At 58.9% G+C, this 112662-nt stretch carries 105 protein-coding genes; 50 read left to right on the top strand and 55 right to left on the bottom strand.

What is annotated here, in order from left to right; genetic code table 11:
* Nucleotides 1-78: 78 nt before the first annotated feature.
* Genes maiA through hmgA form a run of 3 tightly spaced genes read right to left on the bottom strand, consistent with a single transcriptional unit; the run spans nucleotide 79 to nucleotide 3339 of the window.
* A complete protein-coding gene (gene maiA / locus VD17_RS05005; RefSeq protein WP_046052927.1) occupies nucleotides 79-714 on the bottom strand; it encodes a maleylacetoacetate isomerase in 636 nt (211 codons plus the stop codon).
* 12 nt (nucleotides 715-726) lie between these two features.
* Nucleotides 727-2031, bottom strand: coding sequence for a fumarylacetoacetase (fahA, locus tag VD17_RS05000; protein WP_046052926.1), 1305 nt, complete (start codon nucleotides 2029-2031; stop codon nucleotides 727-729).
* A 3-nt stretch (nucleotides 2032-2034) separates the two neighbouring features.
* Nucleotides 2035-3339, bottom strand: a complete 1305-nt coding sequence (hmgA, locus tag VD17_RS04995) for a homogentisate 1,2-dioxygenase (protein WP_046052925.1) — start codon at nucleotides 3337-3339, stop codon at nucleotides 2035-2037.
* 165 nt (nucleotides 3340-3504) lie between these two features.
* Between hmgA and VD17_RS04990 the strand changes: the two genes are divergently transcribed.
* A complete protein-coding gene (locus tag VD17_RS04990; RefSeq protein WP_046052924.1) occupies nucleotides 3505-4296 on the top strand; it encodes an IclR family transcriptional regulator in 792 nt (263 codons plus the stop codon).
* A 39-nt stretch (nucleotides 4297-4335) separates the two neighbouring features.
* Here the strand turns inward: VD17_RS04990 and VD17_RS04985 are convergent, their stop codons facing one another.
* From VD17_RS04985 to VD17_RS04970, 4 genes are all read right to left on the bottom strand, one after another.
* Complete coding sequence (locus VD17_RS04985) at nucleotides 4336-7764, bottom strand: dermonecrotic toxin domain-containing protein (RefSeq protein ID WP_311132805.1); 3429 nt, start codon at nucleotides 7762-7764, stop codon at nucleotides 4336-4338.
* 155 nt (nucleotides 7765-7919) lie between these two features.
* Complete coding sequence (locus tag VD17_RS04980; protein WP_046052922.1) at nucleotides 7920-10469, bottom strand: LuxR C-terminal-related transcriptional regulator; 2550 nt, start codon at nucleotides 10467-10469, stop codon at nucleotides 7920-7922.
* A 140-nt stretch (nucleotides 10470-10609) separates the two neighbouring features.
* On the bottom strand, nucleotides 10610-11977 hold the full coding sequence (locus VD17_RS04975) for a DUF1329 domain-containing protein (RefSeq protein ID WP_046052921.1): 1368 nt from the start codon (nucleotides 11975-11977) through the stop codon (nucleotides 10610-10612).
* 23 nt (nucleotides 11978-12000) lie between these two features.
* Entirely contained in the window at nucleotides 12001-13794 is a 1794-nt protein-coding gene (locus tag VD17_RS04970; RefSeq protein ID WP_046052920.1) for a DUF1302 domain-containing protein, read from the bottom strand.
* A 753-nt stretch (nucleotides 13795-14547) separates the two neighbouring features.
* On the opposite strand from VD17_RS04970, the gene VD17_RS04965 reads away from it, so the two are divergent.
* The 3 genes from VD17_RS04965 to VD17_RS04955 all read left to right on the top strand — a co-directional run bounded on the left by VD17_RS04965 (nucleotide 14548) and on the right by VD17_RS04955 (nucleotide 18067).
* Nucleotides 14548-16743, top strand: coding sequence for an S-type pyocin domain-containing protein (locus VD17_RS04965; RefSeq protein ID WP_046052919.1), 2196 nt, complete (start codon nucleotides 14548-14550; stop codon nucleotides 16741-16743).
* Nucleotides 16740-16997 carry a hypothetical protein gene (locus VD17_RS04960; protein WP_046052918.1) on the top strand — a complete coding sequence of 86 codons (258 nt, stop codon included), beginning with the start codon at nucleotides 16740-16742 and terminating at the stop codon, nucleotides 16995-16997. Before VD17_RS04965 ends, VD17_RS04960 begins: the two co-directional genes overlap by 4 nt.
* Nucleotides 16998-17299: 302 nt before the next feature.
* Nucleotides 17300-18067, top strand: coding sequence for an N-acetylmuramoyl-L-alanine amidase (locus VD17_RS04955; RefSeq protein WP_046052917.1), 768 nt, complete (start codon nucleotides 17300-17302; stop codon nucleotides 18065-18067).
* 77 nt (nucleotides 18068-18144) lie between these two features.
* Here VD17_RS04955 and VD17_RS04950 read toward each other — a convergent pair whose 3' ends face one another.
* From VD17_RS04950 to VD17_RS04930, 5 genes are all read right to left on the bottom strand, one after another.
* A complete protein-coding gene (locus VD17_RS04950; protein ID WP_046052916.1) occupies nucleotides 18145-19056 on the bottom strand; it encodes an SDR family oxidoreductase in 912 nt (303 codons plus the stop codon).
* A gap of 112 nt (nucleotides 19057-19168) precedes the next feature.
* Complete coding sequence (locus tag VD17_RS04945) at nucleotides 19169-20071, bottom strand: alpha/beta fold hydrolase (RefSeq protein ID WP_046052915.1); 903 nt, start codon at nucleotides 20069-20071, stop codon at nucleotides 19169-19171.
* Nucleotides 20071-20853, bottom strand: coding sequence for a class II aldolase/adducin family protein (locus VD17_RS04940; protein WP_033057887.1), 783 nt, complete (start codon nucleotides 20851-20853; stop codon nucleotides 20071-20073). The genes VD17_RS04945 and VD17_RS04940 overlap by 1 nt, the downstream gene beginning before the upstream one ends.
* Nucleotides 20854-21000: 147 nt before the next feature.
* Nucleotides 21001-21687 (bottom strand): LrgB family protein, encoded by a 687-nt coding sequence (locus VD17_RS04935; protein ID WP_033057889.1) that lies wholly within the window; start codon nucleotides 21685-21687, stop codon nucleotides 21001-21003.
* Nucleotides 21677-22063: a CidA/LrgA family protein gene (locus VD17_RS04930; RefSeq protein ID WP_046052914.1), complete on the bottom strand. Its 387-nt coding sequence runs from the start codon at nucleotides 22061-22063 to the stop codon at nucleotides 21677-21679. Before VD17_RS04930 ends, VD17_RS04935 begins: the two co-directional genes overlap by 11 nt.
* Nucleotides 22064-22159: 96 nt before the next feature.
* Between VD17_RS04930 and VD17_RS04925 the strand changes: the two genes are divergently transcribed.
* A complete protein-coding gene (locus VD17_RS04925) occupies nucleotides 22160-23056 on the top strand; it encodes a LysR family transcriptional regulator (protein WP_046052913.1) in 897 nt (298 codons plus the stop codon).
* On the opposite strand, the gene VD17_RS04920 is transcribed toward VD17_RS04925, so the two are convergent.
* Entirely contained in the window at nucleotides 23037-23492 is a 456-nt protein-coding gene (locus VD17_RS04920; RefSeq protein WP_046052912.1) for a flavodoxin, read from the bottom strand. The two genes, VD17_RS04925 and VD17_RS04920, sit on opposite strands and share 20 nt — an antisense overlap.
* Before the next feature lie 154 nt (nucleotides 23493-23646).
* Between VD17_RS04920 and VD17_RS04915 the strand changes: the two genes are divergently transcribed.
* Nucleotides 23647-24123: a PAS domain-containing protein gene (locus VD17_RS04915; protein ID WP_046052911.1), complete on the top strand. Its 477-nt coding sequence runs from the start codon at nucleotides 23647-23649 to the stop codon at nucleotides 24121-24123.
* 54 nt (nucleotides 24124-24177) lie between these two features.
* Nucleotides 24178-24783 (top strand): hypothetical protein, encoded by a 606-nt coding sequence (locus tag VD17_RS04910; protein ID WP_046052910.1) that lies wholly within the window; start codon nucleotides 24178-24180, stop codon nucleotides 24781-24783.
* A gap of 1 nt (nucleotide 24784) precedes the next feature.
* On the opposite strand, the gene VD17_RS04905 is transcribed toward VD17_RS04910, so the two are convergent.
* A complete protein-coding gene (locus VD17_RS04905) occupies nucleotides 24785-25744 on the bottom strand; it encodes a MerR family transcriptional regulator (protein ID WP_046052909.1) in 960 nt (319 codons plus the stop codon).
* Nucleotides 25745-25955: 211 nt separating this feature from the next.
* On the opposite strand from VD17_RS04905, the gene VD17_RS04900 reads away from it, so the two are divergent.
* The 7 genes from VD17_RS04900 (at nucleotide 25956) to VD17_RS04870 (ending at nucleotide 30454) form a co-directional block, all read left to right on the top strand.
* A complete protein-coding gene (locus VD17_RS04900; RefSeq protein ID WP_046052908.1) occupies nucleotides 25956-26525 on the top strand; it encodes an antibiotic biosynthesis monooxygenase in 570 nt (189 codons plus the stop codon).
* Nucleotides 26526-26606: 81 nt separating this feature from the next.
* The gene (folM, locus tag VD17_RS04895) at nucleotides 26607-27317 is read left to right on the top strand and encodes a dihydromonapterin reductase (RefSeq protein WP_046052907.1); all 711 of its coding nucleotides are present in this window, start codon (nucleotides 26607-26609) and stop codon (nucleotides 27315-27317) included.
* A 21-nt stretch (nucleotides 27318-27338) separates the two neighbouring features.
* Nucleotides 27339-27914, top strand: coding sequence for a GTP cyclohydrolase I FolE (folE, locus tag VD17_RS04890; protein ID WP_046052906.1), 576 nt, complete (start codon nucleotides 27339-27341; stop codon nucleotides 27912-27914).
* A 2-nt stretch (nucleotides 27915-27916) separates the two neighbouring features.
* On the top strand, nucleotides 27917-28288 hold the full coding sequence (gene folX / locus VD17_RS04885) for a dihydroneopterin triphosphate 2'-epimerase (RefSeq protein ID WP_046052905.1): 372 nt from the start codon (nucleotides 27917-27919) through the stop codon (nucleotides 28286-28288).
* A gap of 68 nt (nucleotides 28289-28356) precedes the next feature.
* A complete protein-coding gene (locus tag VD17_RS04880) occupies nucleotides 28357-28653 on the top strand; it encodes a DUF1244 domain-containing protein (protein WP_008150700.1) in 297 nt (98 codons plus the stop codon).
* Nucleotides 28646-28984 carry a HopJ type III effector protein gene (locus VD17_RS04875; protein WP_008037347.1) on the top strand — a complete coding sequence of 113 codons (339 nt, stop codon included), beginning with the start codon at nucleotides 28646-28648 and terminating at the stop codon, nucleotides 28982-28984. Before VD17_RS04880 ends, VD17_RS04875 begins: the two co-directional genes overlap by 8 nt.
* 219 nt (nucleotides 28985-29203) lie before the next feature.
* Nucleotides 29204-30454 carry a 2-aminoadipate transaminase gene (locus tag VD17_RS04870; RefSeq protein ID WP_046052904.1) on the top strand — a complete coding sequence of 417 codons (1251 nt, stop codon included), beginning with the start codon at nucleotides 29204-29206 and terminating at the stop codon, nucleotides 30452-30454.
* 66 nt (nucleotides 30455-30520) lie between these two features.
* Here VD17_RS04870 and trxB read toward each other — a convergent pair whose 3' ends face one another.
* Nucleotides 30521-31477, bottom strand: a complete 957-nt coding sequence (trxB, locus tag VD17_RS04865) for a thioredoxin-disulfide reductase (protein ID WP_008150707.1) — start codon at nucleotides 31475-31477, stop codon at nucleotides 30521-30523.
* 315 nt (nucleotides 31478-31792) lie between these two features.
* Here trxB and cysZ point away from each other — a divergent pair, with 315 nt between their 5' ends.
* Together cysZ and VD17_RS04855 are read left to right on the top strand one after the other, a co-directional pair.
* Complete coding sequence (gene cysZ, locus VD17_RS04860; protein ID WP_046052930.1) at nucleotides 31793-32545, top strand: sulfate transporter CysZ; 753 nt, start codon at nucleotides 31793-31795, stop codon at nucleotides 32543-32545.
* A gap of 40 nt (nucleotides 32546-32585) precedes the next feature.
* Nucleotides 32586-33785 carry a glycosyltransferase family 4 protein gene (locus VD17_RS04855; RefSeq protein ID WP_046052903.1) on the top strand — a complete coding sequence of 400 codons (1200 nt, stop codon included), beginning with the start codon at nucleotides 32586-32588 and terminating at the stop codon, nucleotides 33783-33785.
* Between the two features lie 119 nt (nucleotides 33786-33904).
* On the opposite strand, the gene VD17_RS04850 is transcribed toward VD17_RS04855, so the two are convergent.
* The 3 genes from VD17_RS04850 to VD17_RS04840 all read right to left on the bottom strand — a co-directional run bounded on the left by VD17_RS04850 (nucleotide 33905) and on the right by VD17_RS04840 (nucleotide 36309).
* Entirely contained in the window at nucleotides 33905-35008 is a 1104-nt protein-coding gene (locus VD17_RS04850; protein ID WP_046052902.1) for an NADH:flavin oxidoreductase, read from the bottom strand.
* A 208-nt stretch (nucleotides 35009-35216) separates the two neighbouring features.
* Nucleotides 35217-35699, bottom strand: coding sequence for a glutathione peroxidase (locus tag VD17_RS04845; RefSeq protein ID WP_033057948.1), 483 nt, complete (start codon nucleotides 35697-35699; stop codon nucleotides 35217-35219).
* Nucleotides 35700-35823: 124 nt separating this feature from the next.
* Nucleotides 35824-36309, bottom strand: a complete 486-nt coding sequence (locus tag VD17_RS04840) for an FKBP-type peptidyl-prolyl cis-trans isomerase (protein ID WP_007901600.1) — start codon at nucleotides 36307-36309, stop codon at nucleotides 35824-35826.
* Here VD17_RS04840 and VD17_RS04835 point away from each other — a divergent pair.
* Genes VD17_RS04835 through VD17_RS04825 form a run of 3 tightly spaced genes read left to right on the top strand, consistent with a single transcriptional unit; the run spans nucleotide 36278 to nucleotide 39685 of the window.
* Entirely contained in the window at nucleotides 36278-36616 is a 339-nt protein-coding gene (locus VD17_RS04835; protein ID WP_033058229.1) for a DUF3565 domain-containing protein, read from the top strand. The two genes, VD17_RS04840 and VD17_RS04835, sit on opposite strands and share 32 nt — an antisense overlap.
* 60 nt (nucleotides 36617-36676) lie before the next feature.
* The gene (gene pta, locus VD17_RS04830; protein ID WP_046052901.1) at nucleotides 36677-38776 is read left to right on the top strand and encodes a phosphate acetyltransferase; all 2100 of its coding nucleotides are present in this window, start codon (nucleotides 36677-36679) and stop codon (nucleotides 38774-38776) included.
* On the top strand, nucleotides 38777-39685 hold the full coding sequence (locus tag VD17_RS04825; RefSeq protein WP_046052900.1) for an acyltransferase: 909 nt from the start codon (nucleotides 38777-38779) through the stop codon (nucleotides 39683-39685).
* Between the two features lie 170 nt (nucleotides 39686-39855).
* Here VD17_RS04825 and cysN read toward each other — a convergent pair whose 3' ends face one another.
* From cysN to VD17_RS04810, 3 genes are all read right to left on the bottom strand, one after another.
* Nucleotides 39856-41754, bottom strand: coding sequence for a sulfate adenylyltransferase subunit CysN (gene cysN, locus VD17_RS04820; RefSeq protein WP_046052899.1), 1899 nt, complete (start codon nucleotides 41752-41754; stop codon nucleotides 39856-39858).
* Nucleotides 41755-41763: 9 nt separating this feature from the next.
* Nucleotides 41764-42681 (bottom strand): sulfate adenylyltransferase subunit CysD, encoded by a 918-nt coding sequence (cysD, locus tag VD17_RS04815; RefSeq protein ID WP_046052898.1) that lies wholly within the window; start codon nucleotides 42679-42681, stop codon nucleotides 41764-41766.
* 264 nt (nucleotides 42682-42945) lie between these two features.
* On the bottom strand, nucleotides 42946-43704 hold the full coding sequence (locus VD17_RS04810) for a Nif3-like dinuclear metal center hexameric protein (protein WP_046045869.1): 759 nt from the start codon (nucleotides 43702-43704) through the stop codon (nucleotides 42946-42948).
* Nucleotides 43705-43806: 102 nt separating this feature from the next.
* Between VD17_RS04810 and algW the strand changes: the two genes are divergently transcribed.
* The 3 genes from algW to VD17_RS04795 all read left to right on the top strand — a co-directional run bounded on the left by algW (nucleotide 43807) and on the right by VD17_RS04795 (nucleotide 47903).
* A complete protein-coding gene (gene algW / locus VD17_RS04805) occupies nucleotides 43807-44967 on the top strand; it encodes a Do family serine endopeptidase AlgW (protein WP_046052897.1) in 1161 nt (386 codons plus the stop codon).
* An 86-nt stretch (nucleotides 44968-45053) separates the two neighbouring features.
* On the top strand, nucleotides 45054-47159 hold the full coding sequence (locus tag VD17_RS04800) for a TonB-dependent siderophore receptor (RefSeq protein WP_046052896.1): 2106 nt from the start codon (nucleotides 45054-45056) through the stop codon (nucleotides 47157-47159).
* Nucleotides 47160-47171: 12 nt separating this feature from the next.
* The gene (locus VD17_RS04795) at nucleotides 47172-47903 is read left to right on the top strand and encodes a DUF4198 domain-containing protein (RefSeq protein WP_046052895.1); all 732 of its coding nucleotides are present in this window, start codon (nucleotides 47172-47174) and stop codon (nucleotides 47901-47903) included.
* Between the two features lie 115 nt (nucleotides 47904-48018).
* Here VD17_RS04795 and hisC read toward each other — a convergent pair whose 3' ends face one another.
* The 10 genes from hisC to VD17_RS04745 form a co-directional block, all read right to left on the bottom strand.
* Nucleotides 48019-49071 (bottom strand): histidinol-phosphate transaminase, encoded by a 1053-nt coding sequence (hisC, locus tag VD17_RS04790; RefSeq protein WP_046052894.1) that lies wholly within the window; start codon nucleotides 49069-49071, stop codon nucleotides 48019-48021.
* Between the two features lie 2 nt (nucleotides 49072-49073).
* The gene (gene hisD, locus VD17_RS04785; RefSeq protein ID WP_046052893.1) at nucleotides 49074-50411 is read right to left on the bottom strand and encodes a histidinol dehydrogenase; all 1338 of its coding nucleotides are present in this window, start codon (nucleotides 50409-50411) and stop codon (nucleotides 49074-49076) included.
* 125 nt (nucleotides 50412-50536) lie between these two features.
* Nucleotides 50537-51172, bottom strand: coding sequence for an ATP phosphoribosyltransferase (gene hisG / locus VD17_RS04780; protein WP_007901570.1), 636 nt, complete (start codon nucleotides 51170-51172; stop codon nucleotides 50537-50539).
* Nucleotides 51173-51440: 268 nt separating this feature from the next.
* Entirely contained in the window at nucleotides 51441-52706 is a 1266-nt protein-coding gene (gene murA, locus VD17_RS04775; RefSeq protein WP_046052892.1) for a UDP-N-acetylglucosamine 1-carboxyvinyltransferase, read from the bottom strand.
* Nucleotides 52707-52728: 22 nt separating this feature from the next.
* Complete coding sequence (locus VD17_RS04770; RefSeq protein WP_046052891.1) at nucleotides 52729-52968, bottom strand: BolA family protein; 240 nt, start codon at nucleotides 52966-52968, stop codon at nucleotides 52729-52731.
* Between the two features lie 113 nt (nucleotides 52969-53081).
* On the bottom strand, nucleotides 53082-53387 hold the full coding sequence (locus VD17_RS04765; RefSeq protein WP_046052890.1) for an STAS domain-containing protein: 306 nt from the start codon (nucleotides 53385-53387) through the stop codon (nucleotides 53082-53084).
* Nucleotides 53384-54040 (bottom strand): MlaC/ttg2D family ABC transporter substrate-binding protein, encoded by a 657-nt coding sequence (locus VD17_RS04760; RefSeq protein WP_046052889.1) that lies wholly within the window; start codon nucleotides 54038-54040, stop codon nucleotides 53384-53386. Before VD17_RS04760 ends, VD17_RS04765 begins: the two co-directional genes overlap by 4 nt.
* Before the next feature lie 11 nt (nucleotides 54041-54051).
* On the bottom strand, nucleotides 54052-54519 hold the full coding sequence (gene mlaD, locus VD17_RS04755) for an outer membrane lipid asymmetry maintenance protein MlaD (RefSeq protein ID WP_033057979.1): 468 nt from the start codon (nucleotides 54517-54519) through the stop codon (nucleotides 54052-54054).
* On the bottom strand, nucleotides 54519-55316 hold the full coding sequence (mlaE, locus tag VD17_RS04750) for a lipid asymmetry maintenance ABC transporter permease subunit MlaE (RefSeq protein WP_008150745.1): 798 nt from the start codon (nucleotides 55314-55316) through the stop codon (nucleotides 54519-54521). Before mlaE ends, mlaD begins: the two co-directional genes overlap by 1 nt.
* Nucleotides 55316-56125, bottom strand: coding sequence for an ATP-binding cassette domain-containing protein (locus VD17_RS04745; RefSeq protein ID WP_033057984.1), 810 nt, complete (start codon nucleotides 56123-56125; stop codon nucleotides 55316-55318). The genes mlaE and VD17_RS04745 overlap by 1 nt, the downstream gene beginning before the upstream one ends.
* A gap of 276 nt (nucleotides 56126-56401) precedes the next feature.
* Between VD17_RS04745 and VD17_RS04740 the strand changes: the two genes are divergently transcribed.
* The 10 genes from VD17_RS04740 to VD17_RS04695 all read left to right on the top strand — a co-directional run bounded on the left by VD17_RS04740 (nucleotide 56402) and on the right by VD17_RS04695 (nucleotide 63429).
* Complete coding sequence (locus tag VD17_RS04740; RefSeq protein ID WP_008150750.1) at nucleotides 56402-57376, top strand: KpsF/GutQ family sugar-phosphate isomerase; 975 nt, start codon at nucleotides 56402-56404, stop codon at nucleotides 57374-57376.
* Nucleotides 57376-57900: a KdsC family phosphatase gene (locus VD17_RS04735; RefSeq protein ID WP_046052888.1), complete on the top strand. Its 525-nt coding sequence runs from the start codon at nucleotides 57376-57378 to the stop codon at nucleotides 57898-57900. The genes VD17_RS04740 and VD17_RS04735 overlap by 1 nt, the downstream gene beginning before the upstream one ends.
* A 7-nt stretch (nucleotides 57901-57907) precedes the next feature.
* The gene (gene lptC / locus VD17_RS04730; protein ID WP_046052887.1) at nucleotides 57908-58480 is read left to right on the top strand and encodes an LPS export ABC transporter periplasmic protein LptC; all 573 of its coding nucleotides are present in this window, start codon (nucleotides 57908-57910) and stop codon (nucleotides 58478-58480) included.
* On the top strand, nucleotides 58467-59015 hold the full coding sequence (gene lptA / locus VD17_RS04725) for a lipopolysaccharide transport periplasmic protein LptA (RefSeq protein WP_046052886.1): 549 nt from the start codon (nucleotides 58467-58469) through the stop codon (nucleotides 59013-59015). The genes lptC and lptA overlap by 14 nt, the downstream gene beginning before the upstream one ends.
* The gene (lptB, locus tag VD17_RS04720; RefSeq protein ID WP_046052885.1) at nucleotides 59015-59740 is read left to right on the top strand and encodes an LPS export ABC transporter ATP-binding protein; all 726 of its coding nucleotides are present in this window, start codon (nucleotides 59015-59017) and stop codon (nucleotides 59738-59740) included. The genes lptA and lptB overlap by 1 nt, the downstream gene beginning before the upstream one ends.
* 184 nt (nucleotides 59741-59924) lie before the next feature.
* Nucleotides 59925-61418 carry an RNA polymerase factor sigma-54 gene (locus VD17_RS04715; protein WP_033053633.1) on the top strand — a complete coding sequence of 498 codons (1494 nt, stop codon included), beginning with the start codon at nucleotides 59925-59927 and terminating at the stop codon, nucleotides 61416-61418.
* Nucleotides 61419-61492: 74 nt separating this feature from the next.
* On the top strand, nucleotides 61493-61801 hold the full coding sequence (gene hpf / locus VD17_RS04710) for a ribosome hibernation-promoting factor, HPF/YfiA family (protein WP_007941242.1): 309 nt from the start codon (nucleotides 61493-61495) through the stop codon (nucleotides 61799-61801).
* 12 nt (nucleotides 61802-61813) lie between these two features.
* Complete coding sequence (gene ptsN / locus VD17_RS04705; RefSeq protein WP_008150761.1) at nucleotides 61814-62278, top strand: PTS IIA-like nitrogen regulatory protein PtsN; 465 nt, start codon at nucleotides 61814-61816, stop codon at nucleotides 62276-62278.
* A 2-nt stretch (nucleotides 62279-62280) separates the two neighbouring features.
* Entirely contained in the window at nucleotides 62281-63138 is an 858-nt protein-coding gene (gene rapZ, locus VD17_RS04700; RefSeq protein WP_046052884.1) for an RNase adapter RapZ, read from the top strand.
* Between the two features lie 15 nt (nucleotides 63139-63153).
* Nucleotides 63154-63429, top strand: coding sequence for an HPr family phosphocarrier protein (locus VD17_RS04695; RefSeq protein ID WP_033058002.1), 276 nt, complete (start codon nucleotides 63154-63156; stop codon nucleotides 63427-63429).
* Between the two features lie 105 nt (nucleotides 63430-63534).
* Here the strand turns inward: VD17_RS04695 and VD17_RS04690 are convergent, their stop codons facing one another.
* The 6 genes from VD17_RS04690 to pmbA all read right to left on the bottom strand — a co-directional run bounded on the left by VD17_RS04690 (nucleotide 63535) and on the right by pmbA (nucleotide 68885).
* Nucleotides 63535-64428 carry a ZIP family metal transporter gene (locus VD17_RS04690; RefSeq protein ID WP_046052883.1) on the bottom strand — a complete coding sequence of 298 codons (894 nt, stop codon included), beginning with the start codon at nucleotides 64426-64428 and terminating at the stop codon, nucleotides 63535-63537.
* A gap of 30 nt (nucleotides 64429-64458) precedes the next feature.
* Nucleotides 64459-65070 (bottom strand): superoxide dismutase, encoded by a 612-nt coding sequence (locus VD17_RS04685; protein ID WP_046052882.1) that lies wholly within the window; start codon nucleotides 65068-65070, stop codon nucleotides 64459-64461.
* A gap of 1 nt (nucleotide 65071) precedes the next feature.
* A complete protein-coding gene (locus tag VD17_RS04680) occupies nucleotides 65072-65500 on the bottom strand; it encodes a hypothetical protein (protein ID WP_046052881.1) in 429 nt (142 codons plus the stop codon).
* A gap of 27 nt (nucleotides 65501-65527) precedes the next feature.
* Nucleotides 65528-66904 (bottom strand): class II fumarate hydratase, encoded by a 1377-nt coding sequence (locus VD17_RS04675; RefSeq protein WP_046052880.1) that lies wholly within the window; start codon nucleotides 66902-66904, stop codon nucleotides 65528-65530.
* Entirely contained in the window at nucleotides 66885-67292 is a 408-nt protein-coding gene (locus VD17_RS04670; RefSeq protein WP_046052879.1) for a hypothetical protein, read from the bottom strand. Before VD17_RS04670 ends, VD17_RS04675 begins: the two co-directional genes overlap by 20 nt.
* Before the next feature lie 246 nt (nucleotides 67293-67538).
* On the bottom strand, nucleotides 67539-68885 hold the full coding sequence (gene pmbA, locus VD17_RS04665; protein ID WP_046052878.1) for a metalloprotease PmbA: 1347 nt from the start codon (nucleotides 68883-68885) through the stop codon (nucleotides 67539-67541).
* Nucleotides 68886-68993: 108 nt separating this feature from the next.
* Here pmbA and yjgA point away from each other — a divergent pair, with 108 nt between their 5' ends.
* Nucleotides 68994-69518 (top strand): ribosome biogenesis factor YjgA, encoded by a 525-nt coding sequence (gene yjgA / locus VD17_RS04660; RefSeq protein ID WP_007901505.1) that lies wholly within the window; start codon nucleotides 68994-68996, stop codon nucleotides 69516-69518.
* A gap of 49 nt (nucleotides 69519-69567) precedes the next feature.
* On the opposite strand, the gene tldD is transcribed toward yjgA, so the two are convergent.
* The 8 genes from tldD to mreB all read right to left on the bottom strand — a co-directional run bounded on the left by tldD (nucleotide 69568) and on the right by mreB (nucleotide 80822).
* Nucleotides 69568-71010: a metalloprotease TldD gene (gene tldD / locus VD17_RS04655; RefSeq protein WP_033058018.1), complete on the bottom strand. Its 1443-nt coding sequence runs from the start codon at nucleotides 71008-71010 to the stop codon at nucleotides 69568-69570.
* An 18-nt stretch (nucleotides 71011-71028) separates the two neighbouring features.
* Nucleotides 71029-71877, bottom strand: coding sequence for a carbon-nitrogen hydrolase family protein (locus VD17_RS04650; protein WP_046052877.1), 849 nt, complete (start codon nucleotides 71875-71877; stop codon nucleotides 71029-71031).
* An 81-nt stretch (nucleotides 71878-71958) separates the two neighbouring features.
* Nucleotides 71959-75762, bottom strand: a complete 3804-nt coding sequence (locus VD17_RS04645; protein WP_046052876.1) for a YhdP family protein — start codon at nucleotides 75760-75762, stop codon at nucleotides 71959-71961.
* Between the two features lie 75 nt (nucleotides 75763-75837).
* A complete protein-coding gene (rng, locus tag VD17_RS04640) occupies nucleotides 75838-77295 on the bottom strand; it encodes a ribonuclease G (protein WP_033058026.1) in 1458 nt (485 codons plus the stop codon).
* 57 nt (nucleotides 77296-77352) lie between these two features.
* Nucleotides 77353-77949, bottom strand: a complete 597-nt coding sequence (locus tag VD17_RS04635) for a Maf family protein (RefSeq protein WP_046052875.1) — start codon at nucleotides 77947-77949, stop codon at nucleotides 77353-77355.
* A gap of 44 nt (nucleotides 77950-77993) precedes the next feature.
* On the bottom strand, nucleotides 77994-78485 hold the full coding sequence (gene mreD, locus VD17_RS04630) for a rod shape-determining protein MreD (RefSeq protein ID WP_008148886.1): 492 nt from the start codon (nucleotides 78483-78485) through the stop codon (nucleotides 77994-77996).
* Complete coding sequence (gene mreC, locus VD17_RS04625; protein ID WP_080931961.1) at nucleotides 78485-79642, bottom strand: rod shape-determining protein MreC; 1158 nt, start codon at nucleotides 79640-79642, stop codon at nucleotides 78485-78487. The genes mreD and mreC overlap by 1 nt, the downstream gene beginning before the upstream one ends.
* Nucleotides 79643-79784: 142 nt before the next feature.
* The gene (gene mreB, locus VD17_RS04620) at nucleotides 79785-80822 is read right to left on the bottom strand and encodes a rod shape-determining protein MreB (RefSeq protein WP_002555108.1); all 1038 of its coding nucleotides are present in this window, start codon (nucleotides 80820-80822) and stop codon (nucleotides 79785-79787) included.
* 214 nt (nucleotides 80823-81036) lie between these two features.
* On the opposite strand from mreB, the gene gatC reads away from it, so the two are divergent.
* From gatC to VD17_RS04590, 6 genes are all read left to right on the top strand, one after another.
* Nucleotides 81037-81324 (top strand): Asp-tRNA(Asn)/Glu-tRNA(Gln) amidotransferase subunit GatC, encoded by a 288-nt coding sequence (gatC, locus tag VD17_RS04615; RefSeq protein ID WP_008026876.1) that lies wholly within the window; start codon nucleotides 81037-81039, stop codon nucleotides 81322-81324.
* Nucleotides 81325-81340: 16 nt separating this feature from the next.
* Nucleotides 81341-82792, top strand: a complete 1452-nt coding sequence (gatA, locus tag VD17_RS04610; RefSeq protein ID WP_046052873.1) for an Asp-tRNA(Asn)/Glu-tRNA(Gln) amidotransferase subunit GatA — start codon at nucleotides 81341-81343, stop codon at nucleotides 82790-82792.
* Nucleotides 82793-82802: 10 nt separating this feature from the next.
* The gene (gene gatB, locus VD17_RS04605; protein ID WP_046052872.1) at nucleotides 82803-84248 is read left to right on the top strand and encodes an Asp-tRNA(Asn)/Glu-tRNA(Gln) amidotransferase subunit GatB; all 1446 of its coding nucleotides are present in this window, start codon (nucleotides 82803-82805) and stop codon (nucleotides 84246-84248) included.
* 150 nt (nucleotides 84249-84398) lie between these two features.
* A complete protein-coding gene (locus VD17_RS04600) occupies nucleotides 84399-84773 on the top strand; it encodes a septal ring lytic transglycosylase RlpA family protein (RefSeq protein ID WP_046052871.1) in 375 nt (124 codons plus the stop codon).
* A gap of 50 nt (nucleotides 84774-84823) precedes the next feature.
* Nucleotides 84824-85885 (top strand): calcium/sodium antiporter, encoded by a 1062-nt coding sequence (locus tag VD17_RS04595; protein ID WP_046052929.1) that lies wholly within the window; start codon nucleotides 84824-84826, stop codon nucleotides 85883-85885.
* The gene (locus VD17_RS04590) at nucleotides 85882-86262 is read left to right on the top strand and encodes a carboxymuconolactone decarboxylase family protein (RefSeq protein ID WP_046052870.1); all 381 of its coding nucleotides are present in this window, start codon (nucleotides 85882-85884) and stop codon (nucleotides 86260-86262) included. Before VD17_RS04595 ends, VD17_RS04590 begins: the two co-directional genes overlap by 4 nt.
* Nucleotides 86263-86400: 138 nt before the next feature.
* Here the strand turns inward: VD17_RS04590 and VD17_RS04585 are convergent, their stop codons facing one another.
* The 5 genes from VD17_RS04585 to kdgD all read right to left on the bottom strand — a co-directional run bounded on the left by VD17_RS04585 (nucleotide 86401) and on the right by kdgD (nucleotide 93054).
* Entirely contained in the window at nucleotides 86401-87342 is a 942-nt protein-coding gene (locus VD17_RS04585; protein ID WP_046052869.1) for an AEC family transporter, read from the bottom strand.
* 168 nt (nucleotides 87343-87510) lie between these two features.
* A complete protein-coding gene (gene garD, locus VD17_RS04580; protein ID WP_046052868.1) occupies nucleotides 87511-89064 on the bottom strand; it encodes a galactarate dehydratase in 1554 nt (517 codons plus the stop codon).
* An 11-nt stretch (nucleotides 89065-89075) separates the two neighbouring features.
* The gene (locus VD17_RS04575) at nucleotides 89076-90443 is read right to left on the bottom strand and encodes an MFS transporter (protein ID WP_046052867.1); all 1368 of its coding nucleotides are present in this window, start codon (nucleotides 90441-90443) and stop codon (nucleotides 89076-89078) included.
* A 194-nt stretch (nucleotides 90444-90637) separates the two neighbouring features.
* Nucleotides 90638-92083 carry an aldehyde dehydrogenase family protein gene (locus tag VD17_RS04570; protein WP_046052866.1) on the bottom strand — a complete coding sequence of 482 codons (1446 nt, stop codon included), beginning with the start codon at nucleotides 92081-92083 and terminating at the stop codon, nucleotides 90638-90640.
* A gap of 59 nt (nucleotides 92084-92142) precedes the next feature.
* Complete coding sequence (kdgD, locus tag VD17_RS04565; RefSeq protein WP_046052865.1) at nucleotides 92143-93054, bottom strand: 5-dehydro-4-deoxyglucarate dehydratase; 912 nt, start codon at nucleotides 93052-93054, stop codon at nucleotides 92143-92145.
* Between the two features lie 237 nt (nucleotides 93055-93291).
* Between kdgD and VD17_RS04560 the strand changes: the two genes are divergently transcribed.
* The gene (locus tag VD17_RS04560; protein ID WP_046052864.1) at nucleotides 93292-94608 is read left to right on the top strand and encodes a phosphatidylcholine-hydrolyzing phospholipase; all 1317 of its coding nucleotides are present in this window, start codon (nucleotides 93292-93294) and stop codon (nucleotides 94606-94608) included.
* 14 nt (nucleotides 94609-94622) lie between these two features.
* Nucleotides 94623-94823 (top strand): hypothetical protein, encoded by a 201-nt coding sequence (locus VD17_RS04555; protein WP_046052863.1) that lies wholly within the window; start codon nucleotides 94623-94625, stop codon nucleotides 94821-94823.
* Nucleotides 94824-94958: 135 nt separating this feature from the next.
* Here VD17_RS04555 and VD17_RS04550 read toward each other — a convergent pair whose 3' ends face one another.
* The 4 genes from VD17_RS04550 to VD17_RS04535 form a co-directional block, all read right to left on the bottom strand.
* Nucleotides 94959-95708 (bottom strand): FadR/GntR family transcriptional regulator, encoded by a 750-nt coding sequence (locus tag VD17_RS04550; RefSeq protein ID WP_046052862.1) that lies wholly within the window; start codon nucleotides 95706-95708, stop codon nucleotides 94959-94961.
* A 210-nt stretch (nucleotides 95709-95918) separates the two neighbouring features.
* A complete protein-coding gene (locus VD17_RS04545) occupies nucleotides 95919-97646 on the bottom strand; it encodes an ABC transporter ATP-binding protein/permease (RefSeq protein ID WP_046052861.1) in 1728 nt (575 codons plus the stop codon).
* A gap of 97 nt (nucleotides 97647-97743) precedes the next feature.
* Nucleotides 97744-98310 (bottom strand): response regulator transcription factor, encoded by a 567-nt coding sequence (locus VD17_RS04540; RefSeq protein WP_008148925.1) that lies wholly within the window; start codon nucleotides 98308-98310, stop codon nucleotides 97744-97746.
* Nucleotides 98303-99565 carry an ATP-binding protein gene (locus VD17_RS04535; protein WP_046052860.1) on the bottom strand — a complete coding sequence of 421 codons (1263 nt, stop codon included), beginning with the start codon at nucleotides 99563-99565 and terminating at the stop codon, nucleotides 98303-98305. Before VD17_RS04535 ends, VD17_RS04540 begins: the two co-directional genes overlap by 8 nt.
* 381 nt (nucleotides 99566-99946) lie before the next feature.
* Between VD17_RS04535 and VD17_RS04530 the strand changes: the two genes are divergently transcribed.
* The 9 genes from VD17_RS04530 to VD17_RS04490 all read left to right on the top strand — a co-directional run bounded on the left by VD17_RS04530 (nucleotide 99947) and on the right by VD17_RS04490 (nucleotide 112007).
* A complete protein-coding gene (locus VD17_RS04530) occupies nucleotides 99947-100663 on the top strand; it encodes an SIMPL domain-containing protein (RefSeq protein WP_046052859.1) in 717 nt (238 codons plus the stop codon).
* A gap of 575 nt (nucleotides 100664-101238) precedes the next feature.
* Nucleotides 101239-102864: an ABC transporter substrate-binding protein gene (locus tag VD17_RS04525; protein WP_046052858.1), complete on the top strand. Its 1626-nt coding sequence runs from the start codon at nucleotides 101239-101241 to the stop codon at nucleotides 102862-102864.
* Between the two features lie 307 nt (nucleotides 102865-103171).
* Nucleotides 103172-104773: an ABC transporter substrate-binding protein gene (locus VD17_RS04520; protein ID WP_046052857.1), complete on the top strand. Its 1602-nt coding sequence runs from the start codon at nucleotides 103172-103174 to the stop codon at nucleotides 104771-104773.
* A 173-nt stretch (nucleotides 104774-104946) separates the two neighbouring features.
* Nucleotides 104947-106365 (top strand): OprD family porin, encoded by a 1419-nt coding sequence (locus tag VD17_RS04515; protein ID WP_046052856.1) that lies wholly within the window; start codon nucleotides 104947-104949, stop codon nucleotides 106363-106365.
* A gap of 79 nt (nucleotides 106366-106444) precedes the next feature.
* Nucleotides 106445-108040 (top strand): ABC transporter substrate-binding protein, encoded by a 1596-nt coding sequence (locus VD17_RS04510; RefSeq protein WP_046052855.1) that lies wholly within the window; start codon nucleotides 106445-106447, stop codon nucleotides 108038-108040.
* A 72-nt stretch (nucleotides 108041-108112) separates the two neighbouring features.
* Nucleotides 108113-109123: an ABC transporter permease subunit gene (locus VD17_RS04505; RefSeq protein WP_008148942.1), complete on the top strand. Its 1011-nt coding sequence runs from the start codon at nucleotides 108113-108115 to the stop codon at nucleotides 109121-109123.
* 13 nt (nucleotides 109124-109136) lie between these two features.
* Nucleotides 109137-110048, top strand: coding sequence for an ABC transporter permease subunit (locus tag VD17_RS04500; RefSeq protein ID WP_046052928.1), 912 nt, complete (start codon nucleotides 109137-109139; stop codon nucleotides 110046-110048).
* A gap of 10 nt (nucleotides 110049-110058) precedes the next feature.
* The gene (locus VD17_RS04495) at nucleotides 110059-111027 is read left to right on the top strand and encodes an ABC transporter ATP-binding protein (RefSeq protein ID WP_033058069.1); all 969 of its coding nucleotides are present in this window, start codon (nucleotides 110059-110061) and stop codon (nucleotides 111025-111027) included.
* Nucleotides 111027-112007, top strand: coding sequence for a peptide ABC transporter ATP-binding protein (locus VD17_RS04490; protein WP_033058071.1), 981 nt, complete (start codon nucleotides 111027-111029; stop codon nucleotides 112005-112007). Before VD17_RS04495 ends, VD17_RS04490 begins: the two co-directional genes overlap by 1 nt.
* A gap of 202 nt (nucleotides 112008-112209) precedes the next feature.
* Here the strand turns inward: VD17_RS04490 and VD17_RS04485 are convergent, their stop codons facing one another.
* On the bottom strand, nucleotides 112210-112455 hold the full coding sequence (locus VD17_RS04485) for a hypothetical protein (protein WP_046052854.1): 246 nt from the start codon (nucleotides 112453-112455) through the stop codon (nucleotides 112210-112212).
* Between the last annotated feature and the right edge of the window lie 207 nt (nucleotides 112456-112662).

Genomic DNA, 112662 nt, shown 5'->3' with positions numbered 1-112662 from the left:
GAGCTGTGTAGGAGCTGTGTAGGAGCTGCGTAGGAGCTGTCGAGTGAAACGAGGCTGCGATCTTTTGATCTGATGTTTTTAAGGGGTATCTGGCTGATTCGCCGGATGCGCCTTGATGAACGCCGGATGCGTCGCCGCCAGTACCGCCACTCGACGAATCCGTGGATACGCCTCAAGCGAAATGTTGAAACGCTCGGCGGCATAAAGTTGAGGGATCAGGTAGACGTCCGCCAGCCCCGGATGATCGCCGAAGCAAAACCCGTCATCGCCGATCAACTGCTCCACCGTCGCCAACCCTTGGCTGATCCAGTGCCCGATCCACTCCACCACTTGCGGTTCATCGTGCCCCAACTGCCGCAACTTGTTGAGCACGCTGACGTTGTGCAGCGGATGCACGTCGCAACCAATCACCGCCGCCACACCACGTTCATGGGCGCGAGCGGCGAGGTCTTTGGAGAGCAGCGGCACCTGTGGATAACGTTCCTCCAGGTATTCAATGATCGCCGGCGACTGGATCAACAGCTCACCTTTGTCGGTGCGCAAGGCCGGCACCCGGCCTTGCGGATTGATGGCGAGATACGGCGGCTGTCGATGTTCGCCACCTGGCGGCGCGATCAAGTTGATCGGCAGCGCCTGGTAATCCAGCCCCTTGAGCGCCAACGCGATACGCACCCGAAAGGACGAAGTCGAACGGTAGTAGGTATAGAGTTCCATGACCCGATCCTCTTAGCGCGCCGGCAGCACTTTGCCGCGGCATTCGCCGAAACCGATGGAGGCAAAACCCTCGCGATTGCAACGGGCGCGCAGGATGATTTCGTCGCCGTCCTCAAGGAATTTACGCACCTCGCCGGACGCGAGCTCGATAGGCTTTTTACCGCCCTCGGTGATTTCCAGCAGGCTGCCGAACTGACCGTTCTCAGGCCCCGACAACGTGCCCGAACCGAACAGGTCACCGGCCTGCAACTGGCAGCCGTTGACGCTGTGGTGCGCGACCATTTGCGCCACGGTCCAGTACATGTGTTGGGTGTTGCTGAGGGTCAGGCGATGCGCCGGCAGTTTTTGCTCGCGCAGGCCTTCGGTGAGCAGCAGCACTTCCAGTTCGATGTCGAAGGCGCCAGCGGCCTGATCGCGCTTGTCGAACAGGTACGGCAGCGGCTGCGGATCGCCTTCCGGACGTGCCGGTTGAGCACGACGGAACGGCTCCAGTGCTTCGGCCGTCACGACCCAAGGCGAGATGCTGGTGATGAAACTCTTCGACAGGAAGGGTCCCAGCGGCTGGTATTCCCAGGCCTGGATGTCGCGCGCCGACCAGTCGTTAAGCAGGCAGAAACCGGCGATGTGATCGGCGGCGTCACCGATGGCGATCGAGTCGCCCATCTCATTGCCCTGGCCGATCCAGATGCCCAGCTCCAGCTCATAGTCCAGACGTGCGCACGGACCAAACGTCGGCTCGGTCTGGCCGGCTGGCAAGGTCTGGCCTTTCGGACGGCGAACATCGGTGCCCGACGGGCGAATGGTCGAGGCGCGGCCGTGGTAGCCGATCGGCACGTACTTGTAGTTCGGCAGCAATGGGTTGTCCGGACGGAACAGTTTGCCGACGTTCTGCGCGTGCTCGATGCCGACGTAGAAGTCGGTGTAGTCGTTGATTTTCGCCGGCAGGTGCATCTCGCAATTTGCCGCCAGTGGCAGCAGTTTTGCGCCTTGGGCTTCAATCTTGCCATGCAGGGTGCTGCCTTCCTTGAACAGTTCCAGCAGGCGTTCGCGCAGGGCAACGCGAGCGTCACGACCCAGTTCGAAGAACGCATTCAACTGGCCGCCACGGGTGGCTTCGACTGCAGTTTTTGCGGCGCCATCGAACAGCCCGGCGTCCAGTGCAGCTTCCAGGTCAAAGATATGTTCGCCAATGGCCACGCCACTGCGCGGTGCCGAACCCTTCACGCTGAACACGCCCAGCGGCAGGTTCTGCAATGGGAAATCAGCATGGCCGTTGGCGGAGGCAACCCAGCTACGAGTGATGGAAGTCTGAGTCATGGGTTATCTCCGGGTCGGGTCGAAAGTGGCGGGCAGCGTGGCCCAGCAGGCATCGTAGTTGTTTTGCAGTTGCGGGCAATCCAGTGCGAAACGGCTCGGGCGCAGCACCTGGCTGGTCTCGAACATGAAGGCCATGGTGTTGTCGATTTTCGCTGGCGCGAGTTCGGCGTTGATCGCCTTGGTGCAGGTTTCACCGTCCGGGCCGTGGGCGCTCATGCAACTGTGCAAGGACGCACCGCCGGGCACGAAGCCTTCGGCCTTGGCGTCGTACTCGCCTTTGATCAGGCCCATGAATTCGTTCATCAGGTTGCGGTGGAACCACGGTGGACGGAAGGTGTTCTCGGCGACCATCCAGCGTGGCGGGAAGATCACGAAGTCGAGATTGGCCAGACCGTGGACGCTGGTTGGCGACGTCAGGACAGTGAAGATCGACGGATCCGGATGATCGAAGCTGACCGTGCCAATGGTGTTGAAGCGACGCAGGTCATATTTGTACGGCACGTTATTGCCGTGCCAGGCGACCACGTTCAGCGGCGAATGATCGAGCTCACAGCCCCACAACTGGCCGAGGAATTTCTGCACCAGCGTGGTCGGTTGCTTGAGGTTTTCGTAATGCGCGACCGGCGTCAGGAAGTCCCGCGCGTTGGCCAGACCGTTGCTGCCGATCGGCCCCAGATCCGGCAGACGCAGCGGAGCGCCGTGGTTCTCGGCAATGTAGCCGCGAGCTTGCGGGTCGAGCAGTTCGACGCGAAATTTCAGACCGCGTGGCAGCACGGCGATTTCCAGTGGTTCCAGTTCCAGCACGCCGAGTTCGGTGGCGATGCGCAGGCGTCCCAGCTCAGGCACCAGCAACAGTTCGCCGTCAGCGTTGAAAAACACGCGCTCCATGGAGCGGTTGGCGCGGTAGCTATAGATGCTGATCCCGGCCGGTTTTTCCGCGCCCGAGTTGGCGGCCATGCTCACCAGCCCGTCGATGAAATCGGTTGGCTCGGTCGGGATGTCCAACGGGTTCCAGCGCAAACGGTTGGGGGTCACTTCACCCAACGGGCCGCCGGCCAGTTGCCGATCCAGTTTGACGAACGCCGGGTGATTGGCCGACGGCTGAATGCGGTACATCCAGGTGCGCCGCGCTTCGCTGCGAGGCATGGTGAATGCCGTGCCGGAGAACAGTTCGGTGTAGAGACCGTAAGGCGCTTTTTGCGGGGAATTCTGGCCGACGGGCAGTGCGCCGGGTAACGCTTCGCTGCTGAATTCGTTGCCGAAGCCGGACTGATAAGCCAGCGCTGGCGCCGTTGAATCGAGGTTCATGGAGCCTCCTGAACAGGGAGTAGGCAATGGCCTGTCGCTCCGTTGAAGAGGTCTCGGCACGCCTTGGTTATTTTTATCGTAATTCGATTACGCTTAACGTAATTTGATTGGTATTGACCGTCAAGCTATAAAGACGCCCATTCGTCCCGGGATCAGACCGCCTCCATGGAAACGCCGCGCAGCAACGATAAACAGAAAGTCCGCTCGGCCGAGGTCGGCACCGACATCCTCAAGGCCCTGGCCGAGTTGTCGCCATCAACTTCGCTGTCGCGCCTGGCCGAACACGTGCAGATGCCGGCGAGCAAGGTTCACCGCTATTTGCAGGCGCTGATTGCCAGCGGTTTTGCCGAACAGAATGCTGCCACCAATCATTACGGCCTGGGCCGCGAAGCCTTGCGCGTCGGTCTCGCCGCACTCAACAGTATGGACGTGCTGAAAGTCGGCGCCCTGCCCTTGGCCGAGTTGCGCGATGAACTGAACGAAACCTGCTTTCTGGCGGTGTGGGGCAATCAGGGCGCGACCGTGGTGCATATCGAACCGGCGGTGCGCGCGGTGACGGTGGTGACGCAATTGGGCTCGGTGTTGCCGTTGCTCAGTTCGTCCACGGGGCTGGTGTTTGGCGCCTATCTGCCGAAGCGTGAGACCGTGGACTTGCGTGAGCAGGAACTGCAGAGCGGTTTGACCCATGCGCTGGCGGATGATCAGGCCTATAAGGCGTTGTGCGAACAGATCCGCGAACGCGGTCTGCATCATGTGCATGGTTTGCTGATGCCGGGGGTCGATGCGTTGTCGGCGCCGGTATTCAATGCTGTGGGGAATGTTGCGGCGGTGATGACCATTGTCGGCCCGGCGTCGTTGTTTCACGCCGACGAAAACGGCCCGGCGGCGCAGCGGTTGCTGGCGGCGACGCGGGCCGTGAGTTGGCGGATGGGGTTTGAATCGACCCGCTCGAGTTGACCCTCAGTTGATGGTGTCCAGCCGAACGTTATTCGACCATCAAATCACTGTGGTTTTGCTGGTGCTGGCGTCAGGTTCATCGAGCACTTGCTGAACGATCTCAAGCAGACGTTCATGACCGAGTTTCTGACCCAGTGCCGTGGACATCAGCCCCACCACGGTATTGGCATCACCCACCAGTTGAATGAGCGTCTTCTGCGCCTTGGTCACGCTTTCGACTCCCTGCCCCACCTTAGCCAGACCGACTAGCCCAATCAGGGCATCCTTGAAATGGGTAAACGCGGTCTCGGAGTCACCGTAGTATTGAGCCTTGATGCCGTCGTAGATGTTTTTAGCGACCTCGATCGCCGTTACCGCGAGGCCAACGGGAGGAATGACGATACTGATAACAGTGGCCGCCAGCTTCAGGTTTTCGTAAACCAGACCTCCGATAATTTCGGCAAGGCTGGTAGTTTGGGCGTCCACGTCCTCGATAACCCGCCGGATGTGAATTCCGTAGGACATTCCCAAATCCCTGACGCGAGTATTGATAAGAGGCTTCGGTGGTGCTACTTGATCAAGCTTCTCCTGAAGCTCATCGAAATAATCGTTGATGACCTTCTTATCGAGAAAGCTTATCCGCTTGATGTAGTACTCCCTGAACGGCCCCGCGCGATCTCGAATAGCCCCTACAAAGCTATTTACACTACGAAATGCGACATGATCCGGTGCATGCGGAGTGTAAATAAAGTCTTCAACACCTTTGCTTGTGACGGCTCGGAAAATATAAACACCCTCAACTTTACGGGTACTCTTCAACGTAAAATAGTAAACACTTTCAGTATTGACAACGGGTTCCGAATGGCGGTACCCCTCAGGCGTTCCCAATCCAACAATGATGCGTTCCAAGCTATTCAATTGCTCAACATTCAAACCAGCGTCAAAATATTGAGCACGTAACGCCTGATGCATCTCACCCTGCAACTTCTTAAAATTCACCTCTCGCTTAAACGCATACAGCGGATGACTTGACGACAAATAATCAGACTTTAACAGTTCAATATATTTCTCCCCCGCCCGGAGTGTTTTCGACCAACCGGAAATATCCCGGATCGACAAATTGTCCAGTGGCGGGTGAGCCGTTGACCAGTAGAATCGCGGATAGTCCCGAGGATCCGGTTTCGGACTGTTGTTGGCTTCAAAACTTCGCTCACTGATAATCAGTTGCGAAAGGGTCATATTTTCCTGAGGACTGATCTGTACATAAACAAGATCCGGATCTACATCGACAGCGCTCCCTCGTTCTCGAAGTACCTGTTCTACCCGCTGTTTAATAAGGTTGCGCGCGAAGAGCTCAACGGATGGGAATCCGGTGTCGCGGAACTCGACCGTATACAGCGCCTTGAGCTCTGTATTGAGCCGAGCGTATGTCTGACGCAGGGATTGCGTGACACGTCGATAATTCAGGGGCGCCACCCCATTTATTTCTGCGAACGTCCACCGGTAATCCACCTGCACCAGGCCGGCAAGCGGTTCATTCGGGCTGCGATTCATTACCACCGCAGCGACACGTATTCTATCCCGCTCCCAGCGCAGCCCACTCGCCTGCGCTAACTTTTTACCGATGGCTGGAAGGTCATTGGGGTTAATCAGCGATGCAGCATAAACAGGATCACCGCTCATCCAGAGTTTGAATTGATCTGCACATTCAGAAAAGCTGCCGAAGCGCAGAAACTCATAGTGACCCTGAGGGTTTCTCAGAAAAACCTGCTGCGGCCCCAGCGCCCCCTGGCGTCCATGGAACACCAGCACGTCCTTCAACGGTTGAGTTGAATCCTCAAAACTCACACCATTGATCAATACCGCCGAGTCGCCGGCCAATGCCCGATTGACGAGATTGAAATCCTCGCTGCTGAAGCGGCCGGAATGGTGAGCGACCCATAAGGCAAACTCCATCTGACTGAAGATTTTATTGTTCAATGCTTCGCGGTAAGGCTGAGGCGGGTTGGATGGCTGAGCAGTGACAAAGTTTGCTCGCACATCAATATTTTGCAACCAGCTCTCGAGCTTCGCGATGGTCAGCCCGAAGGCCTCGCCGCCCTCAAGCACCAACCGGGCGCGACGACCGGAATCATGCAAGCCAACCGTCACAAATTCGGTCAAGGTGTAGCTGTCCTCTTGACGGATAGTCCGTCCACCGACCTTGAACTCATAGACACTGCGCACCCGAATGCTCTCGGAGTCCAATTCAATACCTAGAGCACTCCGGGTCCAGTGGGCAACTTGCCGTCGGGCATACTCCCGTAAAGAAAAATACCCATTGAATGTGGCGTTAAAGTCAGACTCGTACTTGACCATCGAGTATTCAAGTTCCGAATGGCGTTCCTGTACCGATGGAGGTGCAACCTTCAACCAGTTGGGCCACTCAGTGCGTTTAATAGCGGCTTGCAACGCTTCAAAGCTCACCCGCCAATGGTGTCGAAGTGCGCCAAACTGCTGATTACTCTCCAGAGAAGCGAAGAGTCCCGCGACGTTGTAATCGTTTTTTTCCAACAGCTTCGACACTTCATCTTTCTGGTGTTTGACCCACGAACTGACGCAATACTGAAAGACACTCTCTTGCAAACCCGGGTAAGTAATACTGCTCCCGGATATCGACAGACGACGACTCAAAGCCGCATGCACATCATTGCTGCTCAGGAAAAACTCAAACCCTCGATCAGAGGTATATAGCACGTACGTGTAATGTTCATTGTCCAGTGTGAGTTCAGAATTACCCAAACCGGACATGTCCACGACAAATCCTGATGGGAGCCGAACAGGGAATTCACCCACATTGTTAATCACCACCTGATACAGCGAGCCGCCATGACCCGACAGCAGGAGATCTGCAAGTCGCTCGCCCTGATGAGACTCCAGCCGCCCGCCGATAACACTCAAGGAAAGCTCTGCCATCAGTGTTTCTGCTATCGATTGCTGCAGAACATCCTTATGGGTAGATGAAGGCTTCCCATCGATTTGCTCATTGGCCGCAGCCTTCCAATACTGGTCAAGACTATTGCGATGCTTCCAGCTCAGATTTTGGCGGGCATTCTCAAGAAGGCGCTCAACCTGATAGATATCCAGCCCAGGAACTTTGAATTGGCTGTCGGTCGTGTTCGCGCGGTTATACACACCATCAGAACCGATCACGTAGCTGGGAGACAGATTACGTGACAGGCATTCGAAGTGGACCTCCAGCAACGAACCTGCCGGTCGACTTTCAAGGTTTGCCGCGTAGCTGCCTCTATTCACAAAAACTTTATCGAGTTCAACACCCGGGTGGTACTCCCGAAGTTTTTCAACCAATCGATTTCGCGCCATGTCCTTGAACGAAGGAATCGCCTTCAGCACCGCCAACAGTTGTTGACCTGCCCAGTTTGCCTTCTTCAACTCAGTTGCACTATCGACGCGTTGGCGCAGGGTATCGAGCATCAGGCTCGTGAACATCTTGTTCAATTGATTCTTCCTTTATCTTGAGCTAAGCGGTAAATAATCTTTATTTACTCTGGCACTTAAACCCAACTCTAAAAGAATAATCCCCAATCGAATACACGATGTTTATTTCAATAAATTAACACCGCACTCACCCCCCCTTACCTTCCTTAACACAACTTCAACAACTTAGCCCTGGCCACCGCCTGTGTTCTACGCTCAACACCTAACTTCCCATGAATACGACGAGCATGGGTTTTTACCGTATGAACGGAAATATAAAGTTGCTCGGCAATCTGTTGATTGGAGTTACCCTGCGCAATCAGCGTGAGCACTTCAAGTTCCCGTCGACTCAGAGGACCATCCGCAACCACCGCCTCAGCCTTTTCCTTGGGATCTACCAGCCCCGCACAGCTGTACAAATCGGGCTGGCGCAAACTCAATTCACGCAGCGCCAATTGTAAATGACCGCGCTCCGCCAACTCCTGGCCCCGCTGCAGGGCACTTTGCGCCCGAGCACTATCGCCGGTGAGCCAGGCCACTTGAGCGATCATCAGTTGCAGTTCTGTTTCCAGGTTCAGCATGCCGCGTTCGTGCGCAACAACCAGCGCCCCGTGAAGCTGCGCCAAAGGTTCGATCGCCACGTGCAATTGGGTCTCCGCCAGGACCAGCAAGTATTCGATTCGCGCAATGAGCTCCAGGGTCGCTGGCGGTGCCTGCCGAGTATTCGGCCCGCGATAGTGGCGCAGCACGCGGGTCAGGGCCTCGTGTGCCAGTTCCGGGCGGCCTTGCTGCAACCAGAGCTGGCTGCTGACTTGCAGCAGAACGCCGCGGTAGACGGTGTCTGGAATATGCCGTTGTTGCATCAGCCGCTCCGCGTCGCGCAACCGGACGAATGCCTGGGCGTAATCGCCCTTGTTCGCAGCCAGTTGGGCCTGACCCAGAAACCCATACAACACGCGCTTGTCATGGTTGCGCAAACAATCGTCCAGGCCTGCCTGAAAGAACTCGGCGGCACGTTCGTCTGCGCCCACGCACAGCGCCAACCGCCCACGACGCAATGCAATTCGCCCCAACAAAGGTGCAGGTCGATCCGAACGCTGGCGGAGCAATTCATCGATATCGCAGAGCAGACTTTCGGCTCGCACTGCCGCGCCGCGCTGTTCCAGCCATTGCGCATGATCGAGCTCCATCAGGCCCTCGAACACCAGCGAACCTTGCGCCCGCGCCAGGCACAGCGCCTCGCGGTTGTGGGCTTGCGCCACGTCGAGTTCGCCCCTTAGCAATGCCTGTTGCGTCAAACCGGACAAACACATCAGGCGCGCCGTCCAACATTCGGGATCGAGCGCGCTCAACGCATCAAGAAAGTGCGCGCGCGAAGCCTCCACTCCTCCCTGTAAATGCAGCAACCAACCCTGCAGGGCCTGCCAACGTGCAATCAGTTGACGCTGAAGCACCGCCGAGGGTTGAGGCGTGAAATGCGCCAAATGAGCGATACAGGCAGCCGCCTGTTCGAAACGTCCGGCGAATAACAGCGCAGCTGTAATCAATCCGACCAATTGCGGGCTGCCCAGCGTCAGCTCCTCGCCTTGTTGCTCATGCAAACGCAACAACAGCACGACCGTCTGTTCCTCGAACAGGTGCTCGAAACTGAAATGCTGCAACAGGCTGACGGCAACCTCGAACTCTTCAGCCAGCAATGCTTGTTCGAAGGCGGCTTTCCAATCGAGTTCGGCCGCAAACCACTGGCAGGCACGACGATGCCAGGAGCGCCCCGCCGGCCATTGCTCATCGCGCATCAACTGGGTGAGTGGTGGGAAAATCTGCAGCCAGTCTGCCGAGTCCTGCCAAGGCTCGATAAAACAACCCAGTTCTTGCAACGTTCTCAAACATTGTGCACCTTCACCCGCGCCAAACAGGTGATCGCAAAGCCTTGCATTGAATCGCGGCAAATGGGCGAGTACCCGCCAGGCTTCCGTAAGCTCCGGGGTCAGCGTGGTAAACAACTCGTGCTCCAGGTAATCGAGCAAGGTGTTCGTTCGGCCTTGTGGCGTGTTGTTGTGTGACCAGTCGCATTTTTGCAGCAGCGCAATCCGCACGCCGGCGCACCAGCCACCACTGCGCTGGATGATCTTGCCGGCGACAGTATTGGCCTCGGCCGGTGCCAAATGCCGCAACAGCTTGGCGATCTCACTTTGATTAAACGCCAGCGTGGAGTGCTCGCACTCGTACAACTCATCATCAAGCAGCAAGCGCGGCCAGTTGCATTGCGGCCGGCGGCGAGCACCCAGCCACCAGGTCAGCATCGGGCTGCTGATCGCCAGCATGCGGTCCAGTAACAGGTCCAGCTCCGGGTTTGGCAGGCGGCAATAGTCATCGAGAAACAGCCAGGTTGGCGTCTGCAATCGTGACAGGTACCCCAGCAACTCGGATTCGCCCGACGAAGCCAATCCCAGCGTTTCTGCCAGACGATGACGAAAATCCACCGCGCTCAACACCGTGCCAGACAATGGCAACCAGAACACGCGGCACTGCGGCGGCGCCTGTAACAGGCATTCGGCGAGCAGCGCTGTCTTGCCACTGCCGGCCGGCGCGCAAAGTAACTTCACTCGGGCCGTGGAGGCCAGTAACGGCTCGGTCAAGCGAGCCCGTGACTGGTGATGAGTGGACAGGCGGGGCAGGAATCCAGAACGGTCCAGACACGGGATCATGGCGGTCATTACGGCGTGCCTTTTTATAATTGTCCGGCAACCCTAGCCCTCTCTGACCCGCTTGTTGAGAAGTATTCAGCGCGCTGATTGGCAGCCATAAAAAAGGCGACCACCCGGTCGCCTTTTGTACTGCCAATGTATCAAACCCCTTACCGAACGCCCTCGGCGCGCAAGGCGGATGGCGTGTAGTCGGCAGCCTTGGCTTCGAAGCCGAACTCGAAACTGTGCTTCTCTTCGTTCTTCATTCCCAGGGCAATGTATCGACCGGCAATGATGTCGTAGAGCGCTTCGAGGGTGTAGGCCGGGGTCTGGTGATCGTAGTAGTACTGAGCGTGACCCTCAGCCACCCGCCACAGCTGACCGCGACCGTCGTAGTGGTCCGCCAGCGCCACTTGCCAGCTGTCTTCGTCGAGGTACATGTGGCGTTTGGCGTAGATGTGCCGTTCGCTCGGCTTGACCGTGCCGATCACTTCCCAGACCCGGTGCAACTCATAACGGGTCAGGTCCTGATTGATGTGCCCGGCTTTCACAATGTCATCGTACTTGAGGCTCGGCGAGTCGAGTTTGTAGCTGTTGTAAGGGATGTACATTTCCTTCTTGCCGACCAGTTTCCAGTCGTAGCGATCCGGTGCACCGGAGAACATGTCGAAGTTGTCGGACGTGCGCAGGCCGTCAGCGGCAGTACCCGGCCCGTCATAAGCCACTTGCGGTGCGCGACGCACACGGCGCTGGCCGGCGTTGTAGATCCACGCCAGACGCGGCTCTTTCACCTGATCGAGGGTTTCGTGCACCAGCAGCACGTTACCCGCCAGTCGTGCAGGTGCCGTCACCGATTGCTTGAAGAAGGTCAGCACGTTGGCGGCTTTTTCCGGGTCCAGCTCCTTCATCAGTTGCGGTACGGCGATTTCTTCTTCGAAGCGGATCGGCGTGTAGCTGCCGTTCGTTTGCGGGGTCACCTGAGTGATGATGCGTCGCAGGTTGCCGCCGTGATAGCGCGTGATGTGGTTCCACAGCACCTCGACGCCGACCTTCGGAATCGGGAAGGCGTAGTAGCGGTTGCCGGTGAAGTTGGCCAGGCCGTTACCGTCGTTGATGCTGTTCACGTTCAGTGCGCTGCGCTTGGCCGACTCGTAAATCTCCGGGGGCAAGGCCACGGTGCGGTGGGTCGTATAGACCGGGATCTTGTAGGTTTCCGGGTAGCGCTTGAACATCGCCACCTGGCCTTCCGACAATTTGTCTTTGTACTTGTCGACTGTCGCGGCGGTGATGGTGAACAGGGGTTTTTCGCTGGCGAACGGGTCAGCCAGGAAACCCTTGCTGTCCACCGCGCCGGCGTTTTTCGGGAGGCCGCCGGTCCAGGCCGGGATCGAGCCATCAGCGTTGCCGGCCTTCTCGGCGCCAAGCGGCGTGAGGTTGGTGCCAAGCTTGTTGGCTTCTTCAGGCGAGACCGCCGCCATCACGTTGGCCGCCAACAGACTCAAGGCCAGGGCGCCGCATTGCAGAATCATCTTGCGCATTAAAATCATCCTTCTCAGCCAGATCAGAAGTTCACGCCGAAGCTCAGCGCCAGGAAGTCGCGGTCTTCCAGGGTGTTGAAGTCACCGCCGAAGAAATCGGTGTAACTGAGGCTCGCGGTATAGGTGTTGCGGTAGTCGGCATCGACGCCGACGCTGACGGCCTTGGCGCCTTCGTTGAACAGACCGTTGGGGCCATAGCCGGCGACGTCATGGGACCAGGACAGGTTGGGCTTGAGGTTGATCCCGCCGATCACGTTGGCGTAATCAAGGATCGCCCGGGCGCGGTAGCCCCAGGAGGTCGAGGTGACGAAGCCATCGGTATTGCCGCCAAAACCGTACTGGCCATAGACCGAGTCACGGCCGTAACGCAGTTTGGTGCGCGACTCCAGGCCACCGACGTGCACCACTGCTGCCTCGCCAACCAGGGTCAGCCGTTGGGCGCCCAGCACTTGGTCGAAGAAGTGCGTCAGGGTGCTCTGGACCTGCGTCACTTCCTTGCGGCGGTAGCCTTTGTTGTCGGTACCTGGCGTGGTCGCGATAGGCGATGCCGCGCCGCCTGCGATCGGGTTGAGCAAGGCCAGAGTCAGGTCGTTGGTGTTGACTTGCACCGGAGCGTTGGGGCGATAGCTGATCTCGCCGGTCCACGCCGTGCCGGTAGGTAGCGTGGTGGAGAAGCTAGCGCCGTAGAGACGGATATCTTCCGGGTATTCAAGGTAGTACTGACCGCGTCCGAGCATCACGCTTTGCGCCAGCCCCGAACCGCTGCCCGGCGCCAGACGGTTGGCCGCACGCACCATGCCCGGCAGGCTGGCCAGCGTCGACAAGCCGGCGGTGGTGGTGCCGACGGTCGGCGTACGGCTGTGGTAATTCATGAAATACAGGCCGTACTCGGTATCGTCACCGAGCCAGCGCAACGCCGTGCCCCACTGCCCCGAGTCCCGCGCATCACGGTCGCCGCCACGGGGCACGACCACGCCCTCGCGGGTCACCTGGATCGGTTGACCGAAGGCTGCCGCCACCGGCGCCAACGGTGCAATCGCGGGGCTGCCGACTGTGTAGTTGTTGTTGCAACCATCCGCCACCACATCGTTGCCGAAGAAGGTGCCGCAGTTGTCGACAACGGTCTGGTCCCACTCCAGTTGATAGAAACCTTCCACGGTCAGTTGATCGGTCAGGCCTTGGGAGGCGAACAGCATGTTCACCGGAATCAGGCCTTCCTTGATCTCAGCGCCGGGACGACGAAACGCTGAAACGTCGACCGGGTTGATGCTGTTGATCGAGTTGCCGATGAAGGTACTTTCACCCCAACTCACCACCTGCTTGCCGGCGCGCACAGTGCCCGGCAGATCGGCGATGGAGTAGTTGTGATAGACGAAGGCGTCGAGCAGCTGCGTCCCGGAGGACTTGGCGCCTTCCTTGCGACCACTGTCACTGATCTGCTTGAACTCGCGGTCTTCGTCCTTCAGCTCGAAGTCGTACCAGTACTTGCCGCGGACGAACACACCGGTATCGCCGTATTTCAGTTCGAGGTCGTGAATGCCCTTGAAGATCTTGGAGAAGGTTTCACCCTTCTTGAAGTTCAGCCGGCCGTCGTCACCGGTCGAAGACTGACCGGTCCCGCCGTTGACGATACCCACCAACGACTTATCGGCATCGCGCATGCCCCAACTCGCGCCGACGGACAACGAGGAGTCAAACGACCCCTCGATTTCGCCAATGTTGAATGAAACAGCCTGCGCCTGGGCGCAGCAACCCAAGGCAACCGCAGCGGCGAGCGCTTGCGGCGTGAAGATGGCGCGCATTGTTGTTTTTGTCATGCGTCTTCCCCGGTGAGTGACAGAAGGCCCCACCCTACTGCCGCACGTTGGGAGCGATAAGCGCACCAAGGAGGTATTCGCGATGTACCTCCAAAGGATGAATGCCCGCATGGGACGGGGATTTGCGCGGGTTATGGATGGGCTGGATGGGGGGTTATCAATGCAGCGCATGGCGTGTGGGCGGGGCTTGTTACCACTGTTACTCATGCTGCAACAGTTCATGTCATGAATCGCTATTTTTCCTTTTGGCTCAAGGCCTTATTCTTGCCGGGCTTTCACGGCAATCGGCCGCAAAGCACGAAGCAATGGCGGTGGCCAGTCCACGCCATTAGCGACAGATTTCAGATGAATTGAAGCTATTCGACTCATCGCCCTGTGTTCACTGACGTTGATTTATTGCTCCTTGATCAATCGTCTTACTTTGGCCGCTGCGTTTGCAGCGGCCTTTTTTATGGGCGGTGGTTTTGTGACGGTGGTGAAGAACAACTTTTGTTTAAGGCATTCCTACAGGATGTTTCCGATAACGCTATAAGAAACATCTTTTTACGCAAACGATAATCCTGCGGTTATTCCTGACCAATAGAAACTTCCCTCGACCTTATATGTAACGCCCCACACACCTCTCGGACTCATGATTTCCACTTCTGCGGTAGCTTTAAATGGCACGAAGCAATAGCTTGCATCCGTTTTCGTAATGTCTGACCAGCAAGTCTCTCTTTTTAAAGAACCAAGCACATTCAAAAGGATATGAATATGCAAAAACCACCCGATCAATCAAGGCCGGTTTATTATCTCGATGAGGCTGTCGATATAACAGCTGATGCACCCGAGCACATGATTACCGTACCTCGAACATCAAGCACAATGATGTCAGGTGCATTCGGCCGCAGCGTGCCGACCTATTATCAAAATCAAAACGCGGTAAAAGCCACAACTAAAAGGCTGGAACAGGAATATCAGGCGAAGGCCAGTTATTTACCACATTCCATCGAAGCCGAACTGGCAGCCACCCGACATGAAGGTCCAACGGATCCAGTTCCACCTTTGCAATCAGTCGTCCGGGAATTAGGGGTACTGAATAAACTTACACAACGCAAGACCGCAGAGTTCCACAGTAAAACAGCCACTGCCAATATGTTTTATGGAGGTGATCCATTTAACCGGCATATCAATGAATTCATGATCAAAGCCACGAAGATGGAGAAGTGGCCGGGACCGAATGGCATTGCCATGCAGGCCTTGAATCAATCCCTCAGAGCCGCGATCAATGCCAGATTGCTGTCTCAAACGATCCAGTCGCTCAACCAGCGAACCGTTAATGCGCAGAATCTCTTAAGGGTCGTGCAGGCCAATGAGGAAGCACAGAGGGCTGCCGCCGAATTGGCGCGCATAAACGAAGAGGCCGCGGTCCGAGCTCGAGAGCAAGCGCGACTTGCTGCAATGGAGAACGCACGGAGGGCAGCTGCCGAACAGGCTCGCGTTGCGGCAGAAGCGGCAGCGCAGCAGGTCGCTGCGGAACGGGCCCGCCTCGAAGAGCAAGCCGAGATTAAACGAGAAACTGAAAAGGCACGCGAAGCGCAAGAGGCGAAAGAGGCGAAAGAGGCGAAAGAGCGAGAGGAGGTCAAGGCTAAAAAACGTGCAGAAGGGCTCGCAAGATTAAATGCGATGGTTGCGATGTTCGATTCATTGGAAGCCGCTGAAACCAGTCGGCCATTTCCCATATCGGGCTCTGCCGTGGCAGTTGGTCCGGTGTTTACCTTGGCAACAGGTCGTCTCGCCACCAGCACTGCCACTACCCGGGCAGTCAGGGCTGCTCAGCAGGCCGGAGTCGCCGCCATAATTAGGGCAGGTACCGCGGCGGCAACCCCGGTAATCGTCGGATTCGCGGCGCTGCTGTTTCCCTCGCCTTTGGGTAACGGTGATCGCCGCCAATTGAGCGTCCCACTCTCGGATCTGGCGCCCGACAATCTCCACGCCTGGAACCTCTCGCTCTTGGATTACGAGCCCGATGGTCTCCACGCCTTGAGCGTCCCACTCTCGGATCTCACACCTGACGGTATTGAGGACTTGTATGCCATTGCCGAGGCCAATGGGGAAGTCAGATTGCCGGTCGCTATCGGTACCAGAACTGTGGGGAACACAACTGAGTATTTTGTTGCCGCTACAAACGGCACGACGGTGCCTTCCAGGGTTCCGGTGCGGCTCGCTACTCTCGATCCAAGTCTGAACATTTACAGAACCTACAACCCGAATACCCCTTCCATCGGCATGACCTGGACGCCGACTGTCAGACCGGACAATGCATCAACTTCCCTTCCTGCAAAGGAGCTGAACGTTGTCGTTTACAACGGCACTACAGTAACCGCCCTCGAAGGAAGGATAGATTCATTCCCGGAGCTGGATCTCTACAGCTTTGGTGGTTTCATTAATGTATTCCCGATTGAGTCGGGTATTCCGGCTCAATATGTGGTTTTCAATACTCCCTATGAAGGTGCAATTGTTGAAGGGGAGCACAGTGGCCGCGATTTCAACCCTGAGCAAACGGGCGGGCCAACTTTGGATATGAAATGGGAGCCTGCAATCGCTTCACAAGAAGGAGCCAATATCGTGAAATTGCATACGTCTAAATTTCACCCGTCCGATGCCAATAAAGTGATGATTGATCGGCTAGATCGAATTCTCCGCGGAGAGCTTGAGATGAACGACACCGATAGACGCTTCTACACTCACGAGATCAGAGAGTTTGAAAGATTTAAAGCTCTGGGGTATGGAGACACTGAAATGCCGGATCCCGACTCCCCCGTATGGAACAACGTTCATACTGCGACATTGGAAGACTTCAAATTGAAAGATGATCCTTCCCTACTCTACACGCCGGAAGCACTAGCAGCTGCCGCGGAACAAGATGAGCGCGACTATCAACGATTTCTGAAGGAGATGTGGAAATGAGCATTATTGAGCAGCTTGTTAGCCATGAGTCCTTAGACGATATCGTTACCGTCTTCGCATTAATCAAGGCACCGCCGCATTTAGACATGATGATCGGTCGCTACAAGCCAGAAGCCATCCGACACGGAGAATTGCAACTCGCGTATACACGATTGTTCGAAATGGGTGTACTCGCAAAAGGAGAGAAGGGACTGGCAACTAAAGGCCCTAACTGGAAAGCTCCAAAATTCGTTACAGAAAAAAGATACGGCTGACGAAAAGGACGCCCCAAGCCGTACCAAACCAACCCGCAACCAACATCAAACCCGGCTTCAAACCTGAAGCACAGTAATCCAAACAAAGAAGCAAGCATTCGTGCTTGCTTCTTACCACCCATTCACAGCCAATACTTATGCAAACTTGTGAGAGGCTGTCGACCACCTACACACTTCTCGGAAAGCGACTACATAGATCTGTAATCGCACGAAGCGCCCAAGCAGTTAAGGTTAATTACAAGTCAGCCGTTCAATTTTATTGCGCTCAGACTTTAACTTAATCCGCTGCGAGCAATCTTTTCATGAAACCCATTGACTACAACAAGCACCGCGCCACCAAAAGTTCCAACACCCGAGTACGCTTTCTGATTTTTCACTACACCGCCGGTAACTTCTCCAGTTCGGTCAATGCACTCACCGGCCCAAATGTCAGCGCCCACTATCTGGTTCCCGACATCACCGATCCGAGCTACTTGAAAGCAGGTTATACCGGGCAGGAAGTATTCAGTCTCGTCGACGAAACCAAGCGCGCGTGGCATGCGGGCGTCAGTACCTGGGGCAATCGAAGCAATCTGAACGACACATCTATCGGCGTTGAAATCGTCAACCTTGCAACGTTTAGCCAAGGTGTTTTCAATTTTCCGCCGTATCAGCCAGAACAAATTGCTGCCATTGAAGAGCTGGCGTTGAACATCCTTGAACGCTACCCGGATATCAGCCCGACCCTTGTTCTGGGACACTCGGATATTGCGGTCGGCCGCAAGAGTGACCCAGGGCCGAAATTCCCCTGGCATGCCCTTTACTTGAAAGGCGTCGGTGCCTGGTTCGACGATGTCTCCCGAGACGCCTACCTGCAGCAATACAACGAGACCGGCATTCCAGCCCGAAGCGACTTGCTCAAACTGTTCAAGACTTACGGGTATGACGTTTCCGGTGCGTCAACCGAACAAGGCTTCACACAACTGGTCAGGGCCTTTCAGCTGCACTTTCGCCCGAAAACGTACGACGGGATCATGGATGCGCAAACGGCCGCGAATCTGGCGGCATTGGTTCACAAGTATTTTCCTTGATCGCCGCTGCAAACCAGATGTCGGGGCCGAATATCAAGAACCAGCAAGGTCAGGAACGATGACCTTGCTGGCTTCCTTTAAATCGAATACTTCTGCAAATTCGCCATCATTTCCTTCAGCGCTTCAAGGTTGTCCTGCGGATGCGCCGCGCCTTCGAAGTCGCAGATCTGCTGCCAATGCGCCGCCACATCCTCGGGGGAGAAACCAACCCGAGGATCAAACCCTGCGCCGAGGCTTCGTTCCCAGCGCACCTTGCCCATCCAGCCGCCACCGACTTCAAACAGCCCGGAGGTTTCCTGGCAGTTCTCGCTGGCGAGGTACACCACCAGCGGGCTGACCAGTTCCGGTTTGAGTTGCTCAAAGACTTGCGGCGGGATCAGGCCTTCGGTCATGCGGGTGCCGCCGGTGGGGGCGATGGCGTTGACCAGGATGTTGTTCTTGCGGCCTTCGATGGCCAGGGTGCGGGTCAGGCCGTAGAGGCCGAGTTTGGCCATGCCGTAGTTGGACTGACCGAAGTTGCCGTAAATGCCCGAGGTCGAAGCGGTGAAGATGACGCGGCCGTAGTTTTGCTCGCGCAGGTGCGGCCAGGCGGCACGGGTGACTTTGTAGGCGCCTTCGACGTGGACGCGGTAAACCAGGTCCCAGTCGCCGTCTTCCATTTTGTGGAAGGTTTTGTCCCGCAGGATCCCGGCGTTGTTGACCACTACATCGACACGGCCGAAGGTGTCCAAGGCGTTCTGAACGATTTTGTCGCCGTCGGTGACGGAGTCATGGTTGGCCTCGGCGATGCCACCGGCCTCGCGGATTTCGGCCACCACCCGGTCGGCTGCCGAAGCGTTTGCACCTTCGCCCTGAGCCGAGCCGCCGAGATCGTTGACTAGCACTTTGGCGCCTTGTTTGGCGAACAGCAGCGCGTGGGCCCGGCCCAGGCCGCCGCCTGCACCCGTGATAATCACGACTTTATCTTCGAAGCGCACAGACTCATTCATTGGGGGGACTCCAGCAGGCCAAGGGACAATGAGTCCGAGTGTCAGGCACGGCGATGCGGGTCACAATGAACTGGGGTGAGGCTGAATGGTGCGCAATAAGGCAGGGGGATAATCAGGAACAGGCGGCCTTGCGCGGCGGTGAAACCAACTGATCGCGAAACTCCAGATAGTGCTTGAGCACCTGCCCCGGCGCCTCGGTTTGCGGGTAGTGACCAATACCGGGCAACAAGACCGTGTCCGGGTTCGGGATCAGTTCCCGATAGCGCTCGACCATGTGCGCACCGGAAATCGGATCGACCTCCCCATCGATCACCCGCAACTGCACTTCACCCCGCTGCATCGCGCTGACCCAACGTTCGCGCTGGGCACGCCGCTCAGGGATGTAGGCGATCAATTTGTGCATGATCCGTGGCCCTTGATTGCTCTCGATCAAGCTCCAGAAATCATCCATCTCGCTCTCGGAGGGGCTACTTTGCGGGCCGAATATCTGTCGGAAACTCTTCACCAGACCATCACGGGAAAAGGCGCGCCCGATCATCCAGCCCAAGGGGCTGAGCAGGAGTTTTTGCATCAGGATCGGACGATGGGTTTCGGGAAAGAGGCCGCCATTGAGGAACACACAGCTGGCGATATGGATACGCGCTTCGTAATGCCGGGCCAACAGTTCCTGAGCCACGCTGTCGCCATAATCGTGGGCCAACAGGTGCACCGGCTGCTCGATCTTCACATGTGCCAGCAAGGCCTGTTGCAGATCGGCCTGCTCCAGCAGGCTGTATTCGTGGTCCACCGGTTTTGCGGAGTCGCCAAAGCCGAGCATGTCGCAGGCAATCACCCGATAGCGCTGGGTCAGCGGCTGCCAGAGGAAATGCCAGTCCCAACTGGCGGTCGGGAAGCCATGAATGAGCAACAGTGGCTCACCCTGCCCGGCCGTCCAGTAACGGATGGTCTGGCCACGGAATACGAACGACTGGCCGCGTTTGCGCCAGACACACAGGGGGATCTCGGCGAGTGCCATTAGAGTTTATAACCCGCGTCTTGTTTATCGAGTTTGCGAAGCAGCGCTGGCCAGGCCAGTGCGCCGCCCATCCCTTGAGCACTTTTGGTGACACCGGCGATCATTGCCTTGGCGCCTGCCAGAATCTGCGGTTCGATGGCGATCAACTCGGCGCCACCGTTCTGCGCCAGCACCTGGATATCGCAGGCGCGCTGGAAGGTAAACATCATCAGGAACGTGTCGGCGATGGTCGCACCGCAGGTCAGCAGACCGTGGTTGTGCAGCATCAGGAAATTGTTTTCGCCAAGGTCGGCTTGCAGTCGCGCCTTCTCTTCATGGTTAAGCGCAACACCTTCGTAGGCGTGATAAGCCAGGCTGGACAGGACAAACAATGATTGTTGGCTGATCGGCAAAATGCCTTGTTTCTGCGCCGACACCGCAACACCGGCAGCGGTGTGGGTGTGCAGCACGCAGACGACATCGTGACGAACCTCGTGCACCGCGCTGTGGATGGTGTAACCGGCCGGGTTGATCTCGTAAGGGCTGTCCATCAGCTTGTTGCCGGCCTGATCGACCTTGACCAGGCTGGACGCGGTAATCTCGTGGAACATCATCCCGAACGGGTTGATCAGAAAGTCTTCGGTACCGGGGACCTTGGCCGAGATGTGGGTGAAAATCAGGTCATCCCAACCATGCAGAGCAACGAGACGATAGCAGGCGGCAAGATCGACGCGGGTCTGCCACTCGGCGGCGCTGACCTGGTCTTTGACACTGTGTGGCGATTGGACGGGGGCTACGTTCACGGCAAGGAACCTCTAATTTTTATTCTTGGGGTTTCTATTGTTTACCGACGTTACAGAAGTCTAGTCACGCCCCGGCAATCGTGTAGTTGCATTGGCAGCCAGCTTGATGGCCTAGCGAGTCAGTACGCCAACGAACGTGGATCCATGTCAAAGTACTGCCGCCAACAAGGGGGCGGCGAACAGATTAAGCAGCCCCGTCAGAACCATGACTAACCCCGCCACCGAGCCCTCTTCACCTCCCACTTCATGTGCTCGACTGACCCCGGCACCGTGCGCGCCGACACCAAACAGCGCCCCTCGAGCCAAGGCACTGCGCAGGGGCAACCATTTGAGCAGAATGCCGCCGAGCATCGCCCCGAACACCCCGGTGAACATCACAAACACCGCCGTCAGTTCCGGTACGCCGCCCAGGTCATGAGCCAGCGGCATGGCAAAAGGCGTGGTGATCGAACGCGGCACCAGTGACATCGTCACCGAACTGTCCAGCGCCAGCGCCTTGGCCAACCCGAACGAACTTCCGATGGACGCCGCGCTGCCCGCCAGCATCCCCAGCAACAACGCCGACCAATGCCGCATCAGCATCTGCCGCTGCTGCCAGATCGGCACTGCAAAAGCGACGGTAACCGGCCCCAGCACCAGCATCAGCCAATGGGTGTTGCTCGAATATTCGGCATACGCGGTGTGCAGCGGCACAGCGAGCGCCAACAGCAAGGCTGGAACCAGAATCAGTGGCGACAACACATAGCGCCCGGTGCGCCGATAGATCCAGCGACTGAACAGATAGGCCAGCAGCGTGAAGGCCAGCCAGAACATCGGCATCAGCTCAAGCTTCACGAGACCTCCTCAACCGCACCACCAGTTCCACGGTAAAGGCGGTCACCAGCATCACCATCAACGTGCTGACGCCGATCACCAGCAAAATTCGCCAACCGTCGCTGCGCAGCAGGCCGCCGTAATCGAGCAGGCTCATGAGCGCCGGAATGAAGAACAACAGCATCTCGGCCATCAACAGGCCGGCGCCCATTTGCAGCGCTGCCGGTTTGACCACACCCAAAGCGAACGCCAGCAGCAACAGCACCATGCCGATGACACCGCCGGGAATCGGCCAGGAAAACCACACGGCCATCTGGCAGCCGAGCAGATAGATGGCCAGCAGCACGGCTAATTCGGTCGCCAGTCGAGCCCAGCTTTTCAAGGTTGATGCGTTCATGTCTTCGGTCCTCACAGGTGCTCATTTTACGGAGCGGGCTGCTATACCCGAAGCGAATTGTTAGACTCTAAGACATTCCAAAATGGAATCATGCAGATGGAATTCAAACAGCTACGCAGCTTCGTCGAGGTCATGCATCAGGGTGGTTTTACTCAGGCCGCCAAGACCTTGCACATCAGTCAATCGGCGGTGAGCAAACAGGTTGCTCAGCTGGAACAGAGCCTGGGCACTGCGTTGCTCGAACGGCAGGGTTCGCAGCTGCGCCTGACCGCCGCCGGCAGCGTGGTCCTTCTAAGGGCCGAAGGCATGCTGCGGCTGCGCAACGAACTGCTCAGTGAGCTGGATGATTTGAGCCAACTGGCCCGCGGGGAATTGCGTCTGGGTTTGCCGCTACTGGGCAGCGACGCGCTGTTCGCCGGACTGTTCGCCGAGTACCGGCGACGCTACCCCAACATCAGCATTCAATTGCTTGAGGGCGGCAGCCTGAACATCGAACAGGCCGTTTTGAGTGGAGAGCTGGAACTCGGTGGCAGCCTGTTGACGAAGGACCCGCAGTTCGCCTTCCAGCCTTTCTGCGATGAACCGCTGGACGCCCTGCTGCCGGCCGATCATCCACTGGCGTCGAAGACTGTGATTGGGCTGGAGGAATTGGCCGACACGCCCTTCCTGCTGTATCAGCGCAGCTTCGTGCTCAATGACCGTTTGCTGCAAGCCTGCCAGCAGCTGGGGTTTACGCCGAAGGAAGGCGGTCGCAGCGGCCAGGCTGACTTTCTTGCAGCGCTGGTGGCGGCCGGTCAAGGTGTGGTGCTGTTGCCGCGCGTGGTGGCACGCGGGCTGGTGCGGCCAGGTGTGGTGCGCCTGACCTTGAACGCACCGAGCTATCTGCGTTGGGATATCGCCTTCATCTGGCGTCAGGGCGCGTACTTGTCAAAAGCCGCGCAAGCCTGGCTCGCCTTACTGCGCGAGCGACCGGTCAGCCCCGCAGAGCGCTGACCAGCTCCGCCAGCCAAGGCTCGGCGTCGGTTTCCGGCGTCACGCTTTCGCTGGCGTCCAGGCGCAGCATGGGCAGGACTTCGCGCAGGCCCAGTTCGCCGAACAATTCGCGCATCAACTCACCGCCGCCGCAAAACGTGTCGCCGTAGCTCGCATCGCCCAGACCAATCACGGCGCCCGGCAAGCCACGCCAGGCAGCAGGCAACTGGTCGCGAATGGCGAAATACAACGGTTGCAGGTTGTCCGGCAACTCGCCCATGCCGGTGGTCGAGGTCACCGCCAGGAAGGCTTCGGGGCCAAAGGCCTGAACATCGGCGAGGCTCGCACGCGGGTTGTGAAAGGTTTCGAAACCTGCGGTTTTCAAAATATTAGCGGCGTGGCGGGCGACTTCTTCAGCCGTGCCGTACACCGAGCCTGAAAGGATGGCGACTTTCATCAATCTGATCCTGAAGCTGAGTAAAAAGACGGGGGATATTAACAGCCGTGGCAAAAAAGCTGCGATTGACTCTCAATTAACGCGGATGACCAGTAGAAAGTTTTCAGTGTTCTTTTAGAATGCATCTCACTATCAAATTGGAAAGGACTCTCCGATGATTAACGCCCAACTGCTGCAAATGGTGATCAACGCTTCCAACGACGGCATCGTGATTGCCGAAAAGGAAGGCGAGCAGGACAACATCCTGATTTACGTCAACCCGGCATTCGAACGCCTGACGGGTTACACCAGCGAAGAAATCCTCTACCAGGATTGCCGTTTTCTTCAGTCCGGGGACCGTGACCAGGAAGCGCTGCCGTTGATTCGCGAGGCCTTGAGCAGTGGCGGTTCCTGCCGGGAAATCCTCAGGAATTATCGCAAGGACGGCACGCCGTTCTGGAACGAGCTGTCCCTTTCGACGGTGAAAAACCCGGATGACGGACAGACTTATTTCATCGGTGTGCAGAAAGACGTCACTCTTCAGGTCAAGGCGCAGCAGCGGGTCGCGCAGTTGGAGGCGCAACTGGCCGAGGTCCAGACCGCGCTTGCCGCACTAAAAGCGACGAACGGCAAAAACAAAACGAAGGATTGATTGTCATTAACTACAATCACCAGTGACTTTGTAACTATTTCTGTCGAGCGGATCATGCAACGCGACGCACTCCTGACCCAGGATGAGCTGGATTTTATCCAGACAATGCAACACAACCCGCAACTCAATATGCGGGATGCGACGTCGAGCCTGCTCGTTAACGGTGGTTCGCAGATCCGTGACCTGCTCACGCGCCTTGCCGCTCATGAGCAAGTCACCATCCAGGCCAGCTTCGAAAACCAGCAAATGACCTTCCCGCTGCACTTGGTAGAAGACGAGTTTCATGCGCTGCATTTACGCCTCGGCGTCCCCAGCATCTATGAAGACGGACCGATGGTCCGGCCATGGCGCCTGGTACTCGAGGAACCGGTAGCGCTGGAGAATGCCAATGGCCAGCCCGGTACGATGTGGGTGCACGAAGTGTCGTTCAAAGGGGTTTTGCTGGAAGTTCGCAACAAAACCAAACCGCCAAAACATTTCGCCTTATGGTTCAGCCCGTCTGGCTACGAGCGCATCGCGTTGCGCGGCACCTTCGAGAAAGAAACCGAGAGCGGCTTCTATGCCTATCAGTTGAATCAGGATGACAAGGACGAAACCGAGCGTCTGCGTCAGTACATCCTTCAACAGCATCGGCTGACGCATCCGGCCATGCATCTCTGATTCAAGTGTCCGGGTTGCCAGTCAGGAACTGTTTCAAACGCTGACGCATGACCAATCCTTCGTTACCCAGACATCCAATCGACGATCCAGCCAGGCTTTCCTGCACCAGATCGGACGCATCCCCCGCCAGCATCAACTGACAATCCAGACTCAAGGCCAGGCGCTTCAATCGCCGTGGCAACTCCGGCGAAGGCGCGTGATTGGAAACCAGCACCAGCGCCTGGGGCTTGATCCGTTCGCAGACCAGGGCCAATTCGTCGAACGGCTGACCGATAGCCAACACTTGAATAGCCGAATCGACACTGCTCAGAAACAGCGCGGTTACCAGCACTTCGAGTTCACGACACTGATCGTTGAGGGCGCAGAGAATCACCCGTCGCGGCTGCAGGACACGCACCAGCAGCAGGCGGTGCAACACTCGGGTGCGCAGAAAACCATCCAGAAAAAGCCACTCGCTGGCTTGGCCGAATGCGTCATGGCGCTGCAGTACTTGCTTCCAGAGTGGAAGAAAAATGTCCTGAAACACGACAATCAGCGGATAACTGGAAAAGATCTGTCCATAGACCTGCTCCAGTTGAACCTCGTCAAAGACATTCACCACCACCTGAACTTGTTGCTGCCATTGCGTGTAGTCAGCTTGCATGAGTTCATTCGGGATGATGTGTGACAGCGCCTGCGGCGGTGCAATCCTGGCCAGGATCTTACCGACTTTACTGACGGCAACGCCGCGGTCGATCCAGTCAATGATGCTGTGGACACGATCGATATCGGTCATCGAATACAGTCGGTGTCCACTTTCGGTGCGCGCGGGCTGTATCAGCCTATGGCGACGTTCCCATGCACGTAGCGTGACCGGGTTGACCCCCGTCAGGCGCGCCACTTCGCGTATCGGAAACAGTTCTTCCTGCTCGAGTGGAAGACCGGGCTGTAACCCAGGGACAACGTCAGTCAGGACAGGCATTTTATAATTCTATGTCCATGTATAAATTGGATCCCATTCTACCTCCCCTGCCCCCATACCCTTCAAGACGTTGATAGCGACGAATGTCACTGACGTTCCAGGTAGAATCAGGAATAATCCTTGCTTGTTCCAAGACGCAGCCCACCACCCCGGCGCTGCGCCTGGCGAAACTCCTATCCGGAGCGACGCGATTGTCATACGGAGATACACAATGTCTACCTCACCCGTCACGCTGATGGTTGCGCGCCGCGTCGCCGATGGTCGCTATCAAGACCTGATCGCCTGGTTGCACGAAGGCGAACAACTGGCCACCGATTTTCCCGGCTATCTCGGTTCTGGCGTGCTCGCTCCGCCGCCCGACGATGACGAATTCCAGATTATTTTCCGCTTCGCTGACGAGCAGACTTTGCACGCCTGGGAGCATTCCGCCTCGCGCACCGCATGGCTGGCACGCGGCAGTGACTTGTTTGCCCATCCAACGGAACATCGTGTCAGCGGCATCGAAGGCTGGTTCGGTGCGGCCGGCCAGCGCCCACCACGATGGAAACAGGCCGTGGCGATCTGGTTGGCATTCTTTCCGGTTTCCTTGCTGTTCAACTTTGTCCTCGGGCCGTTGCTGAGCGACATGGGTCTGCTGAGCCGGGTGTTCATCAGCACCTTGTGCCTGACCCCGTTGATGGTCTACTTCTTCATTCCGCTGTCGACCCGCCTGCTGGCCAGCTGGCTGAACACCACGCCGCAACGGCCGCTGGCCGCCGAGCCCTCCACCCAGAACCACTGATTCCCACAGAGGAAGTCCCACGGTAGGTGAATGCCGCCGCGCGCTGGTATAGTTTTGCTCTTACCGCGACGCGAGCCGTTCATGACCTCTTTCGTAGCCCCAATCCTCATCACCGGTGCCGGCCAACGTGTCGGCCTGCACTGCGCGCAGCGTTTGCTCGAGGATGGCCAGCCGGTGATCTTCAGCTACCGCAGTGAACGCCCCGGCGTGCAAGTTCTGCGCGACCTGGGGGCGACTGCGGTGTTTGCCGACTTCTCCACTGAAGCCGGAATCTTCGCGTTCATCAGCGAACTGAAAAACCACACCGACAGCCTGCGGGCGATTGTCCATAACGCCTCCGAATGGCTGGCCGAAAACCCGGACACCGACGCCGCAGCCTTCACCCGCATGTTCAACGTCCACATGCTGGCGCCCTACCTGATCAATCTGCATTGTGTCGACTTGCTGCAACGCTCAAGCCCTGCCGACATCGTGCACATCAGCGACGACGTGACCCGCAGGGGCAGCAGCAAACACATTGGCTATTGCGCCAGCAAAGCCGGGCTCGACAGCCTCACCCTGTCCTTCGCCGCGAAATACGCGCCGACAATCAAGGTCAACGGTATTGCGCCAGCCCTGCTAATGTTCAATCCCGACGACGACGCGGCGTACCGCGCCAAGGCACTGGCCAAGTCCGCGCTGGGTATCGAACCCGGCTGCGAAGTGATCTACCAGAGCCTGCGTTATTTGCTCGACAACCCTTATGTCACCGGCACGACCCTGACCGTCAACGGCGGACGGCACATCAAATAAGCGGCCCCGCGAGGATGTTCCATGACGTTATCCCTGCCCCAGAACGCCCTGTCCCAGAGCTATCGCGAAATCCTCATCGGCCTCGGTGAAAACCCTGACCGCGAGGGTCTGCAAGACACCCCGGTTCGCGCGGCAAAAGCCATGCAGTACCTCTGCCATGGTTATGAGCAAAGTGTCGAAGAGATCGTCAACGGCGCGCTCTTCGCTTCCGACAACGATGAAATGATCATCGTCGACAACATCGAGCTGTACTCGCTCTGCGAACATCACATGCTGCCCTTCATCGGCAAGGCGCATGTGGCTTATATTCCAACGGGCAAGGTGCTGGGCCTGTCGAAGATTGCACGACTGGTGGACATGTTCGCCCGACGCCTGCAAATCCAGGAAAACCTCACCCGCCAGATTGCCGAGGCAGTTCAGGAAGTCACCGGAGCAGCCGGCGTCGCGGTGGTCATCGAGGCCAAGCACATGTGCATGATGATGCGCGGCGTCGAGAAACAGAATTCGACCATGAACACCTCGGTGATGCTCGGCGCCTTCCGCGAGTCGAGCAACACCCGCCAGGAGTTCCTGCAATTGATTGGACGGAGCAAGTAGCAATGCCACAACTTCAACCAGGAACGGCACGCATCCGGGTCAAGGACCTGTGCCTGCGGACCTTCATCGGGATCAACGAGGATGAAATCCTCAACAAGCAGGATGTACTGATCAACCTGACCATCCTGTATGCCGCTCAGGAAGCGGTGCGTGACAACGACATCGATCACGCGCTGAACTACCGCACCATCACCAAGGCGATCATCTCCCACGTGGAAGGTAATCGTTTCGCCCTGCTCGAACGCCTGACCCAGGAAATTCTCGATCTGGTGATGGTCAACGAGTCGGTGTTGTACGCCGAGGTCGAAGTCGACAAGCCCCACGCCCTGCGATTCGCCGAGTCGGTGTCGATCACTCTCGCCGCGAGCCGCTGACCGCGTCTGGCGCATTGTTCGTCAGACTTTTATCATCCGCGCCACGATTTGATTGCACAGAGCCCGCCATGACCGATCAACAACGCCTGGAACTCGAAGCCGCCGCCTTTCGCCGGCTGGTCGCCCACCTGGACAGCCGCAAGGATGTGCAGAACATCGACCTGATGAACCTCTCCGGTTTCTGCCGCAACTGCTTGTCCAAGTGGTACAAGGCCGCTGCCGACGAACGCCAGATCGAGGTCAGCCTCGATGACGCCCGCGAAGTGGTTTACGGCATGCCGTACGCCGAGTGGAAAGCCCAATACCAGCAAGAAGCCAACGCCGAACAACAAGCGGCGTTCGCCAAAGGAAAACCAAATGAGTGATTTGAACACCCTGCGCGCCAGCCTCAAGAGCGGCGAACACGTTTTTGCCGACACCCTGGCGTTCATCGCCGCCGGCTACGACTATCAGCCTCAGGCTTTCAACAACGGCGGCGTGGAAAACGCAGCCGGGCAGAATGAAGGCTCGTGCAAGACCCTGGGTCTGGCGCTGCTGGAAGGCTTGAGCGATGAAGAAGCGCTGTTGGCGTTCGGCGAGCATTACCGTTCGGTGGTGGCGACGCCTGAGGGCAGCGATCACGGCAATATCCGCGCGTTGATTGCTCATGGCCTCGCCGGTGTGAAGTTCACTCAGCAGCCGCTGACTCGTCGCTGATTCAACATCCAAAGATCGCAGCCTCGTTTCGCTCGACAGCTCCTACAGGGAAATACGATCTATGTAGGAGCTGTCGAGTGAAACGAGGCTGCGATCTTTTGACCTTCCACCGCACATCCCGACTTTTAAGATTGACCCGGCGACTTTATTTCGTTTGCCGGGCACCGCTGCTCACGGCTTAGATAAAAAGAAGCATCCCTTCTTCAGAGTCGGTCATCCATGAGCAGCGAAACCATCAGCCAGTCGATCAACATCGTTCATCCCGTCACGCTCAGCCACGGCAAAAATGCCGAGGTCTGGGACACCGATGGCAAGCGCTACATCGACTTCGTCGGCGGCATCGGTGTACTGAACCTCGGCCATTGCCATCCGCGCATCGTCGAGGCCATTCGCGAACAAGCCACCCGGCTGACTCACTACGCGTTCAACGCCGCTCCGCATGTGCCCTACCTCGAACTGATGGATCGTCTCACCGCGTTTATTCCGGTGAACTACCCGGTCAGTGGCATGCTCACCAACAGCGGCGCGGAAGCGGCGGAAAACGCCCTGAAGATCGTCCGTGGCGCCACCGGTCGCACGGCCGTCATCGCCTTCGACGGCGCCTTCCATGGCCGCACCCTCGCCACGCTCAATCTCAACGGCAAAGTCGCGCCCTACAAACAGAAAGTCGGCGTGCTGCCGGGTCCGGTTTTTCACCTGCCCTTCCCGAGCAGGGACAACGGCGTGACCTGCGCCGAGGCCCTGAAAGCCATGGACCGACTGTTCAGCGTCGAAATCGATGTCGAAGACGTGGCGTGTTTCATCGTCGAACCGGTGCAGGGCGAAGCGGGGTTCCTGGCGCTGGACGTGGAGTTCGCCCAGGCGCTACGCCACTTCTGTGACGAAAAAAACATCCTTCTGATCGCTGATGAAATCCAGTCCGGCTTCGGTCGCACCGGCCAGCGCTTTGCATTTTCACGATTGGGCATTGAGCCGGACCTGATTCTGCTGGGCAAAAGCATCGCCGGCGGTGTGCCGCTGGGTGCGGTGGTCGGGCGCAAGGCACTGCTCGACACCTTGCCCAAGGGCGGACTGGGCGGGACCTATTCAGGCAACCCGATTGCCTGCGCCGCAGCACTGGCAACCCTGGACGAGATGACCGATGCGAACCTGCACGCCTGGGGCTCGCAACAGGAAGAAGCCATCGTCAGCCGCTACGAGGCCTGGCGCGCCAACAAGCTTTCCCCGTATCTGGGCCGCTTGACCGGCGTCGGTGCGATGCGCGGCATCGAGCTGACCAATGCCGACGGCACACCCGCCTCGGCGCAGTTGACCCAATTGCTGGCGCTGGCACGAGACGCGGGTCTGCTGCTGATGCCAAGCGGCAAGTCGCGTCACATCATTCGGCTTTTGGCGCCGTTGACCACTGAGGCAGCGGTGCTGGAAGAAGGGCTGGATACCCTTGAGGTTTGCCTCGCAAAACTGTCCTGACAATCTGAATCTGCGCGCACAAAAAAACCGGCCTAGGCCGGTTTTTTAGTTTCTACAGAATCAGAATCAAGCGTTCTGCAGGTCGTCGAGGTAGCGCTCGGCGTCCAGTGCCGCCATGCAGCCAGCGCCGGCCGAGGTGATGGCCTGACGGTAAACGTGATCGGCCACGTCACCGGCAGCAAAGATACCTTCGAGGCTGGTGGCAGTGGCGTTGCCGTCACGGCCGCCCTGCACAACCAGGTAGCCGTCTTTCAAGGTCAGCTGACCTTCGAACAGTGAAGTGTTCGGGGTGTGGCCGATGGCGATGAACACGCCGTCGACTGTCAGCTCGTCGAAGCTGCCGTCGTTGTTCTTCAGACGGGCACCGGTCACGCCCATGTTGTCGCCCAGAACTTCGTCCAGAGTCGAGTTCAGCTTCAAGACGATTTTGCCTTCGGCAACCCGGGCATTCAGTTTGTCGATCAGGATCTTCTCGGCGCGGAAGGTTTCGCGACGGTGGATCAAGGTCACTTTGCTGGCGATGTTAGCCAGGTACAGCGCCTCTTCAACAGCGGTGTTGCCGCCACCGACCACAGCCACTGGCTTGTTGCGGTAGAAGAAACCGTCACAGGTCGCGCAGGCCGAAACGCCTTTGCCCATGAACGCTTCTTCCGACGGCAGGCCCAGGTAACGAGCGCTGGCACCGGTGGCGATGATCAAGGCGTCGCAGGTGTAGGTCGCGCTGTCGCCGGTCAGGGTGTACGGCTTGGCAGCGAAGTCCACGGCATTGATGTGATCGAAGACGATTTCGGTTTCAAAGCGCTCGGCGTGCTCTTTCATGCGGTCCATCAGCGCCGGGCCGGTCAGGCCGTGGACGTCGCCAGGCCAGTTATCGACTTCGGTGGTGGTGGTCAGTTGACCGCCGGCTTGCATGCCGGTGATCAGCAGTGGCTTGAGGTTGGCACGGGCGGCATAGACCGCGGCGCTGTAACCGGCAGGGCCGGAACCGAGAATAATCACTCGCGAATGACGGACTTCAGACATGACCTGCTCCTGTTGACCGGCCCGAAATATCTGGCACGGAACGCCGGGTTGCCGGCGGGAATAAAAAAGGACCGTTGAAAGCACTTGGGGAAGGCTTGAGCTCGACAGTCCTGTAAAAAGATTGGGTGCAGCGTATCGAGGGGGCGAAGATTAAGGAAATACGGTTTAACAATCCAGCTCATAGGCGGGCTCTATCCGATCACGATGGATACATAGGCGCCTTTGTTACAGTTAATGTCGATGCTGCTACCGCGCTTTCGCCTGTCAGGCAAAGCCGGTAAGGTCGGCGCGTTTCCCCTTTGCTCGGAGCACGTTATGCCCGCCCCTGTTCTGTCCGGCCCACAATACCTGCGCGAAGGCCTCAAGCTGGTCCTCAGCCCAAGCCTGCGTTTGTTTGTGCTGTTGCCGCTGATGATCAACCTGGTGCTGTTCGTCGGATTGATCTACCTGGCCAGCCATCAATTCAGCCTGTGGGTCGATACATTGATGCCGTCCCTGCCCGACTGGCTGAGTTTTCTCAGTTATGTGCTCTGGCCGTTGTTCGTGGTGCTGGTGGTGTTGATGGTGTTCTTCACCTTCACCATGCTGGCCAACGTCATCGCCGCGCCATTCAACGGCTTCCTCGCGGAAAAAGTCGAAGTCGTGGTGCGCGGCACCGACGACTTCCCGTCCTTCAGCTGGGGCGAGCTGATCGCCATGATCCCCCGCACCCTGGCCCGGGAAATGCGCAAACTCGGCTACTTCCTGCCGCGCGCCATCGGACTGTTCATCCTCTCGTTCATTCCGGTGGTGAACATCATCGCGGCGCCTCTGTGGCTGCTGTTCGGGGTGTGGATGATGGCGATCCAGTACATCGACTACCCGGCGGACAACCACAAACTGGGCTGGAACGAGATGCTCGCCTGGCTGCGCGAGAAGCGCTGGCAGAGCATGAGTTTCGGCGGCAGTGTTTATCTGGTGCTGCTGATTCCGGTGGTCAACATCCTGATGATGCCGGCGGCTGTGGCGGGTGCGACCCTGTTCTGGGTGCGTGAACGCGGCGCGGAAAACCTGGTAGTCCAGCGCTGATCCGGTCACAAATTCATCATCCCACCGTCACACTGGCGACATGGCCTCAGTCGACACTGAGGTCATGACGACAGCTCTGCATATCACCCTGATCACCGAAACCTTCCCTCCCGAAATCAACGGAGTCGCCAATACTCTCGGCCGCTTGTGCGACGGCTTGCGCGCGCGCGGACATCAGGTGGAATTGGTGCGACCACGTCAGGGTTGCGATCAGCAGTTGGGCAGCGACGATGCGTTGTTGCTGTGCCGAGGCTGGCCGCTGCCGGGTTATCCCGGCTTGCAATGGGGTCAGTCGTCGATGCACAAGCTGCTGCGGCGCTGGAAACGTCATCGACCGGACGTGCTGTATATCGCCACGGAAGGACCGCTGGGATTGTCCGCGTTGCGCGCGGCGCGGCGCTTGGGGATTTCCGTGGTCAGCGGCTTCCACACCAATTTCCAGCAGTACTCCAGTCAGTATGGGCTTGGACTGCTGACGCGATTGCTGACCCACTACCTGCGCTGGTTTCACAATCGTTCGACGCTGACCCTGGTGCCGAGCGTGAGTCAAAGAATGGAACTGGAGCGCCGGCATTTCGAGCGCCTGGCGTTGCTGTCACGTGGGGTCGACAGCCAGTTGTTTCACCCGACCAAGCGGATTAATGCCCTGCGTGAGAGCTGGGGGCTGGGTAACGACGACATCGCTGTCATCCACGTAGGACGTCTGGCACCGGAGAAAAATCTGGGCCTGCTCAAGCGCTGCTTCGACGCACTGAAAGCCACTTATCCACAGCGCAAAATTCGGTTGATTGTGATTGGCGACGGCCCGCAACGAGCGGAACTTGAGAAAGAACTGCCCGAGGCGATTTTCTGTGGCTCTCAACGCGGCGAAGCCTTGGCCAGTCACTATGCGTCGGGGGATGTGTTTCTGTTTCCAAGCCTGACCGAAACCTTCGGCAATGTCGTGCTTGAGGCGTTGGCCTCGGGACTGGGTGTGGTGGCGTACGATCAGGCAGCAGCGGCTCAGCACATCCGCCATGGCTACAACGGCGTACTGGCGATGCCGGGGGATGAGGACGCGTTCTGCGATGCGGCGTGTTGGCTGTTGGAGGAGCGCGAAACGTTGCGCTGCGTGCGGCTTAATGCGCGTCAGCATGCAAGTCGCCAAGGGTGGGCAGCGATTATCGAGCAGTTTGAAGGGCAGTTGCGCGGGGCCTGTTTCAGAGAGCAGTTGGTTCCGAATGCACCGACCTTGCCTTGATTCTTCGGTGTTCTTTAGTCAGTCATCGCGAGCAAGCTCGCTCCCACATTGGTTCTGCGTCGTACAGAAATCCAGTGTCGGAGCGAGCCTGCTCGCGAAGGCGTCAGTCAAGGCGCCGCTTAAACCAGGGTCATCAACGCCTCACGGCTGAACGGCAGGATGTCTTCTTCGCGGCCGTCACGCACCTTCTGCGCCCAGTCCGGGTCCACCAGCAGCGCACGACCTACCGCCACCAGATCGAACTCATCATTGTTCAAACGCTCCAGCAGTTTTTCCAGGCTGGCTGGCTGCGCGATCTTGTCGGTGTTGACCATGAACTGCAGGAACTCGCCGTCCAGGCCGACGCTACCCACGGTGATGGTCGGCTTGCCGGTGAGTTTGCGGGTCCAGCCGGCCAGGTTCAGCTCGGAACCGTCGAACTCCGGCTCCCAGAAACGGCGCGTCGAACAGTGGAAAATATCCACGCCGGCGTCGGACAACGGCTTGAGGAATTCACCCAATGCCTCCGGTGTTTGCACCAGACGCGCGGTGTAATCCTGCTGCTTCCATTGAGAGAAACGGAAAATAATCGGGAAGCCTTCGCCGACCGCTGCACGCACAGCCTGGATCAGTTCAATGGCAAAACGCGAACGGTTAGCCAGGCTGCCGCCGTATTCGTCGGTGCGCTGGTTGCTGCCCTCCCAGAAGAACTGGTCCACGAGGTAGCCGTGGGCACCGTGAATTTCAACGCCGTCCATGCCGATGCTCTGGGCATCTTTGGCGGCCTGGGCAAACGCGGCGATCACGTCCTGGATATCTTGCTGGGTCATGCCGTGCACCACGACCTGACCATCTTTCAATTTCTCCGACGGACCGTAACCCGGCACGCTGGCGTCCGGCTCGGTGCCGATGCGGCGCACGCTGCCGACATGCCACAGCTGCGGAACGATCTTGCCACCTTCAGCATGAACCGCGTCGACCACTTTTTTCCAGCCGGCCAGCGCTGCTTCACCGTAGAAATGCGGCACGTTCGGGTAACCGTTGGAAGCCTGGTGGCCGACGGTGGTGCCTTCGGTGATGATCAAGCCAACGCCTGCGGCGGCGCGACGACGGTAGTACTCGATCACTTTGGAATTAGGAACGCCACCCGGCGAAAACGATCGGGTCATCGGCGCCATGACGACGCGGGTCGGCAGTTCGAGGGTGCCGAGGTGGAACGGTTTGAACAGGGCTTTGACGGGCATGGGACGCTCCACGAAAACGGTATCGACGGGACAGATGTTTTATGACGGCGATAATATGCGGAGCGACAAGCGATGCACAGCACTATTGATCTGGGTGATTAAGGATTAAAAGACAGAAGCAAAAAGATCGCAGCCTTCGGCAGCTCCTACAGGGGAATGTGTACACCCGTAGGAGCTGCCGAAGGCTGCGATCTTTTGATCTTTCTTTTTAGCTCAGCGCTTTTTCAATCGCATGAACAACTGTCGGATCATCCGGCGCCGTGCGTGGTGAAAACCGCGCCAGTACACGCCCGTCCTTGCCCAGCAGGAATTTTTCGAAGTTCCAGGTAATGTCACCCGGGAACTCAGCACCCTCGCCCGCCAGCAGACGGTACAGCTGATGACGATCGTGACCATTGACTTCCAGCTTGCTGGACAACGGAAAGGTCACGCCATAGTTGAGGCTGCAGAAATCCTGGATCTCTTGCTCGGTACCCGGTTCCTGCCCGGCAAACTGGTTGCACGGCAGGCCGAGTACGCTGAACCCTTTGTCCTTGTATTGCTGGTAAAGGTTTTCCAGCGCCGCGTACTGTGGGGTCAAGCCGCATTTGGAGGCAACGTTGACCACCAGCACGACACGCCCCTTGAAAGGCGCCAGCGGTAGCTCCTGACCATCCAGGGCTGTCAATTTAAGGTCGTGAAAAGCACTCATGACGAACTCCAAATTCCCGTGATCTTCTCGAAACAGCCACTTGGCGGTGTCACCAGGGACAGCCGCGGACTAAAAAGGCGCCCCTCGGGCGCCTCTCCAGTTCTCGAAAGCTTAGCGCAGAAAATCAGTGGTGATGGCCACCTTCGCCATGGACGTGACCATGAGCGATTTCTTCCTGGCTGGCATCACGGATGTCGATGATTTTGACCTGGAAATTCAGGCGCTGACCGGCCAACGGGTGGTTGCCGTCAACGGTGACATCGTCGCCGTCCAGATCGCGAATGGTGACGATCTGCATTTGGCCGTCCGGAGCGGATGCGTGGAACTGCATGCCCACTTCCAGCTCGTCGACGCCTTCGAACATGCTGCGGCTCAAAGTGCTGACCAGTTCGGCAGCGTATTCGCCGTAGGCATCTTCAGGTTCTACGGCGACAGTCAGTTCGTCACCGACTGCTTTGCCTTCCAGAGCCTTTTCCAGGCCCGGAATGATGTTACCTGCGCCTTGCAGGTAGACCAGCGGCGCGCCGCCGGCTGAGCTGTCGATGACCTCACCAGCGTCGTTGGTCAGGGTATAGTCGATGGAGACAGCCTTATTGGCGGCGATCAGCATGGGGCGAGACCTTTTGCATAAGAATGAAGAATGGCCAAGTTTAGCGAAGCAATCGCCCGAAAGCGAACACAACCCGGACAGACGGGTGACGGCGAAAGGCTCAACGGTCACAGGTTTCCATCAGGATGAGGACGGGCACTGGGTGGCCGAGCTTTCCTGCGGTCACACCCAGCACCTGCGCCACCAGCCACCGTGGCAATCACGCGCCTGGGTCCTGGACCCCGCGCAACGTATTGAAAAAATAGGCCAGCCCTTTGATTGCGGTTGGTGCGCACAAGGCTCGGTTAGCGATAACCTTGGCGACTGAAATTCGGTAGATCGTCAGACATAGATGATCGCCACTGCCATGCACCTCCAGAGAATCCGCATGCAAACTTTTTTTATCGCGCCCACCGATTTTGGTGTGGGTCTGACCTCCATCAGCCTCGGGCTGGTGCGTACTCTTGAGCGGGCCGGCCTCAAGGTCGGCTTTTTCAAACCGATTGCCCAGCCGCATCCGGGCGACACCGGCCCTGAACGGTCCACTGAACTGGTGGCGCGCACTCACGGTTTGAAACCGCCTCAGCCGCTCGGTCTGGCGCACGTCGAGCGCATGCTCGGCGACGGTCAACTGGATGAGCTGCTCGAAGAAATCATCACCCTTTATCAGCAGGCTGCAGTCGGCAAGGATGTGCTGATCGTAGAAGGCATGGTCCCGACCCGCAGCGCCAGTTACGCCGCTCGGGTCAATCTGCATTTGGCGAAAAGCCTCGACGCCGAAGTGATCCTGGTCTCGGCGCCGGAAAACGAGGTGCTGACCGAGCTGTCCGGCCGAGTGGAATTGCAGGCGCAATTGTTCGGCGGTCCGAAAGACCCGAAAGTCCTCGGCGTGATCCTCAACAAAGTCAAAACCGACGAGAGCATGGAGGCCTTTGCCTCGCGCTTGAAAGAGCATTCGCCCTTGCTGCGCAGCGGCGATTTCCGTCTGTTGGGTTGCATTCCGTTCCAGCCGGAATTGAACGCCCCGCGCACCCGCGACGTCGCCGATCTGATGGGCGCGCAAATTCTCAATGCCGGTGATTACGAGACCCGGCGCATGACCAAAATCATCATCTGCGCCCGCACCATGCGCAACACCGTGGAGCTGCTCAAGCCCGGCGTGTTGGTGGTGACGCCCGGTGATCGCGACGACATCATCCTCGCCGTCAGCCTCGCCGCCATGAACGGCGTGCCGCTGGCCGGCCTGTTGCTGACCAGCGACACCCTGCCCGACCCGCGCATCATGGACCTCTGCCGTGGCGCGTTGCAGGCCGGCCTGCCGGTGTTGTCGGTGAGCACCGGCTCCTACGACACCGCCAACCAGCTGAACGGTTTGAACAAGGAAATCCCGATCGACGACCGCGAGCGCGCGGAGATCATCACCGATTTCGTTGCCAGCCACCTCGACGCCCAATGGCTGCACCAACGCTGCGGCACGCCACGGGAAATGCGCCTGTCGCCCGCGGTGTTCCGTTATCAATTGATCCAGCGCGCCCAGGCCGCCAACAAACGCATCGTCCTGCCCGAAGGCAGCGAGCCGCTGACCGTGCAAGCCGCAGCCATCTGTCAGGCACGTGGTATCGCCCGTTGCGTGTTGCTGGCGAAACCGGCGGACGTCGAAGCCGTGGCTCGCGCCCAAGGCATCGAGTTGCCGCCGGGGCTGGAGATTCTCGACCCGGACCTGATCCGCGAGCGCTACGTCGAGCCGATGGTCGCCCTGCGCAAAAGCAAAAGCCTCAACGCGCCGATGGCCGAGCAGCAACTGGAAGACACCGTGGTGATCGGCACCATGATGCTGGCGCTGGATGAGGTCGACGGATTGGTGTCCGGGGTCATTCACTCCACCGCCAACACCATCCGCCCGGCCCTGCAGCTTATTAAAACGGCGCCGGGCTGCACGCTGGTGTCGTCAGTGTTCTTCATGCTCTTCCCGGAGGAAGTGCTGGTCTACGGCGACTGCGTGATGAACCCGCACCCGAGCGCCAGCGAACTGGCCGAGATCGCGCTGCAAAGCGCCGACTCGGCAGCTGCCTTCGGCATCACCCCGCGCGTGGCGATGATCAGCTACTCCAGCGGTGAATCGGCCAGCGGCGAAGAGGTCGAGAAGGTGCGCGAAGCGACGTTGCTCGCCCACGAGCAACAAAACGCGCTGTTGATCGACGGCCCATTGCAGTACGACGCCGCCGCCAACGAAACCGTTGCCCGGCAACTGGCGCCGAACAGCCTGGTGGCAGGTCGCGCCACCGTGTTCGTGTTCCCCGACCTGAACACCGGCAACACCACCCACAAAGCCGTGCAGCGCAGCGCCGACTGCGTCAGCCTCGGGCCGATGCTGCAAGGCCTGCGCAAACCGGTGAACGACCTGCCGCGCGGCGCGCAAGTCGACGACATCGTCTACACCATCGCGTTGACCGCGATTCAAGCTGCCAACCGACCTTTGGATCTTTAAATGCTGGATTCCCTACCTGCACCGCTGCGAGGCGTGATTGCCTCGCTACTGTTGGCGCTGAACACGATTGTCTGCTGCACACCGCTATTCATTGTGGCGATTTTCAAACTGATACTGCCCTTCCCCTCCGCCCAGCGCTTTACCGATTGGCTGATGGGCCACATCCACGAAGCCTGGATCAGCAACAACAAAGCGTGGATGGACTTGCTCGGTCACACACGCTGGACGCTCAGCGGCCTCGAAGGTCTGGACTATCAGCACTCGTATTTGATCACTAGCAACCACCAGAGCTGGGTCGACATCATGGTGTTGCAGTACGTGCTGAACCGGAAGATTCGCCCGCTGAAGTTCTTCCTCAAACAGGAACTGATCTGGGTGCCGGTGATTGGCCTGGCGTGGTGGGCGCTCGGCTTTCCGTTCATGAAGCGCTACTCCAAGGCCTACCTGGAAAAGCACCCGGAGAAGAAAGGCAAAGACCTGGAAACCACCCGCAAGACCTGCGACAAGTTCCGCCACAACCCGGTGGGGATTTTCAACTTCGTCGAAGGCACGCGTTTCACCGAAGGCAAGCATGCCCAGCAGAAATCGCCGTTCCGTCACTTGCTCAAACCAAAGGCGGGCGGCATTGCGTTTGTGCTGGATGCCATGGGTGAGCAGCTGGAAGCCATCGTCAACGTGACCATTCACTATCCTGCCGGGCGGCCCGGTTATTGGGATTTGCTCTGCGGGAATGTGAAGGAAGTTGTTGTGCATTTTCAGGAACTGAAGATTCCGCCGCAGTTCATCGGCAAGAACTACGACCAGGACGGCGAGTATCGATTGCAGTTTCAGGGCTGGATCAACCAGTTGTGGCAGGACAAGGACGCATTGCTTGCACAGATGCACCGGGAATACCCAGGCAAACGTTGATCCCCTGTAGGAGTGAGCCTGCTCGCGATAGCGGCCGCACATTCAGAATTTATGTCGACTGATCCACCACTATCGCGAGCAGGCTCACTCCTACACTTGACCGAGTTGAGCAAAAATAAAAAACCCGCCGATGATCACTCATCGGCGGGGTTTTTGTTAACGGCTAACGCTTAGATCGCGCCACGCTTGCGCAGCAGATCCAGCACGTGCTTGACGCTTTCTTCCAGCGACAGCGACTGGGTATCGACCACGAGGTCGGCGTCCAGCGGCACGTCGTACGGGAAGGAATCGCCCGGGATGTTGTCCCCGGCCGCCGCGTACAGGCCTTGTGGATCACGCTCGGCACAGACCGTCGGAGAGGCCTGGACGTAGACCGTCAGCAGACGCTCCTTGCCGATCAGTTCCCTGGCCTGCTCACGTCCTTCAGCACTCGGCGCAACGAAGGCTGCCAGCGTCAGAAGACCGGCTTCGTTGAACTGACGCGCAACGTGCGCCGCACGACGCCAGTTCTCGGTACGCCCGGCGCGATCCTGTGGCAGACCTTTGTTCAGGTCGTGACGCAGGTTCTGGCCATCGAGTACAAACACCGCACGGCCCATGTCGAACAGCTTGCGTTCAACCGCGTAAGCCAGGGTGCTTTTGCCGGCACCCGACAAGCCGCTGAACAACACGGTGGCCGGTTGCTGGCCGAAGCGCTGGGCGCGTTCTTCGGTGGCGACGTGCGCCAGTTTGCCGTGATGCGTGCTGGCGCCATGGCTCAACGGCTGAGCGATGATCATGCCGGCCGCGACGGTGCCATTGGTCAAACGATCGATGACGATGAACGAACCGGTGGTGCGGTTGCTCGCGTAACCGTCCAGCGCGATGGCCGCGTCGAGGCTGATCTTGACCCGGCCAATCTCGTTCAGGTTCAACGAACTGGCCGGACCTTCTTCCAGGGTGTTCACGTCAACGCGGTTGACGATGCTGGTGATCGAACCCGGCACGTACGTCGTGGCGCGCTTGATGTCGTATTTCTTGCCCGGCAGCATCGGTTCTTCGGCCATCCACACCAGCATGGCGTCGAAGGCGTCAGTCACTTGCGGCAGGTTGTCGGCATGCACCAGCAAGTCGCCGCGGGAGATGTCGATCTCGTCTTCCATGGTCAGCGTCACCGCTTGACCAGGACCTGCGTGCTCCAGCTCACCTTCGAAGGTGACGATGGACTTCACGCGGCTGCTCTTGCCCGACGGCAGCACAACGACTTCGTCGCCCTTGTGCACGACGCCGCTGGCCAGGGTGCCGGCGAAACCACGGAAGTTCAGGTTCGGACGGTTGACGTACTGCACCGGGAAACGCAGGTCGGTGTAGTTGCGGTCATTGGCGATCTCGACGGTCTCGAGAATTTCCATCAGCGACTGGCCGGTGTACCACGGCGAGCGCTCGGACTTGTTCACCACGTTGTCGCCCTTCAGCGCCGACATTGGCACGAAGGCCATGGTGGTCGGCTTGAACGCGATGCCATCGGCGAACTTCAAGTAATCGGCCTTGATCGACTCGAAGACGGTTTCGTCGAAGCCGTTGAGGTCCATCTTGTTGATGGCGACAACGATGTGCTTGATGCCCAGCAACGAGGCAATGAAGCTGTGGCGACGGGTCTGGGTCTGCACGCCGTAACGGGCGTCGACCAAGATGATCGCCAGGTCACAGGTGGACGCACCGGTGGCCATGTTGCGGGTGTACTGCTCATGGCCAGGGGTGTCGGCGATGATGAATTTGCGCTTGGCGGTGGAGAAGTAGCGGTAAGCGACATCGATGGTGATGCCCTGCTCCCGCTCGGCCTGCAAGCCGTCGACCAGCAATGCCAGGTCGATGTCATCGCCAGTGGTGCCGACTTTTTTCGAGTCGCGGGTAATGGCTTCCAGGTGATCTTCGTAGATCATTTTGGAGTCGTGCAGCAGGCGCCCGATCAGGGTGCTCTTGCCGTCGTCGACGTTGCCACAGGTCAGAAAGCGCAGCATTTCCTTGCGTTCGTGCTGGCCCAGGTAGGCGAGAATGTCCTCGCTGATCAAATCAGATGCGTGCGACATGACAACCCCTTAGAAATAACCCTGACGTTTCTTTTCTTCCATCGAGCCTGCGCCATCGTGATCGATGACCCGGCCCTGGCGTTCGGAAGTTCGCGTCAGGAGCATTTCCTGAATGATGTCGGTCAGGCTGGTGGCCTCGGACTCGACCGCACCGGTCAACGGGTAGTCACCCAGTGTGCGGAAACGGACCTTCTTCTTGACGATGCGCGCCTTGTCTTCGTCGCTCAGGTGATTGAGCAGGCGTTCGTCGTCGATCATGATCCAGGTGCCATTCATCTCGATAACGTCGCGCTCGGCGGCGAAATACAGCGGCACAATCGGGATGCCTTCGAGGTAGATGTACTGCCAGATGTCCAGTTCGGTCCAGTTCGACAACGGGAAAACACGGATCGATTCGCCCTTGTTGACCTTGCCGTTGTAGACGTTCCACAACTCGGGACGCTGGTTTTTCGGGTCCCAGCGGTGCTTGGTATCGCGGAAGGAATACACGCGCTCTTTGGCACGGGACTTCTCTTCGTCACGACGGGCACCACCAAAAGCGGCATCGAAACCGTACTTGTCGAGAGCCTGCTTGAGGCCTTCGGTTTTCATGATATCGGTGTGTTTGGCGCTGCCGTGGGTGAGCGGGTTGATACCCTGCGCAACACCCTCCGGATTCACGTGCACCAGCAGGTCAAGGCCGAGCTCTGCGACCATGCGGTCGCGGAACGCGTACATTTCCTTGAACTTCCACCGGGTGTCGACGTGCATCACCGGGAACGGCAGTTTGCCCGGGAAGAATGCCTTGCGCGCAAGGTGCAGCATCACGGCAGAGTCTTTACCGACGGAGTACAGCATCACCGGGTTATCGAACTCGGCGGCGACCTCGCGGATGATGTGGATGCTTTCGGCCTCCAGCTGTTTCAGATGCGTCAGTTTGTCGACCATGGCTACTCACGAAAACGATCTTATGGACGGCCAGCGGGCCGTGTTCGAGCGAGGAATCCTAGCACAGCGACCTCTTCTAATCAGGACGCAAGCTAGATCGAAAGGGTATATGAATATACCTGCCTGTTCGGGCGCTGCAGACTTTGTGGGAGCGAGCTTGCTCGCGATGACTTACTCACATTCAGCATTAATGTCGACTGTTACACCGCCATCGCGAGCAAGCTCGCTCCCACAGTTAACCGGATGTCCCGCAGATCCACGCTATCAAATTGGATTCGGGCAATCGATGAAGATGTGCTCAAGGGCAAAACGCCGCGCCAGATAATCCCCGAGTGCCTGCACGCCATAGCGCTCGGTCGCATGGTGACCGGCGGCGATGAAGCTGATGTCGTTTTCCCGGGCGCTGTGGAAGGTCTGCTCGGACGCCTCACCGCTGAGGTACAAGTCGACGCCAGCCAACACGGCCTGATCGATGTAACCCTGACCGCCACCGGTGCACCAGCCAACACGGCGGATCATCTCGCTGCCTTCGATCAGCAACGGCTCGCGGCCCATGACTTCTTGTACGCGACGGGCAAAATCGCGGGCCGTCACCGGCTCGTTCAATGAACCGACCAGGCCGACAACTTTGAGATTGTCCGGGTCCAATGGGCCTTCCACGGTGATATCGAGCTGACGTGCCAGCTGCACGTTATTGCCGACTTCCGGGTGCAGATCCAGCGGCAGATGGTAGGACAACAGGCTGATATCGTGCTTGAGCAGGGTTTTCAACCGACGCTGCTTCATGCCGGTGATGCACGGATTCTCGCCTTTCCAGAAATAGCCGTGATGCACCAGTACCAGGTCGGCGCTGGCTTCCACAGCGGCGTCGAGCAACGCCTGGCTGGCGGTGACGCCACTGACGATGCGCATGACCTGCGGCCGGCCTTCGACCTGCAACCCGTTGGGGCAGTAATCGGCAATCTTTGCACTGTTAAGGTAACGGTCGGCTTCTTCGACCAGGGTGCTCAAGGCGACGGCCATAAAAGACTCCTAAATATCCCGTTCAGAGGCATGCTTCGCCTCGTATAATGCGCGACATTATGGGCGGTCTCATACCGCCTGCAACCTCTCAGGACGTGCTTAATGCTCAAGGCGCTGCGTTTTTCCGGCTGGCCGCTGTTGGCCGGCGTGCTTATTGCTCTGTTAATCATCCAGCGTTACCCGCAGTGGGTCGGGCTCCCGAGCCTCGACGTCAACATGCAGCAAGCCCCGCAAACCACCACCATGCAACAGGGTCCGGTGTCCTATGCCGACGCGGTGACCACGGCCGCGCCGTCGGTGGTCAACCTGTACACCACCAAAGTCATCAACAAACCGAACCATCCGCTGTTCGAAGATCCGCAGTTCCGCCGCTTCTTCGGCGACAACTCGCCCAAACAGAAGCGCATGGAGTCGAGCCTCGGTTCCGGCGTGATCATGAGCCCGGAAGGTTACCTGCTGACCAACAACCACGTGACCACCGGTGCCGACCAGATCGTGGTGGCGCTCAAGGACGGTCGTGAAACCCTGGCGCGAGTGATCGGCAGCGACCCGGAGACCGACCTCGCGGTCCTGAAGATCGACTTGAAGAATCTTCCATCGATCACTGTCGGGCGTTCCGACAACATCCGCATCGGCGACGTAGCCCTCGCCATCGGCAACCCGTTCGGTGTCGGCCAGACCGTGACCATGGGCATCATCAGTGCCACCGGACGTAATCAGCTGGGCTTGAACAACTACGAAGACTTCATTCAGACCGACGCGGCGATCAACCCTGGCAATTCCGGTGGTGCGCTGGTGGATGCCAACGGCAACCTGACCGGCATCAACACGGCGATCTTCTCCAAGTCCGGCGGTTCGCAGGGCATCGGTTTCGCAATCCCGGTGAAACTGGCCATGGAAGTGATGAAGTCGATTATCGAGCACGGCCAGGTGATTCGCGGCTGGCTCGGCATCGAAGTGCAGCCGTTGAGCCAGGAGCTGGCGGAATCGTTTGGCCTGTCGGGGCGACCGGGCATTGTGGTCGCGGGGATTTTCCGTGACGGTCCGGCGCAGAAGGCCGGCCTGCAACTGGGTGACGTGATCCTCAGCATCGACGGCGAACCGGCCGGCGATGGTCGTCGTTCGATGAACCAGGTCGCGCGGATCAAACCGACCGACAAGGTCACGATCCAGGTGATGCGTAACGGCAAGGAGCTCAAGCTGACTGCGGAAATCGGCCTGCGTCCGCCACCGGCGCCGGTCAAAGAGAAAGAAGAAGACTGACGCTTGCCCGAGCATCTCGGGCAAACAGAAGACATTCTCATTAGTCATGTTATATTGTTTCAATATCTATATTGGAACAACATAACATGTCGTCTCGAACAATGGCCTCCGTGGCAAGTCTTGCCCTCGGTCTGCTAGGGGACCCGGTCTTCGCCGAAGAGTCCGGTCCCCTCGAACTGGACGCCATCAGCGTCACCTCCAACTACGAATCCCCCACCGGTCCGATCCAGGGCTACCGCGCCACGCGGTCTTCCAGCGCGACCAAAACAGACACCGCGATTCGCGACATCCCGCAATCCATCAGCGTGATCCCTGTCAGTGTGCTCAACGATCTGGGCAGCACCAGCGTCGAGCGTGCGCTGGATTTTGCCGGTGGTGTGTCGAAGCAGAACAACTTCGGCGGCCTGACGCTCTATGAATACAGCGTGCGCGGTTTCACCTCGTCGGAGTTCTACAAGGACGGCTTCAGCGCCAACCGCGGTTACCCGAGCACCCCGGATGTGGCCAACATCGAGCGCATCGAAGTGCTCAAAGGCCCCGCGGCAAGCCTCTATGGACGCGGCGATCCGGGCGGCACGGTGAACATCGTCACCAAGAAGCCGCAGCCCGAAGCCTTCACCACGTTGCAAACCAGCGTCGGCAGCTGGGATCGCTTTCGCACAGCGCTGGACGTCAACACGCCACTGGATAACGACGCCAATGTGCTGTCGCGAATGAACCTGGCCGTCGAGGACAACCACAGCTTCCGCGATCACATCGGCAGCCAACGAGTGTTCGTCGCGCCCTCCTTCAATTGGCAACTCACCCCAGACACAAGCCTGTTGGTGGAGAGCGAGTTCGTTCGCCACAGCTCGACTTTCGACCGCGGCATCGTCGCGCCGTACAACGCATGGAGCGGTGTTTCCCGTTCGACCTTCCTCGGCGAACCCAACGATGGCGACATTGATAACCACAACAACATGCTCCAGGCGGCCCTCGAACATCAGCTCAACGATCGCTGGAAACTGCGCCTGGCCAGTCATTACAAAGAAGGCAAACTCTGGGGCTACGCCTCCGAAAACCGCGCGTTGAATGCCGACGGCCACACCGCCAATCGACGCTATCGTGAACGCGATACGAATTGGCACGACAGCATCACTCAACTCGAACTACGTGGCTTTTTCGACATCGGTAGCTGGCAACACGAACTGCTGATTGGCAGCGAATACGAAAACTTTCGCAAGAACGAGCGGGTCACGACCATCGCTGGCGGCCCTTATGCCATCGACATTTATCAGCCGGTCTACGGTCAGCCAAAACCCGACGGCACGCGCTCCGGCACGGACTTCTTCGAACACGTCGAAAGCCATGCGCTGAACCTGCAGGATCAAATCGTCTTTACCGACAAACTGCGCGGCATGCTCGGTGCACGTTTCGAACATTTCGAACAAAGCATCGACGATCACAGTCGTGGCGCCACCCGCCGCCAGAGCCACGACGCCCTGACCCAACGGGCCGGCCTGCTCTATCAACTGACACCTGAAGTCGGGGTGTTTGCCAACGCAGCCACTTCGTTCAAACCGAACAATGGACTGGACGCTGCCGGCAAATCCTTCGATCCGGAAGAAGGTGTCGGTTATGAAATCGGGATCAAGAGCGAGCTATTCGACGACCGCTTGAGCAGCACCCTCGCCGCCTTCCATATCGACAAAAAAAACGTCCTCACCCTCGATCCGGGCACCGACACCAGCCGCGCCATGGGCAAGGCGCGAAGCCAGGGATTCGACCTGCAAGTCGCCGGGCAAGTGACCGACGCCATGCGGGTGATCGGTGCCTTCGCCTACATCGACGCCGAAGTCACCGAGGGCGACAAGGTGATTCCCACCGGCAGCCGAATCCTCGGTGTGGCCAAACGTAGTGGCAGCCTGCTCGGGGTTTATGAATTCCAGAATGGCCGTTTGCGGGGGTCGGACGTCGGCGCGGCGCTCACTTATGTCGGCGATCGCTCGGGTGAATCCGGCAGCGATTTTGAGCTACCGGCCTACCACACCGTCGACCTGCTGGCCCATTACAAGGCCAGTGAACACATCACCGTGGGCCTGAACCTGAACAACCTTTTCGACGAGAAATACTTCGAGCGCTCGTACAGCAACTACTGGGTCAACCCCGGCGAGCCTCGCAACTTCACCGTCAGCCTGACCCTTAATCTGTAATAGGAAGCCCCCATGCGACACCTCAAACCTATGGCCCTGCTCGGTCTGCTGTTCGGCCCTTTATTTACAAGCCAAGTCTCGGCCCATGGCCTGTGGACCGAACAACGTCGCGGCAATATCGAAGTGATTTACGGCCACGGTGCCGAAGACAACGCGTTCAAGGCACAGAAGATCAGCGGCGCCTGGGCGTATGACGTCAACGGCAAAATGATCCCGGTGACCGTGCAGCGCCTTGCCGATCACGCCCGTTTGCAACCGTTGAAACCACCCGCTGTGATGGCGGTGGTGCTGGACAATGGCATGTGGTCGCAAACGGCGGATAAAAAATGGATCAACGAAGGGCGCAGCAAGGTGCCTGGCGCAATCGAGTCAACGCAGACCTTCAAATACAGCCTGGCGATTTATCAGCCGGGGGCGAAGTTGCCCAAGCTTGAGCAGATGAAGTTGCTGATCCTGCCGGAGGTTGATCCGCTGACGGTCGGGCCAGGCAAGTTGCTGCCAGTGCGAGTGCTATTGGACGGCAAACCGGCAGCCGGTGTGAAGTTGGTTGGCGATTATCGCAGTGCGCCGAATACCTTGAGCACTGAAACCGATGCGGATGGCCGAGCGCAGGTGGTGGTGCGCAATGAGGGGTTGAACGTGATTTCGGCACAGATGGAGATTGTGCTGAAGGACAATCCGGATGTGGCGACGCGTGGGGTGTTCAGTTCACTGACGTTCCTGGGTGAACCGCATCACGAATAACCCACAAAACCTTGTGGGAGCGAGCCTGCTCGCGATTGGCCGTAACATTCAGCATCTATGTTGAATGTCAGACCGCCATCGCGAGCAGGCTTGCTCCCACAGGTTCGGAGTTGAATCAGAGGTCGCCGAGGCCGTCGATCAACGCCTGATTCTGCTCCGGCGTGCCAATCGAGATCCGCAGGAATTGGGCAATCCGTTCCTGTTTGAAGTGCCGAACGATCACGCCTTGCTCGCGCAACTTCGCCGCCAGCCCCGCCGCATCGTGTTTCGGATGACGGACGAAAATGAAGTTTGCCGCCGACGGCAGGACTTCAAAGCCCTTCGCTTCCAATTGCGTAATGACCCATTTACGATTCTCGATCACCAACCGGCAGGTCTTATCGAAGTACTCACGATCTTCGAACGCTGCGGCTGCACCGACATTCGCCAGGCGATCCAGCGGATAGGAGTTGAAGCTGTTCTTGATCCGCTCCAGCGCCTCGATCAGGTCCGGATGTCCCACCGCCAGCCCCACTCGCAGGCCGGCCAGCGAACGGGACTTGGACAGGGTCTGGGTCACCAGCAGGTTCGGATAACGATCCACCAGGCTGATCGCCGTCTCACCGCCGAAATCGATGTAAGCCTCATCCACCACGACCACTGAGTCCGGGCTGGCCTTGAGGATTTGCTCCACGGCGTCCAGCGCCAACAGGCAGCCAGTCGGTGCGTTCGGATTCGGGAAGATGATCCCGCCGTTCGGCTTGGCGTAGTCCGCCGGGTTGATCTGGAACTGCTCGTCCAGCGGCACCGCGTCGAAGGCGATGCCATACAACCCGCAGTAAACCGGATAGAAGCTGTAGCTGATGTCCGGGAACAGCAGCGGCTGATCGTGTTGCAGCAAACCGTGAAAGATGTGCGCCAGGACTTCATCGGAACCGTTGCCGAGAAACACCTGATTGCTCTGCACGCCGTAGTACTTGGCGACTGCTTGCTTGAGCACTTCACTGTTCGGGTCCGGGTACAGACGCAAATTGTCATTCAGTTCGGTCTGCATCGCCGCCAAGGCTTTTGGCGATGGACCGTACGGGTTTTCGTTGGTGTTGAGCTTCACCAGTTTCGCCAGTTTCGGCTGCTCGCCCGGGACATAAGGCACCAGATTCTTGACGAACGGGCTCCAGAATTTACTCATCTTCACTCCCCCTGCTCTTCATTAAAGAGCTCGTCAATGATGCGGTATTCGGCGCTGCGCGCGTGAGCGGTCAGCGACTCGCCACGGGCCAGCACGGAAGCGGTTTTGCCCAGTTCCGACGCACCTTGCTCGGAGCAGAAGATGATCGACGAACGCTTCTGGAAGTCGTACACACCCAGCGGCGAGGAGAAGCGCGCGGTGCCGGAGGTTGGCAACACGTGGTTCGGGCCGGCGCAATAGTCGCCCAAGGCTTCGGAGGTGTGACGGCCCATGAAGATCGCGCCAGCGTGGCGAATCTTCGGCAGCCAGGCCTGCGGATCAGCAACGGACAACTCAAGGTGTTCCGGTGCGATGCGGTTGGCCACTTCGATGGCTTGGTCCATGTCGCGGACCTTGATCAGCGCACCACGGCCATTGATCGACGTTTCGATGATCTCGGCGCGTTCCATGGTCGGCAGCAGTTTGGCGATGCTGGCGGCCACCTTGTCGAGGAACTCGGCATCCGGGCTGACCAGAATCGCTTGGGCGTCTTCGTCGTGCTCGGCCTGGGAGAACAGGTCCATGGCGATCCAGTCCGGATCGGTGTGACCGTCGCATACCACAAGGATCTCCGAAGGGCCGGCGATCATGTCGATGCCAACCTGGCCGAACACGTGGCGCTTGGCGGTGGCGACGTAGATGTTGCCCGGGCCGACCACTTTGTCGACCTTCGGCACGCTTTCGGTGCCGTAGGCCAGCGCGGCAACCGCTTGGGCGCCGCCGATGGTGAACACGCGGTCGACGCCGGCGATGCAGGCTGCGGCCAGCACCAGTTCGTTGATTTCGCCACGAGGCGTCGGCACCACCATGACCACTTCGGTCACACCGGCCACCTTGGCCGGAATCGCGTTCATCAGTACCGAGGACGGATAAGACGCCTTGCCGCCCGGTACATACAGGCCGGCGCGATCCAACGGCGTCACTTTCTGGCCCAGCACGGTGCCGTCGGCTTCGGTGTAGCTCCAGGAGTCCTGCTTCTGTTTCTCGTGGTAGCTGCGTACTCGGGACGCAGCTTTTTCCAGCGCTTCACGCTGAGGCACGGTGATTCGGGTCAGGGCCAGTTCCAGGCGTTCGCGAGGCAGAATCAGGTCCGCCATGGACGCGACCTGCAGGCCGTCGAACTTCTGGGTGAATTCCACCAGCGCCGCATCGCCACGCTCGCGCACGGCCTTGATGATGTCCAGCACCCGCTGATTGACCGAGTCGTCAGACACACTTTCCCAGCTCAGCAGATGATCCAGATGATGTGCGAAATCCGGGTCAGCAGCGTTGAGTCGGCGAATTGCAGTCGGTGCGGTCATAGCGAGAGCCTCATAGGAATGGCAAAAACTCAGGCGCCCTAACTTAGCAGTCGTTTCCGCTTGGGCACCTGAGATTCTGGCTATGAGGCGGATAGACGGGCGCGACTCAAGGTCGCGCAGGTGAATCAGCCGCGGTGTCGAGACTCCACTGCCTTGCGCAGGGTGTCGATCAACGCCTGGATACGGGCGTGCTGCATTTTCATTGAAGCTTTGTTCACGATCAGCCGGGAGCTGATGTCGGCAATGAAATCCTGGGGTTCCAGACCATTGGCGCGCAGGGTGTTGCCGGTGTCGACCACGTCGATGATCTTGTCTGCCAGACCGATCAGCGGCGCGAGTTCCATCGAGCCATAGAGCTTGATGATGTCGACCTGACGGCCCTGTTCGGCGTAGTAACGCTTGGCAACGTTGACGAATTTGGTCGCCACACGCAGGCGGCCCTTGGGCTCGACATCGCCGACACGGCCGGCGGTCATCAGCTTGCAGAGGGCAATTCGCAGGTCCAATGGCTCGTACAAACCCTGGCCGCCATATTCCATCAGCACATCTTTACCGGCGACGCCCAGGTCAGCGGCACCATGTTCGACGTAAGTCGGCACATCGGTGGCGCGCACGATCAGCAGACGTACATCGGCCTGAGTCGTGGGAATGATCAGCTTGCGGCTCTTGTCCGGATTCTCGGTCGGCACGATGCCCGCTTCAGCCAGAAGCGGCAGGGTGTCGTCAAGGATGCGGCCCTTGGACAGTGCGATGGTCAACATGGGAAACGTCAGTCCTTATCAGGCTACTGATGCCCGGTCGCAAATGGCGCCGGACACACATCGAGCCGGAAACGGCTCGACTTGAAACGAATTCATCCATGTGGAGTAACAGCTACTGCGCTCTGCAATCCTGCGTTGAAAACTGGCTCGAAATGCTCATTGACTAAAGTCAACTCCGCTTTCTCGCCAGTTTTCGCCTTGTCTTGCATTCGCTCGTGACGCTGTTACACCACATGGAGGGCACGTCCCTGCGCCCATGCAGCAGAAACTAGCCCGGTACGCGGCGGATCTTGGCGCCGAGCATCTGCAGTTTCTCTTCGATGCACTCGTAACCACGGTCGATGTGGTAGATGCGATCGATCAGGGTGTCACCTTCAGCGATCAACGCCGAGATCACCAGGCTGGCCGAAGCACGCAGGTCGGTGGCCATGACTGGCGCGCCCTTGAGCTTTTCGATGCCGGTAACGATGGCGGTGTTGCCTTCGACCTGGATGTGAGCGCCCATGCGGTGCAGTTCGTAAACGTGCATGAAGCGGTTTTCGAAGATCGTCTCGATCACGGCACCGGTGCCTTCGGCAATGGCGTTGAGGGAGATGAACTGCGCTTGCATGTCGGTCGGGAATGCCGGGTACGGAGCGGTGCGCACGTTTACGGCTTTTGGCCGCTTGCCGTGCATGTTCAGCTCGATCCAGTCTTCGCCGCAGGTGATTTCGGCACCCGATTCCTTGAGTTTCTCAAGAACGGCTTCGAGGATGGTCGGATCGGTGTCCTTGACCTTCACACGACCGCCGGTTACAGCAGCTGCGACCAGGTAAGTGCCCGTCTCGATACGGTCAGGCATCACTTTGTAAGTGGTCGGGTGCAGACGCTCGACGCCATCGATGGTGATGGTGTCGGTGCCGGCGCCAGTGATCTTGGCGCCCATGGCGATCAGGAAGTTCGCCAGGTCGATGACTTCAGGCTCGCGAGCGGCGTTTGCCAGAACGCTGCGCCCCTTGGCCAGAGCGGCCGCCATCATGATGTTTTCGGTACCGGTCACACTGACGGTGTCGAAGAAGAAGTGCGCACCGCGCAGGCCACCTTCAGGCGCCTTGGCCTTGATGTAGCCACCTTCGACGTCGATGACCGCGCCCATGGCTTCGAGGCCACGAATGTGCAGGTCAACCGGACGCGAACCAATGGCGCAACCGCCAGGCAGTGCGACTTCGGCTTCACCGAAACGGGCAACCATCGGGCCCAGCACCAGGATCGACGCACGCATGGTTTTCACCAGTTCGTACGGAGCGATCAAGGTCTTGATGGTGCGCGGGTCGATTTCAACGCTGAGTTTCTCGTCGATCACCGGCTCGATGCCCATACGACCGAACAGCTCGATCATGGTGGTGATGTCGTGCAGGTGCGGCAGGTTGGCCACGGTCACCGGGCCATCACACAGCAGAGTTGCAGCCAGGATCGGCAGGGCAGAGTTCTTTGCCCCGGAGATGCGGATTTCGCCATCAAGACGAACGCCACCGGTAATTATCAATTTATCCATAAGAATCTCGACGCCCTTGGGCTCAGGTGCGCTCGGCCCAGGCCGCGCTGCTGAAAAATTTCATAGTGACCGCATGGATGCTGCCATCGGTGATCCATGGGTTCAAATGGGCATAGATCTGCTGCTGACGCTTCACCGGGCTCAACGCCGCCAGTTCATCGCTAATCACGTTCAGCTGAAAGTTGCAGCCTTCGCCTTCAACTTCTACCTGAGTCCCAGGCAGCTTTCCTTCAAGAAAGCTCTTCACTTCTACGGCCTGCATGCTCAACCTCAATCGGCGCCCTGTGCGCGCGGGTCGGACATCATACAAAAAAGCCCCGCGCCTGCGAACCCCGCGAAGCAGGACTCTGACGGGGGGCTTCTTTATAGATGCGGTTAGGGATGCGCCAACAGCTCGGTCAATTCGCTGACCTGAGCGATTTCGCGCATGTCTTCTGGCATCCCACGGATGCTCAACGCCTTGCCGGCCGCCTCTGCATCACGCATGAAGCACAACAGCAGCGACAAGCCGACACTGCTGGATTTCAACACTGCCGAGCAATCGACCACCAGTGCAGCGGCCTTGCTGGCTTTGATCAGCGCCTGCCCCTGCTTGCGCAAGCCGGGGCCGGTGCGGTAATCCAGCATGCCGCTAAGCGTCAGCTCGCCGGATTCGCTCATGCGAATGGCCGACACACTCATTGAGCTTGCGTCTCGGTAGTTTGCTTCTGACTGGCTTCCTTGGCTTTGGCGACTTCCCCGGCCCAACCATTGATGGTCTTGTCCAGGTCGTTGCCATTGCGCTGCATCGCATCAGCGAACTGATCACGGAACAGCTTGCCGATGTTAATGCCGTTGATGATCACGTTGCGCAATTTCCACTCGCCATTGATCTTTTCGAGTGTGTAAGACACAGGATAGATCGCGCCGTTGCTGCCTTTGACCGTCATGGCGACGCTTGTACGGTCGCCCGACTCATCCTTGGCAGGGTCGACAACGATCCCCTGATTGTTGTATTCGAGCAAAGCGTTGCCATAGAACTGGAACAGACCCTTTTTGAAGTTTTCTTCAAAGGTCTTCATTTGCGCAGGCGTGGCTTTGCGCGAGTATTTGACCGTCATGATGCTCTTGGAAATGCCCTCGGCATCCACAACAGGTCCGACGATGGTGTCCAGTGCGGTATAAAAGTCTTTCGGGTCCTGCTTGTACTTCTCTTTATTGGCCGCCAGATCGGCAAGCAACCGATTGGTGGTGTCCTGTACCAGTTCGTGCGCGGAAGGCGCCGCCACGGCGTTAGCCATCAACGGCAGGGCCGCGAGCAATACCAACAGGCCACGTCGCAAGGTAGAGATCATTTAAAAGCTCCTCATTTGGCGTCTTTACTAACGGTATTGAGCAGAAACTTACCGATCAGGTCTTCGAGTACCAGCGACGACTGCGTGTCGTGGATGGTTGCACCCTCCTTGAGCAAGGTTTCTTCCCCGCCCACGCTGAGACCGATGTACTTCTCGCCCAACAGCCCAGCGGTCAGGATAGATGCAGTGGAGTCAGTCGGCAGGTTATCTACGCGTTTTTCCAGCTGCATGGTCACTCGACCGGTAAAACTGTCGCGATCCAGATCGATCGCCGTGACCTTGCCGATGGTCACACCGGCCATGGTCACTTTAGCTCTGACAGTCAAACCGGCGATATTGTCGAAATACGCATAAAGTTTATAAGTGTCGGTGGTTGCGCTCGGGGACAGGCCACTCACCCGCAACGCCAGCAACAGCAAAGCCAGGATGCCAGCCAGCAAGAAAAGGCCGACACCGATTTCCAGGGTGCGGTTTTGCATCAGAAATCTCCAAACATCAAGGCGGTCAGAATAAAGTCCAGGCCGAGTACAGCCAAAGAGGCATACACCACGGTCTTGGTAGTGGCACGACTGATCCCCTCGGAAGTGGGCTCGCAGTCATAGCCTTGGAATACGGCGATCCAGGTCACGACAAAGGCGAAAACGATGCTTTTGATGATGCCGTTGAGCACATCGTCAGCAAAGGTCACGCTGTTCTGCATGTTGGACCAGTAGGAACCTTCATAGACACCCAGCCAGTCGACGGCCACCCACGAACCACCCCAGATTCCCACCACGCTGAAGATCATCGCCAGCACCGGCAGGGAAATGAAGCCGGCCCACAGGCGCGGGGCAATGATGTACTTGAGCGGGTCGACACCAATCATTTCCAGACTGGACAACTGCTCGGTGGACTTCATGTTGCCGATTTCGGCAGTCAATGCCGAACCGGCGCGCCCGGCGAACAACAACGCCGTGACCACGGGCCCCAGTTCGCGCAACAGCGTCAGCGCAACCATCTGGCCGACCGCCTGTTCCGAACCGTAGCTGGATAGAATATTGAAGCCTTGCAGCGCCAGCACCATGCCGATGAATACCCCGGAGACCACGATGATCACCAGGGACATCACGCCCACCGAATGCAGTTGCTTGATCAGCAAGCCAAAACCGCCGCCAATGCCGCCACGGCCAAGCAAGGCATGAAACAGGAATATCGCCGAACGGCCAAACACTCCCAGCACGTCAATGCCAGAGTGGCCGAACCGGCGAACCCGTTCTATTAGTGAAATCTTGCGCATCAACGCTGCCCCAGAAGATCTGCGCGGTAATCCGTCGCTGGAAAGTGATAGGCGACCGGACCGTCAGGCTCGCCTGTCATGAATTGACGGATGCGTGGCTCCTGCGAGTTCATCAGTTCCTCGGGAGTACCCTGCCCCAACACTTGGCCTTCGCCGACGACATAGATGTAATCGGCGATGCTCGCGGTCTCGGCCAGGTCGTGGGAGACCACGATACTGGTGATGCCCAGCGCATCGTTGAGCAGGCGGATCAGGCGTACCAGTACGCCCATGGCGATGGGGTCCTGGCCGACAAAGGGCTCGTCATACATGAGTATCTGCGGATCGAGGGCAATCGCCCGGGCCAGCGCGACGCGACGCTTCATGCCGCCGGACAACTCGTCAGGCATCAGGTCGATGGCGCCACGCAAGCCCACGGCCTGCAATTTGAGCAGGACAATGTCCCGGATCATTTCTTCCGGCAGTTCGGTATGAACGCGTAGCGGAAAGGCGACGTTCTCGAACACATCAAGATCGGTGAACAGCGCACCACTCTGGAACAGCACGCCCATGTGCTTTCGCGCATCGAACAGATCACTGCGCGACAGTTTCGGCAGGTTCTGTCCATTGACCCAGACATCGCCTTTGGTGGGCCGCAACTGTGCGCCCATCAGCCGTAACAGCGTAGTTTTGCCACACCCGGAAGGCCCCATGATGCCGGTGACCTTGCCGCGCGGGATACGTATATCGACGTTATTGAAAATGCTGCGCGTTCCGCGCTTGAAGGTCAGTCCCTTCAGCTCGACCGCGTAGGCTTTATCGGCACTCATCTAATCTCCTTGCGATGCAGCCTCTCACTCGGACGCCTGACTTTCTGGCGAAAGCACATACCTCCCGGGCAGGCCGAACTGGCGGCGAACTATATCACTGCAAAGGCCAAGCGCCCAAGGCCCAAGCCGGGCCATGTTGAGCAACATGACGGGGTAAAAGCGTCTATTTAGGGGTATTGGGTATCAGGGAATGACAAAGCGCGACGAACTTGCGTGAGGGTTTCGATCATTACCGTTATAATCGCCGCCTTTTCATCAGGCTATACGATTTCTGACATGAGCCAATCCAGCGACCTGATTCAATCAGCACAACGCACCATCCGCCTCGAACTGGAAGCCGTACAAGGCTTGTTGCCCCGTATCGACGCAGATTTCGTACGCGCTTGCGAGATGATTCTGGCCAGCAAAGGGCGCGTGGTCGTGGTCGGCATGGGCAAATCGGGGCACATCGGCAACAAGATCGCCGCCACCCTGGCCAGTACCGGCACCACGGCTTTTTTCGTGCACCCGGCCGAAGCCAGCCACGGCGATATGGGCATGATTACCCGCGACGACATCATCCTGGCGCTGTCAAACTCCGGCTCCACCAATGAAATCGTCACCCTGCTGCCGCTGATCAAGCGCCTGGGCATTCAATTGATCAGCATGACCGGCAACCCTGATTCACCGCTGGCGAAGGCTGCCGAGGTCAACCTCAACGTGCACGTCGAGCACGAAGCCTGTCCGCTCAACCTGGCACCGACCTCGTCGACCACTGCCGCGCTGGTCATGGGCGACGCCCTGGCCGTTGCGCTGCTGGAAGCCCGCGGTTTTACCGCTGAAGATTTCGCCTTTTCCCACCCCGGCGGCGCGCTTGGCCGACGCCTGCTGCTGAAAGTGGAAACCGTCATGCACGCCGGCGCAGAACTGCCCCAGGTGCAACGTGGCACACTACTCAAGGACGCCTTGATGGAAATGACCCGCAAGGGCCTGGGCATGACCGCGATTGTGGAGGCCGACGGCAAACTGGCCGGGATCTTCACCGACGGCGACTTGCGCCGCACCCTTGACCGGACCATCGACATCCACCATACGACCATCGACGAGGTCATGACTGTTCATGGCAAGACCGCCCGGGCCGATATGCTGGCAGCCGAAGCCCTGAAAATCATGGAAGACCATCGAATCAACGCGCTGGTAGTGGTGGACAAGGAGGACCGTCCGATCGGCGCCTTCAACCTGTCCGATCTGCTGCGTGCAGGAGTAATGTGATGAGCACCGACCTGCTGCAACGCGGCAAGAACATCAAACTGGCGGTTTTCGACGTCGATGGCGTACTGACCGACGGACGCCTGTACTTCCTCGAAGACGGCAGCGAATTCAAGACGTTCAACACCCTCGACGGCCAAGGCATCAAGATGTTGATGGCAGCCGGCGTACAGACCGCTATCATCAGCGGCCGCAAGACCCCGGTGGTCGAGCGACGAGCGAAGAACCTCGGTATTCCACACCTGTACCAGGGGCGCGAAGACAAACTGGTGGTACTCGACGAGCTTCTTGCCCAACTCAACCTAAGCTATGAGCAAGTCGCCTATCTCGGCGACGACCTGCCGGACCTGCCGGTGATTCGCCGCGTTGGCCTGGGCATGGCGGTGGCAAACGCTGCCAGTTTCGTCCGTGAACACGCCCACGGCATCACCCAGGCCCGTGGTGGCGAGGGTGCCGCTCGCGAATTCTGCGAATTGATCCTGCGCGCGCAGGGCCGCCTTGATGCGGCAAACGCCGCGTACCTGTGAGCCAACTATGCTGAGCAAAAAGATTCGCAAATTCCTGGTGTTCGGTTGCATCGCAGCGATATTCGCTGCGGTCGGCTACTGGAACATCAGCCCGGAACGCTTCCTCGACAAGCCGGTGGCAAAGATCGATGAAACCGCAATCGACTATTACGCGATCAACGCCCACAGCGTGCAATACCTGCCGGACGGCAAACTGCAATACGAAATGACGTCCGACAAGGTTGAACACCTGAAAGCCACCGAAGTGACGCTGTTGACCAATCCCGACTTGAACATGTTCCGCGGCACCGAGTTTCCGTGGCATGTCCAGAGCGAGCACGGCGAAGTGAACCCCGACGGCACTCAGGTCGAACTGATCGACTCGGTGCGCATCACGCGCTTCGACGAGAAAAACCGCAAGACCCTGATTACCACCACCCGCATGACAGTGTTCCCGCAGCAGCAATATGCGCAGACCGAGCAACCCGTTAGAATCGACGGCGCTGGTGGTGTGTCGACTGGCAAGGGAATGAAAGCGTATTTGAAAGAAAGCAGGATACACCTGCTATCGAACGTAAGAGGACAGTATGAGGCTCGTTAAAACCCTCCCTATTTTGCTCGGTCTGAGCGCAGCACTGGGAAGCGTGAGCGCCTGGGCTCTGCCGAACGATCAAGAGCAGCCTATCCGCATCCAGGCCGACGACGCCCAACTGGACGACAAGAATGGTGTTGCCACCTATAAAGGTGACGTGATCATTACCCAGGGCTCGATGATTGTTAAAGGCAATACTGTGACCATCACCCGCACCCCGGCTGGCGATATCGACGTGGTGACTTCGGTGGGCAATCTGGCCTACTTCGAGCAAATGCAGACGGCTGGCGACACCAAGCCGGTTCAGGGCTACGGAGTGACCATCCAGTACCACGCCTCGCAAAACCGCGTCGTATTGATCGATCGTGCCAAAGTCATCGACAAGGACAACAACGTCACCCAAGGCGAGAAAATCGTCTACGACACGGTCAAAAAGCTTGCGAGCGCCGGTCGCGCGACGGGCAACAAGGTCACCGAGTCGCGTCCGCGCATTGACATGGTGATCCAGCCGAAGAAGAAAACCGACGAGCAAAAGGCCCAGTAATGGCAACTCTGAAAGCTCAGCATCTGGCCAAGAGCTACAAGAGCCGCCAGGTCGTGCGTGACGTCAGCCTGTCGATCGACAGCGGTCAGATCGTCGGCCTGCTGGGTCCCAACGGCGCCGGCAAGACCACCTGCTTTTACATGATTGTCGGCCTGGTACAGGCCGATCAGGGCCGCGTACTGATTGACGACATGGATGTGAGCCACCAGCCTATGCACGGTCGTGCGAAGGCCGGCATCGGCTATCTTCCGCAAGAAGCATCGATTTTCCGCAAACTCTCGGTAGCCGACAACATCATGGCGATCCTCGAGACCCGCAAGGAACTCGACAAGGCCGGTCGTCGCAAAGAGCTGGAAAGCCTGCTGCAGGAATTCCACATCAGCCACATCCGCGACAACCTCGGGATGAGCCTGTCCGGTGGTGAACGCCGCCGTGTGGAAATCGCCCGGGCACTGGCTACCAACCCGAAATTCATCCTGCTCGACGAACCGTTCGCCGGCGTGGACCCGATTTCGGTGGGTGACATCAAACAGATCATCTATCACCTCAAGGCCAAGGGCATTGGCGTGCTGATCACTGACCACAACGTCCGTGAAACCCTGGATATCTGCGAAACCGCCTACATCGTCAACGATGGCCAGCTGATCGCCGAAGGTGACGCTGCCACCATCCTGGCCAACGACCTGGTCAAGGAAGTGTATCTGGGCCATGAATTCCGCCTGTAAGCACTGAGGTGTCTGGCTGGTTGCTCGGGCGCTTGTCTCGATAAAAAATCAACATTTTTTTATTGTTACAGCGCTCTAGGCAAACGCTGCAGTTTCGGGCATATAATTTGCTTATGTTTGGCGCTCCGGCGCCCTGTAGTGGATGGCGCATGTGCGCCGGCGAATAAGGTGTTAAGCCCCTGCCATGAAACCATCGCTAGTCTTGAGAATGGGCCAGCAGCTGACGATGACACCGCAGCTGCAACAGGCCATCCGCCTGCTCCAATTGTCGACCCTGGACCTGCAACAGGAAATCCAGGAGGCCCTGGAGTCCAATCCAATGCTCGAACGCCAGGAAGAAGGCGACGACTTCGATAACGCGGACCCCTTGGCCGACAAAGCCGAACAGCAACCCAACGCTGACATTCAGGAACCCTCCTACCAGGAAACCGCCCCGACGGTTGATAACCTCGAGGAAGGCGACTGGAACGAGCGCATCCCCAACGAACTGCCCGTCGATACCGCGTGGGAAGACGTCTACCAGACCAGCGCCAGCAGCCTGCCGAGCAATGATGACGACGAGTGGGACTTCACCACCCGGACATCGGCCGGCGAAAGCCTGCAAAGCCACCTGCTGTGGCAACTGAACCTGGCCCCGATGTCCGACACCGATCGCCTGATCGCCGTGACCCTGATCGACTGCATCAACAATCAGGGCTACCTGGACGAAACCCTCGAGGAGATTCTCGAAGCCTTCGACCCGGAACTGGACATCGAACTGGACGAAATCGAAGCCGTCCTGCACCGCATCCAGCAATTCGAACCCGCTGGAATCGGCGCCCGCAACCTGGGCGAATGCCTGCTGCTGCAATTGCGTCAGTTGCCCGCCAAGACGCCTTGGCTGGTCGAAGCCAAACGCCTGGTTACCGATTACATCGACCTGCTCGGCAGCCGTGATTACAGCCAGCTGATGCGTCGCATGAAGCTCAAGGAAGATGAACTGCGCCAAGTGATTGAACTGGTGCAGAGCCTCAACCCGCGCCCAGGCTCGCAGATCGAGTCCAGCGAAGCCGAATACGTCGTTCCCGACGTGATCGTACGCAAGGACAATGAACGCTGGCTGGTGGAGCTGAACCAGGAGTCCGTGCCACGACTGCGGGTCAACGCTCAATACGCCGGTTTCGTTCGCCGCGCCGACACCAGCGCCGACAACACCTTCATGCGCAATCAGTTGCAAGAGGCCCGCTGGTTCATCAAGAGCCTGCAAAGCCGCAACGAAACCCTGATGAAAGTAGCCACTCAGATCGTCGAGCATCAACGCGGCTTTCTTGAATACGGCGACGAAGCCATGAAACCGCTGGTCCTGCATGACATCGCCGAAGCGGTGGGCATGCACGAGTCGACGATTTCAAGGGTGACCACGCAGAAATTCATGCATACCCCACGGGGCATATATGAACTGAAATACTTTTTCTCCAGCCACGTCAGCACCTCCGAGGGCGGTGAATGCTCGTCCACGGCGATCCGCGCGATCATCAAAAAACTGGTTGCCGCGGAAAATCAGAAAAAGCCGTTGAGTGACAGCAAGATCGCTGGTTTACTGGAGGCACAAGGCATTCAGGTGGCTCGCCGCACCGTCGCCAAGTACCGCGAATCCCTCGGGATCGCGCCTTCGAGCGAACGTAAGCGGTTGATGTAGAGCCACGCCACAGCGTTCCAGTGGCAGGCATTTCTGCCTGCCGCTTTATGCACTGGCAACGAAGGAGAAGCTGTATGCAAGTCAACATCAGTGGACACCAACTGGAAGTGACCGAACCTCTTCGCACCTACATCGGCGAAAAACTCGAACGATTAGAGAGGCATTTCGACAAGATCACCAACGTGCAAGTCACGATGACCGTCGAAAAACTCAAGCAGAAAATCGAAGCCACGCTGCATATTCCCGGCAATGAAGTGGTCGCAAACGCGGAACATACCGATATGTACGCGGCGATCGACGCACTGACCGACAAGCTGGATAAACAACTCAAAAAGCATAAGGAAAAGACCCAAAGCCTCCTCCAGGGCGCGACCGGTCGTTAACACTCCCAACCCATGATCCGACTTGAAAGCATCCTGACCCCCGGCCGTTCCCTCGTGAACGTGCCGGGCGGCAGTAAAAAGAAAGCCCTCGAGCAAATTGCCAACCTTATCCACAAAGAAGTTCCGGATCTGGAGATGCAAGATGTCTTCGAGGCTCTGATTGCCCGTGAAAAACTCGGCTCAACCGGTTTTGGCAATGGCATCGCCATTCCCCACTGCCGCCTGAAGGGCTGCACCTCGCCCATCAGCGCCCTGATGCACCTTGATGCACCCATCGATTTCGACGCCATCGACGGCGCCCCGGTTGACCTGCTGTTCGTTCTGCTGGTCCCGCAAGCCGCTACCGATGCGCACCTGGAGTTACTGCGCCAGATTGCCAGCATGCTCGATCGCAAGGAAGTGCGCGAAAAACTGCGCAGCGCCCCGAGCAATGAAGCCTTGTATCAGGTTGTCCTGGACGAGCAAAACGGTCATTAATCATGCGCTTGATCATCGTCAGTGGCCGCTCAGGCTCAGGTAAAAGTACCGCACTCGATGTTCTCGAGGACAACGGCTACTACTGCATCGACAACCTGCCCGCCGGCTTGCTGCCGGAACTGGCCGAACGCGCATTGATTCACACCGAGCTGGCGCAACCGCTGGTTGCCGTATCCATCGATGCGCGCAACTTGCCGAGTCACCTGTCGCGGTTTCCCGAACTGCTGGAAGAAGTGCGCAGCCGGCATATCCAGTGTGATGTGCTTTATCTGGACGCCGACGAAGAAACCTTGCTCAAACGTTTCTCGGAAACCCGCCGCCGTCACCCGCTGAGCAATGCCAATCGCTCGCTGGCCGAAGCCATCGACGATGAGACCGCCCTGCTCGGGCCGATTGCCGACCTCGCCGATCTCAAAGTAAACACCACCAACCTGAACCTGTATCAGCTGCGAGATACCATCAAGCTGCGCCTGCTGAACCAGCCGGAACCCGGTACGGCGTTCCTGGTGGAGTCTTTCGGCTTCAAGCGTGGCATGCCGGTGGACGCTGATCTGGTGTTCGACGTGCGCTGCCTGCCGAACCCTTACTGGAAGCCAGAGTTGCGCGATCAATCCGGGCTCGACCAGCCGGTTGCCGAGTACCTGGCGGCACAGCCGGACGTCGAAGAGATGTTCCAGGACATCTCCACCTACTTGTTCAAGTGGCTACCACGCTTCGCCGCCAGCAACCGCGCTTATGTCACCATTGCCATTGGTTGCACCGGCGGCCATCACCGCTCCGTCTACCTGACCGAACGTCTGGGCCAGGCCCTGCAAAAATCCCTGAAGAACGTCCAGGTTCGCCACCGCGACCTCAGCTAAAGGATTCACACCGCGATGCCTGCTCTGGAAATTGAAATCATCAACAAGCTGGGCCTGCATGCCCGCGCTTCTGCAAAATTCGTTGGCGTCGCCGGTGAGTTCAAGGATTGCACGATCAGAGTAGGACGCACGCCGGAATCCACGGTCGACGGAAAAAGCATCATGGCAATGATGATGCTCGCTGCGGGCAAGGGCACCAAAATCCACCTGAGCACCGAAGGTGAACAGGCTGATGAGGCGCTGCAAGCATTGGTGAATTTGATCAATGACTACTTCGGCGAAGGCGAGTAAGGTCAAAAGATCGCAGCCTCGTTTCACTCGACAGCTCCTACAGAGATCAGCGTAGGCCTGTAGGAGCTGTCGAGTGAAACGAGGCTGCGATCCTTTGATCCTGTTTCAAGCGAGCGCTGTATCCATCACCATCATCAAGCAAAACCCGATCAGCAACCCAAGACTTGCAAGCTTGTCGTGACCATTGCGGCGCGACTCGGGGATGACTTCATGGGTGACCACCAGCAACATCGCCCCGGCCGCCAGTGCCAAACCCAAGGGCAACAACAATTCGGCCAGGCTCACCAGCCAGGCACACAACAACGCGAAGACCGGCTCGACCAACCCTGACGCAGCACCAATCAGGAACGCCTTGACCCGCGACATCCCTGCCCCGGCCAGTACCAGCGCGATCACCAGACCTTCCGGCACATCCTGCAAGGCGATGCCCATGGCCAGGCTATCGGCGTCGGGCATACCACCCCCCGCCGACACACCGACCGCCATGCCTTCGGGGATGTTGTGGGCGATGATCGCAAACACAAATAACCAGATTCGCGGCGGGATGACCGGTCGTTCCAGCGTGCCTACGAGCATTTCCGGCGACGCACCCGACACCTTGCGATCAACCAGGAACAATCCAAACGCACCCAGCATGATGCCGAAACTGATCAGTCCGCTGGCCGCCCAAGGCGTCAGCCCGAGGTTTTCAGCGGCAGAGATCCCCGGAACGATCAACGAAAACGCTGTCGCCGCGAGCATCACCCCGGCCCCAAAGCCGAGTAGCGTATCGCTGACCGCCTGGGGCATCCGTCGAATCACCAGAACGGGCACCGCGCCCAAGGCAGTGCCCAAGGCGCAGATCGCCCCGCCTTGCAGCGCGCGCAGCAGTTTCGGCTCGAGGTCCAGCCACGCCAAGCCTTGGGCAACCAATAACGTCATGCCTGCCAGCAGTAACAGCGACCCGAATGCGTAACGAAACAATCGTCCACTTCCGATCGCCAGTGTTTCAGTGCCCATAGCCAGCCTTGGATTGTTTTTGCAGAAGTCTTAAACCAGTGCAGCCTGATAGCGCGTAGCGACTTCAGGCCAATTGATCACGTTGTAGAACGCGTTGATGTATTCCGGGCGACGGTTCTGGTATTGCAGGTAATACGCGTGCTCCCAGACATCCAGGCCGAGGATTGGTGTATTGCCGCTCATCAATGGACTGTCCTGATTACCGCTGCTTTCAACGACCAGTGTCTTTTGCGGCGTCACACTGAGCCACGCCCAGCCGCTACCGAAACGAGTCAGCGCGGCTTTGGTGAAGGCCTCCTTGAAACTGCTCAGACCGCCCAGTTGCTCATCGATCGCCTCAGCCAGGGAGCCTTCAGGATTGCCGCCGCCGTTGGGCGCCATCACTTTCCAGAACAGCGAATGGTTGGCATGCCCGCCGCCCTGATTGATCACCGCCGCGCGCAGCTTCTCCGGCAGTTGCTGGACAGCTGACACCAGTTTTTCCACCGGCCACTCGGCAAACTCGGTGCCTTCCACCGCAGCGTTGAGGTTGTTGATGTAGGTCTGGTGGTGTTTGGTGTAGTGGACTTCCATGGTCTGCGCATCGATGTGCGGTTCCAGGGCATCGTAGGCGTAGGGCAAGGCAGGCAAGGTAAAAGCCATTTCAATGAACTCCATGATGTAGGGGCGCAGGCGAGGTGGCATCGATGTGCAGCAATCGATGCGTACGCGGGTATTCGCCGTGTTCGCTGATGAAATTCAGCAGCTCGACGTAGGTTTTGCTGCTCTGGCGCAACGCTGCTTCACGCAGGGCCGGCGCCAGTCGTGGGTCCTGCATGGTCTGCAACAATCGCTGATGGATGGCACACAGGTACTCGGCGCTCTCCTCCGGCTGGTTCAGACGCAAATGCAGATCCGCCAGGTTGTGGTGGGAAATCACGCAGGCCGCGACCGCCTCGTCGGCATCTGCCCAGCGCTCGAACAACACCTGGGCCAGGGCCAATGCCTGCAAGTAAGCCTCGCGGGCATCGACCAGTTCGCCCAGCATGAAACAGCGATTAGCCCTTTCGATCGTGCGTTTCCAGTGCTCCATGGTGAGCCTCCAAAGCGGTTGCGGTGATTACACGCCGCCTGCGGTGAGTTTTTCCGGGTTCAGCAAGACCTCAAGCTGGCTGCGTGTCAGGTCGGTGTGTTCCAGAGCGACATCGATCACCGGCCGGCCCTGTTGATAGGCCTTCTTGGCGATCTCCGCGGCTTTTTGGTAACCAATGATCGGGTTGAGTGCGGTGACCAGGATCGGGTTACGCGACAGCGCTTCCTTGAGCCTGGCTTCGTTGACCTTGAAGCTGGCGATGGCCTTTTCACCCAGCAGATGGCTGGCGTTGGCCAGCAACTCGATGCTGCTCAGCAGGTTCTGGGCAATGATCGGCAGCATCACGTTCAGCTCGAAATTGCCCGACTGACCGGCGATGGTGATAACCGTGTCATTGCCGATGACCTGAGCGGCGACCATGGCGGTCGCTTCCGGGATCACCGGGTTGACCTTGCCCGGCATGATCGAAGAACCCGGCTGCAAGGCTTCGAGTTCGATTTCACCAAGACCGGCCAGCGGCCCGGAGTTCATCCAGCGCAGGTCGTTGGCAATTTTCATCAGCGAAACGGCCGTGGCCTTGAGCTGACCGGAAACACTGACCGCCGTGTCCTGAGAGCCGATCAGCGCAAACAGATCCTCACCCGGCTGGAATTGCACCTGGGTCAGCTTGCTCAGTTGCTCACTGAAACGCGCCGCGAATTGCGCATGAGCGTTGATTCCGGTGCCCACTGCCGTGCCGCCCTGAGCCAGGGATTGCAGACTCGGCAGCAGATCCTGCAGATGACCGATGTTGGCCTTGAGCTGCTGCGCCCAACCGTTGAGCACTTGGCTCATGCGCACCGGCATCGCGTCCATCAAGTGAGTGCGACCGGTTTTGACGTGGTGATGAACCTCTTCGGCCTTGCGCTCGATCACCTGAACCAGACGCACCAGCGCCGGCAACAATTGCTCGTGCAACGCCAACGCAGCACTGACATGGATGGTGGTCGGGATGATGTCGTTGCTGCTTTGGCCGCAATTGACGTGATCGTTGGGGTTCACCGGCTCGCCGAGCAGGCGGCTGGCCAAGGTGGCGATCACTTCGTTGGCGTTCATGTTGGAACTGGTGCCGGAACCGGTCTGGAAGATATCCACCGGAAAATGCTGCATGAAGTCGCTTTGGAGCAGACCCAGCGCCGCATCGACGATGGCTGTGCCCTGGGATTCGCTGATTTGCTCGAGCTCGACGTTGGCTCGGGCAGCGGCGGCCTTGGCCAGGATCAGCGCGCGGATAAACTGCACCGGCATCGGCTTGCCACTGATGGGAAAGTTATCCACCGCGCGCTGGGTCTGCGCGCCGTAGAGGGCGTCCACCGGCACTTGAAGCTCACCCATGCTGTCGCGCTCAATACGAGTCTTGTTCATCAGAAAATCCTTGCACCAGTTCTATGAGAGGAATCGAGGGCTGCAACTCGCAGGTCGCCAGTTGCCAGGCGTAGCTCTGCCAGCGCTTGAGGCGGCACTTGCATAGAGAGAGGCGTTCCAGATCGCGCAACGGCCGCCAGGCTTGGTCCAGACAAAAGGTGCGCCAGTGCCAGGGCAGCGCAACATCGGCGGCGGTGTCGAGTAACAGGCGGAACGACGTTTCGGCGATGGTCCAGGGAGGGGTTGCCGTGCAACAGGCGAGATACCGACCTTCGGCCAGGTAATGTTCGATCAGGCGAGGCTCGTCAGGGTCCATCGCGCAACGGATCTGGCGACTCATCCAGCGCCAGCTTTCGAGGTAAGGCTGCTCGTGCAAGGCAGAACTCATGATCCGGGCTCATTCGGTAATGAGATTTATTATTAGATGATAATGAGAACCAACACAACCCCGGAAGATCACAACAAACCCCTGTGGGCGCGAGCCTGCTCGCGAAAGCGGGATAACATTCAGCATCTTTGTTGATGGGTACACCGCCATCGCGAGCAAGCTCGCTCCCACAGGGGGCTGCGCAAGGCGCATAAAAAAGGCGCGCCACCCGTTTGGGTGGCGCGCCTTTTTGCCTGGTGGTAAGCGTTAGCTGCCGGCCACCGTCATCCGCTCGATCAGTACCGAACCTGTACGAATGTTGCTGCGCAGTTCCAGGTCATTACCGACGGCAACGATCTGTTTGAACATGTCACGCATGTTGCCGGCGATGGTCACTTCCTGGACCGCAAACTGGATTTCACCATTCTCGACCCAGTAACCCGCCGCGCCACGGGAGTAATCGCCAGTGACCATGTTCAGGCCCTGGCCCATCAGTTCAGTCACCAGCAGGCCGCGGCCCATGCGGCGCAGCAAGGCTGCCTGGTCTTCGTCGCCATGGGTGACGAACAGGTTATGCACCCCGCCGGCATTGGCGGTGCTCGGCATCCCGAGCTTACGGCCAGAGTACGTGCCGAGGATGTACGACACCAACTCGCCCTTTTCGACGAACGGTTTGGCGTACGTCGCCAGACCGTCGCCGTCGAACGCCGAACTGCCCAGCGCGCGCATCAAGTGCGGACGCTCATCGATGGTCAGCCATTCCGGGAACAGTTTCTGCCCCAGCGTGCCTTCAAGGAACGAGGATTTGCGATACAGGCTGCCGCCGGAAATCGCCGAGAGGAAACTGCCGAACAAACCACCGGCCAGTTCCGCGGAAAACAGCACCGGCACTTCGCAGGTCGGCACCGGACGCGCGCCCAGACGGCTCGCCGCCCGTTGTGCGGCACGCTGGCCGATGCTCTCCGGGCTGGCCAGCAAGTTGCCCTGACGGTTCACGTCGTACCAATAATCGCGCTGCATCTGGCCGTCGGCCTCGGCGATCATCACGCAGCTCAGGCTGTGCCGGGTCGACGCGTAGGCGCCGATAAAACCATGGCTATTGCCGTAAACGCGGCAACCCTGATGGGTGCTGAGGGTAGTGCCGTCGGCGTTCTTGATGCGACTGTCGGTGGCAAACGCCGCCGCTTCACAGGCCAGGGCCTGCTCGATGGCTTGCTCCGGGGTGATGTCCCATTCGTGGAACAGGTCGAAATCCTGCAGATCCTTGGCCATCAGCGCGGCGTCTGCCAGGCCCGAAGCTTCGTCTTCCGACGTGTGCTTGGCGATGGCCAGCGCGGCGGCGACGGTTTCGCGAATCGCCTCCGGACCGCTGGCGGATGTGCTGGCCGAGCCCTTGCGCTGGCCAACGTACAAGGTGATGCCGAAGCCCTGATCGCGGTTGAATTCGACGGTTTCGACTTCACGCTGGCGCACCGAGGTGGACAGGCCCTGTTCCAGCGACACCGCCACTTCACAGGCACTGGCGCCCTGGCGTTTGGCTTCAGCGATGATCTGCTCGACTTGTTCTTGCAGTGCCGGCAACGCTTGTGGGCCGACGCTTTCAACTGCACTCATGCTGTTCTCCACTCAAATTCTGCTTTCGGCTAGGGCCTTCGAGCGACCGGGCCGGACAAGCGGCCCCCGACTGGTTATCATGGCGGCGTTTCTTTGCGGACGGCCACCATGGTTGATTCTTACGACGACTCCCTCGATACGGGAGAAAAAAGCAAATCCCAGGTTAAACGCGAGCTTCATGCTCTGGTTGACCTCGGCGAGCGCCTTACAACGCTCAAGCCTGACTTGCTGGCAAAACTGCCGTTGACCGACGCTATGCGCCGGGCATTGGCCGATGCGCCCAAGCACACCGCGAATATCGCGCGTAAACGGCACCTCATGTTCATCGGCAAACTGATGCGCGACCAGGACACTGACGCCATTCTGACCTTGCTCGATCAACTCGATGCCTCCACCCGGCAGTACAACGAACGTTTCCATGGCCTGGAACGCTGGCGCGATCGCTTGATCGCGGGCGACGATGCGGTCCTGGAGAAGTTCGTGCTCGACTACCCGGAGGCTGATCGTCAGCAATTGCGCTCCCTGATCCGTCAGGCCCAGCACGAACTGGCGACCAACAAGCCACCGGCATCGAGCCGTAAAATCTTCAAGTACATCCGTGAGCTGGACGAGACTCAACGCGGTCTGCGTTAAATCTCGAATCGGGTGAGTCGCCAAGCGGCTCACCCGAAGCTCCATCCATTTACGATCCTGTGCCACCCACAGTGATCGCATCGATTTTCAGCGTTGGCTGGCCGACACCCACCGGCACCGACTGCCCATCTTTGCCACACGTCCCAACGCCGCTGTCCAGCGCCAGATCGTTACCGACCATCGACACCTTGCTCATCGCTTCCGGCCCGTTGCCGATCAACGTCGCGCCCTTGACCGGGGCAGTGATTTTGCCGTCTTCGATCAGGTACGCCTCGCTGGTGGAGAACACGAATTTGCCGCTGGTGATGTCCACCTGACCGCCGCCGAGGTTGGCGCAGTAGATGCCGCGCTTTACCGAGGCGATGATTTCCGCCGGGTCGCTTTCGCCCGCCAGCATGTAGGTGTTGGTCATGCGCGGCATCGGCAGGTGCGCGTAGGATTCACGACGACCGTTACCGGTACGGGCTACGCCCATCAGGCGGGCGTTGAGTTTGTCCTGCATGTAGCCCTTGAGTACGCCGTTTTCGATCAGCGTCGTGCACTCGGTCGGGGTGCCTTCATCATCGACACTCAGGGAACCGCGACGACCGGCCAGCGTGCCGTCATCGACGATGGTGCAAAGCTTGGACGCAACCATCTCGCCCATGCGCCCGCTGTAGGCCGAACTGCCCTTGCGGTTGAAGTCGCCTTCCAGACCGTGGCCGACCGCTTCGTGCAGCAACACACCGGACCAGCCCGAACCCAGCACCACTGGCAACGTACCGGCCGGCGCAGGGATGGCTTCCAGATTCACCAACGCCTGACGCAGCGCTTCACGGGCGTAGCCCATGGCGCGGTCATCGCTGAGGAAATAACGGTAATCGGTACGTCCGCCACCGCCATGACCGCCGCGCTCTCGACGACCGTTCTGCTCGACGATCACGCTGACGTTAAAGCGCACCAACGGCCGTACATCGGCGGCCAGGCCACCGTCGGTGGAAGCCACGAGGATTCGTTCCCAGACACCGGCCATGCTCACGGTGACTTGCTGGATACGCGGGTCGAGGGCGCGAGTCGCGACGTCGATCCGCTTGAGCAGTTCGACCTTTTCGGCACGGGTCATCACTTCCAGCGGGTTGTCCGGCCCGTACAACTGGGCGACATCCTGGGTCGTGAAGGCTTGCACTGTGCCGTTCTGACCGGCGCGGGAGATCGAACGTGCAGCACGGGCCGCGGCGCCGAGGGCTTCGAGAGTAATGGCATTGCTGTAGGCAAAACCGGTTTTCTCACCCGATTGCGCTCGCACGCCGACACCTTGATCGAGGTTGAAGCTGCCTTCCTTGACGATCCCGTCTTCCAGCGCCCAGGACTCGGAAATCTGCCCCTGGAAATACAGGTCGGCAGCATCGATGCCCGGGCCGGCCAGATCGCCGAGTACACCTTGCAGGCTCTCGATCGTTACGCCGCCGGGCGCCAGGAGGTGTTCACTGACTGAGGACAACAACTCGCTCATATGCTTTACGCCTTAAATTCATCGTTCTGAGGCAGGTCGCTGTGCGCCCTGCGAGAAAAAGCGCCGGTGACTGGACACCGGCATCCGCGCCCTGATGGACGCCTGTTCGCTGCTATCGCGTTCGGCCAGCAGCACGGCCTCGCCTTGGTCCTGTTGCGCCAGCACACGTCCCCACGGGTCGACAATCGCGGCATGACCCCAGGTTTCTCGCGGCCCCGGATGCGTCCCACCCTGGGCAGCCGCGAGCACATAACATTGAGTTTCGATGGCCCGCGCGCGAATCAACACATCCCAATGCGCCGCGCCGGTCACCGCGGTAAAGGCCGACGGCGCGGTGATCAACTCCGCACCGGCAGCGCGTAATTCGCTGTACAGCTCCGGGAAGCGCAGGTCGTAACACACTGTCAGCCCGACTCCACCGACGGGCGTGTCCGCCACGACTACCCCACTGCCATAAGCATAGTCATCGGATTCGCGATAACGCCCGCGATTGTCCGCCACATCGACGTCGAAAAGGTGCAACTTGTCATACCGTGCAACGGTTTCGCCGTGGTCATCCACCAGCAGCGAGCAGGCATGCACTTTGGCCGTCGGTTGATCCACCGGCGGCAACGGCAACGTGCCAGCCACTATCCATAACTTGAGGTCGCGGGCGGCCTGTTTCAACCATGGCAGGATCGGCCCTTCGCCCAACGCCTCGGCGCGGCCAATGTCGGCGATGTCGCGACGGCCCATGGCGGCGAAGTTTTCCGGCAGTACGGCAAGCTGTGCACCACTGGTCGCCGCTTGCTCGAGCAGCCGACGGGCCTGGGCCAGATTGGCCAGCACATCGCTCTGGCTGACCATTTGAATCACCGCAAAAGACATGGCCTTTCCTTATGTGGAATCAACACATACATACGGCCATGCTACTCCATCGGCCCGAGACGTGGCTTTTGAAAAAGAGCGTCAAAAAGGCTTGTCGAAGGTGATTTTCGGCTCTTTCCACGGCCCCTTGACGGTGTATTGGACGCTGGCGAAACGCGCCACACGGTCACCGATCAGCTTGTCGATCAGGAACAGTGCGCCGCCGATAGCCGGTGCACCGACGATCAGCGCGGCAATCGGCAGGTTGTTGGTCACAGGCAACGTCACCATCAACTTGGCATCAATCTGATCACCCACCAGGTTCAGCGTGCCGTTGAGCTCAACATTACTCGACGGGCCGGTCATCTGGATCGGCTCCTTGGTCACGTAAACGCCGTTGGTCGCGACCAGCAGGCCTTTGACCCGGTCATAACTCAAGCCTTTGCCGAACAGGTCGGAGAAGTCCAGACGCAGTCGGCGGCCGATGGAGTTGAAGTTGAGCAGGCCAAACACGCGCAACGCCTGGGCGCTGCCCTCGACTTCAACAAACTGGCCTTTATTCAGCGACGCATCAAGGGTTCCGGAGAAGCGCTTGGTGGCCAGCCAAGCCGGTGAACCCGGCCAGCGACCATCGACATCCATATGAAAATCTTCACTGGTGACACTCGGCGCAAAGCCCCAGCCCTTCAGTACATCGGCGAGATTCTTGCCGCTGATCCGGCCCTTGTACCAACTGCTGCTTGAACCGGGCACACCTTCCCAACCGCCGCTGCCCTGCAGGAGAATGCCCTTGAGGCCCAGATCCAGCGTATTAAGCGCAATGCCCTTGGCGGTCGGACGGACTTTCAGATACCAGGCCCCGACGAGGTCTTTGCCCTGGAACAGCTGATTGATGGTGATGTCCAGTGCCGGGATCTTGGTCGGATCCACCGAGACCAGCGGATCTGGCGAGTTTTCGTCGGCCAGGACCGTCGGGTCTGGCGCCGGCAAACGCACGTATTGCAGATTGATCGCAATCGGCGCGGCTTTCGCATCGGGGATGCTGGCGCTGCCTTTGACCTGTTGGCTGTCGAGTTGCAAGGCCCACGCGGCAGGTTTGCGATTCAACTGTACGGAAGCCTGATCCAGAGTAGTGCCGACACCGCTGAGCTTGCCAATCTGCAAATCAGCGCTGCTGAGCAACTGTTTGGCGTTGCCGCCCGGATCCTGGCCGGCGTACTTGTCTACCAGGTCCTTCCAGGGGCCGACATCCAGCTCCGACAGCACACCGCGCACCCGCAGGCCTTTGGCGCCGGGTAGCACGGCATTACCGCCCCCCAGGAACAACTCGCCACGACCGTCGGCAAAATTGCCGGGCGGTGCCGCAAACGTGAAGTTCGCCAGCTCACCATAATTGACCCAGTAGCGCCGCTCCGCCCCCTGCAGGGTCATGCGGAACGTGGTGTCGCGGCCGACGTCGGCCGCCATGCCGAACGGTGCCGGCAAATCAATTGCAACGCCCTTGAGGTTGGAGCTGACCATCAATTGACTGTCGGGGCCATCAAGGTTCAGTTGCAGCTGATAAGGGATCACACCGGACACTGGCAACGGCTGAGTAACTCTCAGCCAGTCAGTCAGTTTCTTGACCTCGACCTGGCCCGAGGCGGCGACGCGAGTCTTGAGGTTGCCGGGGCTGCCATCGGCGAAAATCTGTGCGGTAACAGGTTTATCAAAGGCGCGCGCGGTGATGTTTTGCCCGCTCAAACCCTTGGCGCTGTCGAAACGAAAATCGCCCTTGAGCTGAGTCAGCTCCAGGGTTGGCTCGGCCAGTTTCAGACGGGCGTTGGCGGTCTTGAAGTCGACGAGGATCTTCGGCTGCTCGCCTTTGACCAATGGAATATCCAGTTTCAGTTTGCCCCGCAGATCGCCCTCGCCTTCCCAACCGGCAAAGGTGGCTGCGGTGCCGATCGGCGCTTCCTGGAGAATCTTCAGGCCATCACCCAACCCGCCAGCGAATCCACCGTCGAGGAACAGATGGACGCTTTGCCCTGCGGGCACATGGGGAATATTGACGTAAATGTCGCTGACCTGGGTATTGAGCAACTGCCCCTTGCTGGCCAGGATCCGCACACCGCTGTCTTCAACGAACACATCACCCGTGACGTTGCTGACATGTGGCCAGCCTGGCTGGAAGGCCAGTTCGGCATCGTGAACCTTGAAGAACAGGCTGATGCTGCGCGCCGCATCCTCGGCCCCGTGGTTCAGCGACCCCTGGTACTGGAAGAAGCCTTCGTCCACCGCACCTTTGAGAATCGCCGTACGCAGCCATTCGTCCAGCCCCGGGCTGAGCATGGTCGGCAAGTACTTGGCGGTGTAGCGCCCGTCGCCGTCCACCAGACCGACCCGCAGGTCCATGTAGTCTTCCTGGGTGTGGTCGAAATGCAGCCGGATCAGGAAGTCGCCGGCAATTTTGCCCTCCTCGCCCAGCACCTTCAGGTACGGCGCGATCAAGGTGAAGGCTTCTTTATCGAGTTTCCAGGTCAGTCGGGCATTGGCCTGAATGTACTGCCATGGCTTGGCGAAGATCGGGTCCAGGTGCAGGGAAAAATCCTTGCTGTCCATGCGCAGCTCGCCACCGCCCAGATCACCGCTGATGCTGCCACTGACATTTCTCGCCGCCGGAGCGCCGTGATAGGCATCGAAGCCAACCCGATCCAGGTTGGCGGCAAAGCTGAATTTGCTGTCGTCGGTGGCGTTGGGCCGGAAGTCGATCAGCACGTTGCGCAGGCCACCAGTCACTTTGAGTCGCTCGACGGCCGTAGCAACGCCTTCGGGCAGCGGCCCCAAGGCATTCAGTATCGGGGTGATCGGGGTGAGATCGAGGCGGTCGGCTTGCAGATGCCAAAGCTCTTGAGTCTTGTCAGTCGCCACGTTTTGTTTGAGTTGCAGATGTGATTCCCAACGGGTCTCGCCAAGGCTCATGGCCAGCGAATCCAGGGTGATCAGGGCGCCTTCGGAACTGCGCTGAAAATAGCCATTGAGCGCCAGATTGTTGATCTGGATCGGCTTGCGCTCGGCGTACGCGCCCTTGAGTTGCGGCGCGTTCAAGCGAATTGCAGCACTTTGCAGGGCGCCCTTGTTCCAGTTCACCCAAAGCTCGCCGCCGGCCTTGAACTCGGAAAATCTCCATTGTTGGGTCAGGCGCTCAGGCAACCATTTCGACCAGTCGCTTTGCGGCAGGCTCAAATAAGCTTCGGCTTCGCCGTCTTTCCATTCGCTGGCGCGCAGACGGGTACGCAGACTGATGGCTACCGGTTGTCCGTCGGGCAGGGTCAAACGGGCGTCGAGTCGCTGGCGGGAGACGCCGGTTTTCAGATTCAGACCGACGTAAGTCAGGGTCAGCGGCTGCTCTTTCAGTGGCTGCAAAGTGACCTGGCTATCGAGTACCGACAGTTGCTGAACCATCTGCATGCGATTGAGCAACTGCTCAGGATCCAGCGGCTGATCCTGCTGCACCGGCAAACCTTCCAGCGCCCAATGACCGTCCTCGCTTTCCTTGAGGCTGATCTTCAGGCCGCTGAGTTCCAGGTGAGCGATGCGCACTTCACGAGCCATCAGACTGGCCCACAGATCCGGCACCGCGCGCACCTGATCCAGACGCAAGGCATTGGCGCCCTCGCCGACCATCACGTCGTGAGCCAGCATGATCGGCGCAAAGCCGCTCCAGTTACCTTCCAGTTCGCCGATGTTCAGCGGCATGCCCAAGGCAGCGCTGGCTTTGGCTTCGACTTCGGCACGGTACTCGGCCACCAGCGGCGTCAGTTCTCGGCCGAGGCTGACGTACAACGCCATCAACACCAATACCAACGCACACAGCCCCAGACCCCAGCGGGTCAGTGCGGCCAAAATGCGTGTCAGACGTTCCATGTCAGTTGGCTCCCATGGCAAAAATACTGCAAAAAGCTGAGGCCAGCCGTTCTAACAGGGTTGAAAGACAGCGATTCAGAGCAGCACCACGTCGTATTGTTCCTGGGAATACATGGTTTCCACCTGGAACCGGATGGTGCGCCCGATAAAACCTTCGAGCTCGGCGACATTCCCCGATTCTTCATCGAGCAAACGGTCGACCACTTTCTGGTTTGCCAATACACGATAGCCTTCCGCCTGATAGGCGCGAGCTTCCCGGAGGATTTCGCGGAAAATCTCGTAGCAAACGGTTTCCGGCGTCTTGAGCTTGCCGCGACCCTGACAGCTGCTGCACGGTTCGCACAGCACTTGCTCAAGACTTTCACGAGTGCGCTTGCGGGTCATCTGCACCAGGCCCAACTCGGTGATGCCGATGATGTTGGTCTTGGCGTGATCGCGCTCCAGTTGCTTCTCGAGTGTGCGCAGCACCTGACGCTGATGCTCTTCATCTTCCATGTCGATGAAGTCGATGATGATGATCCCGCCCAGGTTGCGCAGGCGCAGCTGGCGAGCAATGGCGGTCGCGGCTTCGAGGTTGGTCTTGAAGATGGTTTCTTCGAGGTTTCGATGACCGACGAACGCCCCGGTGTTGACGTCAATGGTGCTCATGGCTTCCGCCGGATCGACCACCAGGTAACCGCCGGACTTCAGCGGGACTTTGCGCTCCAGGGCTTTCTGGATTTCGTCTTCGACGCCGTACAGGTCGAAGATCGGCCGCTCACCCGGGTAATGCTCAAGACGATCGGCGATTTCTGGCATCAGCTCGGCGACGAACTGTGTGGTTTTCTGGAAGGTTTCCCGGGAGTCGATCCGGATCTTCTCGATTTTCGGGCTCACCAGGTCACGCAAGGTGCGCAGCGCCAGGCCGAGGTCTTCGTAGATCACACTCGGCGCGCTGATGGTTTTGATCTGCTCGTTGATCTGATCCCAGAGACGACGCAGGTAACGGATGTCCATGAGGATTTCATCGGCACCGGCACCTTCGGCAGCGGTACGCAGGATGAAGCCACCGGCCTCCTGGATGCCTTCTTTGGCCACGCAATCAGTGACCACTTGTTTGAGACGTTCGCGCTCGGCTTCGTCTTCAATCTTCAACGAAATGCCGACGTGTGCAGTGCGCGGCATGTACACCAGATAACGCGAGGGAATCGACAACTGAGTCGTCAGGCGTGCGCCTTTTGAGCCGATCGGATCCTTGGTGACTTGCACCACCAGGCTCTGGCCTTCATGAACCAGAGCGCTGATGCTCTCAACCGCAGGGCCTTCGCGCAGGGAGATTTCCGAGGCGTGAATGAACGCGGCGCGGTCCAGTCCGATGTCGACGAATGCCGCCTGCATGCCGGGCAATACCCGCACGACCTTGCCTTTATAGATGTTGCCGACGATCCCGCGCTTTTGCGTGCGCTCGACGTGGACCTCTTGCAGAACACCGTTTTCAACCACCGCCACGCGCGATTCCATCGGCGTGATGTTGATCAGGATCTCTTCACTCATGGCAGGGTCTCGTTCAGGCATGTTCACGATAATGGCCGCATCTTGTCAGTACGACGCTCAACGCGCGTTAAGGGTTTGCCAACAGGGTATGCCGAAATGGCCCAGCAGCTCAGCGGTTTCGCACAGCGGTAACCCGACCACCGCCGAGTAACTGCCATTGAGCCCGGCGACAAACACCGCGCCGAGCCCTTGAATGCCGTAGCCGCCAGCCTTGTCTTGCGGCTCGCCGCTGGCCCAGTAAGCCACCGCCTCATCGCGACTGATGTTGCGAAAACGCACCAGACTGCTCACCACCCGGGACTCGCAACGCTCACCCTCTCGCACCGCAATCGCCGTCAGGACTTCATGTTCACACCCGGACAACATCATAAGCATGGCGCACGCCTCGGCTTCATCAACCGGCTTGCCTAGAATTTTTCCGTCCAGCACCACGGCGGTGTCGGCGCCCAGCACGCAAAAATCCGTGTCGGACACAACAGTCCCGCGCCCGGCCTCGGCTTTGCCGCGCGCCAGGCGCTCGACATAGGCCGAAGGGGATTCATTTCCCAAAGGGGTTTCATCGATGTCCGCACTGATGGCGGAGAACGGCACGCCGATCTGCGTAAGCAGTTCACGCCGACGCGGCGAGCCTGAGGCGAGGTACAACATTTTCATCAAGACATCTCCCTTGTCGAGGTGCGGGCAAATGCCTGACCGAGTTAATTGATCTTGTAGCGTCGACGCAAACCGCGCAAACCGTAGCTGATCCACGGCCAGAGCAATGCGCTGACCAGTGCCGGCAAGACCAGCGCCAACGTCGGCTGACGATTGCCAGTCAGGGCGCTGAGCCATAGTTGAACAAGCTGCGCGAGGCCGAAGATCACCAGGATCACCAGGCTCTGTTGCCACATCGGGAACATGCGCAGGCGTTGTTGCAGCGCCAGCACCAGGTATGTGATCAGCGTCAGGATCAATGCGTTCTGGCCCAGCAGCGTGCCATAAAGCACATCTTCAGCCAGGCCCAGGCACCACGCGGTGACCATCCCGACTTTCTGCGGCATGGCCAACGCCCAGAAGGCCAGCAGCAAGGCCAGCCACAGCGGACGGAGGATTTCCATGAATTGCGGCAGCGGCGAAACGCTGAGCAGCATGCCTATGGCGAATGTCAGCCAGACCATCCAGCCGTTTCGGGAGGCAGTAGCACCCACCATTATTCTCGTCCCCCAGTGGTAGCCGGCGCAGAGACAGGCGGTTTGGCTGCAGGCTTCGCGGCAGCGGGTGTCGTGGCCGGTGGTTTGGCCGCTGCAGGTTGCGTCGCGGGCGGCTTGCCTGCCGCAGGTTTCGCAGGAGCAGAATGAGTTGCCACAGGTTTGGGCGGGGTTGTGGCAGCAGGGGCAGTCGTCGGAGCAACCGGAGCCACGGGCGCAGCAACAGCCGCCGGGACCATGGCAGGTTTCGGTACTGTCGCTGGAATGATCGGCCCACCACCGTGCTGGTCCAAGGCTTCTTGAGCCTGGGCGGCTTCGTTGGCGCGCTCTTCGGCTGTACGGCCGTCGGTGAACACCAGCAACAGGTAACGGCTGCGGTTCAAGGCGGCGGTCGGCACGGCGCGCACAATAGCGAACGGCTGACCGGAATCGTGAATCACTTCCTTGACCGTCGCTACCGGATAACCCGCCGGGAACCGCTGACCCAAACCGGAGCTGACCAGCAGATCGCCTTCTTTAATGTCGGCGGTATCGGCCACGTGCCGCAGCTCCAGGCGTTCCGGGTTGCCGGTGCCGCTGGCAATCGCCCGTAGGCCGTTGCGGTTCACCTGCACCGGAATGCTGTGAGTGGTGTCGGTCAGCAGCAGCACACGAGAGGTGTACGGCATCAACTCGACCACCTGGCCCATCAGGCCGCGGGCATCGAGCACCGGCTGACCGAGGACCACACCGTCGCGCTCACCTTTATTGATGATGATGCGATGAGTGAAGGGGTTGGGGTCCATGCCGATCAACTCGGCCACTTCGACCTTCTCGTTGACCAGTGCGGAAGAGTTGAGCAACTCGCGCAGCCGTACGTTCTGCTCGGTGAGGGCGGCAAGCTTTTGCATGCGGCCCTGCAACAGCAGGTTTTCGGTTTTGAGTTTTTCGTTTTCGGCGACGAGCTCGGTACGGCTGCCAAACTGGCTGGCCACACCCTGCCATAGCCGCTGCGGCAGGTCGGTGATCCAGTAAGACTGCATCAGCACCAGCGACATTTGGCTACGCACTGGCTTGAGCAGTGTGAAGCGGGCATCGACCACCATCAGCGCGACCGATAGCACGACCAGCACCAACAAGCGCACGCCCAGTGAAGGCCCTTTGGTGAAAAGCGGTTTAATAAGCCGCTCCTCCCAGGCAAATGTTCTCTTTATTCATACGGCATCAAACCGGCCTGGATGCAGACTGACAGAAGATAAACGCCAACAGGCAGCACTGCAAAGTGCTGCCTGCGCGCCAACAGCAAAGAGGCGTCGGGCGAAATCACTCGCTCGACAGCAGGTCCATGGTGTGTTTATCCATCATTTCCAACGCTCGGCCACCGCCGCGAGCAACACAGGTCAGCGGGTCTTCGGCAACGATTACCGGCAGACCGGTTTCCTGGGCCAGCAACTTGTCGAGGTCACGCAGCAAGGCGCCGCCACCGGTCAGTACCAGGCCACGCTCGGCGATATCGGAAGCCAGTTCCGGAGGCGATTGCTCCAGCGCACTTTTCACAGCCTGAACGATGGTGGCCAGGGACTCTTGCAGAGCTTCCAGCACTTCATTGGAGTTCAGGGTGAATGCGCGTGGAACGCCTTCGGCCAGGTTACGGCCGCGAACGTCGACTTCGCGAACTTCGCCGCCCGGGTAGGCAGTACCGATTTCCTGCTTGATACGCTCGGCAGTGGATTCGCCGATCAGGCTGCCGTAGTTGCGACGCACGTAAGTGATGATCGCTTCGTCGAAGCGGTCGCCGCCAACCCGTACGGACTCGGCGTAAACCACACCGTTCAGGGAGATCAGCGCGATTTCAGTGGTACCGCCACCGATATCGACAACCATCGAGCCGCGAGCTTCTTCAACCGGCAAGCCGGCACCGATCGCAGCAGCCATTGGCTCTTCGATCAGGAACACTTCACGGGCACCGGCACCAAGGGCCGACTCACGGATGGCACGACGCTCAACCTGGGTGGATTTGCACGGAACGCAGATCAACACACGAGGGCTAGGCTGCAGGAAGCTGTTTTCGTGAACCTTGTTGATAAAGTACTGCAGCATCTTTTCGCAAACGCTGAAGTCGGCGATCACGCCATCTTTCATCGGACGAATGGCAGCAATGTTGCCCGGCGTACGACCGAGCATGCGCTTGGCTTCGGTGCCGACAGCAACGACACTTTTCTGGTTACCGTGTGTCCGAATAGCCACAACCGATGGCTCATTCAGGACGATACCGCGCTCGCGCACGTAAATAAGGGTGTTGGCAGTGCCCAGGTCAATGGAAAGATCGCTGGAAAACATGCCACGCAGTTTCTTGAACATGGGAAAGGGACCCTAGGCAACGCGTGGGTAAAAAAGTGCGGCAAACTCTAACAACGACAGGGATTTTGGGCAAGGCGCCAATATGTTAAATTGGCCGCTTTTCTGTGCACCAACCCCCACAATCGCGGCCTTATGACCGTAGAAATGCGGTAGTGTTCCGACAATCTAACACACGGATAGCATCCGTTCTGTTTTCCTTCCACTGGAGAATCCCATGACGCTTGAACGCTCCGACGTGGAAAAAATCGCTCATCTGGCCTGTCTTGGCCTTAATGATGCCGATCTTCCACACATCACTTCGGCCCTGAACAGCATTCTGGGGCTGGTCGACGAAATGCAGGCGGTCAATACCGACGGTATCGAGCCGCTCGCCCATCCACTGGAAGCCAGCCAGCGCCTGCGTGCAGACGTCGTGACCGAGACCAATCATCGCGAGGCCTATCAGTCCATCGCACCAGCGGTCGAAAACGGCCTGTACCTGGTTCCGAAAGTCATCGACTAAAGGGAAAGAGCCTGCAATGCATCAATTGACTCTGGCCGAGATCGCCCGCGGACTCGCCGATAAAAAGTTTTCTTCCGAAGAGCTGACCAAAGTCCTGCTGGCGCGCATCGCCCAGCTCGATCCGCAGCTCAACAGTTTCATCAGCCTCACCGAAGACCTGGCGCTCCAGCAGGCGAAAGCCGCTGACGCACGCCGGGCCAATGGTGAGAGCGGCGCCCTGCTCGGTGCGCCGATCGCCCACAAAGACCTGTTTTGCACCCAAGGCATCCGCACCAGCTGCGGCTCGAAGATGCTCGACAACTTTAAAGCACCGTACGACGCCACCGTGGTCGCCAAGCTGGCCGCCGCGGGTGCCGTGACCCTGGGCAAGACCAACATGGACGAATTCGCCATGGGTTCGGCCAACGAGTCGAGCTACTACGGCGCCGTGAAAAACCCGTGGAACCTGGAACACGTGCCCGGCGGTTCGTCCGGTGGTTCGGCTGCGGCCGTTGCCGCTCGTCTGTTGCCGGCCGCCACTGCCACCGACACCGGCGGTTCTATCCGTCAGCCGGCCGCGTTTACCAACCTGACCGGTCTGAAACCGACGTACGGTCGCGTTTCGCGCTGGGGCATGATCGCTTACGCCTCCAGTCTCGATCAGGGCGGCCCATTGGCGCGCACGGCCGAAGACTGCGCCATCCTGCTGCAAGGCATGGCCGGTTTCGACCCGCAAGACTCCACTAGCATCGACGAGCCCGTGCCTGATTACAGCGCCAGCCTCAACGGTTCGCTGCAAGGCCTGCGCATCGGCGTGCCGAAGGAATACTTCAGCGCCGGTCTCGACCCGCGTATCGCCGACCTGGTCATGGCCAGCGTCGAAGAGCTGAAAAAGCTCGGTGCCGTGATCAAGGAAATCAGCCTGCCGAACATGCAGCACGCGATCCCGGCCTACTACGTGATCGCCCCGGCAGAAGCGTCTTCCAACCTGTCGCGTTTTGACGGCGTACGTTTCGGCCATCGCTGCGAAGACCCGAAAAACCTGATCGACCTGTACAAGCGTTCCCGTGGCGAAGGCTTCGGGCCTGAAGTGCAGCGCCGGATCATGGTCGGTGCCTACGCGTTGTCCGCCGGTTACTACGACGCTTACTACCTGAAGGCGCAGAAGATTCGCCGTTTGGTGAAGAACGACTTCATGGCTGCCTTCAATGAGGTCGACATCATCCTCGGCCCAACCACGCCGAACCCGGCCTGGAAGCTCGGCGCCAAGAGCAGCGACCCGGTTGCTGCGTACCTGGAAGACGTCTACACCATCACCGCCAACCTCGCCGGTCTGCCGGGCTTGTCCATGCCAGCCGGTTTTGTCGATGGTCTGCCGGTCGGCGTGCAATTGCTCGCCCCGTATTTCCAGGAAGGCCGTTTGCTCAACGTTGCGCACCAGTATCAGTTGAACACTGACTGGCACACCCGCACCCCAACCGGCTTCTGAGGAGAAACACATGCAATGGGAAGTCGTGATCGGGCTGGAGATTCACACCCAGCTCACCACCCGGTCGAAAATCTTTTCCGGTAGCTCCACCACTTTCGGTTCCGAGCCGAACACCCAGGCCAGCCTGGTTGACCTCGGTATGCCCGGCGTATTGCCGGTGCTGAACCAGGAAGCGGTGCGCATGGCGGTGATGTTCGGTCTGGCCATCGATGCCGAGATCGGCCAGCACAACGTGTTCGCCCGTAAAAACTATTTCTACCCGGACTTGCCGAAGGGCTACCAGATCAGCCAGATGGAATTGCCGATCGTCGGCAAAGGCCACCTGGACATCGCGCTGGAAGACGGCACGGTCAAACGCGTCGGCATCACCCGCGCGCACCTGGAAGAAGACGCCGGTAAAAGCCTGCACGAAGAATTCAGCGGCGCCACCGGCATCGACCTGAACCGCGCCGGCACGCCGCTGCTGGAAATCGTTTCCGAGCCGGACATGCGCAGCGCCAAGGAAGCCGTGGCTTACGTCAAGGCTGTCCACGCACTGGTTCGCTACCTGGGCATTTGCGACGGCAACATGGCCGAAGGCTCGCTGCGTTGCGACTGCAACGTGTCGATCCGTCCGAAAGGCCAGGTTGAATTCGGCACGCGCTGCGAGATCAAGAACGTCAACTCGTTCCGTTTCATCGAGAAGGCGATCAACACCGAAGTGCAGCGTCAGATCGAATTGATCGAAGACGGCGGCAAGGTGATCCAACAGACTCGTCTGTACGATCCGAACAAGGACGAAACCCGTCCGATGCGCAGCAAAGAGGAAGCCAACGACTACCGTTACTTCCCCGATCCAGACCTGCTGCCAGTCGTCATCGAAAACTCGTTCCTCGACGACGTACGCGCCACCCTGCCGGAATTGCCGCCGCAGAAACGCGAGCGCTTCCAGGCGCAGTTCGGTCTGTCGGTCTACGACGCCAGCGTCCTGGCCACCAGCCGCGAGCAAGCCGATTACTTCGAGAAAGTCGTGAGCATCGGCGGCGACGCCAAGCTGGCGGCCAACTGGGTGATGGTTGAATTGGGCAGTCTGTTGAACAAACAGGGCCTGGACATCGATCAGTCGCCGGTCTCGGCCGAGCAACTGGGCGGCATGCTGCTGCGCATCACCGACAACACCATCTCCGGCAAGATCGCCAAGGTGGTGTTTGAAGCCATGGCCAACGGCGAAGGCAGCGCGGACGAGATCATCGACAAGCGCGGCTTGAAGCAAGTGACCGACACGGGCGCGATCTCGGCAGTGTTGGACGAGATGCTCGCGGCCAATGCCGAACAGGTTGAACAATACCGCGCGGCAGACGAAGCCAAACGCGGCAAGATGTTCGGCTTCTTCGTCGGCCAGGCCATGAAAGCCTCCAAAGGCAAGGCCAACCCGCAACAGGTCAACGAACTGCTGAAAAGCAAGCTCGAAGGCTGATGAGAATGGAGCCAGCACTCAAAACTGGCTCCATTCCCTGTGGGAGCGAGCTTGCTCGCGATAGCGGTTCGGCATTCAGCAATAGGTTGACTGTCAGGACGCCATCGCGAGCAAGCTCGCTCCCACATTTGTTTTTTGGGGGGCTTTAAAATGAAACACATCCTCTGTGCCTGTGCCCTGCTCTCTCTGCTGGCCGGTTGCGCCAGCACCGATGTCATCGATCCACACGGCTATGACAAGACCGGCGTTGCTTCGTATTACGGCGCCAAACACCAAGGTAAACGCACCGCCAGCGGCGAGCGTTTCAACAAGAATTCCCTGACCGCTGCCCATCGCCAGCTGCCCTTCGGCACTCGGGTGAAGGTCACCAATCTGAACAACGACAAGTCCTGTGTAGTGCGCATCAACGATCGCGGGCCGCACACCCGTGGGCGTCTGATCGATGTTTCACATGAAGCGGCCGAACAACTGGGTATGCTCAGAAGCGGCACCGCGAAGGTTCGCGTGCAAGCCCTCGACGACTGATAGATGGAGCGCTGACCATTTTCGGACTTGCCGATTTACCCTTGATCAGCGTGATTGAATTGCTCAGCGGCTTGCTGTTGCTGATCGCCGGTGCCGAGCTGATGGTGCGCGCCGCTGTGCGCCTCGCCGCACGCTTGCATGTACGACCGCTGATTATCGGCCTGACCATCGTCGCCCTCGGCAGCAGCGCACCGCAGATGGCAGTGAGCCTGCAAGCTACATTGGCGCAGAACGCCGACATCGCCGTCGGCAGCGTGATCGGCAGTAGCATCTTCAACATCCTCGTCACCCTCGGGCTCTCGGCGCTGATCATCCCGTTGCGGGTTTCACGACAACTGGTACGCCTGGATATTCCGCTGATGATCGGCGCCAGCCTGCTGGTGTTCGTCTTGGCGTGGAACGAAGAACTGACCCGCGTCGATGGCGTGGTGCTGCTCGCGGCACTGGCCCTTTATCTGGGCCTGTTGCTGCGCCAGTCGCGGCACTCGACCCGCCCGCAATCGACGACCCACGAAGTCCCGCAAGCACCATGGCTCAGCAGTCTGCTGATGATCGCCGTGGGTTTGGCAATGCTGGTCTACGCCGGGCACTTGCTGTTGGGCGCGGCGGTTTCTGTCGCGACCGATCTGGGATTGTCGGAGCGGATCATCGGCCTGACCATCGTCGCGGTCAGCACCTCCCTGCCGGAACTGGCGACCTCGTTGATCGCCGCCTTGCGCGGTCAACGCGACATCGCCGTGGGCAACGTGATCGGCAGCAACCTGTTCAACCTCTTGGGCGTGCTGGGCTTCACCGCGTTGATCGCGCCATCGCCGTTGTCGGTATCGCCCAACGCCCTGGATTTCGACTTGCCAGTGATGCTCGGCGTCGCGACGTTGTGTCTGCCGGCGTTCTATTCCGGCTACCGGGTGACCCGCGCCGAAGGTCTGCTGTTCTTGGGTTTGTACCTGGCTTACGGTCTGCACGTGGTGTCGTTCACCACCGGCATGCCGCTGGCCGGCAAGCTTGAACACCTGATGCTGTTTTTTGTCCTGCCGGCGCTGGTGGCGTTTTTTCTGTTCACGTCGCTGCGCGCCTGGCGTCGCCAACACCACAATAAGGAATTGCCATGACCGATGATAAAAAGCCTGGCGTTGAAGTGCGCCGCCAAGTGATGGGCGACGCCTTCGTCGACCGCGCGCTGGGCAATGCCACCGAGTTCACTCAACCGCTGCAGGATTTCGTCAACGAGCACGCCTGGGGCGGCGTCTGGAACCGCGAAGGCCTGCCATTGAATACCCGCAGTCTGATCACCCTCGCCGCCCTGACCGCGTTGAAGTGCCCGCAGGAATTGAAAGGTCACGTGCGCGGCGCGCTGAACAATGGCTGCACCGTGGAAGAGATTCGTGAAGCGCTGCTGCATTGCGCGGTGTATGCCGGTGTACCGGCGGCCATCGATGCGTTTCGCGCGGCGCAGGAAGTGATCGATAGTTACCAGAAGCCTGTGTAACCGCCAGACATCTTGGGTGTCGAGTCGATTGCTATCGCGAGGAGGCTCACTCCTACAGTGGTTTTGTGTCGATCACATACTTTGTAGGAGTGAGCCTGCTCGCGATGAGGCCCTGAAGAACAACAAAAAATCCCTGGGCTAAATCCACCCGCCCCACTGCAACAGGAAGATCCCGAGGTTGGTGGTGATCGCCGCCATCAACGTGGTGATCACGATGATCGCTGCCGCCAGTTCATGATTGCCATTGGCCTGACGAGCCATGACAAAACTGGCCGCAGCGGTCGGGCTGCCGAAGTACAGGAACAGAATTCCCAACTCCGCACCACGAAAGCCCCAGAGCCACGCCCCCAGCGTCGCCAGAACCGGCAGGCCGATCATCTTCACCAGGCTTGAGCTCAGCGCCATGTTGCCGCTTTTGCGCAGGGCCGCCAGCGACAGCGTGCCGCCAATGCAGATCAGCGCCAGCGGCAAGGTGGTTTGCGCCAGGTATTGACCGGACGTCTCCAGCCATCCCGGCAAGCTGATCTTGAAGTAGGCAAACGGCGCCGCCGCAAACACACTGATGATCAGCGGATTGACCATTACGCTTTTGCAGATACTCCAAGGGTCGGACTTGATCACCGGGCTGTACACCGCCAGCACAATGGTCGAGAGCGTGTTGTAAAACAGGATGACCAACGCCGCAAGAATCGCACCGAGGGATATCCCGTAGTCACCGTACATGCTCGCCGCCAGTGCAAGGCCGATGACTCCGTTGTTGCCGCGAAAGGCGCCTTGGGTGTAAATCCCCCGATCTTCCCGCGGGCACTTCCAGATCGCCCAGCCCCAGGCGATGGCAAAACACACCAGTGTCGCCAGCGAGAAGTAAATGAGCAGCGCCGGTTGCAACGCGGCGTGCAGGTCGGCATGCAGGATGCCCAGAAACAACAACGCCGGCATGGTGACGTTGAACACCAGGGCCGACGCGGTGTGGATGAAATTGTCGTTGATCCAGTCGATGCGCTTGAGCAGCGCCCCCAGAAACAGCATGGCAAACACCGGCGCGGTGATATTCAGGGTTTCGAGGAAGATAGCCAGCATGCCGGGGGTAACCTTGGGTGAGCGTCGTTAGGGGGCTAATGATAAGCCAGCAAGTCCCCCGGCGTCTGTTAGACCGCTATCGCGAGCAAGCTCGCTCCCACATTTGATCTCCAGTGTTCACGCGATCAGTGTGGGAGCGAGCTTGCTCGCGATGCAGGCGACTCGGTCTTAGGTGATGGGCGCCGGGTTGAACAGCGTGATGTCGTTATGCAGCTTGTGCTTCTCGGCCCACGTCTGCTTCTTGCCGCTGGCCACGTCCAGGTAGTAGTGAAACAACTCCCAGCCAAGGTCTTCAATCGAAGCCCGTCCGGTCGCAATCCGTCCGGCATCGATATCGATCAGGTCCGGCCAGCGCTGCGCCAATTCAGTCCGGGTCGACACCTTCACCACCGGCGCCATCGCCAAACCGTACGGCGTACCACGCCCGGTGGTGAACACGTGCAGGTTCATTCCCGCCGCCAATTGCAACGTCCCGCAGACAAAGTCACTGGCCGGGGTCGCACAGAAGATCAGCCCTTTACGCTTGAACCGCTCGCCAGGGCCAAGCACCCCGTTGATCGCGCTGCTGCCGGATTTGACGATCGAGCCCAGGGACTTCTCGACAATGTTCGACAACCCGCCCTTCTTGTTGCCCGGCGTAGTGTTGGCGCTACGATCCGCTTCACCCTTGGCGAGGTAACGGTCGTACCAGTCCATCTCGCGCACCAGTTCCTGAGCGACTTCCTCAGTTTCGGCACGAGACGTCAGCAGGTAAATCGCATCACGCACTTCGGTAACTTCAGAAAACATCACCGTCGCACCCGCGCGCAACAGCAGGTCCGAGGCATAGCCCAACGCCGGGTTGGCGGTGATCCCGGAAAACGCATCGCTGCCGCCGCACTGCATGCCGAGAATCAGCTCGGACGCCGGCACGGTTTCCCGGCGACGTTGATCGAGCTTCTTCAAACGGGTCTCGGCCAACGCCATGATCTGCTCGATCATCTCGGTGAAACCGTGACTGGAATCCTGCAAGCGGTACAACCACGGATCGCTCAAATCCACCGAACTGTCGTTCTCGTGCATCACCTGCCCGGCCTGCAATTTTTCGCAGCCCAGGCTGATCACCAACGCTTCGCCCCCCAGGTTCGGGTTACGCGCCAGGTTGCGCACGGTACGAATCGGGATGTACGCGTCAGTCGCGGTAATCGCCACGCCACAGCCGTAGCTGTGGGTCAGCGCGACCACGTCATCGACGTGCGGATACTTGGGCAGCAACTCGTCCTTGATGCGCTTGACCGCATGGTCCAGCACGCCGGTGACGCACTGAACCGTCGTGGTAATCCCCAGAATATTGCGCGTGCCGACGGTGCCGTCGGCGTTGCGATAACCCTCGAACGTGAAGCCTTCCAGCGGTGCCTGCGCCGCCGGCACTTCGGTGGACAGCGGCAAGCTGTCCAGCGGTGGCGCGGTGGGCATGCGCAGTTGATCTTCCTTGACCCAGCTGCCCCGCGGAATCGGCTGCAACGCGTAGCCGATGGTCTGGCCGTAACGAATCACCTGGCCGCCCTCGGGAATGTCTTCCAGGGTGACCTTGTGGCTCTGTGGCACGAAATCCACGGTGACCAGGCCGTCCGGAAATTCAGTACCGGCCGGCACGCCTTGGTCATTGACTACGATCACTACGTTGTCCCGCTCGTGCAGGCGGATGTAGCGCGGCGAGTCGGAATGTTCAATCAACTGCATGACGCCGCTCCTCAGGAATGCGCTTGAGACAATTTGTTGTTGGTTTCAGGACCGCTGACTGGCGGTTCCTTGAGTACCACACGTTTGATCGGACCAACGATCACCAGGTAACTGAACACTGCCACCAGTGCGTTGCAACCGACAAACACCAGCGCCCATTTGAACGAACCGGTGGAGCTGATGATGTAGCCGATGACAATCGGGGTGGTGATCGAAGCGATGTTGCCGAAGGTGTTGAACAAGCCACCGCTGAGACCGGCGATCTGTTTTGGCGAGGTGTCAGACACCACGGCCCAACCCAGCGCACCCACGCCTTTGCCGAAGAATGCCAGGGCCATGAAGCCGACGACCATCCATTCAACGTCAACGTAGTTGCAGGCCACGATGCTGCTGGAGACCAGCAAGCCAGCAATGATCGGCGCCTTGCGAGCGAAGGTCAGGGAATGGCCTTTACGCAGCAAGTAGTCGGAAATCACCCCGCCGAGCACACCACCAATGAAGCCGCAGATCGCCGGCAACGAGGCAATGAAACCGGCCTTGAGGATGGTCATGCCGCGTTCTTGCACCAGGTACACCGGGAACCAGGTCAGGAAGAAGTAGGTGATGCCGTTGATGCAGTACTGCCCCAGATACACGCCGAGCATCATGCGGTTGGTCAGCAACTGGCGGATGTAGTCCCACTTCGGCCCGTCGACCTTTTTGCCTTTGCCTTTGTCCTGGTCCATGTCGACCATGCCGCCGTTGTCGGCGATGTGTTTGAACTCGGCGTCATTGATCATCGGATGCTGACGCGGGCTGTGGATAACCTTCAGCCAGATCCCCGAGAAGATGATGCCGATCACGCCCATGACGATGAACACGTGCTGCCAGCCGAAGCTGTAAACGATCCAACCCATCAGCGGCGCAAACAGCACCGTGGCGAAGTATTGCGCCGAGTTGAAAATCGCAGATGCCGTACCGCGTTCAGCGGTCGGGAACCAGGCCGCAACGATGCGCGCGTTACCGGGAAAGGATGGCGCTTCGGCCAGGCCCACCAGGAAACGCAGCATGAACAGCGCAACCACCGCCGTGGACATGCCGAACTCACCGACATAACCCTGCAACACGGTGAACAACGACCAGGTGAAGATGCTGAGCGCGTAGATTTTTTTCGAGCCGAAACGGTCCAGCAACCAGCCACCGGGAATTTGCCCGGCCACGTAGGCCCAACCGAATGCGGAGAAGATAAAACCGAGAGTGACCGCGTCGATGCCGAGGTCTTTTTGCAGGCTGGAGCCCGCGATGGCGATGGTAGCCCGGTCGGCGTAGTTGATCGTGGTCACCAGAAAAAGCATGAGCAAAATCAAATAGCGGACGTGGGTCGGCTTGGTCGCTTGCATGTAGATGTACTCCCACTGATTATTTTTATGCGCGGGTGAATCTTTTTGTGTTCCTTGTAGGAGCGAGCCTGCTCGCGATGGTCGTCAACGATGACGCTGGGCATCAGGCTGAACTTCGCGACCTCGAGACCATCGCGAGCAGGCTCGCTCCTACAGGGGACGCGGTATCGTTGCCAATACCGCAGTGGTTCCTGCTACGAACCGATGTAGCTGGTCTTCACCACGGTGTAGAACTCTTGCGCGTAGCGACCTTGCTCGCGGGAACCATAGGATGAACCTTTACGCCCACCGAATGGAACGTGGTAATCCACGCCCGCCGTCGGCAGGTTGACCATCACCATCCCGGCCTGGGAGTGGCGCTTGAAGTGGTTGGCGTACTTCAACGACGTGGTGGCAATGCCCGCCGACAGACCGAATTCGGTGTCGTTGGCCATGGCCAGCGCGGCCTCGTAATCCGCCACGCGAACCACGTTGGCCACCGGGCCGAAGATCTCTTCGCGGCTGATGCGCATCGCGGCTTCGCTGTCGGCAAACAGGGTTGGCGCGAGGAAATAGCCTTCGGTATCGCAGGTCACCAGACCACCGCCGCTGACCAGACGTGCACCTTCGGACTGACCGATGTCGATGTACTTCATGTCCTGTTCAAGCTGCGCTTGCGAGACGACCGGACCGATGTCGGTGCCGGCTTTCAGCGCGTGACCGACCTTGATCGACTTCATGCGCTCAGCCACGGCTTCGACGAACTTGTCGTGAATCCCGGCGGTGACGATGAAGCGGCTCGAGGCGGTGCAACGCTGGCCGGTGGAGTAGAACGCGCTCTGTACCGACAGCTCGACCGCTTGCTTGAGGTCGGCGTCGTCGAGAATGATCTGCGGGTTCTTGCCACCCATTTCCAGCTGAACCTTGGCCTGGCGCGAGACGCAGCTGACCGCGATCTGACGACCGACGCCCACGGAACCGGTGAAGCTGATGCCGTCGATTTTCGGGCTCTGAACCAGCGCATCGCCAACCACTCGACCGCTGCCCATCACCAGGTTGAACACGCCGGCCGGAAAGCCTGCGCGAGAGATGATTTCAGCCAGCGCCCAAGCGCAACCTGGCACCAGATCAGCCGGTTTCAGCACGACGCAGTTGCCGTAGGCCAGGGCTGGGGCGATTTTCCACGCAGGGATCGCGATTGGGAAGTTCCATGGTGTGATCAGACCGACCACGCCCAGCGCTTCGCGAGTCACTTCAACATTTACACCCGGACGCACCGACGGCAAGTAGTCGCCGGACAGGCGCAGGCATTCACCGGCGAAGAACTTGAAGATGTTGCCGGCGCGGGTCACTTCGCCGATGGCTTCAGGCAGGGTCTTGCCCTCTTCCCGAGCCAGCAAAATGCCGAGCTCTTCGCGGCGAGCAAGGATTTCGCTGCCGACTTTATCCAGTGAATCGTGACGAGCCTGGATGCCCGACGTCGACCAGGCCGGGAACGCGGCGCGAGCGGCGTCGATGGCGGCGTGAACCTGAGCCAGATCAGCCTTGGCGTACTCGCCAATGGTGTCGGTCAATTCGGACGGGTTGATGTTGGTGGAGTAATCGCTACCCGCAACCCATTCACCGTTGATGTAGTTATCGAAACGCTTTGAATCAGCCACAACAAATCTCCTTACGCAAAAGGCCGCTGAATACTCAGCGGCCTTGTTTAATCGGGTTGTTACTGCGCACCTTGCTTGTCGATCAGCGCAGCCAGAGCTTCGTACTCTTCTGGCAGCAGATCGGTCAGCGGTGCACGCACAGGACCTGCGTCATAGCCGGCAATTTTTGCCCCGGCCTTGACGATGCTCACGGCGTAACCGGCTTTGCGGTTACGGATGTCCAGGTACGGCAGGAAGAAGTCGTCGATGATCTTGCCGACGGTGGCGTGATCTTCGCGGGCAATGGCGTGGTAGAAATCCATCGCGGTTTTCGGGATGAAGTTGAACACCGCCGAGGAGTAGACCGGTACGCCCAGCGCCTTATAGGCAGCGGCGTAGACTTCAGCGGTCGGCAAACCGCCCAGGTAGCTGAAGCGATCACCGAGGCGGCGACGAATCGACACCATCAACTCGATATCGCCCAGGCCATCCTTGTAGCCGATCAGGTTCGGGCAGCGCTCGGCCAGACGTTCCAGCAGCGGCGCGGTCAGGCGGCAGACGTTGCGGTTGTAAACCACCACGCCGATTTTTACCGACTTGCACACGGCTTCAACGTGGGCCGCAACGCCATCCTGGCTAGCTTCGGTCAGGTAGTGCGGCAGCAGCAACAGGCCTTTGGCGCCCAGACGCTCGGCTTCCTGTGCGTATTCGATGGCTTGACGCGTCGAGCCGCCAACGCCGGCCAGAATCGGCACGCTGGTTTCGCAGGTGTCGACGGCAGTCTTGATGATTTCCGAATATTCGCTGGCCGCCAGAGAGAAGAACTCACCGGTGCCGCCCGCGGCGAACAACGCCGTGGCGCCGTATGGGGCCAGCCATTCGAGACGCTTGATGTAGCCCGCGCGATGGAAGTCGCCCTGAGCATTGAAATCGGTAACCGGGAAAGACAGCAGACCGGAAGAGAGGATGGACTTCAGTTCTTGTGGATTCATTATTCGAACACCCTGGTAGCAACGTATGTGTGTGAGTAAACCGTTCAGCCTGCGCCGAAGTTGTAGGTCATCGTACAACTTAAATAATAACCGTCAACTGCATTTCATCGCCAACCGCAGAATTTGAGTCGGAAAGGTATTTTCTTGACGTAGGAAATTTCTCATCTATGATCCAGATGACTGTATATACATACAGTTATTTTTTGATCGTACCGACGACATATCAAGGAGATAGAAATGTCAGGTCTACACGCACAACCGAAGGAAAAACCGAAACAGGTCATCGCCGAACTGGATGATCTTTTTACCGAACATGGCATCCCTCTGATCGGGGAAAACCAACACGTGGTCTTGCATATTGCAGATCATCACAACCCTACGACTCCCCTTCCCGCGTCGCTACCCACAGCCTCCGGCAAAGCCCTGAAAGGCAAGCCACAGCTGAGGTTCGAGGGCGGCGAACACACCGCCATCGGCGACAGCACCCTGCTGCGTTTCGTCAAGGACGCACCTGCTATCCCGGCTGCGCAAGTGGAGCTGCATTTGCCCAATGGACTGGCGCTGACCTACGGCCAGGTCGTTGCGCTGGGGGGTGATTTTTATGGAATTCCCGATCAACCGATCAGCGAAGGCGCGACGGCCGCCGACCGAATCCAGCGTTTTACCAATGCCTTCAACTCGCTGGCCGTGCTGCATGCTTCTAACGCTGAGGCCAGGCTGATCCTCGGTGTCATGCAAAAGGAAATCGCCGCGATCAAGCAGGCGATCATGGACGGTAAACAACCTCACGAAGCCTATGACGCCCTCGGTGATACGTTGTCGGAAGAGTGGAACAAGATCACCGGCGGCGGCAGTGTCGTCTCGGCGCTGTTCCCATTTGGGCGCTACCTGAAACTGGCCGCCAACAATGCCGATCACTTCGCCGAATGGGCACTGCTGGCTTACATCGCCGGGCACACCGTAGCAGTCCAACAAGCGGTGCTGGCCCACACCAGCGGCGATGAAAAGCAGTTGGAGCTGGCCTATGCGATGAACGCTTTTGCTGATCACTACCTGACCGACCTGTTTTCAGCCGGCCACCTGCGAGTGCCACGCAAGCAATTGGCAGCGGTGGTCACGCCGAGCGATCTGGGTTCGTTGATCACGCGCTTCATGCACGACGAAGACAGCAAGTTCGGCCTTAATGTGCGCAATGGCAACGGCGATCAATGGCACGCGTATGGGGACAAGCGCTACTTCGACGCCATCGACAGCGCCAATCGCACCCAGGTGAATCAGGCGGTTCAGGTGTCTGCGGATGAAGTGTTCGCGGCGTACCTCAGCGGGATCGCACCGTCGGCCGGCAGTTTTGCTGCGTTGAAAAAACTGCCTGATCTTCAAGTGGTGCTGAACCCGACGGGTAATTTCTCGCCGCTGTTCAAGGTCGAGGGCGACAAGGTGTTGCGACGCAAGGACGTCAACAACCTGAACGACACCGCCACCGTGGACGACTGGTGGGGCTGGAGCACTTATTTGCTGCTCAAGGATTACAAACCCACTGGCAACGTTGCCTGATAAGGAGATCGATGATGACTATCAAATTGAAACTGGAATTGGCTTCGGGGCAATCGCTGAAGGGGGCGCCGTTGGAGTTGTTGTCCAAGGGGGGTGTGGTGATTGCTCGAGGAGTTGTGGATAAGCGGGGCAGTGTGACGTTCGAGGTTAAATCTGCGAAGTCTGAGTTGGCGGTGCGGGTGGATCGCTCGATTCTGAAAACTGGCTCAAGTTAATGGCCCCATCGCGAGCAGGCTCGCTCCTACATTTGATCTATGTGTAATCGCATTATTGTGATCGACACAAACCCTGTGGGAGCGAGCCTGCTCGCGATGGCTATCTGTCAGGAACAAATCCTCCAGCCTGGAAACCTACACCCGCTGCGCCTCTGCCTCTTCATGCGCATGACGCAGCCGCTCGCGGCTGTTCGTCAGGTGCAACCGCATCGCCGCCCGCGCGGCATCCGAATCCTGACGCGCAATCGCATCGTAAATCTCTTCGTGCTCACGGCTCAGGCGATTCATGTAGTGCTGTTGGTCGTCATGGGCCAGACGCGCGGAGTTGAGGCGCGTACGCGGAATGATGCTGGTGCCCAGGTGGGTCATGATGTCGGTGAAATAGCGGTTGCCCGTCGCCAGGGCGATTTGCAGGTGGAACTGGAAGTCGGACGCCACCGCATCGCTGGCATGGGAAACACTTTCATTCAATGCATCCAGCGCAGCTCGCATCAACGCCAGCTGCTCAGGGCTGCGACGTTGCGCGGCAAGGCCGGCGGATTCCACTTCAAGGCTGATGCGCAGTTCCAGAATCGCCAGCACGTCACGCAGCGTGACCACGGTCGCCGGGTCGATACGGAAACCGCTCGGGCTTGGGGTGTCGAGCACGAAGGTGCCGATGCCGTGGCGGGTTTCAACCTGGCCTGCCGCCTGCAAACGGGAAATCGCTTCGCGCACCACGGTGCGGCTGACGCCATGGGCATCCATGATCGCCGACTCGGTGGGCAACTTGTCGCCACGCTTGAGGTGACCGTCGCGGATCTGCTCGGACAGCACCGTCACCAGTTCCTGAGCGAGGCTGCGGCGCTTGCGAGGGAGGCGTGGTGCGTCGTTCGGGTTTTCCATGGTGAACGTCTTTCTCGAAAGTTGCGGCTGAAACCGCATCATAGCTCAACGCGGTTGTACGATCACCCGTGAACCGTGGGATCAAATCGAAACCCTGTAGGAGCTGTCGAGTGAAACGAGGCTGCGATCTTTTGACTTTTGATTATTAAAAACAAGATCAAAAGATCGCAGCCTCGCTTCACTCGACAGCTCCTACAATGGCGGTGTGGCTCAGGCTGTCACGGTCTGGTCCACCAGATGACCATTCTCAATACGCACATGCCGTGGATGGAAGCGCTTCAGGCTGCTGCGATGCCCGACGCTGACAATGCTCAATCCCGGAATCTCATCGATCAAGGTCTGATACAGCGACGCCTCGTCCTCTTCGTCCATCGCCGAGGTCGCCTCGTCCATGTACAGCCATTGCGGTGCATACAGCAGCGCACGGGCAAAGGCCAGACGCTGCTGCTCACCCGGCGACAACATGCGCTGCCAGTGATTCGCTTCATCTAGACGCGACACCAGATGCGGCAAACGACAAGCTTCCAGCACATGCACATAACGCTCGTGCGGATACGTATCGCCAGACTGTGGATAACTCAGCGCTTCACGCAGGCTGCCAATCGGCAGATACGGTTTTTGCGGCAGGAACAGATAACGCCCCGTCGGCAGACGAATACTGCCGTGGCCAGCCGGCCAAAGGTGCCCCATCGCTCGAAACAACGTGGATTTACCACTGCCGGAACGACCGCTGAGCATGACGCGCTCACCCTCCTCCACGGTCATGTCGGCGTTGCTCAGCAGGTGACGACCGTCGGCCAGATCAAGGCCAAGGTTATGCACCTTCAACGCCGAGCCATGGTTTTGCACATCAATCGCCGGCGCACGCTCTTCGTTATCGGTCATGGCCTGACGGAAACTCAGCAGACGATCACAGGTGGCGCGCCATTCGGCAAGGTCCTGGTACGCCGTGATGAACCAACTGAAGTTGTCCTGGACGTTAGCGAACGCCGAGTTGATTTGCATCAGCTCACCCAGCTCGATCTTGCCAGCGAAGTAACGCGGCGAGGCGACCATGAACGGGAAGATGACGGCGATCTGCTCATAGCCAGAAGTAAAAAAGGTCAGGCGCTTGGACACTTTCATGATGTCCCAGAAGTTGTGCCAGACCATCCCGAAACGGCTGCTCAAGCGGCGATTCTCATTAGGCTCGCCGTTGTACAGCGCAATGCTTTCGGCATTCTCGCGAACCCGCACCATGGAGAAACGCAGGTCGGCTTCGAAGCGTTGCTGGTTGTTGTTGAGGCCGATCAGCCGACGGCCGATCAAATGCGTCAGCCAACTGGCAACCGCCGCGTAAACCAGCGCGCACCAGAACATGTAGCCGGGAATGGTGAAACCAAACACTTCGATACTGCCGGACACACCCCACAGAATGATCGAGAACGAGACGAGGCTGACGATGTTGCGAATCAACCCGAGCCCCAGGCCCAGCGTATTGGTGGTGAATTTATTGAGGTCTTCGGAAATCCGCTGGTCCGGGTTATCGGTGTAACCGCCCTGCTCCAGCTGGTAGTAATTCTTGTTGTCGAGCCAGCGGGCGAAGTGCTTCTCGGTAAGCCAGGCCCGCCAGCGGATGGTCAGCATCTGCGTCAGGTAGAGCCGATACACCGCGCCGAGAATGGCCACCGCCGCAATGCCGCAGAAATACAGGATCAACTGCCAAAAGGCCGCTTCGTCCTTTTTCTGCAGGGCGTTGTAGAAGTCCTTGTACCAACTGTTGACCCACACCGAAATCGCCACGCTGAACAGCGACAGCGCGATCACAGCGATCAGCAACGTCCAGGCCTTGCCCTTCTCTTCGCTGCGCCAGTAAGGCGTGGTCATCGCCCAGACTTTGCGAAAAAACTGCCCGCGCACAGCATCGTTGACCGCGGAATATTCAGCGTTCTGATTCATGGATAAGGCTCGATAAAGAAAAGAACACACACGAACCGATCATAGATGATCGGTTCGGTTTGTCGCGAGGAGCGGCCCGCATTCGTTCAGCGCCGGTTCAGCGACGAACGGGACGCTTCTGCAGTTTGCGCTGCAGCGTGCGGCGGTGCATGCCCAGGGCGCGGGCAGTGGCGGAGATGTTGCCTTCGTGCTCGGTCAGCACGCGCTGGATGTGTTCCCACTGCAGGCGATCCACCGACATCGGGTTTTCCGGCACCAGCGTGTCGAGGTCGGCGTGCTCGGAGAGCAACGCGGCCAGTACGTCATCGGCGTCCGCCGGTTTGCACAGGTAATTGCAGGCGCCACGCTTGATCGCCTCGACGGCGGTGGCGATGCTCGAGTAACCGGTGAGGATCACCACGCGCATTTCCGGGTCCAGCTCAAGCAGCTTGGGCAACAGCACCAGGCCGGAATCGCCGTCCATTTTCAGGTCCAGCGCGGCGTAGTCCGGCAGATCGGCCTGAGCGATGGTCAGGCCTTCTTCGGCAGAACCGGCGGTGCTGACGCGAAAGCCGCGGCGGGCCATGGCACGGGCCATCACCCGGGTAAAAGTTGCGTCGTCGTCTACCAGCAACAAATGCGGCAGTTCTTCGCCTTCGCCTTCGACTTGGATCTCGTCACTCATGTTCGTCTCCTCGGGCGACACGGGGCAGGCGCAGCTCGGTGAGCGTGCCGCCTTCCTCATGACTGTAGAGTTTCACTGAGCCGCCGGCGCGTGTCACGCTGGCCTTGCTCAAAAACAGGCCCAGGCCGAAACCTTTGCCCTTGGTGGTAAAAAACGGTTTGCCGATCTGCTCGGCGATGGCCAGCGGCACACCGGCGCCGTGGTCGCGGATGCTGATGGTCAAATCCTCGGCATTCCAGTCCAGCGTCACTTGCAACCCTTCGGGGCAAGCGTCGGCGGCGTTGTTGAGCAAATTCAGCAGGGCCTGGGTCAGGTCCGGCGGCGGCGCCATACGCGGCACGGTGCCTTGGCCCAGGCGCTGGAAGCGGTAACTGGCTTCCGGGCGCATCAGGTGCCAGCGGTTCAGCGCTTCGTCGAGCCAGTCAGTGACGTCCTGCATCTCCACTGCCAATCGACGATTGGCCTCGGCGGCGCGCACCAGTTGCTGCAAGGTTTCCTTGCAGAGTTTGACCTGATCCTGCAGCACGCTCAGGTCGTCCTGCAACATCGGGTCGTGATGGTCCTGACGCATTTCCTTGAGCAACACGCTCATGGTCGCCAGCGGCGTGCCCAGTTCATGGGCAGCACCGGCGGCCTGGGTGGCGACGGCCAGCAACTGCTGATCGCGCAGGCCCTCTTCACGACGGATGGCGCGCAGTTCTTCCTGACGGCGCAACTCTTCGGCCATGCGTGCGGCGAAGAAAGTGATGACCGCCGCAGCCAGGGCGAAACTCAGCCACATCCCGTAAACCTGCAGGTTTTCCCGAGCGATCGGGAAAGTTTGCAGCGGATAGAAGCGCGCCAGCAGCAGGGTATACATCGTCAACGCGATACCGGACAGAATCACCGAATAACGCCACGGCAAGGTCACGGCGGCGATGGTCAGCGGTACCAGGTAATAAGAGACGAAAGGGTTGGTCGAGCCGCCGGAGAAATACAGCAAGGCACTGTGGATAAACAGGTCGCAAGCCAGTTGCACGGCGTATTCGAGTTCGGTAACCGGCCATGAGGTGCGCAAGCGAATTGCCGTGAACGTGCACAGCAGCATCGAGCAACCGAGGGTCGCGGCCAGTTGGAACCAGGGCAGCGGCAGCAAGTCGAGCCAGTAGGCAAGTCCCACGGAACCGGCCTGAGCGGCCAACACCAATGTGCGGATGAACGTCAGCCGCCAGAGATTCTGGCGAGTTGCGGAAGTGATTTGAACGGGGGCGAGCATGAGCTCTCCTGATGAGCGCTCCAGGCGGATCGCACGGAGTATAACCAAGCACGGGGGCTGGCAGGCAAAAGTGCGGCAAACGGCCACAGGTCGTGAGTGGCTTGAAGGCCTATGTGGTGAGGGGATTTATCCCCGTTGGGTGGCGAAGCCGCCCCAAAATTTACAACCGAATCCTGCCTGCCTACTTCAGGGAGATATTTACGACTGCTTCGCAGCCGAACGGGGCGGTGCGGCGTTCCGCTAAATCCCCTCGCCACAGGGTCACCTGTGATCGATCTGTATAGAAGTTGTAACTGTGCGAACCGGATCATAAAAGCTAGAGTCTGATGGTTTCACGCAGGCTCGGCCCCATACCCCTGCGCACCGCCCAAGGAGCTTTTCATGCACAGTTTCCGCCGCAGCGCCGCCCTTCTTGCCCTTAGCGTTGGCACCGTCGCCAGCCTCCCGGCCCTGGCTGCCGACGAACTTCATTACAACCAGATCGCCCTGCGCGCCGAAGTCAGTCAGGAAGTCGCCCGCGACCTGATGATCGTGACCCTCTACACCGAAGAACAAAACACCGACCCGGCCAAACTCGCCGCCGACGTCAGCACCACCATGAACAAAGCGCTGGCCCAGGCCAAACAGGTCAAGGAAGTCACCCTGCGCCAGGGCAGCCGCAACAGCTACCCGATCTACGACACCAAGGGCCAGAAAATCACCGGCTGGCGCGAACGCGCCGAACTACGCCTGGAAAGCTCTGACTTCGCCGCACTGTCGAAGTTGACCGGCGAACTGCTCACCGACCTGAAAATGGGCGGCATGGACTTCGCCATTGCGACGCCAACCCGCAAGGCCAGCGAAGATGCGCTGCTCAAAGACGCTGTCACCGCCTTTAAAGCCCGAGCGCAATTGGCTACCGATGCGTTAGGCGGCAAGGGGTACAAAATCGTTAACCTGAACTTGAACAGCAACGGTTACCCACAACCGTACATGCGCGCGCCGATGATGATGAAAGCGGCGAGCATGGACGGTGCGCCGGTGACGCCGGAAGTTGAGGCTGGTACGAGTCAGGTGAGCATGACGGCGGATGGGTCGATTGAAGTGTTGATGCCTTGATTCGATAACCCGTGCACAGAAACGGCGATCACTGAAGTGATCGCCGTTTTTTTATTGCCTGCGCAAAGCCAAGTCGGACCCGCAAGCAGCAAAGGTTGCACCCCCGGTACTACCAACACGCCCACGCAGCCCCCACCAAATCCCAAAGCCAGGCATCCCCCACAGATGTCCACTGACAAACAGTAACGGAACAATCTGCCCCCGCAGACACAACAACCCTTTAAACAACAAACACCTGGCCACCAAACCAGAACTCAATCTCATTCAGGCCCGCCCTCCCCATTCACACCCCTCAGTGATGGGTATAAATAAGTAACACCGCGCTCCAATCGAGTGCACAAAACAGCCAGATCGCCCCGCGCAGGTGCGTGACATGCACTGAAAAAAACCTGCGCAAACGGTCAAATGCGCCTGAATTTATACATATGCGACATCAAGGTACGTTCGTGCCACTGTTTAACACCTGTGGTCGCTCAGGATCTTGCAATGGGTATGGCCCCTGCATAAGTATCCGCAGGCACGACTCACGAGGTCGTCCTCTAATTCCAAAAATGACAACAAATCATGAGGCCACCATGCTTAAACACGCGGTCATTCCGTTTTTAGTCGGCGCAAGCTTGTTAGCTAGCGCACCATTCGCCCAAGCAGCGACTAACCTGGTGTTCTGCTCCGAAGGGAGCCCGGCCGGTTTTGATCCAGGTCAGTACACCACCGGAACCGACTTCGACGCCTCTGCTGAAACCATGTTCAACCGTTTGACCCAGTTCGAACGTGGCGGCACCGCTGTCATTCCTGGTCTGGCGACCAAATGGGACATCTCCGATGATGGCCTGACTTACACCTTCCACCTGCGTGAAGGCGTCAAGTTTCACACCACCCCGTACTTCAAGCCGACTCGTGAGTTCAACGCCGACGACGTGCTGTTCACCTTTAATCGCATGATTAACAAGGATGATCCGTTCCGTAAGGCGTACCCAACCGAATTCCCGTACTTCACCGACATGGGGATGGACACCAACATCACCAAGATCGATAAAGTCGACGACAAAACTGTCAAGTTCACCCTGAAAGAAGTCGACGCCGCGTTCATCCAGAACATGGCCATGAGTTTCGCTTCCATCCAGTCCGCCGAGTACGCCGCCCAGCTGCTGAAAGAAGGCAAAGCCGCCGACATCAACCAGAAGCCGGTCGGCACTGGTCCGTTCGTGTTCAAGAGCTACCAGAAAGACTCCAACATCCGCTACACCGGGAACAAGGACTACTGGAAGCCTGACGACGTCAAGATCGACAACCTGATCTTCGCCATCACCACCGACCCGTCGGTGCGTATCCAGAAGCTGAAGAAGAACGAGTGCCAGATCACTCTGTTCCCACGTCCGGCCGACCTGAAGGCGCTGCAAGAAGACAAGACTCTGAAAGTGCCTAACCAGGCTGGCTTCAACCTGGGTTACATCGCCTACAACGTGATGGACAAGATCAAGGGCAGCGATCAGCCGAACCCGATGGCCCAACTGAAAGTGCGTCAAGCGCTGGACATGGCCGTCAACAAGCAACAGATCATTGACTCCGTTTACCAGGGCGCAGGTCAGCTGGCCGTCAACGCCATGCCGCCAACCCAGTGGTCCTACGACACCACCATCAAGGATGCGCCGTACAACCCTGAGAAAGCCAAAGAGCTGCTCAAGGAAGCCGGCGTCAAGGAAGGCACCGAGATCAACCTCTGGGCGATGCCGGTGCAGCGTCCTTACAACCCGAACGCCAAGCTGATGGCTGAAATGCTGCAGTCCGACTGGGCCAAGGTCGGTATCAAAGCCAAGATCGTGACCTACGAGTGGGGCGAGTACATCAAGCGCTCCAAAGGCGGCGAAAACGGCGCGATGCTGATTGGCTGGAGCGGCGACAACGGTGACCCGGACAACTGGCTGAACGTGCTGTTCGGCTGCGACTCGCTGCAAGGCAACAACTTCTCCAAGTGGTGCGACAAGACGTTTGACGGCATCGTGAAAGAAGCCAAGCGCACGACCGATCAGTCCAAGCGCACCGAACTGTACAAGCAGGCGCAACACGTCCTCAAAGATGCCGTTCCAATGACACCTATCGCTCACTCGACGGTGTTCCAACCCATGCGCGACAACGTGCAGGACTTCAAGATCAGCCCGTTTGGCTTGAACTCCTTCTACGGCGTCAGCGTCAGCAAATAAGGTTTTGCAACGGCGACGCTTTTGGCGTCGCCGTTGCTTTATCTGCCGAGAAAGTAGGAAACCACCTACATCCAATTCCGCTGAGTATTACAGCAGCGGCGTCGGACGCGTTGCCATTTCCTACGAGTCTTTAGGACTCTACTCATTTACTGCCAGACCCGAGGCTCATACCGTCGGGATCTGACCAGTTCGTGCGTGGGCTCTCGGTTATTGCTGCCTGTCATGGCTTGAGATCAGTGATGCCACCACGTCCCCGGACGAGGCGGCAGTTCATTGAAAACACTTAGAGAAAGAGGAAGGGAGCGTCATGCGCCATACCTTGGTTTTATCCGCATTGCTGGGCACCGGCCTGTTGGCCGCCACTTCTATCAGCCAGGCCGCCAACAACAGCCTGGTGTTCTGCTCCGAAGGCAGCCCTGCTGGCTTCGACACCGCGCAGTACACGACCGCGACCGACAATGACGCCGCCGAGCCGTTGTACAACCGACTGGCAGAGTTCGAAAAAGGCGCCACCAACGTCGTACCTGGCCTGGCCACACGCTGGGATATTTCCGAGGACGGTCTCAAGTACACTTTCCACCTGCGCGAAGGGGTGAAATTTCACACCACCAAGTACTTCACGCCGACCCGTGATTTCAACGCCGATGACGTGCTGTTCACGTTCAATCGCATGCTCGATCCACAGCAACCTTTCCGTAAGGCTTATCCGACCGAGTTCCCGTATTTCAACGGGATGAGCCTGAACAAGAACATCGCCAAGGTCGAGAAGACCGGGCCGCTGACCGTGGTCATGACGCTCAACAGCGTGGACGCCGCGTTCATCCAGAACATCGCCATGAGCTTCGCCGCCATCCTGTCCGCCGAATACGCCGACAAACTGCTGGCCGAAGGCAAGCCGAGCGACATCAACCAGAAGCCGATCGGCACCGGGCCGTTCGTGTTCAAGAGTTACCAGAAAGATTCCAACATCCGTTACACCGGCAACAAGCAGTACTGGGACCCGAGCCGGGTCAAGCTTGAGAACCTGATTTTCGCCATCAACACCGATGCCTCGGTGCGGGTGCAGAAGCTCAAGGCCAACGAGTGCCAGATCACCCTGCACCCGCGCCCTGCCGACGTGACCGCGCTGAAAAACGACCCAACACTCAAGCTCATCGAGAAGCCCGGTTTCAACCTCGGCTACATCGCCTACAACGTGCGCCACAAGCCTTTCGACCAGCTCGAAGTGCGCCAGGCGCTGGACATGGCGGTGAACAAGCAGGGCATTCTCAACGCCGTCTATCAAGGTGCCGGTCAACTGGCGGTCAACGCCATGCCGCCGAGCCAATGGTCCTACGACGAGACCCTTAAAGACGCCGCCTACAACCCGGAAAAAGCCAAGGAATTGCTCAAGGCTGCCGGCGTGAAGGAAGGTACTGAAATTACCCTCTGGGCCATGCCGGTACAGCGCCCGTATAACCCCAACGCCAAATTGATGGCCGAAATGCTCCAGGCTGACTGGGCGAAGATCGGCCTCAAAGTGAAGATCGTCAGCTACGAATGGGGCGAGTACATCAAGCGCACCAAGAATGGCGAGCACGACATCAGCCTGATTGGCTGGACCGGTGACAATGGGGACCCGGACAACTGGCTCGGCACGCTTTACAGCTGCGACGCCATTGGCGGCAACAACTACTCCATGTGGTGCGATCCGGCTTACGACAAGCTGATCAAGCAGGCCAAGGTCGTTACCGACCGCGACCAGCGCACCGTGCTTTACAAACAGGCGCAGCAGTACCTCAAGCAGCAGGTGCCGATTACGCCAGTCGCCCACTCGACGGTTAACCAGCCGTTGAGCGCCAAAATCGAAGGATTCAAGGTGAGTCCTTTCGGTCGTAACGTGTTCTCGGGCGTCAGCATAGAAAAATAACCGATTAGCCAAAAACGCTGGGGGCGGATTCCGCCCTCACGCAAGCGTATTGCCGTAATTCGTCAATCCGGCCTACAGCAAACGTTTGCGATGCCTTGTGTGAGTTCGAAACCAAATAGCCGGATCACCAAAAAAGACCGGCATTAAAAAAAGAAAGAAAGGAGCTTCACCCCATGAAACTGAGCAGCACCGCGTTATTGGCCCTGGCCATCAGCAGCGTAACCGCCTCGGCGTACGCAGAAACCCAAAGCCAGGCGTACACCCCGGTTACCGTGAAAGAGAAAAGTGCCCAGAGTGAAGCCACTGGCTTTGTCGAAGGCCAATCGATCACCGGGAGCACGCGTAACTGGTATGCCAACGAGCAACTGAAACGTGGCGCCCATTTCAAGTACAACAAGAACGGTGTATCGACCGAAACGGATCGTCGTATCAACTGGGTCCAGGGCACCATCATCAAGTACAACTCGGGCTTCACCGAGGGTACTGTCGGCTTCAGCACTGAAGTCGCTGCTTACAACGCCATCGCCCTGGACCGTGACCGCAAAGACCTTGCTTCCGGCAATGGTGGCGCACCACTGAACGGCGTTGGTGGTCTTGGCAACAACCGGACCCTGACCAAAGACGGCGGTGACGCCCAGGGTCAGTGGAGCAAACTGGGCCTGGCCAACGTCAAGGCACGTGTCTCCAACACCACCCTGACCGCCGGCCGCATGAACTTCAGCAGCCCGCAGGTCGATGTAATCGGCAACCGTGCACTGCCTTCGAGCTTCGAAGGTGTGGCGATCCACAGCGAAGAGCTGGAGAACCTGTCGTTCGACCTGGGCACCTTCGATCGCAACTCACCGCGGACCGAAGAAAGCCAGCGTAAATTCCGCTCCGAATACGCCGACACCGTCGTAGAAACCGATCACGTGAATACCGCTGGTATCACTTACCAGCCGTTCGCTAGCCTGACCACCAGCCTGTGGGGCACCCAGGCCGAAGACTTGTGGAACCAGTACTATTTCGGCGCCAGCCACGTATTGGGTGACAGCTCGGTACTGAGCCTGACCACCGGCCTGAACTACTACAAAACCGTCGACGAAGGCAAAAAGCTGTTGGGCGAAATCGACAACGACACCTACTCCCTGTCGTTCGGTCTGACCCACCAGGCCCACAGCCTGACCTTCTCCTACCAGGAAGTGAACGGTAACGAGTACTTCGACTACCTGCACGAAACCAACGGCATCTACCTGGCCAACTCCCTGCTGTCGGACTTCAACGGCCCGAACGAGAAATCCTTCCAGATCGCCTACGGCTTGAACATGGCCGAATACGGCGTGCCAGGCCTGAAGTTCAACATCTATCAGGCTCGCGGCTGGGGTATCGACGGTACTCACTACAAAGGTGGCGCCTACGACAGCGTGACCACGATGGACGGCGAACACCATTACGAATACGGCATCGGTACTTCGTACGCCGTGCAGAGCGGCCCACTCAAGGCCACCACTGTTCGCGCGACCTACACCGCTCACCGCGCCAGCGAAAACCAGGCTGACGGCAGCCTCAACGAGTTCCGTCTCGTGACCACCATCCCGTTCAACATTTTGTAAAAACGCACGCCTGCGGCTGACTCATGACGAGTCGGCCGTTTGGTTTTCTTCAGTTCAACCGATTGCAGAGGGTTCTTTGATGAAAATGCTTCCCCTACGTGCGGCCATCGCGGCCGCGTTGCTGAGTGTCGCTGTTGGCGTCTCGGCCAAACCCCTGGTGGTCTGCACCGAAGCCAGTCCGGAAGGCTTCGATATGGTCCAGTACACGACTGCAGTCACAGCCGATGCGGTGGCCGAAACCATCTTCAATCGTCTGGCGGACTTCAAGCCCGGCACCACTGAAGTGATTCCGGCACTGGCCGATTCCTGGGACATCAGCGAAGACGGTCTGACCTACACGTTCCACCTGCGCAAAGGCATCAAGTTCCACACCACCGAATACTTCAAGCCGACCCGCGACATGAACGCCGACGACGTGGTCTGGAGCTTCCAGCGTCAGCTGGACCCGAATCACCCGTGGCACAAACTCTCGAGCGTAGGTTTCCCGTACTTTGAAAGCATGGGCTTCAAGGAACTGCTCAAAAGTGTCGAGAAGATCGACGACAACACGGTCACCTTCACCCTGACCCGCCGGGAAGCGCCGTTCCTGGCCGACATCGCCATGGCCTTCTCCTCGATCTACTCCGCCGAGTATGCCGACCAGTTGCTCAAGGCCAACAAGACCGGCGACCTGAACAACAAGCCTGTCGGCACCGGCCCGTTCGTATTCCAGCGTTACAACAAGGACGCTCAAGTCCGCTTCAAGGCCAACCCGGATTACTTCCGTGGCAAGCCACCGGCTGATTCGCTGATCCTCGCCATCGCCACAGACAACAACGTGCGCCTGCAAAAACTGAAAGCCAACGAGTGCCAGATTGCGCTGTATCCGAAACCGGATGACATCCCGAGCATCAAGAAAGACGCCAAACTGAGTGTCGACGAACTGAACGCGATGACCGTTTCGTACATCGCCATGAACACCTCGCACAAATACATGAGCGATGTGCGCGTACGTAAAGCCATCGATATCGCCTTCGACAAGGCCGCCTACGTCAACGCGCTGTTTGGCAAAGGCAATGCGACCGTGGCGGTCAATCCGTACCCGGACACCCTGCTGGGCTACAACCACGACCTGAAGAATCCGCCGCGTGATCTGGACAAGGCTCGCGCCTTGCTCAAGGAAGCTGGCGTGCCGGATGGCACCACGTTCACCCTGTTCACCCGTAACGGCGGCGGTCCAACCAACCCGAACCCGATGCTCGGCGCGCAGATGATGCAGGCTGACCTGGCCAAGGTCGGGATCAAGGTCGATATTCGCGTCATGGAATGGGGCGAAATGCTCAAACGTGCGAAAAACGGCGAGCACGACATGGTGTCTGCCGGATGGGCGGGCGATAACGGCGACCCGGATAACTTCCTGACGCCTATGCTCAGTTGCGAGGCCGCCAAAAACGGCGAAAACTACGCACGTTGGTGCAACGAGAAGTTCCAGGCGCTGATCGATGAAGCCAGGGCTAAAGTCAACCCGGCGGAACGCGCAGCGCTCTATGAGCAAGCCCAGGAGATTTTCAATCAGGACCAGCCATGGATCAGCATGGCGCACACCCGTATGTTCACCGCAATGCGCAACAACGTAGAGGGCTATCACATTAGCCCGCTCACCACTAATAACTTCGCCACCACCCAGGTGAAGTAGATAAGAAACTACCGGCATTCCTGACCCAGGAATGCCGGGCACGCCTAACCGGCTGATGAGGTACCACACAAGATGTTTAGTTTTATTGCCCGCCGATTGGGGTTATTGATCCCCACGTTCTTCGGCATCACCTTGCTGACTTTCGCGTTGATTCGCATGATTCCAGGCGACCCCGTGGAAGTAATGATGGGCGAACGTCGAGTCGACCCCGAAATGCACGCTCAGGCAATGGAACGCCTAGGTCTGAACAAACCCCTGTATGCCCAATACCTGGATTACGTTGGCAAACTGGCCCACGGCGATCTCGGCGAATCCCTGCGTACCCGTGAAAGTGTCTGGAGCGAATTCACTTCTCTATTCCCCGCGACCCTGGAACTGTCCATGGCCGCCCTGCTGTTCGCCGGCATCCTGGGCCTTCTGGCCGGGGTGATCGCGGCACTCAAGCGAGGATCCCTGTTCGACCATGGGGTGATGGGCGTCTCCCTGGCGGGATACTCGATGCCGATCTTCTGGTGGGGCCTGATCCTGATCATGTTCTTCTCGGTGTCCCTGGGCTGGACCCCGGTTTCCGGGCGGATCGACCTGCTCTATGACATCGAGCCGCGGACCGGTTTCATGCTCATCGACACGCTGCTGGCCGATGACGTCGGTGCGTTCTTCGATGCCCTGCATCACCTGATCCTGCCGGCCATTGTGCTCGGCACCATCCCGCTGGCAGTGATCGCGCGGATGACCCGCTCTTCGATGCTCGAAGTGCTGCGTGAAGACTACATCCGTACCGCCCGCGCCAAAGGCCTGTCGCCGTCGCGCGTGGTGTTTGTTCACGGCCTGCGTAACGCGCTGATCCCGGTACTGACCGTGGTTGGCCTGCAAGTCGGCACATTGCTGGCCGGTGCGGTCTTGACCGAAACCATCTTCTCCTGGCCCGGCATCGGCAAATGGCTGATTGAAGCCATTGGCGCACGGGACTATCCCGTGGTGCAAAACGGCATCCTGTTAATCGCCTGCCTGGTGATTCTGGTCAACTTCGTGGTGGACATCCTCTACGGCTTTGCCAACCCACGCATTCGTCACCAGCGCTGAGATCATTATGACCATGACCACTTCAATTCCAGCGGTAGCAGTCGATCAAAGCCTGCTGTATCCGTCCCCTTACAAAGAATTCTGGCAAGCGTTCTCCAAGAACAAAGGCGCCGTCGCCGGCCTGATGTTCATGCTGCTGGTGATTTTCTGCGCCCTGTTCGCCCCTTGGGTGGCACCGCATAACCCGAGCGAGCAGTACCGCGATTTCCTGCTGACCCCGCCGTCCTGGCTGGAAGGTGGGCAACTCCAGTTCTTGCTCGGCACCGATGAACTGGGTCGCGACCTGCTGTCACGGCTGATCCATGGTTCGCGCCTGTCCCTGCTGATCGGCTTGTCGTCGGTGGTGATGTCGCTGATTCCGGGCATCCTGTTGGGTCTGTTCGCCGGGTTCTTCCCGCGCTTGCTCGGCCCGACCATCATGCGTCTGATGGACATCATGCTGGCCCTGCCGTCCCTGCTGCTGGCCGTGGCGATTGTCGCCATCCTCGGCCCTGGCCTGATCAACACCATTATTGCCATCGCCGTGGTTTCGTTGCCGTCCTACGTTCGTCTGACCCGCGCCGCGGTAATGGGCGAATTGAACCGCGACTACGTGACCGCCGCGCGCCTGGCCGGTGCCGGTCTGCCACGCCTGATGTTCGTCACCGTGCTGCCTAACTGCATGGCGCCGCTGATCGTTCAGGCCACCTTGAGCTTCTCCTCGGCGATTCTCGATGCTGCGGCACTGGGCTTCCTCGGCCTTGGCGTACAACCGCCAACCCCTGAGTGGGGCACCATGCTGGCTTCGGCTCGCGACTACATCGAACGCGCCTGGTGGGTGGTAAGTCTGCCTGGTTTGACCATTTTGCTCAGCGTGCTGGCAATCAACTTGATGGGCGACGGCCTGCGCGATGCGCTGGACCCGAAACTCAAGAACGCCGCCTGAGGAGATTCAAATGTCACTGTTAGAAATCAAGAATCTCAACGTTCGCTTCGGCGACAAGAACGCCGTTCCGGTGGTCGACGGTCTCGACATTACCGTGGACAAGGGCGAAGTTCTGGCCATCGTTGGCGAATCGGGTTCCGGCAAGTCCGTGACCATGATGGCGCTGATGGGCCTGATCGAACATCCGGGGATCGTCACCGCCGACGCCCTGAATTTCGATGGCAAGAACATGCTCAAACTGAGCAACCGTCAGCGTCGGCAGATTGTCGGCAAAGACCTGGCCATGGTCTTCCAGGACCCGATGACCGCGCTGAACCCAAGCTACACCGTCGGTTTCCAGATCGAAGAAGTGCTGCGCCTGCACCTGAAAATGTCCGGCAAGCAAGCCCGTGCACGCGCCATCGAACTGCTGGAAAAAGTTGAAATCCCGGGCGCCGCCAGCCGTATGGATGCTTACCCGCATCAACTGTCCGGTGGTATGAGCCAGCGTGTTGCGATCGCCATGGCGATTGCCGGCGAACCGAAACTGCTGATCGCCGACGAACCGACCACTGCACTGGACGTAACGATTCAGGCGCAAATCATGGACCTGCTGTTGGCCTTGCAGAAAGAGCAGAACATGGGCCTGGTGCTGATCACTCACGACCTCGCGGTCGTGGCCGAAACCGCTCAGCGCGTGTGCGTGATGTACGCCGGCCAAGCGGTCGAAGTGGGTCAGGTGCCTCAACTGTTCGACATTCCGGCGCACCCGTACAGCGAAGCGCTGCTCAAGGCGATTCCGGAACACAGCCTGGGCGCCACCCGCCTGGCCACGCTGCCGGGCATCGTTCCCGGTCGTTATGACCGTCCGCAGGGTTGCCTGCTGTCGCCGCGTTGCCCGTACGTGCAGGAGACCTGCCGTCAGCAACGTCCAACCCTTGACCCGAAAAGCAACAGCCTCGCCCGCTGCTTCTACCCGCTGAATCAGGAGGTGGCGTAATGGCCGTCGTACTTACCGCCCGCGACCTGACCCGTCACTACGAAGTGTCCCGTGGCCTGTTCAAGGGCCATGCGACCGTTCGCGCCCTGAACGGTGTGTCGTTCGAACTGGAAGCCGGCAAGACCCTCGCGGTCGTCGGTGAATCGGGCTGCGGCAAATCCACCCTGGCCCGCGCCCTGACGCTGATCGAAGAGCCATCCTCCGGCTCCTTGAAAATCGCCGGGCAGGAAGTCGCCGGTGCGAACAAGGCTGAACGCAAGCAACTGCGCAAAGACGTGCAGATGGTGTTCCAGAGCCCTTACGCGTCGTTGAACCCACGGCAAAAAGTCGGTGACCAGCTCGGCGAGCCGCTGCTGATCAACACCAACCTGTCCGCTGCCGAACGTCGCGAGAAAGTGCAGGCGATGATGAAGCAGGTGGGCTTGCGTCCTGAGCACTACCAGCGTTATCCGCACATGTTCTCCGGCGGTCAGCGCCAGCGGATCGCCCTGGCCCGCGCGATGATGTTGCAGCCTAAAGTGCTGGTAGCGGATGAACCGACCTCGGCGCTGGACGTGTCCATCCAGGCGCAGGTGCTGAACCTGTTCATGGATTTGCAGCAAGAGTTCAATACCGCTTACGTGTTCATCTCCCACAACCTGGCGGTGGTGCAACACGTCGCCGATGACGTGATGGTGATGTACCTCGGTCGCCCGGTGGAAATGGGCCCGAAGAACGACATCTACGAGCGTCCTCTGCACCCGTACACCCAGGCGTTGCTGTCGGCCACCCCGACCATTCACCCGGACCCGAACAAGCCGAAAATCAAGATCGTCGGCGAATTGCCCAACCCGCTGAACCCGCCGTCCGGCTGCGCTTTCCACAAGCGCTGCCCGTACGCGACCGAGCGCTGTAGCACCGAAGAGCCGGCCCTGCGCCTGCTCGACAGCCGCCAGGTGGCTTGCCACTACGCCGAGCAATTCCTCGACGGCGCGGCATAAAAAATGTGGGAGCGGGCTTGCTCCGGGCGGCGTTCCGACGAAGAGGGAGTGTCAGTCGATATTCATTTCGCTGACACACCGTATTCGTCGGAACGCCGCCCGGAGCAAACCCGCTCCCACAGGGATATTTGAACTGTTCAGTAACCCCTTCTGCTTCGATTGCGCATCAATCGGTCAGAAGGGGTTTTCTTTTGCCTGTCATTTAAGCCCCGGCTTCGTCGTCGCTGTCCGGTTCGTCGGTGGTCGAGTCGTCATCGTCCGCACTGCCACCCTGCCCCTCATCACCGGGCTCCGATTCGGATTTGGCGATCATCTGGGCAGTGTGCGCCACCGGCCCGCTTGAAGCCTGTTCTCCGTGATCCTCGCACTCGGCCCACGCCGCCGACATGCCAACGGACAGCATCACCAAAACCTTAAGCAACAGCACAATGCGTTGAAAAATGCTCATAGCCGATTCCATCCTTCATTAGTGAAGCGTGGGGTGTCTGTCTGGCACTCAATGAAATTTAGTTCCGATCAGCGCAGTTCTCCAGATAGGACGCTAACGAATGGACGGAATGCCATTTGTGGGGAGATTGGTTTTGAATAGGGGTTAGGTCGAACGGTTATTTCTGAAATTTGCGGCGAGCTCAAAAGCCACCCCTCACTGTAGAGA

It is taken from the genome of Pseudomonas fluorescens (assembly GCF_000968015.1).
Classification (GTDB): domain Bacteria; phylum Pseudomonadota; class Gammaproteobacteria; order Pseudomonadales; family Pseudomonadaceae; genus Aquipseudomonas; species Aquipseudomonas fluorescens_W.
The sequence above is the reverse complement of the archived record's forward strand: the minus strand, read 5'-3'. Positions and strand labels throughout refer to the sequence as shown.

What these genes read in the sequence shown, in the direction of transcription:
- VD17_RS04535 (WP_046052860.1), bottom strand. Translation starts at nt 99,565, where the DNA reads ATGCTCGCCCCCGTTCAAATCACTTCCGCAACTCGCCAGAATCTCTGG.
- VD17_RS04835 (WP_033058229.1), top strand. Translation starts at nt 36,278, where the DNA reads ATGGAGACAGCCTTATTGGCGGCGATCAGCATGGGGCGAGACCTTTTG.
- VD17_RS04765 (WP_046052890.1), bottom strand. Translation starts at nt 53,387, where the DNA reads ATGAGTGTGTCGGCCATTCGCATGAGCGAATCCGGCGAGCTGACGCTT.
- VD17_RS04970 (WP_046052920.1), bottom strand. Translation starts at nt 13,794, where the DNA reads ATGACAAAAACAACAATGCGCGCCATCTTCACGCCGCAAGCGCTCGCC.
- lptC (WP_046052887.1), top strand. Translation starts at nt 57,908, where the DNA reads ATGCTGAGCAAAAAGATTCGCAAATTCCTGGTGTTCGGTTGCATCGCA.
- VD17_RS04550 (WP_046052862.1), bottom strand. Translation starts at nt 95,708, where the DNA reads ATGGAAAACCCGAACGACGCACCACGCCTCCCTCGCAAGCGCCGCAGC.
- VD17_RS04795 (WP_046052895.1), top strand. Translation starts at nt 47,172, where the DNA reads ATGCGACACCTCAAACCTATGGCCCTGCTCGGTCTGCTGTTCGGCCCT.
- VD17_RS04600 (WP_046052871.1), top strand. Translation starts at nt 84,399, where the DNA reads ATGAAACACATCCTCTGTGCCTGTGCCCTGCTCTCTCTGCTGGCCGGT.
- VD17_RS04870 (WP_046052904.1), top strand. Translation starts at nt 29,204, where the DNA reads ATGAGCAGCGAAACCATCAGCCAGTCGATCAACATCGTTCATCCCGTC.
- ptsN (WP_008150761.1), top strand. Translation starts at nt 61,814, where the DNA reads ATGATCCGACTTGAAAGCATCCTGACCCCCGGCCGTTCCCTCGTGAAC.
- VD17_RS04495 (WP_033058069.1), top strand. Translation starts at nt 110,059, where the DNA reads ATGTCACTGTTAGAAATCAAGAATCTCAACGTTCGCTTCGGCGACAAG.
- mreB (WP_002555108.1), bottom strand. Translation starts at nt 80,822, where the DNA reads ATGTTCAAGAAACTGCGTGGCATGTTTTCCAGCGATCTTTCCATTGAC.
- yjgA (WP_007901505.1), top strand. Translation starts at nt 68,994, where the DNA reads ATGGTTGATTCTTACGACGACTCCCTCGATACGGGAGAAAAAAGCAAA.
- mreD (WP_008148886.1), bottom strand. Translation starts at nt 78,485, where the DNA reads ATGGTGGGTGCTACTGCCTCCCGAAACGGCTGGATGGTCTGGCTGACA.
- lptB (WP_046052885.1), top strand. Translation starts at nt 59,015, where the DNA reads ATGGCAACTCTGAAAGCTCAGCATCTGGCCAAGAGCTACAAGAGCCGC.
- VD17_RS04510 (WP_046052855.1), top strand. Translation starts at nt 106,445, where the DNA reads ATGAAAATGCTTCCCCTACGTGCGGCCATCGCGGCCGCGTTGCTGAGT.
- VD17_RS04485 (WP_046052854.1), bottom strand. Translation starts at nt 112,455, where the DNA reads ATGAGCATTTTTCAACGCATTGTGCTGTTGCTTAAGGTTTTGGTGATG.
- VD17_RS04990 (WP_046052924.1), top strand. Translation starts at nt 3,505, where the DNA reads ATGGAAACGCCGCGCAGCAACGATAAACAGAAAGTCCGCTCGGCCGAG.
- garD (WP_046052868.1), bottom strand. Translation starts at nt 89,064, where the DNA reads ATGCAGTTGATTGAACATTCCGACTCGCCGCGCTACATCCGCCTGCAC.
- VD17_RS04875 (WP_008037347.1), top strand. Translation starts at nt 28,646, where the DNA reads ATGAGTGATTTGAACACCCTGCGCGCCAGCCTCAAGAGCGGCGAACAC.
- rapZ (WP_046052884.1), top strand. Translation starts at nt 62,281, where the DNA reads ATGCGCTTGATCATCGTCAGTGGCCGCTCAGGCTCAGGTAAAAGTACC.
- cysN (WP_046052899.1), bottom strand. Translation starts at nt 41,754, where the DNA reads ATGTCGCACGCATCTGATTTGATCAGCGAGGACATTCTCGCCTACCTG.
- VD17_RS04530 (WP_046052859.1), top strand. Translation starts at nt 99,947, where the DNA reads ATGCACAGTTTCCGCCGCAGCGCCGCCCTTCTTGCCCTTAGCGTTGGC.
- hpf (WP_007941242.1), top strand. Translation starts at nt 61,493, where the DNA reads ATGCAAGTCAACATCAGTGGACACCAACTGGAAGTGACCGAACCTCTT.
- VD17_RS04930 (WP_046052914.1), bottom strand. Translation starts at nt 22,063, where the DNA reads ATGAACGCATCAACCTTGAAAAGCTGGGCTCGACTGGCGACCGAATTA.
- VD17_RS04915 (WP_046052911.1), top strand. Translation starts at nt 23,647, where the DNA reads ATGATTAACGCCCAACTGCTGCAAATGGTGATCAACGCTTCCAACGAC.
- VD17_RS04575 (WP_046052867.1), bottom strand. Translation starts at nt 90,443, where the DNA reads ATGCAAGCGACCAAGCCGACCCACGTCCGCTATTTGATTTTGCTCATG.
- tldD (WP_033058018.1), bottom strand. Translation starts at nt 71,010, where the DNA reads ATGAGCGAGTTGTTGTCCTCAGTCAGTGAACACCTCCTGGCGCCCGGC.
- folM (WP_046052907.1), top strand. Translation starts at nt 26,607, where the DNA reads ATGACCTCTTTCGTAGCCCCAATCCTCATCACCGGTGCCGGCCAACGT.
- VD17_RS04540 (WP_008148925.1), bottom strand. Translation starts at nt 98,310, where the DNA reads ATGAGTGACGAGATCCAAGTCGAAGGCGAAGGCGAAGAACTGCCGCAT.
- VD17_RS04770 (WP_046052891.1), bottom strand. Translation starts at nt 52,968, where the DNA reads ATGCAGGCCGTAGAAGTGAAGAGCTTTCTTGAAGGAAAGCTGCCTGGG.
- VD17_RS04695 (WP_033058002.1), top strand. Translation starts at nt 63,154, where the DNA reads ATGCCTGCTCTGGAAATTGAAATCATCAACAAGCTGGGCCTGCATGCC.
- VD17_RS04590 (WP_046052870.1), top strand. Translation starts at nt 85,882, where the DNA reads ATGACCGATGATAAAAAGCCTGGCGTTGAAGTGCGCCGCCAAGTGATG.
- VD17_RS04985 (WP_311132805.1), bottom strand. Translation starts at nt 7,764, where the DNA reads ATGTTCACGAGCCTGATGCTCGATACCCTGCGCCAACGCGTCGATAGT.
- cysZ (WP_046052930.1), top strand. Translation starts at nt 31,793, where the DNA reads ATGCCCGCCCCTGTTCTGTCCGGCCCACAATACCTGCGCGAAGGCCTC.
- algW (WP_046052897.1), top strand. Translation starts at nt 43,807, where the DNA reads ATGCTCAAGGCGCTGCGTTTTTCCGGCTGGCCGCTGTTGGCCGGCGTG.
- VD17_RS04905 (WP_046052909.1), bottom strand. Translation starts at nt 25,744, where the DNA reads ATGCCTGTCCTGACTGACGTTGTCCCTGGGTTACAGCCCGGTCTTCCA.
- VD17_RS04880 (WP_008150700.1), top strand. Translation starts at nt 28,357, where the DNA reads ATGACCGATCAACAACGCCTGGAACTCGAAGCCGCCGCCTTTCGCCGG.
- VD17_RS04980 (WP_046052922.1), bottom strand. Translation starts at nt 10,469, where the DNA reads ATGACCGCCATGATCCCGTGTCTGGACCGTTCTGGATTCCTGCCCCGC.
- lptA (WP_046052886.1), top strand. Translation starts at nt 58,467, where the DNA reads ATGAGGCTCGTTAAAACCCTCCCTATTTTGCTCGGTCTGAGCGCAGCA.
- VD17_RS04490 (WP_033058071.1), top strand. Translation starts at nt 111,027, where the DNA reads ATGGCCGTCGTACTTACCGCCCGCGACCTGACCCGTCACTACGAAGTG.
- murA (WP_046052892.1), bottom strand. Translation starts at nt 52,706, where the DNA reads ATGGATAAATTGATAATTACCGGTGGCGTTCGTCTTGATGGCGAAATC.
- rng (WP_033058026.1), bottom strand. Translation starts at nt 77,295, where the DNA reads ATGAGTGAAGAGATCCTGATCAACATCACGCCGATGGAATCGCGCGTG.
- VD17_RS04810 (WP_046045869.1), bottom strand. Translation starts at nt 43,704, where the DNA reads ATGGCCGTCGCCTTGAGCACCCTGGTCGAAGAAGCCGACCGTTACCTT.
- VD17_RS04800 (WP_046052896.1), top strand. Translation starts at nt 45,054, where the DNA reads ATGTCGTCTCGAACAATGGCCTCCGTGGCAAGTCTTGCCCTCGGTCTG.
- VD17_RS04900 (WP_046052908.1), top strand. Translation starts at nt 25,956, where the DNA reads ATGTCTACCTCACCCGTCACGCTGATGGTTGCGCGCCGCGTCGCCGAT.
- pmbA (WP_046052878.1), bottom strand. Translation starts at nt 68,885, where the DNA reads ATGAGTGCAGTTGAAAGCGTCGGCCCACAAGCGTTGCCGGCACTGCAA.
- VD17_RS04965 (WP_046052919.1), top strand. Translation starts at nt 14,548, where the DNA reads ATGCAAAAACCACCCGATCAATCAAGGCCGGTTTATTATCTCGATGAG.
- hisC (WP_046052894.1), bottom strand. Translation starts at nt 49,071, where the DNA reads ATGAGTAAATTCTGGAGCCCGTTCGTCAAGAATCTGGTGCCTTATGTC.
- VD17_RS04850 (WP_046052902.1), bottom strand. Translation starts at nt 35,008, where the DNA reads ATGCCCGTCAAAGCCCTGTTCAAACCGTTCCACCTCGGCACCCTCGAA.
- hmgA (WP_046052925.1), bottom strand. Translation starts at nt 3,339, where the DNA reads ATGAACCTCGATTCAACGGCGCCAGCGCTGGCTTATCAGTCCGGCTTC.
- maiA (WP_046052927.1), bottom strand. Translation starts at nt 714, where the DNA reads ATGGAACTCTATACCTACTACCGTTCGACTTCGTCCTTTCGGGTGCGT.
- VD17_RS04520 (WP_046052857.1), top strand. Translation starts at nt 103,172, where the DNA reads ATGCGCCATACCTTGGTTTTATCCGCATTGCTGGGCACCGGCCTGTTG.
- VD17_RS04920 (WP_046052912.1), bottom strand. Translation starts at nt 23,492, where the DNA reads ATGAAAGTCGCCATCCTTTCAGGCTCGGTGTACGGCACGGCTGAAGAA.
- folE (WP_046052906.1), top strand. Translation starts at nt 27,339, where the DNA reads ATGACGTTATCCCTGCCCCAGAACGCCCTGTCCCAGAGCTATCGCGAA.
- VD17_RS04635 (WP_046052875.1), bottom strand. Translation starts at nt 77,949, where the DNA reads ATGAAAATGTTGTACCTCGCCTCAGGCTCGCCGCGTCGGCGTGAACTG.
- VD17_RS04690 (WP_046052883.1), bottom strand. Translation starts at nt 64,428, where the DNA reads ATGGGCACTGAAACACTGGCGATCGGAAGTGGACGATTGTTTCGTTAC.
- VD17_RS04560 (WP_046052864.1), top strand. Translation starts at nt 93,292, where the DNA reads ATGTCAGGTCTACACGCACAACCGAAGGAAAAACCGAAACAGGTCATC.
- mlaD (WP_033057979.1), bottom strand. Translation starts at nt 54,519, where the DNA reads ATGCAAAACCGCACCCTGGAAATCGGTGTCGGCCTTTTCTTGCTGGCT.
- VD17_RS04855 (WP_046052903.1), top strand. Translation starts at nt 32,586, where the DNA reads ATGGCCTCAGTCGACACTGAGGTCATGACGACAGCTCTGCATATCACC.
- VD17_RS04745 (WP_033057984.1), bottom strand. Translation starts at nt 56,125, where the DNA reads ATGAGTGCCGATAAAGCCTACGCGGTCGAGCTGAAGGGACTGACCTTC.
- folX (WP_046052905.1), top strand. Translation starts at nt 27,917, where the DNA reads ATGCCACAACTTCAACCAGGAACGGCACGCATCCGGGTCAAGGACCTG.
- VD17_RS04650 (WP_046052877.1), bottom strand. Translation starts at nt 71,877, where the DNA reads ATGTCTTTTGCGGTGATTCAAATGGTCAGCCAGAGCGATGTGCTGGCC.
- mlaE (WP_008150745.1), bottom strand. Translation starts at nt 55,316, where the DNA reads ATGCGCAAGATTTCACTAATAGAACGGGTTCGCCGGTTCGGCCACTCT.
- VD17_RS04670 (WP_046052879.1), bottom strand. Translation starts at nt 67,292, where the DNA reads ATGAGTTCTGCCTTGCACGAGCAGCCTTACCTCGAAAGCTGGCGCTGG.
- VD17_RS04955 (WP_046052917.1), top strand. Translation starts at nt 17,300, where the DNA reads ATGAAACCCATTGACTACAACAAGCACCGCGCCACCAAAAGTTCCAAC.
- VD17_RS04925 (WP_046052913.1), top strand. Translation starts at nt 22,160, where the DNA reads ATGGAATTCAAACAGCTACGCAGCTTCGTCGAGGTCATGCATCAGGGT.
- VD17_RS04675 (WP_046052880.1), bottom strand. Translation starts at nt 66,904, where the DNA reads ATGAACAAGACTCGTATTGAGCGCGACAGCATGGGTGAGCTTCAAGTG.
- VD17_RS04945 (WP_046052915.1), bottom strand. Translation starts at nt 20,071, where the DNA reads ATGGCACTCGCCGAGATCCCCCTGTGTGTCTGGCGCAAACGCGGCCAG.
- VD17_RS04505 (WP_008148942.1), top strand. Translation starts at nt 108,113, where the DNA reads ATGTTTAGTTTTATTGCCCGCCGATTGGGGTTATTGATCCCCACGTTC.
- VD17_RS04760 (WP_046052889.1), bottom strand. Translation starts at nt 54,040, where the DNA reads ATGATCTCTACCTTGCGACGTGGCCTGTTGGTATTGCTCGCGGCCCTG.
- hisG (WP_007901570.1), bottom strand. Translation starts at nt 51,172, where the DNA reads ATGTTGACCATCGCACTGTCCAAGGGCCGCATCCTTGACGACACCCTG.
- VD17_RS04555 (WP_046052863.1), top strand. Translation starts at nt 94,623, where the DNA reads ATGACTATCAAATTGAAACTGGAATTGGCTTCGGGGCAATCGCTGAAG.
- VD17_RS04500 (WP_046052928.1), top strand. Translation starts at nt 109,137, where the DNA reads ATGACCACTTCAATTCCAGCGGTAGCAGTCGATCAAAGCCTGCTGTAT.
- cysD (WP_046052898.1), bottom strand. Translation starts at nt 42,681, where the DNA reads ATGGTCGACAAACTGACGCATCTGAAACAGCTGGAGGCCGAAAGCATC.
- gatB (WP_046052872.1), top strand. Translation starts at nt 82,803, where the DNA reads ATGCAATGGGAAGTCGTGATCGGGCTGGAGATTCACACCCAGCTCACC.
- VD17_RS04825 (WP_046052900.1), top strand. Translation starts at nt 38,777, where the DNA reads ATGCTGGATTCCCTACCTGCACCGCTGCGAGGCGTGATTGCCTCGCTA.
- hisD (WP_046052893.1), bottom strand. Translation starts at nt 50,411, where the DNA reads ATGACCGCACCGACTGCAATTCGCCGACTCAACGCTGCTGACCCGGAT.
- VD17_RS04975 (WP_046052921.1), bottom strand. Translation starts at nt 11,977, where the DNA reads ATGCGCAAGATGATTCTGCAATGCGGCGCCCTGGCCTTGAGTCTGTTG.
- fahA (WP_046052926.1), bottom strand. Translation starts at nt 2,031, where the DNA reads ATGACTCAGACTTCCATCACTCGTAGCTGGGTTGCCTCCGCCAACGGC.
- gatA (WP_046052873.1), top strand. Translation starts at nt 81,341, where the DNA reads ATGCATCAATTGACTCTGGCCGAGATCGCCCGCGGACTCGCCGATAAA.
- gatC (WP_008026876.1), top strand. Translation starts at nt 81,037, where the DNA reads ATGACGCTTGAACGCTCCGACGTGGAAAAAATCGCTCATCTGGCCTGT.
- VD17_RS04680 (WP_046052881.1), bottom strand. Translation starts at nt 65,500, where the DNA reads ATGGAGCACTGGAAACGCACGATCGAAAGGGCTAATCGCTGTTTCATG.
- VD17_RS04585 (WP_046052869.1), bottom strand. Translation starts at nt 87,342, where the DNA reads ATGCTGGCTATCTTCCTCGAAACCCTGAATATCACCGCGCCGGTGTTT.
- VD17_RS04525 (WP_046052858.1), top strand. Translation starts at nt 101,239, where the DNA reads ATGCTTAAACACGCGGTCATTCCGTTTTTAGTCGGCGCAAGCTTGTTA.
- VD17_RS04845 (WP_033057948.1), bottom strand. Translation starts at nt 35,699, where the DNA reads ATGAGTGCTTTTCACGACCTTAAATTGACAGCCCTGGATGGTCAGGAG.
- VD17_RS04735 (WP_046052888.1), top strand. Translation starts at nt 57,376, where the DNA reads ATGAGCACCGACCTGCTGCAACGCGGCAAGAACATCAAACTGGCGGTT.
- kdgD (WP_046052865.1), bottom strand. Translation starts at nt 93,054, where the DNA reads ATGAATCCACAAGAACTGAAGTCCATCCTCTCTTCCGGTCTGCTGTCT.
- VD17_RS04840 (WP_007901600.1), bottom strand. Translation starts at nt 36,309, where the DNA reads ATGCTGATCGCCGCCAATAAGGCTGTCTCCATCGACTATACCCTGACC.
- VD17_RS04545 (WP_046052861.1), bottom strand. Translation starts at nt 97,646, where the DNA reads ATGAATCAGAACGCTGAATATTCCGCGGTCAACGATGCTGTGCGCGGG.
- VD17_RS04715 (WP_033053633.1), top strand. Translation starts at nt 59,925, where the DNA reads ATGAAACCATCGCTAGTCTTGAGAATGGGCCAGCAGCTGACGATGACA.
- VD17_RS04910 (WP_046052910.1), top strand. Translation starts at nt 24,178, where the DNA reads ATGCAACGCGACGCACTCCTGACCCAGGATGAGCTGGATTTTATCCAG.
- VD17_RS04685 (WP_046052882.1), bottom strand. Translation starts at nt 65,070, where the DNA reads ATGGCTTTTACCTTGCCTGCCTTGCCCTACGCCTACGATGCCCTGGAA.
- VD17_RS04950 (WP_046052916.1), bottom strand. Translation starts at nt 19,056, where the DNA reads ATGAATGAGTCTGTGCGCTTCGAAGATAAAGTCGTGATTATCACGGGT.
- VD17_RS04960 (WP_046052918.1), top strand. Translation starts at nt 16,740, where the DNA reads ATGAGCATTATTGAGCAGCTTGTTAGCCATGAGTCCTTAGACGATATC.
- VD17_RS04515 (WP_046052856.1), top strand. Translation starts at nt 104,947, where the DNA reads ATGAAACTGAGCAGCACCGCGTTATTGGCCCTGGCCATCAGCAGCGTA.
- VD17_RS04645 (WP_046052876.1), bottom strand. Translation starts at nt 75,762, where the DNA reads ATGGAACGTCTGACACGCATTTTGGCCGCACTGACCCGCTGGGGTCTG.
- pta (WP_046052901.1), top strand. Translation starts at nt 36,677, where the DNA reads ATGCAAACTTTTTTTATCGCGCCCACCGATTTTGGTGTGGGTCTGACC.
- trxB (WP_008150707.1), bottom strand. Translation starts at nt 31,477, where the DNA reads ATGTCTGAAGTCCGTCATTCGCGAGTGATTATTCTCGGTTCCGGCCCT.
- VD17_RS04740 (WP_008150750.1), top strand. Translation starts at nt 56,402, where the DNA reads ATGAGCCAATCCAGCGACCTGATTCAATCAGCACAACGCACCATCCGC.